Below are 115,343 nucleotides of genomic sequence, written 5' to 3'. Positions count from 1 at the left end.
AACACGTTCTTCGGTTGTTAAGTTATTGAAATTATATTCGCCTTCGTCATAACTTAAAAATAAAGTAACCGTAAAACTACCATCTAAATTGGGTAAAGCAATTAGCATAAAAGCTTCGCGACCCCAAATATGAAGCGCATTTTTATAGGTTTTATAACTGCCATTTTCACCTGGAAGAATACTTAATTCTTTATAACCATGACTTAAGTAATCTTGCGAAAAGCTAAATAAGAATTTATGACCTAAATAATAACTTTGACGCATGGCAGAACCAGCGCCATCTGTAGCAATAATTATATCGGCATCTTCTATGAATTCTTTTTTGGTATCGAATTCTGTAAAACGGGCTGTGGTATTTTCAAAGTCGACAGATTCACATTTTCTATTAAAATAAATATTGACGTTATCGTGCTTTTCAGCTTCATCTAGCAATAGTGCGTTCAACATGCCACGAGATATAGAATTAATGTATTCGTGCTCGCGACCACTATAAGGTGCTAAAGTAGTATTACCTTCAACATCATGTAATAAACGACCATTCATAGGAATACAAAGTGGTTCAATTTTATCTTGAATTCCCACTAAATTCATCGCTTTTATACCGCGATCTGAAAGTGCTAAATTGATAGAACGACCAGCGCTAATATCGGTTTTTCGTAAATCGGGGCGCATTTCAATTAAGTTCACTTTATAACCGCGTTGACCTAAACGCAGCGCTAATAAGGAACCGCAAAGACCAGCACCAATTATCAATATATTTTGTTGTGTGTTTTTCATGCTTTAATTTATCTGTTAAACAGAATTGGGAGTTGCTAGAACTCCTTTAACGTGCAAGGTGCTTATTATTCTAATATATTTTTTAAACGCTCCACCATATGATATACATCCTGGTAGGAATTATATAATGGAATGGGTGCACAACGAATAACGTCTGGTTCGCGCCAATCGCTAATTACACCGGCATCTGTTAATTTATCGTGTAAACTTCTATCGGCATTTTTCACCTGAATAGAAAGTTGACAACCGCGTTCATCTGGGTTTTCTGGGGTGATAATTCGGATAGAATCATCGCCCACTTGTTTTAATAGGAATTCGAAATACGCTGTTAAAGCTCTAGATTTTTCATTTAGCTTTTTCATTCCAATCTCCTCAAAAATATCTAATGATGCTTTAATGGCGGCCATAGATAATATTGGCGGATTACTTAATTGCCAACCTTCTGCTCCTGGAATTGCATCAAATTCATCACGCATTTTAAAACGTGTTTCCTTATTATGACTCCACCAACCTGTAAAGCGGTTTAATCTTTTGTTATGGGCGTGACGTTCATGAACAAAGCAACCACCCAGACTTCCTGGTCCTGAATTTAAATACTTATAAGTACACCAAACGGCAAAATCAGCTCCCGAATCATGTAAGTTTAATTCCACATTTCCAGCACCATGGGCACAATCGAAACCAACCATACATCCGTGTTTATGTCCCAGTTCTGTAATACGTTTTAAGTCGAAAAATTGTCCTGTATAATAATTAACACCACCAATCATAACCAGTGCCACATCATCTCCATGTTCTTTTAGAATGGCTTCCAAATCTTCATAACGCAATAATTCTTCACCTTCACGAGCTTTCCAAAGTAGTAAACCTTCTTTATCATCATAACCGTGATGACGAAGTTGGGACTCTACCGCATATTTATCCGATGGAAAAGCATCTGCCTCAATAATAATTTTATAACGCTCGATTGTTGGTTTGTAAAACGACACCATCATAAAGTGCAGGTTAGCTGTTAAGGTATTCATAACAACCACTTCTATCGGTTTGGCGCCAACCACTTTTGCCATGCTATCCGTAAGGAATTCATGATAGCCTAACCATGGGTTTTTAGCGTGGGTGTGACCTTCTACACCTAAATTTGCCCAGTCTTCTAATTCTTGATTAATATAGTCTTTGGTAGCTTTTGGCTGTAGGCCTAATGAATTTCCGCAGAGATAAATCATATCATTTCCTTGTTTGTCTTTCGGAATATGAAACTGATTTCTATAGCATGATAATGTGTCGTTTTCGTCTTGTTCTTTAGCGAAATCAATACCTGTTTTGAAGTTGGACAATGTGTTTTGTTTTACGGTTTACACAAAAATAGGAATTATAATTTTAGGAATGACCGCTAAAAAGAAAAAGCACTTCAACCAGTGATTGAAGTGCTTTTTGAATATATATAGACGCTTAAAGCGGGATATTTACATTATATATACGTTCCAATAGCTAGTTTTGGATGTTTTGAAACTACTTTATGGTAACATCTGTAAAATATAGCTCCCAGTCATCGTCCATTTTTTTATGATTTAAAGCTAAAAGTACACCTTTAAAATCAGTGTCGTTTTCCCAAGTTGTAATCATAGAAGGTTCAACAGAATTACCTTTTCTATAAATCCATTCTTCAACCAGAAAGTCGTCGTTATAATAGAAATCATAAGCATCACCTGGTGTATATCCACCTTCATTCGTATAAGTTAAAGTGATTTTATTAAGCATTTTTTCGCTAATTGGTGCTTTTTCTATCACAGGATCTGTAACTGTTGTTCCTGAATCCCAAAATAAATTAAAAGGCGCTAATAGCCAGAATTTATCGTTTATAAACGATTTGTCAGCGTTAATAGATGTGCTATCCACTTGATTTCGGTTGTAATTTAAAGTGTCGGTATCAGTCATTAATTTCACATCATTTGTTTTTGGAGACCATTCCCAAGAACGTTTAAAAACTGTACTATCTTTTTTTACATTAAATGAAAAAGTAATGGTGTTTACATCGTCCCAATTTTTAACGCCATAAGCTTGAGCTATTTTCTCTGAAACTGTTAAAGTATTTTCATCGGAAATAATTGTTGATGTATTGTTCTTGTCTGATTTACAGGATTGCATAAAAAGTACAATCGAGAATAAAAGTATATATGGTTTCATAATAAATGTTTTAGAAGTTACAAAGTTATAGTAATTTAGGCAGATATATTATGAGAAAATGGATTTAGAAAAAAACTATTTTGCTACTAATAAAGCAACATGGAATACAAAAGTGAAAGTGCACGCGGAAAGTAATATGTATAATATGCTTGCTTTTAAAAAAGGTGAATCATCGTTGATGCCTTATGAATTAGAGGCTTTGGGTATTGTTTCAGGAAAGTCTCTATTGCATTTGCAATGTCATTTTGGTCAAGATACTTTAAGTTGGAGTAGGCTAGGAGCCAAGTGCGTTGGAGTAGATTTAAGTGATGAAGGAATTAAGTTAGCACAAGAATTGAACAGGGAATTAGGATTAGATGCCGAATTTATTTGTTGTAATGTTTTGGACACTTCAGAACATATTAAGGGGCAGTTTGATATTGTTTTTACCAGTTATGGCGTAATTGGTTGGTTGCCAGATTTAAAACCTTGGGGGGAAATGATTGCCGAGCGACTTAAAAAAGGCGGCACGTTTTTTATGGCTGAATTTCATCCTATTGTTTGGATGTTTGATTATTTAAAAGGGAAACCCATTATGAAATATGGCTATATGCAAGATGAACCTATTTATGAGGAATATGAAGGTACTTACGCCAATCAAGAATCTACAATGGTGAGTAAAGAATACGGCTGGAATCACGGTTTAAGCGAAGTTATAAATGCTTTAACAGAAGCAGGTTTGCATATTGAATATTTACATGAACACAATGAAAGTCCTTATAATGTGCTGCCAGATTTGATTCCAACAGAAAACGGCATGTTTAAAACAGTGGATAATTTATATCCTTTGATATTTACACTAAAAGCGACAAAGCTATAATGAAAAAAGTCATTCTGAATAAGAAGTTATGTTCAGAATGACTATTTTTTTAATGATTGGCTTTTAGTATGCCTGGCATCTTTCGTTTGAACTTATTTAATCGCGGAATCGATACATTTTGAATGTAAGAATTGTCAGGATTTAATCGCTCGTAATTTTGATGATACCCTTCAGCTTTCCAGAATTTTTGAAATGGATACACTTCAGCGGCAACTTTTTTACCTAATTCAGCTTCCAAAGCTTTAATTTTTTTTGAAATTAAAGCTTTTTGTTCAGCGTTCTGATAAAATATAATAGATCGGTATTGCGATCCGTTATCGGGACCTTGCCCATTTACCTGAGTGGGGTTTTGAGACGAAAAATACACATCCAATAAGGTTTCAAAGTTAACAACTTCTGGGTCGTAAATTACTTCAACAGCTTCGGCATGACCGGTTCTTCCCGTGTTACTAGATTCATAGGTTGGGTTTTTAGTCTGACCTCCTGCATAACCAGAAATAGATTCATCTACACCTTTAACACTTTCGTAAACTGCTTCCACACACCAAAAACAACCACTAGCAAAATAAGCTTTGGCTTTTCCGTTTTGCATGGCAACCTCAATAGGTTCTGCATTAATTATATCTTGTTGTTTCGGGTTAACTTGTGCGTTGTTATTACAACTAAATAACATGGCAGTCAATACCATTAGGAGTAGTTTGTTCATAGTTTTTTTATTTTAGACGTATAAATTATTGCAACCTTATAAATAAACTATTAAAATAATGATAAAAAAAAAGCCTTCAAAGAATTGAAGGCTTAGTGTATTTAATAAGGTTGAAGCTTATAATTTAGAAAAAAGCTTTTCCATTTTTGTGCGTTCTTCATCAGCTAATGCAGCATCCACTAAAATACGACCACTGTGCTCATCTGTAATTATTTTCTTACGAGATGCAATTTCCATTTGAACTTGTGGCGGAATAGTAAAGAAAGATCCTCCAGATGCACCTCTTTCAATTGGTACAACCGCTAATCCGTTTTTAACATTCTTTCTAATTCTGGTATATGCAGCAACTAAACGCTCTTCGATAGATTTTTTGAAATCCTCTGATTTTTTAATTAGCGCTTGCTCTTCTTTTTCAGTTTCCGCCAAAATATCATCTAACTCACTTTTTTTGTGCTTCAGGTGTGTTTGACGTTCTTTTAAGCGTTCTTTAGTCTGTGAAATCACTTCCTTTTTCTGCTCAATCTGAACCTTATACTCGTTTATATTTTTTTCAGCTAATTCAATTTCTAATTCTTGAAATTCAATTTCTTTTGAAATAGAATTAAACTCTCTGTTATTACGAACATTTTTTTGTTGCTCGTTATACTTTTTGATAAGTGCTTTAGCCTCTTCAATCAAATTCTTTTTAGAACTGATATCGTTTTTTATAACCTCTAAGCTGTCATCAAGCTTTTCATATCTGGTGTTCATTCCAGCAACTTCATCTTCTAAATCGCGTACTTCTAAAGGAAGTTCTCCACGAACATTTCTAATTTCATCGATGCGAGAATCTACGAGTTGTAAGTTATACAAGGCTCTTAAACGCTCTTCTACCGTTGCTTCTTTCTTTTTTGCCATACTCTAATAATACTTAACAGGATTTGTATTGGTATTTGATAAAATGAGCCTACCTACCGGTAAGGCAGGTGCAAAATTAGTGATTTTTTTCATAAGAAATGCAACTAAAAGGTTTTTTGTGAACTGCTCACTTTCATAATGGCCAATATCCGCGAGAATTAGGCTGTTTTCAGCTTGAAAAAAATCGTGATATTTTAAATCTGCTGTTATAAATATATCAGCGCCAGCGCGTTTAGCAGCAGAAATAGCAAAGCTTCCCGAGCCACCTAAAACCGCTACTTTCTGAATCGGTTTGTCCAGAAGTGCCGAATGTCTTATGGTATTTGTTTGCATTTGAGTTTTAAGATACTCTAAAAATTCGGATTCTGGCATCGGTTTTTCTAATGAGCCAATCATGCCCATGCCAATATGTTGATTCGTGTTTTCTATGCTGACAACTTCATAAGCGACTTCTTCATAAGAATGCGTTGTAAAAAGTGCTTTTAAAATTTGAGTTTCCAAATGCTTTGGAAACGTCACGGATATTTGTGTTTCAGCTTCCGAATGGTTTTCAAGCTTTTTCCCTTTGGTAGGATCAGAATCTTTACCACCTCGAAATGTTCCAGTACCTTCTAAATTGAAACTACAATTATCATAATTGCCAATACTTCCAGCCCCAGCTTTAAAAAGTGCTTCGCGAATTGTTGAAGCTTCAGCAGATGGAGCATACGTAATGAGTTTTTTTATGGTTCCTGATTGTGGAATTAGAATTTGACGGTTTGTCAGACTTAACTTTTCACAAATCATATTATTAACTCCGTGATATGCATTATCCAATGCCGTGTGAATAGCGAAAATAGCAATGTTATTTTGAATAGCTTTTATAACCACGCGTTCCACATAATTTTTGCCTGTAATTTTCTTTAAACCTGAAAAAATAATTGGATGAAAGCTAACAATAAGTTTACAGTTGGTGGCTATAGCTTCATCAATTACAGCTTCCGTAGTGTCTAAAGTGACTAGAATTCCAGATATCGGTTCCTGAGTATTTCCAACTAATAGACCCACATTATCAAAATCTTCAGCATAAGTAGTAGGAGCAAAATCTTCTAATAAATTTATAACGTCTTGAACAATCATTTCTATTTATGTTTAAGTTCAAAGATAAAATAATTACTTTCGTTGTTATGAAGCTTCTGCGAAAAATTTTATTCCCCATCGTTCCTATTTACTACGCGATAACTTGGTTGCGAAATCAGTTTTATGATATGCGCATTTTCAAAAGTAAATCCTATAATTTGCCAATTATTTGCGTGGGCAACTTAAGTACTGGCGGAACAGGAAAAACGCCTATGATTGAACTTTTAATACAAATCTTAAAAGATTCATACCAAGTAGCAACCTTAAGTCGCGGTTATAAAAGAGATACAGAAGGCTTTATACTTGCTAATAATTCAGATAGTGCTAAAACATTAGGTGATGAGCCTTTTCAGTTTTACACAAAATTTTATAAAGAAGTTCAAATTGCTGTCGATTCTAACCGACAACGTGGTATTGAAAAGCTGATAAGTTTGCCTAAAAAACTAGATGTTATTTTATTGGATGATGCTTTTCAACATAGAAGAGTAGATGCTGGCTTTAATATTTTGCTGACCACATATCATGAATTATATTGTGATGATTGGGTGTTGCCAACTGGTAATTTACGAGAGCCAAGAAGTGGTGCTAAACGTGCTCAAATAATTGTGGTTACTAAATGTCCAGATACTATTTCACCGCGAGAAAAGGAACAGATAATTTTAAAACTTAAACCCGAAACCAATCAAAAGGTGTTTTTTAGTTCTATAGATTATTCAGAAAACGTTTTATCTAATAATACCTCACAAAAATTAATGGATTTAAAGCCATTTACATTGGTAACTGGAATTGCTAACGCAAGTCCGTTAGTGGCCTATTTAAAAAATAAGGGTTTTAAGTTTAAGCATTTAAACTTTCCGGATCATCATGTGTTTACGGATGCCGATATTGCGCAGCTTGAACAAAAAAACTTATTACTAACTACCGAGAAGGATTTCATGCGTTTAAGGTCGTATACAAGTTTAGAAAATAAATTATTCTATATACCTATCACTGCTGTCGTTGATGACCAAGCGCTGTTTCGAACTATGATAATGGAGTATGTGAATTACGCAGATTAAATCGACTTGGTTTCATTAGATCCTATTAAAGCGTCGTAGAGTTTTTTCTCAAAATCCTCTTGTTTGAAAGGTTTGGAAATAATATCAGTAAATCCAGCTTCATCAAATTCCTGCATTTTGTCTTCAATTGTTACCGCTGTTAAAGCAAATATAGTAAGCTCTTGGTCAAATTGACGAATAAGTGTAGTAGCTTCAAGTCCACTAATTCCTGGCATATGAATATCCATTAAGACCACATCGTAATTTTCCTTGCGTACTTTTTCTACTGCTTCTTCGCCGTTATCAACGACATCACAGTTCAGGTTCATTTTGTTTAGGATCTTTTTCGTTATCATTTGATTGATTTTGTTATCCTCGACAACCAAAATCTTGATGTTTTCTAAATCGAAATCGCTAATATTATTGAAATATTCTATTTTTTTCTGCCTAGCTACTGGCTTAGCATATTTCATTGGGATTTCAAAAGTAAAAGTTGAGCCTTTATCTAAATCACTCCTTAAATATATAGTTCCCTTTAAAATATCAATAAGTCCTTTAACGATGGATAGACCTAAACCTGTTCCACCGTATTTTCTATTAATTTGAATAGAGCCTTGTGAAAAACTCTCGAAAAGGCGTTCTTGTTTTTCCGGGCTAATTCCAATACCATTGTCTTCTACTTCAAAACGAATGGTGTAATTGTCGCCATCTTGATTCATTTTTTTAGCGCGGATCCAGATATCACCATCTTTTGTGAATTTGATAGCATTACCTATTAAATTAATTAGAATCTGCGATATTTTAAGTTGATCTGCATTAAAGGTCTCTGGAATACTTTGCTCATAATCTAGATGTAATTTGATGTTATTACTACTAGCAGAATTGTTTAAAGCAGCAATAACATTGGTCATTTTCTTTTTAAGATTGAAGTTTTCTGGTTCAATATCAACCTTATTGGCTTCAATTTTATTAATTTGAAGAATATCGTTTATAAATGTCAATAAGTATTCTCCTGAAAATTTTAAGGATTTTAAATGTGCAATTTGATTTGGTTTTGGATCCTCATCCAATAACATATTAGTTAAACCAGTAACGGCATAAAGTGGTGTTCGTAATTCGTGGGTAACTGTAGATAAAAAATTAGCTTTGGTTTTAGAAGCTAATTCAGCTTTTTCCATGGCAACAATTAGTTCACTATTTTTAATGTGAAGCATGTTGTTGGTTTTTAGCCGAATATTGTTGTTTTTGTAAAGCGATAAAGTTAATAAGGATAAAATAGTAATTAGAGCAATACTTAAAATGGTAGTTAGTTTGCTTAAATTATTCTCTTTAATTTTTTCTTCGAGATTAGCTGCTTGTTCTTTTTGAAACTCTGTTTGGTTGCTTAATAAAATTTTAATCCGTTTTTCAGGCGATAAGTTTTCGCGCTTTGCTTTCAGTAAGGAATCCGAAAGCTTCATATGTCTTCTTAAATAGTTAGTGGCCAATTGATAATTACCATTCAATTCATTTAATTCACTTAAAACAAGATAACCATTAGTTAGAATACTGTAGAATTTATACTTCTGCGCCATATTAACACCTTCAATAGTGTTTTCAAGTCCTTCTTCATGTTTCCCTAGATGTGCTAGAGCTAATCCGTTATTAATTAGTGCGCTACTTTGAATTTTATCTAAATCATATCGTTTAGCTAAACTAATAGCTCTTGCTAATTGCTTATTAGCTTTTGAGTAATTTTTAATTTTTATGAGTGTTTTGCCTTCATTTAAAAGTACTTCAGCAACAAAATCGTCCAAACCTTCCTGTGTGAAAAGCGTATTAGCTGATACGAAATAATCTAACGCTTGGTTGTAATTTTGTTTGCTATTATAGACATTTCCAATGGTTTTGTAAGTCTCCGCTCGGTTAACGTCGTCCTTTATAATGCGTTGAATTTCGTTGGCTTTAAATAAGCTTACAAGCGCATCATCAGGTTCTTCAATAATATATTGAAGCTTACCCAATTTAGAATAAATGATGGCAATACTTTTTTTAGTACTAATTTTTTCTGCAAGAACTAAAGCTTCTGCTAATTTTTTCTCGGCTTCAAAAAAATCAGTACTTTCAATATTTCGTTGTGCTTGATTTATTTTATAGTCAATATTAATCTGAATTGTTTCATTATCTTTATTGATGTCATTTTGCGCTGAAAGACAGAAGCTTAAAAGCATTGAAACAATGACTATATATTTGTGTGTATGTGTCATCCAGAATTGACTGTTAACGACAAATATAATTATTTAGACCATAAATGTTACGGTTTTCTAGACAGAAAGCAAATTAAATCTATGATTCTTTGGGAGTAGCCTGTTTCATTATCATACCAGCCAATTATTTTTACCATGTTCCCAATTACAGATGTCATTTGTGCATCAAATACGCAGGAATGCGTATTTCCAACAATATCAATAGAAACAATTGGGTCTTCCGTATATGCCAGTATATTTTTTAAGTAACCTTCAGATGCTGTTTTAAAAGCAGTGTTAATGGTTTCAATACTTACGGCTTTTTCTACATTAAAGGTTATGTCTGTTAAAGAGCCATTGGCCACAGGAACTCGAATACCACAACCCCCAATAACATCAGATAGTTCAGGGAAAACACGTGTTAAAGCTTTGGCGGCACCTGTTGTTGTTGGAACTATAGATTGTCCAGCTGCTCTGGCACGACGTAAATCGCGATGTGGTTGGTCATGCAAGCTTTGATCAGAAGTGTAGGAGTGAACCGTCGTTATATATGCTTGTTTAATACCACAGAGTTTATTAATGACATCCATCATAGGCGCGGCGTTATTGGTGGTGCAAGACGCGTTTGAAATAATGGTTTCGGTTCCATCGATACTGGATTCGTTAATGCCTAAAACAATAGTTTTAATAGAGTCATCTTCTGGTGGTGCACTTAAAATAACGCGTTTGGCACCATTGGTTATATGATTTTGTAAAACGTCAACTGTTTTAAACTTTCCAGATGCTTCGATAACAAAATCCACTTCCGAAGATTTCCAATTAATATCTTTAGGGTGATTATGATGGGATAAAACAACCTTTTTATCGTTAACAATAATATGATCGTCGTCGCAGGAAATAGCTTCATGGAATATACCGTGAATACTGTCGTATTTTAATAAATGACTTAAAGTCTTAGAATCCGCTAAATCATTTATCGCAACAACTTCTAGTTCTGGATGATTATGAAGTAATCTGAATACACGACGGCCAATTCTCCCAAAACCATTAATTCCTATTCGAATCATTAGTTAATATGTTTTTGAGCCTTATATGACGAACGAACTAAAGCGCTGCTTTCTACATGTCTGAATCCTAAATCCAAGCCAATTTCGCGGTATTCATCAAATTGATCTGGTGTAATGAAGGCTTTTACAGGTAAATGTTTTTTACTTGGTTGTAAGTATTGACCAATAGTAACAACATCCACATCATGAGCTCTTAAGTCGTGAAGTGTTTCAATAACTTCTTCGCGTTCTTCACCTAAACCAAGCATAATTCCTGATTTAGTTCTACGTTGTCCTTGAGATTTTAAATATTTTAAAACACCTAAACTACGGTCGTATTTTGCTTGAATTCTAACCTCACGTGTTAAACGACGTACGGTTTCAATGTTATGAGATACAACTTCTGGCGCAACGTCAATAATTCTATCAATATGTTGCTCTATACCTTGAAAATCTGGAATAAGCGTTTCCATGGTAATTTCCGGGTTCATACGTCTAACAGACTTTACAGTTTCTGCCCACATTATACTACCCATGTCTTTTAAATCATCACGATCCACACTTGTTAAAACAGCATGCTTAATTTGCATTAATTTAATAGAGCGTGCTACTTTTTCCGGTTCATCCCAATCTAGGGTTTCTGGTCTACCGGTTTTTACACCGCAAAAACCGCATGAGCGTGTACAAACATTTCCTAAAATCATAAATGTTGCAGTACCTTCTCCCCAACATTCACCCATATTTGGGCAGCTTCCAGAAGCACATATGGTATTTAAATTGTATTTATCTACCAAGGTGCGCAATTCTGTATACTTCTTACCAGTTGGTAATTTAACACGTAACCACTTTGGTTTAGCTTGTCTTTCAGGTAAAATACTTGTAGCTGTTTCTGTTTTCATACACTAAAATTTCCTTTGCAAAGATACAAAGTATTATTGGAAATAAATGGAGATTTCTTGAAAGTACTCGTGTCCAAAATGGGCTTAATTGCGCTTGGTTTTAATAATTTCGGCAAGTAGTTTCTTTGCACGAAGTAACTTTACTTTAACGTTATTTATGGGTTCGTTAATTTCTGAAGATATTTCTTTATAGCTCAATTCCTGAAAATATCTTAAATTAATGACTTCCTGATAATGAGGCTTTAGCTTCTTGATATCACGAAGTAATTTAGCTAAATTTTGTTCGGTAATTAAAATGTCTTCCGGAGAAGGCGAATCATCCAGAATATTATGATATTTATCTTCATCGTGATGTGAAATATTTTGAGAAATAGAGTTTTTTTCCTTCCTAATTAAATCAATATGAATGTTTTTTGAAATGGTAATTAACCAAGTTTTAAAATTGTATTCACTTTTGTACGTATCAATTCTATCGAACGCCTTGGAAAAGGTTTGAATAGTAATGTCCTCGGCATCATTTTCATTCTTTACACGCTTTAATTGAAATCCATATACGTAATCCCAGAAAGAATCTAATAAAAAATTAAAGGCTTTCTGATCGTTCGTTTTGGCGCGCTCAATGGCTTGTTTTATTTCCAATGTTTTGGTTTTGATACGAGGTTAGATATAAATATAGTCAATTGGAAAATAACTAAAAAGAATTCTAATAAAGGAATGAACAGCATCAAGTCCTGCTCATCCAGTTTTTTTGCCGTAAACCACACAATTATTAACTGACTTATTAGACGCAAAGCGAAGAATATCAAGATGACTTCCCAGTAGAATAAAAATGCTAAAAGCACGATCCCAGATAACCAAAATAGTAATTGTGATGCGTAAAATAAAGCTAGTAAAATTTTATGAACAGGTTTGTAATGATGCGCTGTGGTAATATGACGCTTTTTCTGTGTTACCCATTCTTTAAACGTGGTTTTTGGATTGGAAATAGTAAAGCTGTCTTTAGCTACACAGACGCTAGTGTTTTTTGCCGTAGCGATTTGATTAATAAATAGATCATCATCACCAGAACGGATGTGCATGTGTTTCATAAAACCACTTGCCTTAAAAAAATCATCTTTCGTGTAGGCTAAATTTCTCCCTACTCCCATATATGGCATACCCATTTTTGCAAATGATAAATACTGCATAGCCGTCAATAAGGTTTCAAAACGAATTAACTTATTAAGGAATGATTTTTTAATTTTAGTATAGCCGCCATAACCCAATACGATAGTTTTGTCGTTGTTAAAATGCGCACTCATTTGGGAAATCCAATTTTTAGAAATTGGTTTACAGTCAGCATCCGTAAATAAAAGATGGTTATTTTTTGCGGCTTTAATACCTAATGTAAGTGCATATTTCTTGTTCGCCCAAAAAGCCTCATTATTTCTAACGTTTACAATCTTAATATTGGGGTGTTTATTAGCAAAATCTTCCATGACGTCCAAAGTATAATCATAAGAAGCATCGTTGATTAAAACAATTTCAAAATTGGGGTAATTTTGCGCGATGATCGAAGGAAGGAAATCTTTCAGATTATCGGCTTCATTTTTCGCACATATTAATACGGAAATCGGAATGTTATTTGGCTCCGGTTTCGTTTCTTTTTGAAAAGCAAATTGACTAAAAAAAACGAGATAATAGCCAACCTGAAAACACGCTACTACAATAAATATGTAGTAGAGAATGTCTAATATGAGCATTAAATTTACGAGTGTTGAGGTTCGTTACAGTTGTCAAATTGTTCTGGCAATTTTCCGCAGAAACCACAAGATTCACCCGTTGTGTTAAGCATAGGGTTTTGGCTGGCACAAGTTCCAGCAAATTTACCATCCTTTTTCGCCCATATTTTAATAGCAATTCCTGCTACGGCAATTCCTAACAATACTAATGTTATTAAAAAGAGTTTCATAAAATTTGTTTTTGCAAAGATACGGAATTTTAGAAATAACAAGACCTCGTTTTTTTTAAAAACGAGGTCTTGTTATAGGCTTTAAAAGAGGGTTATTTGTTTAGCGTAATTTCTGCAACCGAATTTTCTTTAGTCGCACTTAATTTACTTCCTCTTTGTTCTATAGTAATACTTAAAGCCAATGCATCTTCAGTATACGGAATTGATTTTAATTGTCTATCGGCCTCACCTAATATGCCTAGATTCACCATTTTGTCTTCCAACTCTGCCCAGATTTGATAACATTGCTCTTCTGGCAATTGTGGAAGAGAAACTACATCAATCATAGAGGTTTTGTCTTTAGGATTTATGTAAGCAACCGTCTTAAGGTTTTTAGCACGATTATTACCATTTATTATATACTTCTCTGTTTCTGGATCGTTTAGTTGATTCATTTGACGCATTATTTCGTCTAAACGTCTGTTTTTATTATCCAAGTCGTCTAGTCTATCATATATTTCATCAGCAATTTTTTGGTTTTCAATTTTTAACATTTTGTTCTGCTGAAAGAAAATATAAGATGTTCCTGCAAACATGATAGCAACAACACTTGCGGCAACGCTTAATTGAAACCATTTTTTACGGATTCTTGTTTTGTTTAATGCAATTACTGGGACCTCCGTAGCTTTCTCTTCAAGTGCGTCCATTATAGAATTAAGAGCCGCTTTAGGTGCTTTAATAGCTTGCGCTTGAGCCACCAATTCTAATTGGCTTTGCATGTTGTTGTAAACGCGATCTACTTCTGGATATTTAGAAATATAGGATTCTACAGTTTCAGTTTCTTTAGACGTCGTTTGGCCTAAAAGATATTTATCTAGTAGGTCAGAATTTAAAAATGTCGTTATTTTATCATTCATGACTGAGTTGTTTCTGGGTCGTAAATTTTTTTCAATTCACGAAGTCCGATTTTTAATCTCGATTTTATTGTGCCAAGCGGGATGTCCAACTCGTCACTAGCTTCTTGCTGGGTCATGCCCTCAAAGAAGAGCGCATTAATAACAATCTGATATTTTTCTTCAATAGAACTTAAGTGCTTTTGTATGTCTAGCGCGTCCTGATTTAAACTATCACTTGTTAAGGTATATACGTTTGAAGCATCTATTTGGATTTCCTTACTCGCTTTATTATTATGCGAACGAACTTTATCAATGGCTGTGTTATAGGCAATTCTATATAGCCAAGTAAAAAGTTTGGCTTTTTTAGAATCATAAGATTTGCCTTTCTTCCAAACTTTTATAAATGTTTCCTGTAAAGCATCCTGTGCTAAATCGGGATCTGTTAGCACTTTAGATATCACACCAAAAAGCGCATCGCCATAATATTCATATAATAATGATATGGCTCTTTTGTTGCCTTCTCTTAGTAAGCCAACTATTTCTTCTTCTATCGGTGTGCTCAAAATTTTATTTGGTTGTAGTTAAAGTTGTTTTTAGCAACAAGGGCTAAGTTATATAATTCTAATCAATTATAGTAAGTTTACTTCAGCTTCAATTTTAATGTTAAACAAACGCCTAACGGTAAGCTGAATTAATTCAGCGAGTTTAAGAATGTCAGATCCATTTGCATGGCCATAATTAACTAGTACAAGCGCTTGTTCTTTATGCACACCATAATTACCAAAACGTTTGCCTTTAAATCCAGCTTTTTCAATAAGCCAACCTGCAGGAACTTTTACTTCTAATTCTGAAATAATATAGCCTGGTGCATTAGGAAATTGCATTTTAAGATCTTTGTATGCTTCTGTTGAAATAATAGGATTTTTAAAAAAACTACCGCTATTTCCTATTTCTTTAGGATCTGGTAATTTACTTTGGCGGATAGCAATTACTGCCTTTGAAACATCCTGAATGGTTGGATTATCAATAGACATTTTTTGTAATTGATTAGAAATAGCTCCATAATTAGTATGTAATTGATGATGATTTTTTGTGAGTTGAAACGTTACACTGCAAATAATATATTGTCCTTTAGCTTCTTGCTTAAAAATAGAGTTTCTATAATCGAAATTACAAGCCGCTTTATTAAATGTTTTAATAGATCCAGTAGCTATTTCTAACGCTTCACAAGAAACAAAACTATCCTTTAGTTCAATGCCATAAGCACCTATATTTTGTATGGGGGCAGTTCCTACATTTCCAGGAATTAATGATAGATTTTCAAGACCACCATAATTATGCGCTAAACACCATAAAACAAATTCATGCCAGTTTTCACCTGCACTCGCTTTAATATTTACCGTATTTTCTTCTTCTAAAATAACAGAAATCCCTTTTATATTAATATGAAGAACTAATGCCTCTATGTTTTGAGTTAACAACATATTACTGCCGCCACCCAAAATAAATTTTTTAGGATAATCTGGTAAAACCAACACCTTTTGTAAAGATGCGATACTGTTTACAGACACAAAGTGTTTGGCAGTCGCTTCAAGACCAAAGGTGTTGTATGGTTTTAATGATATGTTATTTAAGATTTGCACTAATCTTTATAAACCTTTAAAGCTTCTTTTAAAATATGAACAGCTTGAACCAAACTTTCTTTATTAAGCACATAAGCAATTCGGATTTGGTTTAAACCAACACCTGGAGTCGAATAGAATCCTGCAGCGGGTGCTACCATGATGGTTTCGCCATTAATATCGAAATCCTCTAATAACCATTGTGCAAAAGCATCGGAGTTTTTTATCGGTAATTCAACAATACAATAAAAAGCACCTTTTGGTTTGGCTACCTTCACACCATCAATTTTTTCTAATTCAGCAATTAGAACGTCGCGACGTGCAACATATTCTGTTTTCACTTCATCAAAATAGCTTTGAGGTGTTTCCAAAGCCGCTTCACTAGCAATTTGCGCTAATGTTGGTGGACTTAATCTTGCTTGAGCAAATTTTAAAACGGTAAAAAGAACTTCTTCGTTTCTAGAAACTAAACAACCAATTCTGGCACCACACATGCTGTAACGTTTGGAAACAGAATCAATCATAATAGCATGATCTTTTAAGTTTTCTTCTTGCATGATAGAGTAGTGTTCAACACCATCGTAAGCAAACTCACGATATACCTCATCTGAAATTAAAAACAAGTCATGTTTAATAACAATTTCCGCTAATTTTTTAATTTCTTCTTTGGTATATAAGTAACCGGTAGGGTTTCCTGGGTTACAAATTAAAATAGCTTTTGTTTTTGGCGTGATTAGTTTTTCAAACTCTTCAATAGCAGGCAAAGCAAAATTGTCTTCTATTTTTGAAATTACAGGAACAATATTTACACCCGAAGCTGTTGAGAATCCATTGTAATTTGCATAAAAAGGTTCAGGAATAATAACTTCGTCATCGACATCCATAATACTTCCAAAAGCAAATAATAATGCTTCACTACCTCCAGTAGTTACTATAATATTTTCTTTGGTTACGTTAATATCGTGTTTGCTATAATAATTCGCAATTTTGCTTCTATACTCATCAGATCCTTCAGATCTACTGTAAGCTAAAGTTTCGATGGAATTATTTCTAACAGCGTCTAGAGCTATTTCTGGTGTTTTTATATCCGGCTGACCGATATTTAAATGGTAAACGGTTTTTCCTTGTTTGTACGCTTTTTCTGCAAACGGAACAAGTTTTCTAATTGGTGACTGCGGCATGGCAGCGCCTTTTTGAGATATTTTTGGCATAAACTTATGGTATTAAAAACGCGAAGTTCTGAAATATATATTGATTTAGTTGTTAAAAACGTGTTGTAATTAAGTAAATATGAACAATATGTCGTACTTTAATAGCGTACTTCATACATAGCAGATGAAACGTTCTAAATTTATTGTCATTGTATTAGCACTTTTGGTTAGTTTTAGCCTACTATCCCAAGAGCAAACGTTTCAGTTCAATAACGGAAAAACTTCTGATAAAATCCGTTTTCAATTAATTAATAATCTTATTGTAATTCCCATTGCTATTAATGGTGTCACGCTTTCCTTTATTTTAGATAGTGGTGTAACCAAACCTATTTTATTTGAACATATAAGTAGTCTAGAAGTTTTAAATTCAGAAACTAAAGAAACATTCTTTTTAAAAGGTTTAGGAGATGGTTATGTTGTGGAAGCTATTAAATCGACTCAAAATAAAATTGAAATTGGGAAAGCTGTAAAGTATCAACAAACAATTTATGCTATTTTTGATGGAAGTATGGATTATACACCAAAATTAGGTATTCCTATTCACGGTATTATTGGTTATGATGTCTTTAAAGATTTTGTGGTAGAAATCAATTACCGATCAAAATATATAAAACTACTTAATCCGGATACCTATAAAGAAAAATCTTGTCGCAATTGTGAGAAAATAGCCTTGAGCTTTTATAATTTAAAACCATATATTACGGCTCAAATCCGTATTGAAGGTAAAGATATTCCCGTTAAAATGTTATTAGATACCGGAGCAAGTGACGCACTTTGGTTATTTGAAGACGCATCACAACAAATTGTTTCTACGGATAACTATTTTGATGATTTTTTAGGTTATGGATTAAGCGGAGCTCTTTACGGAAAACGATCCAAAGTAGAGAATTTAACTATTGGTAACTTTGTTTTGAATGAGTCTTTGGTTGCTTTTCCTATAGGAGAATCTATTGAAACGCTAAAAAAATATAAAGATAGGAATGGTACTATTGGTGCTGAAATTTTAAAACGATTTCACGTCACGTTTAATTACCAAGACTCCTACATGGTCATAAAGAAAAACGCTAATTTTAAAAAACCATTTAGCTATAATAAAAGTGGTATTGATATTGAGCATAATGGCATACGCTTGGTAAAAAATTATTATTATACTTTAGATAATGGTCGCCTACTTTATGGCAAAAACACAGATGTAACTAAACACATTTCAAATAAAAGCCCTTATGACGATTATCGATTGAAAACTGTTCCAGCTTTTGAAATTGTGAAAATTAGACCTAATAGTCCTGCGCAATTAGCCGGTTTGCAGTTAGGCGATTTTATTTTGGAAGTAAATGGAACGGATGTCAAAAGATACAGTCTTCAAGAACTAATTCATTTATTTAAAGGGCCAGATGGTAAAAGGATACGGATTCGAATTGAACGCGATGGTAAACTCTTTAAATATGAATTTAATTTAAATAACTTATTAAACTAAAAACAGCCTTGATTTCTCAAGGCTGTTTTTTAATTAAATGTCTAAATCTAGTATTACTGACTCATAACACTTTTATTTTTTTTCTCTAAAACGCTTGATCTTTTAGGATCAATAACGTCACCTTTAATTTTTAAAGCCGTTGTTGGTGTATCAGCATTAGATAAAACTGTAATAGTTTTACGAATAGGCATGACGCGATTGGTGTCATACTTTACTGAAATTTGACCTGTTTCTCCTGGAGCAATAGGGCCTTCTGGTTTTTTTGGAACCGTACAGCCACAACTTGATGTTACATTGGAAATAACTAGAGGTGCATCACCGGTGTTTGTAAATTCAAATACACGAACGCCATCAGCACCTTTTTCAATAATGCCATAGTCGATCGTTGTTTCTTTAAACTCGATTTTCGCAACTTTTTCTTGTGCATTAACTGCAAAGCTAATTAGCCCTACAAATAGTATCGTAATTAAATTTTTCATAATTTATATGTTTAATATGGTTGTAAACTTACTCACTTTTTCGTCCTTATACAAAAAAAATAGACGTACGACATCGGAATTATAATATTAAACTGCAATTGTTATATAATATGACGTCTTATAATTTTTTGAAAATAGAAATATAAGTACTTTTGTATATTATATTTCAAAAACTATTCCAAAGTATGCAAATTCCATCAAAATATGATGCAAGTCAAGTAGAGAGTAAGTGGTATGATTACTGGATGAAAAATAATTACTTTCATTCCACGCCCGATCATAGAGAACCATATACCATTGTAATTCCACCTCCAAACGTAACAGGTGTGCTACATATGGGGCATATGCTTAACAACACGATTCAAGATGTATTAATTCGTCGTGCGCGTTTGCAAGGTAAAAATGCTTGTTGGGTGCCTGGAACCGATCATGCATCTATTGCTACCGAAGCTAAAGTGGTTGCTAAATTAAAGGAGCAAGGAATTGATAAAAACGATTTGACACGTGATGAGTTTTTAGCACACGCCTGGGATTGGACTCATGAATACGGCGGCGTTATTTTGGAACAACTTAAAAAACTAGGCTGTTCATGTGATTGGGATAGAACCAAATTCACTATGGATGACGATATGTCGGAATCTGTAATTAAAGTTTTTGTAGATTTATATAACAAAGGTTTAATTTATCGTGGTTTTCGCATGGTCAACTGGGATCCTGAAGCAAAGACAACCTTGTCTGACGAGGAAGTTATTCATGTTGAACAACAAGGAAACTTATATTATCTAGAGTATAAAATAGAAGGAAGTAATGAAACGTTAACTATTGCAACTACACGTCCTGAAACTATTTTTGGTGATACAGCTATTTGTATCAACCCAAATGATGAGCGTTTTACCCATTTAAAAGGTAAAAAGGCTATTGTGCCGATTTGTAATCGTGTTATTCCTATTATTGAAGATGAGTATGTAGATGTAGAGTTTGGAACGGGTTGTTTAAAGGTAACGCCAGCTCATGATGAAAACGATAAAAATTTAGGAGATAAGCACAATCTGGAAGTTATTGATATTTTTAATGATGATGCGTCATTGAATAGCTACGGATTGCATTATGAAGGAAAAGATCGTTTTGTGGTTAGAAAAGAAATTGTAAAAGAACTAACAGACAGTAATACTTTAATAAAAACAGAACAACATTTAAATAAAGTTGGAACCTCTGAACGTACTAAAGCCGTTATTGAACCAAGATTATCTGATCAATGGTTTTTGAAAATGGAAGATCTGGCAAAACCTGCCATTGATGCTGTTTTAGGTGAAGATGCTGAAATTAAACTATTTCCTAAAAAGTTTGAAAACACCTACAGACATTGGATGGAAAATATTCGCGATTGGAATATTTCCAGACAATTGTTATGGGGACAACAAATTCCAGCTTATTTCTATGGCGACGGCAAAGAAGATTTTGTAGTAGCTGAAACTATTGAGCAAGCCGTGCAATTAGCCAATGAAAAGCGAGATGTCACGCTGAGCGCAGTCGAACCGCCTTTTACCGCTGAAGATTTACGTCAAGATAAAGACGCATTAGACACGTGGTTCTCATCATGGTTATGGCCAATGAGTGTTTTTGATGGTATTAGAAATCCAGAAAACGAAGAAATAAAATATTATTATCCAACCAACGATTTAGTAACAGGTCCGGATATCTTGTTTTTCTGGGTAGCACGTATGATTGTTGCTGGTTACGAATACAAAGATCAAAAGCCTTTTAATAATGTTTATCTAACGGGGTTAGTGCGAGATAAGGAACGTCGAAAAATGAGTAAATCATTAGGGAATTCCCCTGATGCTTTAAAATTGATTGAAGATTATGGTGCCGACGGCGTGCGTGTTGGATTATTATTGAGTTCAGCCGCTGGAAATGATTTAATGTTCGATGAAGCGCTTTGTCAACAAGGAAAAGGTTTTGCTAATAAAATATGGAACGCTTTCCGTTTAATAAAGGGTTGGGAGGTAAGTGAAACTATAGAACAACCAGAATCAAGTAAAATAGCTTTAGAATGGTTTGATGCGAAGTTTCAAGAAACATTAGTTGAAATAGAAGACCATTTTAGTAAATACCGTTTGTCTGATGCTTTAATGGCGACTTACAAACTTATCTGGGACGATTTTGCGTCTTGGTTGTTAGAAATTATAAAACCAGCATACCAACAGCCTATTGATGCAAAAACACTTCAAGAGGTTATTGCGCAGTTTGAAAACTTAATGAAAATATTACATCCATTTATGCCTTTCCTTACGGAGGAAATCTGGCAATTTATGGAAGAGCGTAAACCTGAAGATGCTTTAATAGTAACACCTTGGCCAGAGCAAAAAACGGTTAATGCAGCATTCATTTCGGATTTTGATTTTATGCAAGATGTGATTTCAGGTGTTCGACATATTCGTAAGGATAAAAACATTCCATTTAAAGATGCCATTGGTTTTTCAGTCATTAATAATGATTCGGTTTCCAAGGCATTGGATTCGATTATTATCAAATTAGGTAATTTGGAAGCCATAGACTATGTGGACAGTGCGGTTGAAGGCGCTTTAACCTTCCGTGTCAAATCCAATGAGTACTTTATTCCTATAGCTGGGACTATTGATGTGGAAGAGGAAATTAAAAAGCTAGAAGAAGAATTAAAATATACTGAAGGCTTTTTAAAATCAGTTCAAAAGAAATTGGCCAATGAACGTTTTGTGGCTGGCGCTCCAGAGCAAGTTATTATAAACGAGCGAAATAAAGAAGCCGATGCTTTAGCTAAAATTGAGACTTTAAAAAGTAGTTTAGAAAGTTTAAATTAAAAAAGAGCAGTTGCCTTCTAGTAGGCAACTGCTTAAATTATTTAGCACATACTAATCATACATGCATTTTGATAGCATTTTACTATGTACGAATTTGGATGTGCACCAGTTTTACACTGCTTTGGACCTTGGCAATCGTCGTCACCACTACATTCAAATAATCTCTTCCCTCCTTTAATAACTTGTTGTTCTGCTTTATTTAAAGCGACTCCTAGATTTTGTAAATTTTTCATAATAAATTATTTATAAATTTAAATTGCCTTGATCATTTAAAGACACTCAAGGTTTTGTCTGTTCCTCTCGAGAGAATATTTTAATAAGTTTGGACGAAATTGCGATTAAATATTTTATAGCTTAGTTTAAGCTGAAAAGGTTAAACCAGTAATAGAATATTGGTATTACGCGTCACAGAACGTGATCCATAAAATGAAAGATCTTTATCGCTTAATAAGTCTATTTTTCTTAACTTTTTTTATTTAGTTTTTTTGAACAATTAAATTAGGCGTGTTATGAGTGATTAATTATTTTTATAAAAGTTTTAAAATTGGTGCTCACTAGAAGTAAGCACCGCTTTAAATAGTTTTTCTAATCACAACACTGAAGAAGTGTTCCATAGTTACCACAATAAGGTTCTGATCCATCATCCGAATTACAAGAACATGGACAAAACTTCAATTGGCCTCCATTAATAGCTTTTTGTTCAACTCTAGACAAAACGATTCCTAAATTTTTTAAATTTTTCATAATAAAAATATTTATAAATTAAATTAGCTGTGATCGTTTAATGACAGTCACAATTTCTGTCTATTCCTCGCGAGAGAATGTTTTCTATTCCAGCGGGAGCAGGAATCTACTTTTGTTTTTAATATTTTGTTTTTCACGCCAATTAGTTTATTTAAATATGTCTTTTATTTGATAGGAAAAACGTTCAGCTAGGCGCAGGTCTTCCGTTATAATTTCAGCACTACCTTGCATTTCTTGCTTAAAAGCTATTTCTTTTTTTTATGATGTTATTAGCTTATCAGGAAGTTTTACATCTAATAAATAAAAGCCTTCGATATCAGGAATTATTGGAATTTGAAAAATTCGGCTTCAGGATAGTTATGATTACTTAAATGTATTTATTTTCCAGATTCAGCTTTTTGCAATTCTGTATTGCTATTTTATTTAGTTCCTATTAATTTAAAATGAGGCAGCTAAAAGCTGCCTCATTTGGAATACTTTACACACAGTATCCATAACAGCATGTAAGATTATTTGAGCAATATAAACCTGTGTCACCACCACATTCAAATACTTCATTTGGGTCATACACTTTTATTTTAGCTGGTGGACAACCTTTTTGGCCGCCATTAATAGTTTTTTGTTCTACTTTAGTTAAAGCGACTCCTAAATTTTGTAAATTTTTCATAATAAATTATTTATAAATTTAAATTGCCTTGATCATTTAAAGACACTCAAGGTTTTTGTCTGTTCCTCGCGAGAGAATATTGTTATTTGAATATATCCTTTATTTCATAGAAAAACCTTTCTAATAAACGGAGGTCTTCAGTTATAATTTCAGCACGACCAAGCATTTCTTGTTTAAAGTCTATTTCTTTATTATAAGATGTTATTAATTTTTCAGGAAGTTTTACATCTAATAAATAAAAGCCTTTGCTATCAGGAATTATAGAAATGTGGTTAATTGTACCCGGCAAAAAACCAAACTCGGCTTCAGGGTAATTCTGAACACTAATGTTAACTTGTTGACCCACTTTTAGCTTACCGGAATTTTGTATTGGTGTTTTTAATTTTGCAATATAATCAAGGTTTTCTGTAGGAATAATAGTGAACACCAAATCTCCAACAGTCACATTTTGATTAGCGCTCCAGAAATGCAGAAAAGAGACTTTTCCTTTTATATTTGATTTGAGCACATACTTTTGCTCCCAACTATGAATCGCATTTTTTAATTGGTTAAAAGCTTGCAATACATTTTTCAATAACTTAATTTCTTCTCTAGTTTTAGTTATTTCTGTTCCTTTTGTGGTTTTGTTTGCATTACTTATAGATTCTCGTATTTGCGAAATAGAGGATTCGAAGTTTTTAAAGTTACGTTGAGATTGCGCGTATTGTATTTGTTTGTTTTCATATTCTAATTTAGAAATAACACCTTTATTAAATAAAGTTTCATGCCGTTTTAAATTACTTTTTGCAAAATCTAATTCTGTTTGATTAATTATTAATTGTGCTTTTGCATTTTGTAATCTGTTCTTTAATTCAGACATAGAGTTTTTATTAGCTAGAGCGTCATTAGAAAAGGGTTGTAAATCTCTATTTAATGTATATTGAGAGTAATAATTTTCAAAAAGTGCAAAGTCTGAATCTACTTCTCCTAAAAATAGTATAGGCAAATTATCTATCGGAAAGTAAAAAGATTCATTATTGGGCTTTATAGTATCAATAATATGTTTTAGTGCTTGAATGTCTTTAAAATTGGCAGTGTTTTCCAAAGTCGCCAAAATGGTGTTTTTATTTATTACTTGATTGTTCTCAACAAAAACACTATCAATTCTGCTACTTATTTTAGCATATTCTTTTTGAGGGGGTATTAGTGTCGTTACTAAAGCTTCTGCTGTTATTACATCTGGATATTTTATAAGCCAGCTTAAACTAAAAAATAAAATAATTATTCCTAAAAAAAGTATATTACCATATCGTATCATCCAATGTGGCACATAAGATAAAATATCTTGTACCTGTTCGCTTCGCAACTCTATTTCTTCTAATTTTTTGGACATGGTTTTTTGAAAAATGGAATAATTTCTGAATATTAAATTTTTTAATTAATTTAGAAATAGGGAGGTTGTCTAATCTCCCTATTTATAATATTAAAAACCTTCACAAGGTTGAGCAGGACAATACCCAGCATGTGTTCTAAGCTTGCAAATCCCCTGACAACACCATTGGTCACTACCGCAGTTAAGATCGCATACGCATTGTTTAAACGAACCTCCATTAATAGCTTTTTGTTCAACTCTAGACAAAACGGTCCCTAAATTTTTTAAATCTTTCATAATATATAATATTTATAAATTAAATAAGTTGTGATCGTTTAAAGACAGTCACAGTTTCTGTCTATTCATCGCGAGAGAATGTTTTTAAGTATTCAGGTTTCAACTGCACTTAACCTGACATTAATTACCTAGTTCTAATTGGTTTTTAACCAGATTATAATAGTTTCCTTTTTTTGCTACTAACTCTTGGTGATTGCCGATTTCAACAATGTTTCCGTGCTCCAAAACCACTATTTGATGGGCGTTTTTAACCGTACTTAATCTATGTGCTATTACTACCACTGTTTTATCTTCAAAAAAAGTGTTTAGGTTTTCCATAATAATTTTTTCGTTATTGGCATCTAAAGCGGAAGTTGCTTCATCAAAAAATAAATAATCAGGATTTTTATATACTGCTCTTGCTATAAATAAGCGCTGCTTTTGTCCAGTACTTAACCCTGTTCCTTCGGCTCCTATTTTTGTATTATAGGAAAGGGGCAAAGATTCTATATAATCTCTAATATTTGCGACATTAATAGCGTGAGCCAATCTTGTTTTGTCCACAGTTTCTTCGCCAATGGCAATGTTGTTAGCAATGGTATCATTGAAAATATAACCTTCTTGCATAACAACGCCATAATGGTCTCGCCAAGATTTTTGAGACATATTGTGTAAAGAAAATTGGTTCAATAAAATGTCGCCTTCGTTTGGTTTATAATAACCCAGAAGTAGCTTCATTAAAGTCGTTTTACCACTTCCGCTTGTTCCAACAATAGCCGTTGTTTTCTTTTGGGGAATATGTAAGTTTAAATCTTTTAACACTTCAATATCTGATCCTGTGTATTTAAAAGTGACATCTTTGATTGAAATAGCTCCACTTTTGGGTATTTCTTTTATTTTACTTTGAGGATCAACTTCTTCATTGTTCATATTGTGGATCTCACTTAAACGGTCCAATGATATTTTGGCATCTTGCAATTCTCTTACAAAATTGATTAACTGTTGCACTGGTGAGTTCAATTGTCCAACTATGTAAGAAATAGCTAACATCATACCCAAGGTTATTTCTCCGTCTATTACTAGTTTAGCTGATAGAATGGTTATAAGTATATTTTTAAGTTCATTGATGAAAGAGGATCCAACACTTTGTGTTTGCTCTAAAGACAAGCTTTTTATAGATACTTTAAATAATCTTGCTTGTGTATGTTCCCAAGCCCAGCGTTTTTGCTTTTCGGCATTATGTAGTTTAATGTCTTGCATGCCATTTATAAGTTCAATTACTGTGCTTTGTTCTTGGCTTAAGGCAGAAAAACGTTTATAGTCTAATATTGCGCGTTTTTTTAAGAAAATTTTAATCCATAAAAAGTACAGAAAGCTACCAATAAGAAATATGCTGAAAATTTGTAAGCTATAGTAAGCCAGAACAAAACTGAATACTATAAAATTAACCATAGAGAATAATACATTCAAAGAAGATGTAGTTAATATTTGCTCAATACGTTTATGGTCATTTATGCGCTGAAGTAAATCCCCTGTCATTTTAACATCGAAATAGGAGATTGGTAGTAACATTAATTTGATAAAGAAATCTGAAATTAATGAGATGTTTATTCTTGTACTAACGTGTAGTAAAATCCAGCTTCTTATAATTTCAATAGCTGTTCGGCCTATAAATAAAGCAATTTGTGCAAAAAGGATAAGGTATATAAAGTTGAGGTCACTATTTTTTATACCAACATCTACGACACTTTGCGTTAAAAAAGGAACAACTAATTGCAGTAAGCTGGCAGCCAATAGGCCAACACAAAGTTGGATAATAAAGCTTTTGTACTTGATGAGGTATTTTGATAGATAAGTGAAATTAAACTTCTGTTCTTCGTCTTCATCAAAATCAGTACTGTAAAATTGTGGTGTAGGGTCTAAAAGTAGCGCAATACCTTCGGGTGTATTTGCAGTAGAATTATTACCAATCCAGAATTTTAAAAACTCAACTTCAGTATATGTAATTAAACCATGTCCTGGATCTGAAATATAAAATGTATCATTCTTTATTTTATAAAGCACGACATAATGATCTTTATTCCAATGTAAAATACAAGGTAATGGTGCTTTTATCAAATCTTCTAAAGTTAATTTAACGCCTAAGCTTCTAAAACCAATAGTTTCACTAGCATCACTTAAATTAAGCAAACTACTACCTTCTCTTGTAGTTTCGCTGATTTGTCTAATTTGAGTAATTGATAGATTTTTACCATAATGCTTGGCTATGATTTTTAGACATGTTGGGCCACAATCTTTAGACTCTGCTTGATTATATGTAGGGAATTTTTTCAGTTTTTCGTACTTAATAAAATTAATCTTTAAATAACATAGAAAGGAGGTGATTAACTTCCTCTCTATGTTTTTACATGAAAATTAAAAAGGATAAAGCCCTAATTACATGGGGCTTGACCTAATATAGAACACATTCCCGTTTGGGGAATCCACTGTGGACGGTATTTGTATGGCATATTTAAACAAATTTGCTCTGTAGAGTTAATTTGATAATAGCCGCAACCTTGTCCATTGGCTGGTTCTTTTCCGGCGCTAACCTCTTTTTGCTCCGCTCTTGTTAAAGCTTTTCCTAAATTCTTTAAATTTTTCATTAATAAATTCTTTGATAAATTATATTCGCCGTGAACATTTAAAAGACACTCACAGTTTGTGTCTATTCCCTTAATAATAAGGTTAAATCCCTTTTTTATTTAAAAATAACTCACAGCCAAAATAATTTATTTTAGCCGTGAATTACAGAATTAAAATATCGGATCTATAGGGACGAACTGACAATAAAGTTCGGCACATTGACGTCCCACTTGTTCACATATACGGTCTCGATTTCTATCACACTGGAGTTTACCTCCATTAATAGTTTTCTGTTCAGCTCTAGTTAAAGCTTGTCCTAAATTTTGTAAATTTTTCATAATTATAAATTTTAATAAAATTATATTTGCCATGAACATTTAAAGACACTCACAGTTTGTGTCTATTCTTCGCGAGAGAATATTGTTCAAAATGCAAAGCCTTTTAAAGGGCTTTGCTATTTTATATTGTTTCTTGAAAATTATTTATTATTAGATTTGTATGACAAGCTTCTTGTAGTTCTTCAATAAAAAATTCTAAATCAGTTCTATTATATGCTTTAGGGTAGGCTTTACCATTAATTAAAATTTCTGGAGTAAAGTTTATATTGTTTTTAATACACCAGTTAGATTCTGTTTCTAAAGTATTCAAAGTGCTCTTTGATGCGGAGCCAGCTCCCCACTTTATAAACCATTTTTTGCTGTCTGAATCATTGTAAATATCGTGCATGGCTTTTAAACAGGAAACTTCACCTTCCATATGAAACAGTTCCAACAATCTGCTAGATACTAATACGCCATCACTCTCTAAATTTTCGGTGTTTATATTAAACCGTACCGTAATATTAAGTTTTGCATGATGCTTATTAATTAGTAACTCTACTAAATCATGAACGTCTTTACAGTGGCCACAAAATGGGTTTGTAATAATTGTGATATTTAAAAGCGCATTTTTGTTTCCGAAAACTATTTCACGCGTATTAGGTAATAAAGTGTCTATAGTTTCCGATTGTTGCAAAAGCGTATTAAACAAGTCAAAGTTTCTCTTAAACTTAATTGATTCAATTTTCAATTTTTTAAAAGCTTGCTGTTGTTTTAACAGTGTATTGATAAACAACCACACTGAAGAGATTATAGCAAATGAGAATCCTATTAGTAAGGTTGATTTTATATTTAATAATGAAAAATTAAAATTTGTAAAAAAGAATATTAATGACTGTAATACTAAAACTGATGCAACACCTAAACATAAAACGCACCAGTTTTTTGAAACTTTTATTTGGTAATAAATTGAATATACAACGATGGGTAGTGCAGCTACGCTTATTATGTACAAAGCTGTTAGTGAAGTCTCAACTAGGCTTAATAAAAGTGAAGCTAGACTAACAGACACGAAATAAATTAAGCTTACATCACTCATTTTTATGCTTTTATATAGTGTGGCTCCTTTAGAATTTAAAACGGCATTACAATTGGTTGTTTTGCTATCTTGTGAGCATATAGTGCTTATTATTTTTGAGTCTAATCCTAAACCGTGTTGAATTATTAAATAGCTTATAGAAACGCCTGCTAATGATAAAATAAAATATATAGAGGCGCTCAAGTCTTGGTTTGATATAAAAAACAATAAGCAAAACAACATAAAAGCAAAAGCAATAAGTGGTTTTTGATAACTGAATGTTTTCGCTTGATTTGAACTGTCTGATTCACTTTTTTCAACAGCAACCAAAACGCCTGTAAACTGTTGTGAAAAATTTAATTCAGAAATAGTCTCATTTACCTTATTATCGAAAATAAGTTTGTATTCTGTTCCCTTTTTTAAAACTAACACTAAATCATTTCCGTTGTTTCGTTTTATTTGGGCTATAAAAATACTAGGCATCTGTTCTAAAGTCTCCTTGTTTACAGGGACTTTTACGGCAGTGTTTTCAATGTTGAAATGATTTAATACTCCTGTTATGGCATGTAAACTAGGGTAAGAGGGGTGGCTCTCTATTTGTAATTCTAATTCATTATCATCAATGCTGATTTTATTTTTTCTAAGTAAACTTTGAACGAGAAATGTTATAGATTCTGGCATTATTAACTTTATATTTTTAGAACTGGATTTTTAAAACTACATTTTTTAAAATTGTTTTTTTACGGTTAAACCGCAGTTGAATTGTGGTTTAACCGTAGTTGTTATATTTTATACCAGTTGTAAGCTTATGTTTTTATTTTATTTATATTGACTCTAAATAGCTTTTATGATTACCTAGATGTTAGTGTTATGAAATTAGCTTGTGTTTATTTGATTAAATAACTAGAAGTTGATGAGCTCACATAAAAAATTGATGATACTTCTAAAAGAATTTTGTAATAAAGACATTTTGATAATAAAGAAGCTCCAAAAGTACGCGACCAGTGTTTAAGTAAAAGCATAAAACATTCCATTTAAAGTTGCCATTGGTTTTGCGGTCATTGAAATTGATCCGGTTTCCAAGGCATTGGATTCGAATAATATAAAACGAGGTAACTTAGAAGCTATAGATTATTTGGATAGTGCTGTGGATGGTGTTTTAATCTTCCGTGTCAAATCCAATGAGTATTTTATCCCTATACCAAGGACTATTGATGTGGAAGAGGAAATTAAAAAGCTAGAATAAGAATTAAAATATACTGAAGGCTTTTTTAAATCAGTTCTAAAGAAATTAGCTAACGAACGTTTTGTGGCTGTCGCTCCAGAGCTAGTTATTTATTAACAAACGGAATAAAGATGCCCACGCTTTAGCAAAAACTAATATTTTGAAAAGTAGTTTGGCGAGTTTAAAATATAGAATCGAACTTTTAACTTTGAGTAACGTACTGTCTATTGTAATAGTTTGGAAAAAACTAGAGATTTAGCAATGGTATGTTCCATTCGAAAAAATCGGGAAACTTACGGGTGCTTTTTATATTTAAAATTATAAAGGCATACTTTAAGTTAACAAGCCATACTGTTTTCCTAGCAAGCTGTAGAAAATATAAATGAGGCTCGTTCATTATTCTATACTTTTCTAAACTATTCAAGGCTGATAATAACTACATTTTCCTTCAGATCTCATTACTTTTTTAGGGATGGACGCTTCACAGCGATAAAATATGCCCTTTAGCTAAAATCCTACAAAAATCATTTTTATGACAGTCTTTATAATTACTTTGCGGGCCTTAAAAAGATGACCAAACCTATCATGAAACAACACTTACACTTCCTACTTTTTATTGCTATTTTCTTTTTTACAAATCCATTATTATCACAAACAGGACCGGGAGGTGTTGGGAACAATACAACCAACGGTTTATGGTTAAAAGCAGATGATGTCAATTTAGCTAACGGAGAGGGAGTTACTACTTGGCAAGATGCTTCTGGTAATGCCAACCATGCTAATCAAACAGTATCAACTGGAAGACCTACTTTTAAAAGTGTATCGACATTTAATAATTATCCGTCTATTGATTTTGATGGTAATAATGATTGGCTGCGCGTTGAAGATGCTGATATTTTGGATGGAACTACTTCTATTAATTATTTTACCGTAGTTAAACCAAAAGGACTGGGTAGTTCACAAAGTGTGCAAGCTATAGTATCTAAAAGGAATGGATATAATACTTCAAATAATCAATATGCTTACACTTTTTTCTTTTATAATAACAGACTAACAAATGATATAACTAACTCCGATAACCGTTACGATTCATCTCATGCTTTTTCTAACAATACCAATTATGTATTAAGTTTTGATTTTGATGGAGGTTTAGTCGAAAATGCTCGAAGCTCTATGTCAAAAAATGGAAACATTTTAATAACAGCTAGGGAGCAGTCTAATAAGGTTCTTGCTTCATCTGCGCCTTTGATTATTGGTCAGTTAAATGTGGGTGATGGGCGCTATGCCACTGAAGAACTTGCTGAAATTATTCATTTTAATTATAAATTGAATATCGCAGAAAGAACCATTGTACACAACTATTTATCGGCTAAATATAATACACCGTTAGTAGTAAATAATTTTTATACTCAAGATAATGCGGTTAATGGGGAGTTTGATCATCATGTTGCAGGTATCGCTAGAATTAGTGGTACAGCACATCTAGACTCTCAAGGTAGTGGAATAGTTCGCGTTAATAATCCAAGTGACTTAAGTGCAACAAATGACAAATATTTATTCTGGGGACAGAATATTATGGGTTCTACTTATAATTTTAATGCTGAAATTCCTGCTGAAGATAACGCTGGAATTATCCATAATCATCAACACTTAAACACGATTTGGCGCGTTAGTAAAAGTGAAGGCGCTCAAAATTTAGGAACCGTAGATATGACATTCGATATCTCTAGCTTTCCGGAAATTTCTGGTTGTCATTCTTTAGAACTCGTCGTAGGTTCTGATAGTTATGACTATTCTTTAGGGACAGCCAATCAATATAATGCCATTTTTTCAAGTCCACAATCCATATATCCATTAACAGTTTCTGGAGGAACAGCTACCGCAAGTGGTTTAGACATCAGTGATGGTAGTCATTTTACATTACGTTATCGAAAAAACGAGCTAATCATATGGAATGGCTCAAGCTTTAGTGGAGGTTCAGGACCGGGAGGTGCACCATCAGCTTTAGATGCTAATAAAACATTATTGATTTCTTCGGGTACAGCCACTTTAAATGCAAATGCTTATGTGTGTGAAATAGAAGTTTCAGCTGGTGCAAAATTGAACCTTGCTAATGATTTAAAGCTTACCGTTCAAAATAGAATAGTAAATAATGGTGAAATTGATTTATTTGGAGAAGCCCAGCTTGTTCAAAAACACATTGGTGAAACCTCTAATTCGGGAAGTGGAAGTTTAAAAATTAGACAACAAGGTACTAGTAATTTATATAATTATAATTATTGGAGTGCACCTGTAAACAGAAACGGTCTATGGAAAGTAAAGTATTTAGAAGATAATAACGGCGTTTTAACTTTCTCACATCAAAATAATGCTAATTTTAATACACGAACGTTAAGCAGTAAATGGCTTTATACGTTTTATGGTACGCAAAATAATTATGCTGACTGGCGCCATATAGGTGATAACCGACTTATAGTTCCGGGAATTGGCTATACCATGAAAGGGTCGGGGAATTCTGATTCAGACCAAGAATATGTATTTAGAGGAACACCTAATAATGGTAATTATAACGTTGGAGTATTTTCTGGTATTGAAGTTTTAACTGGTAACCCGTATCCTTCCGCTTTAGACGCAACGCAGTTTATTATAGATAATTTAGACGTAATAGATGGTACCCTATATTTTTATGAACAATTTGAAACAAATAACACCCATGTTTTAAGGGATTATCAAGGTGGTTATGCTACCTTAAATTTAATGGCAGGTGTTGCAGCTGGTGAGGCGGCAGGAGATACTAATGGCGGCATAAGTACAAAAGGTAAACCGACAAATAATATAGCAGTAGCTCAAGGTTTTTTTGTGAATATAAATGCGGCAGGTAATTTAAAATTTAATAATGCACAACGTGTATTTGCTAAAGAATCTTTGGATGAGTCTGTATTTTATAGAGAAAGTGCTTCAAGAGCAAATACTGATACAAGAACCAAGTTTTGGTTAAACTTAACTGATCCTTTAAATAGAACAAGACAAATTGCTTTAGGTTACGATAAAAATGCTTCAGCAGGTTTTGACAAGGGTTATGATGCAGCTGATAATAGCAATTATCCCGACACCATGTTATGGGATGGGGCTGATAATTTATTAGTCATTCAAGGTTTAAACGAGTTCAATATCGAAGACGATATACCGTTATTCATAAAAATTAAAACACCTGGGAATTACACTATTAGCTTAAGCGAAACAATTAATTTTCCAAAAAATACACCAGTTTATTTAAAAGATAATTTAGAAAATCGATTTTATAACTTAAAAGAGAAAGCGGCATCTATTAGCTTTAAAGGGGGTGAATATACTAATCGTTACTCTATCGTTTATCAAAGAGCTACTTTAAGTACGGGTACATTAGAGACGAGTTTGAATGTATTCGTCACATTTGATAAAAAGACTGATAACCTTCAAATATTTGGTGTCAACGATTTAAACGTTATTGATTCGGCTCATATTTATTCAATTGAAGGAAAACAAGTTGTTCATATTAAGAGTTTAGATTCCAATAGAATTGATATCGCTCACATAAACGATGGTATTTATATCTTAAAACTAGAAAAGACATCGGGTGAAATTCGGAATATCAAGTTTGTGAAGTATTAAGAATTATAAATTTAGTATTAAAAAAGTCTGCTTTGTGGCAGACTTTTTTGTTTTAATTTTTCAAATTTATTTCCCAATCATGCCATTCCAACGCAACTTCCGGATAAAAACACCTTGTTCTTTTGTTACTAATTGCTCTATATTGTTCTTTTTTGCTTTAAAATAACCCGCTATATAATCTTTGAATAGTCCGAAGTCACCTTTTTTATAAGCTAGTTTTAATGCCGATATTAAAGTAATTAAAAAGCCATAACGCATTTTATACATCGCTTCACCTTGCAAGTATTTAGCTGCTTTATTATAGCTTTGTCCTGTCGGTTTTAAATGCTTCACATGAAGAGTCTCGTCCGTTAAAAGCTCCCATTTATAGAATTTAGCGAGTAATTCATCAACTGTGTCCCAACCCATAGAGGGTTTTAACTTCCCAATTTCTAAAAAACACTCTTTTCTATAGGCTTTTAAGGCGCCGCGAATATGATCTTTTCGGGTTAGGTTTTCGAGGATCCATTCGTCATTATTTTCAATATAGCAAAAACCGGAAGCCATACCGAGTTTGTTATTTGCTTTAAAGTGTTCAGCTATTTGTGCTAAATAATGCTTCGGAAATATCAAATCGGCATCAAACTTACAAATAACATCATAGTTTTCGTCTAATGCATCGTAACCCTTGTAAAACGCATTGATAATCTTTCCGCCGGGTAAATGTTCATCTGAAGATTTAGAGTTAATTAAGCGTATCCAATGATGTTTAAGGGCGAATGATTCTACAATAGATCTCGTGTTATCTGTTGAGTTGTCATTTACTACAATAACCTGTTTAGGCAAGAGCGATTGAGAAACTAAAGACTCTAATGTTTTGGCTATTAAATCTGCTTCGTTATGAGCAGGAATGATAATGTAGAAGTTCAAGATTTAAAATTTATAGTTTGATTCTCTCCGCATAAACAATATAATATCTGGGGGTAAACCATCTTAAAATAGGTCTAATTCCTAATTTTTTTATGGGGTTAGTCCATTTCTCACGGGCAATTATTTTCCATCCTGCTTTTTCTAAAAGCCAATCGAATTGCCAATCTTCAAACTCGTGATAATGTCTATCCCACATATCTGTTTTGCTTCTATAGGCGGGCGAAAACCATAACCTTAAAGGAATGCTCGCAACTATTTTATCTGCTTTTATACTTTGCAAAACAGTGAAAGGTGATAATAGATGTTCGAAAATTTCAAAAGCCGTTATCACTTTAGCAGATGAATTTTCAATAGCTTTTGTATCAATATCTAAATCTTCACCAGAAGTATTTTCAACTTGATAACCTAAATTCTTCATAATCGGTGTAAACGGATTTTCTACACCTAGATCTAAAATTTCAGAGTCAGTTGAAATATGCTTTTGAAGAAATTCGGCAGTATGTTTAAAACGTTTATTTGGATAGGTTTTTTCGTACATATTATTTCCTGTAAAATCAGGAATCTTAATGAAGTCTTCACTTCGGAAGATTCATTAGTATTTATAAACAATAGCATTTATATTCATTCCAGCACCTACACTAGCAAACATAATAACATCACCTTTATTTATAGAATGACCTTCAAGTTTACCTTTTAAAATTAAATCTAATAAGGTAGGAATAGTTGCGACACTGGAATTTCCAAGATTGCTAATGGTCATTGGCATAATGTTTTCAGGCACCTCCATATCATATAGCTTATAAAAACGTTGTACAATGGCTTCGTCCATTTTTTCATTAGCTTGATGAATAAGTATTTTCTTTAAATCCTTAATATCATAGCCACTATTATCCAAACATGACTTCATGGCTAATGGTACTTTACTTAAAGCAAATTCATAAACTTTTCTGCCGTACATTTTTATATACCTATTTTGATCAGCAGTTTCAGGACTGTATGTTTCACCAAAATAAATAAATTCTGCTTCATCTAAAGCGTGCGTGGCAGTTTCGTGCGCTATAATTCCACCGTCTTCATCCGTTTTTTCTTCAAGGACTATAGCGCCGGCACCATCGCTATAAATCATGGAATCTCTATCGTGTTTATCCACGACTCGAGATAATGCTTCGGCCCCAATAATCATGCATTTTTTTGCAATTCCGGACTTTATAAAAGAGGTGGCATGTATAACACCTTCGTTCCAACCGGGACAGCCAAATAAAAGATCGTATGCCACGCATTTAGGGTTTTTAATTCCCAAACGTTGTTTAACGCGAGATCCAATACTTGGTACAGTATCACTTTGCTTTGAATTGTGTTTTATATCGCCATAATTATGTCCAACTATAATATAATCGAGAGTTTCAGGATCAATATTGGCATCTGCAATTGCTTTTTCTGCAGCAAAAAACGCGAGATCTGAAGTCGTGTGATGCTCTTCTGCATATCGCCGTTCCTCAATTCCGGTAATAGCTTTAAATTTTTCAATAATAACGTCGTTATTCTGTTTTATGGATGATCCGTCGTTATTTAGGAATTCATGCTCGTTGAAGTCCGAATTTTTTTGAATATTGCTTGGTACATAACTACCAACTCCTGTAATTTTTATTGCCATAGATTTGCATTAATGTTAGTGGGCAAGTACTAAATTAGTTAATATATTATTGTTAATAGCTACTAGTTATTGTAATTATACCTTTTTTTATTGAAACGTTAAAGAAAAGCATCTAAAATTAATTTATTAATAAAAATAAAGCCTTCTGGTAGGAAGGCTTTATTGAAATTTATTAATACTTATGCATCCATGTACACTTCAATAGGTGCACAGGTACAAAAAAGATTACGGTCACCATAAGCATCGTCAACACGTCTAACGGTTGGCCAAAACTTATTGTCACGCACATATTCTAATGGGAAGGCTGCTTGCTCTCTTGTGTAAGGCATTAACCATTCATCTGCTGTAATCATATCTAAAGTATGCGGTGCGTTTTTAAGCACGTTGTTAGTGTCGTCTTTTGAAGTGGCTTCGATTTCTTTTCTAATGGAAATCATAGCATCACAAAAACGATCCATTTCAGCTTTGCTTTCGCTTTCCGTTGGTTCAATCATTAGGGTTCCAGCGACAGGGAACGATACCGTTGGTGCGTGGAAGCCGTAATCCATTAAACGTTTGGCTATGTCTGTAACTTCAATACCATTTTCTTTAAAAGCGCGACAATCAACAATCATTTCGTGAGCTGCTCGTCCGCGTTCGCCAGAATACAACGTATCAAATTGACCTTGTAAACGCTCCTTGATATAATTGGCGTTTAAAATGGCAATTTTAGTTGAATCTGTCATGCCTTTTGCGCCTAACATTTTTATGTAACCATAAGAAATTAAACAAACTAATGACGAACCAAACGGAGCACCTGAAATTGCTGAAATAGCATTAGTTCCTCCAGTTTTAATAATTGGATTGCTTGGTAAAAATGGTGCTAGTTGTTTGGCTACACAAATTGGTCCCACACCTGGTCCACCACCACCATGAGGTATGGAGAACGTCTTATGAAGGTTTAAATGACAAACATCTGCGCCAATATTACCTGGGTTGGTTAGTCCTACTTGCGCATTCATGTTGGCGCCATCCATATAAACTTGGCCACCATTATCATGAATAATTTGGGTTATTTCTTTTATAGCAGACTCATAAACACCGTGTGTTGATGGATACGTTACCATGATACATGATAAATTATCTTTATGTAATTTCGCTTTTTGGCGTAAATCGTCAACATCAATATTACCTGTGTCGGTAGATTTTGTTACAACTACCTTCATTCCAGCCATAACCGCACTTGCCGGATTTGTACCGTGTGCCGACGATGGAATTAAACAAATGTTTCTATGGTGATCGCCACGAGATTCGTGATACGCCTTAATAACCATTAATCCAGCAAACTCACCTTGAGCGCCGGAATTTGGCTGTAAAGATGTTGCGGCAAATCCTGTAATTTCTGTTAGTTGATCTTCTAATGCTTTTAAAACATTAAGATAACCTTGAGCTTGATCCGCAGGAACAAATGGGTGAATAGTTCCCCAGTTTGGCGAACTTAATGGTAACATTTCAGCTGCTGCATTTAGCTTCATTGTACAAGAACCTAAAGCAATCATCGAGTGATTTAATGATAAATCTTTACGTTCTAATTTTTTAATATAACGCATTAATTCCGTTTCCGAATGGTGGGAATTAAATACATCGAGGGTTAAGAACTCTGATTCTCTTTTTAAAGATTCCATAACCATATCGGTTTCTGAAATACTATCAATCACAACCGTTTCCTTTTTAGCAACTTCAGCAAAAATAGATACGATTTGATTCGCATCCTTTAATGTTGTTACCTCATTTATAGAAATAGTAACGGTTTCCGCATCAGGATAGAAAAAATTAACACCTGCTTTTTCGGCAGCTGTTTTAATAGTATCAGCGTTTGCTTTTACTTGAATCGTATCAAAATACGATGTGTTAGTTTGAGTGAAACCTAATTTTTCTAAAGCATTAGCTACAGAACCTGCAGTATTGTGCACGCGATTAGCAATAAACTCTAACCCTTTTGGGCCGTGATATACAGCATACATACCTGCCATTACTGCTAAAAGTACTTGAGCTGTACATATATTAGATGTTGCTTTATCACGCTTAATGTGTTGTTCACGTGTTTGTAGCGCCATACGTAAGGCACGATTACCATTCATATCTTTGGTAACGCCAATAATACGTCCTGGAATATCACGTTTATAGGTTTCTTTAGTCGCAAAATAAGCCGCGTGCGGACCGCCATAACCCATTGGTATACCAAAACGTTGTGTTGTTCCAACTACTACATCCGCACCAAATTTCCCTGGAGCTTCTAATTTTACTAAACTTAAAATATCAGCAGCAACGGCAACTTTAATGTCGTTATCGTTTGCTTTAGAAATAAAAGTTTTAATATCTGTTATTTGGCCATCCTTACCTGGATACTGCAATAAAGCAGCGAAAAATTCCGCTGAAAAATCGAAAGACTCTTCATTACCAACTACTAATTCAATTCCAATAGGATTAGCACGCGTTTCAAGTAATGATAAGGTTTGTGGTAGGATGTTTTCTGAAACAAAAAACTTATTAACCTTGGCTTTCTTTTGATCACGTGATCTTACCGCAAATAATAAAGACATAGCTTCTGCGGCAGCCGTACTTTCATCTAAAAGAGATGCATTGGCCAATTCCATACCCGTTAAGTCCACAACCATGGTTTGGAAGTTTAAAAGAGCTTCCAATCTTCCTTGTGCTATTTCTGCTTGGTACGGCGTATAAGCTGTGTACCAACCTGGGTTTTCTAAAACATTTCGTTGAATTACCGCCGGTAAAATAGTAGGGTGGTAACCTAAACCGATATACGTTTTGTAGGTTTTGTTAAGATTTGATAATTCATGAATGTGTGTCAAGTATTCTTGCTCACTCATGGCTTCATCCAAATTTAATTCTTTTTTTAATCGGATATCATCTGGAACAGTCTCAAAAATAAGTTGGTCTAATGAGTCCACACCAATGGTTTGTAACATGCGATTTCGATCCTCTTCTCTTGGACCAATGTGACGTTGTGCGAAAGCAGTTGTATTCATTAAAAAGTTGTGTTGAATTTAGGCTGCGAATTTACGGAATTATTAACGCTTTAATGTTAATGCTAATGAAAGTTTTTAACCAATTGAATTTATTATTAACACTTTATGTATTTTTGTTGTATGCAATTCGTGAAAAAGGTATTCGATTTTTATTTAAACAGCAGCATCCACGTAGCCCTAGCTGCTGTTTGTTTAAGTTGGTTAACGCTCATCGAGTATCAAATTCCCTGTGATATGTACGTGCTTAATTTCATCTTTTTTGCAACAATCATGGGTTATAATTTTGTTAAGTTTTTCGGATTAGCCCAGTTTCACCACCGAAGCCTGTCAAGTTGGTTGAAGTTTATCCAAATTTTCTCCATGATTAGTTTTTTGATAATGGGTTATTTTGCCACTCAATTACAGTTAAAAACAGTATTTTATTTAATGGTATTTGCCGTTGTTACCTTTTTATATGCCATTCCTTTTTTACCGAAAAAATTCTATTTAGATAAACAACAAAACTTAAGAAACATTAGTGGACTTAAAGTTCATGTTATTGCATTAGTTTGGTCTGGTGTTACAGTGCTTGTCCCCTTAATAAATAATGATCGATTTGTGGATACTACCGTTATTTGGGCCTTTATACAACGCTTTGTGCTCGTTTTAGCATTGATGCTTCCTTTTGAAATTCGCGATATGCAATTTGATAGTATTAAATTAGCAACGATCCCGCAGAGAATTGGTATTAAAAACACGAAAATTATGGGCGTTGTTCTGGTACTATTATTTTTTGGACTAGAATTTTTTATGCCTGAAAAGCCAATGAATAAATTGTTAATTCAATTGGCTATTACGCTTATATTGATAATGAGCATCCTGTTGGCGAGAAAAAATCAGGGAAAATACTATAGTGGATTTTGGGTAGAAAGCATACCTATTTTATGGTTACTTTTAACGCTCTTGTTTGGATAGTTCTTTGTTGAATTTTGTTTTTATTTGAGCGCGTTCCATAGCGTTTAAACAATCTATTTTTGAGCTTTTTACTGAATCTGAAAGCTTGATGTTTTTTTGAACATAAGTCCGTGTTACACGACAAAATCCATAACGCAGCATCAACTTTAGTTTTTCCCAACCTGTTGCTTCATTATATTGCGCTTTGTCACAAATATGTTGTGCTTCTTTACAAGAAATAAATAAATATCTTTTTTTCATGCTCTAATTAAACCATGTTTTCTCCATACATTCTGCCATAGCGGTACGGGCTCTATGGACAATTACCCATAGGTTAGACGCTGTTATATTTAATTCATTACAAATGGTTTCTGTATCTAGACCTTCAATAGTTTTCATTTTGAAAACAGTAGCCTGTTTTTCCGGTAACTTCTCTAAACAACCGTAAATAGCATCGCCCAATTCGTCATTTTCCAGACTATCTTCAGCTGTTTTGTCAAAGGGATCAGCAACACGTTCTTCTAGCCAATCACCTTCTTCTTCACCGCTATTATAGGACATACGAACTTCTGCCTGACCTTTTATGGAATTAGTCTTACGGTAGTGATCAATAATTTTTCGCTTTAATATGGCTGTTAACCACGTGCGCTCGCTGGCTTCACCCTTAAAGTTTTTCATGGATTTTAAAGCTGCAAAAAACGTATCCTGTACCAAGTCCTTGGCAATTTCCCGATCACTAACACGCGAAACGGTGAAGTTAAACAAGTAATCCGAATACCGATCAATCCAATGGTCTGGATTTATAAGATGTTTTGGCATAGAGTTCTTTCAGCGATTTTCATCAAAAATAAGCTATTTTTTAATTAAACCTGCGCGTTTTAACAAGGCATCTGGTTGTGGTTCTTTACCTCTAAAGCGTTTGTATAAAACCATTGGGTCGTCTGTTCCGCCTTGGGACAGAACATTGTCTTTAAATTTCTTGGCCACTTCTTCATTAAATATTCCTTGTTCTTGGAAGTATTCAAAAGCATCAGCATCTAAAACTTCAGCCCATTTATAACTGTAGTATCCTGAACTGTATCCGCCTTGAAAAATATGAGAGAATGCAGTACTCATACAGTTTTCGAGAACATCTGGATAAAGTTTGGTGTTTTCAAAAGCTTTTAATTCTTGCGTTTTTACATCTGTTATTGCAGTAGGGTCTTGTCCGTGCCAGCTCATATCCAATAAGCCAAAACTTATTTGACGCATAGTTTGCATGCCTTCATGAAATGTAGCCGATGCTTTAATTTTTTTGATTAAATCCATAGGAATCACTTCGCCAGTTTCATAATGTGTAGCAAAAATCTCTAGAGCTTCTTGCTCGTAACACCAGTTTTCTAAAACCTGACTTGGCAATTCAACAAAATCCCAATAAACGCTAGTCCCAGATAAACTCGGGTAGGTTGTGTTGGCTAGCATACCGTGAAGCGCATGACCAAATTCGTGGAATAGGGTAGTGACCTCATTAAATGTTAACAAGGATGGTTTTGTTTTTGTTGGTTTGGTGAAATTGCAAACAATAGAAATGTGCGGTCTACTATTTTTGCCGTTTTTAACATATTGCGGTTTGTAAACCGTCATCCAAGCGCCATTTCGTTTGCCTGATCTCGGGAAAAAATCGGCGTAAAAAATAGAAATTAAATCGCCAGTCTTATTAGTTACCTTATAAGTAAGAACTTCTGGATGATATTTGTCAATAGTGTCAATTTCTTCAAATTGTAATCCGTATAATTTTTCGGCAATCGTGAAAACGCCGTTAATAACGTTTTCTAATTTGAAATATGGTTTTAATTTTTCATCATCTAAATCGAAAAGTTTCTGCTTTAATTTTTCAGAATAATAACCTGAATCCCATTTCTGAAGTTGCTCAATACCATCTAATTCTTTAGCAAAAGTTTCTAGATCCTTAAATTCATTTTCAGCAGCTGGTTTTGCTTTTTCTAATAATTCATTTAAAAACGTTTCAACCGTTTCTGGGTTTTTAGCCATACGTTCTTCTAAAACAAAATGCGCATGCGTTTTATATCCCAATAAATTGGCGCGTTTAAAACGCAGTTTCGCAATTTCTAAAACGTTTTCCTGATTGTCGTATTTATTATTTTGAAATGCTCTGGCGCCGGAAGCAATAGCGAGTTCTTTTCGCAATTCACGATTATCAGCATAGGTCATAAACGGAATATAACTCGGGTAATCCAAAGTTATTAACCAACCTTCTTTGTCTTTGCTTTCTGCTAAATTACTAGCAGCTTCTTTAGCACCATCTGGTAATCCGGCTAAATCCGCTTCGTCTGTAATATGTAGCTCATAATTATTAGTTTCGGCTAATACGTTTTCACCAAAAGTCAAAGATAGCTTGCTCAAGGATTTATCTATATCGCGAAGTTCTTGTTTCTTGTCTTCTGGGAGATTTGCACCATTTCTAGAGAAGCCTTTATATTTTTTGTCGAATAACGTTTGCTGTTCTTTAGTTAGTTTTAGGGATTCCTTATTATTGTAAACAGCTTTAACACGTTCAAACAATTCTTGGTTTAAAGTAATATCATTACTGAAGTCAGATAATAAAGGTGAAACGTCTTGAGCTATTTTTTGAATCGTATCATTGGTTTCAGCCGAATTCATATTAAAAAATATACTGGCCAAAAGATCTAATTCTTCACCTGAAAAATCTAAAGTCTCTATGGTGTTTTCAAACGTTGGTGCTTCCGTGTTTTTGGTAATTGTGTCAATTTCTGCTCTTGCTTTATCAATAGCGATTTTGAAAGCCGGAAGGTAATCGGCATCTTTAATTTTGGAAAAAGGTGCTGTTTGAAAAAGTGTTTGGAATTTGGTGTTCAATATATTCATGATGATTATTTTAAAACGTAATTTGTTGATGTAATTTTGTGAATCATTTCTTACAACAGAAATCTTGCCATAGTATTAACTAAAATTTAAGAATAAAACTTAAAACGATATTGCTAATAAGTCTTACTTTTGCATTAGATTTTTCATGAGAGTTTCATGCTCATTTTAAATTATTGATTAATAGCGTTAAACCTCGGCCTCACAGCCGGGGTTTATTTTTTTAATTGGTGCTTAAATCTTTAGCGGACTCAACGACTTTAGCTTTTAACTCTTCTTTATAAGCTATAATTTTGTTTTGAATTTCTGAATTCGTGCTCCCCAGAATTTGAGCTGCCAAAATACCAGCATTTTTAGCGCCATTTAAAGCAACGGTTGCTACGGGAACACCGCCTGGCATTTGCAAGATTGATAAAACGGAATCCCAGCCATCTATAGAATTACTGCTTTTTACAGGAACCCCAATAATTGGCAAAGGAGATAAGGATGCCACCATTCCTGGTAAGTGCGCTGCGCCTCCCGCTCCGGCAATAATGACGTTTATACCACGAGTATGTGCGTTTTTACCGTAATCGAAAAGCTTTTCAGGTGTGCGATGAGCCGATACAATATCTACTTCTACATCAATTCCCAGCTCCTTTAAAATATCAATGGCGTCCTGCATAACTGGCAAATCGCTTTTGCTACCCATAATAATTCCTACTTTGCTCATAATGTTTTTGTTTTTTGTGGGATAATCTCTTTGTTTAGGTCGAAGCGATATTATTCACTAATAACTTGAATTGCGTTTTTTACATCTTCGGCTATTTTTCTAGCGTCTTCAATAGATTCGCTTATTATAGTAACGTGACCCATTTTTCTGAAAGGTCGTGTTTCTCGCTTGCCATAAATATGAGGTGTAACGCCAGGCATAGCCATTATTTTTTCAATGTTTTTGTAAATAACATTTCCTGTGTAACCTTCGGCTCCGACTAGATTTACCATAACACCGGCAGTTTTGTTGTCTGTTCTGCCTAAAGGAAGATTCAGAATAGCGCGTAAATGTTGTTCAAATTGCGAAGTGTAACTAGCTTCAATAGTCTGGTGACCTGAATTATGTGGTCTTGGTGCGACTTCATTAACTAAAATATCATCGTTATTGGTCTGAAACATTTCAACAGCCAACAATCCTACGTGATTATATGCTTTGGACACCTTTAAAGCAATATCTGTAGCTTTTTTTGCCACTTCAGGACTTATTCTAGCAGGACAAATTACATATTCCACTTGATTAGCTTCGGGATGAAATTCCATTTCAACAACTGGATAAGTGGCTACATTACCATTTGGATTGCGAACTACAATTACAGCCAATTCATTTTTAAACGGAATCATGGTTTCCGTTATACACTCCACATTGGGAAGTCCTTCTAAATCTTCGATTTTACGGACGACTTTTACGCCATTTCCATCATAACCAAATTGGGTGCTTTTCCAAACGAATGGTAATTTTAAGCCGCCATTGTCTACCGCATCTTCAATTTGGTTTGTATAAGCAAAGCGTGAAAAATCTGCTGTTGGAATACCATTATCCACATAAAATAATTTTTGAGTGGCTTTGTTTTGTATGGTTCGTAATGTTTTAGAAGAAGGATAAACTTTTACACCTTCCTTTTCCAAAGCTTCAAGAGCATTGGTGTTTACGTTCTCAATTTCAAAAGTTAGCACATCTACAGTTTTCCCGAAGTTGTAAACCGCATCAAAATCCATTAAATCGCCCAAATGAAATTCGTTACATGCAATTTTGCAGGGTGCTTCGGGGCTAGCGTCTAAAACACTAGTATGAATATCGAATTTTCGTGTGTCATTCAATAGCATTTTTCCTAATTGGCCGCCACCTAGAATGCCTAATTTAAAATTTGAAGAAAAGTAATTCATAGCATTTTTATGTTAAAGCCAAACTGCGACTTGTAAAATAGTTTACAACAAAAATACAAATACTAGGTCTTCCAAAAAACTTATTTCCCAACAATATATATTAGAATTCGTATAACGTTAATCAAATGATTATCTTTGCATTTCAAAAATTAAAAACAGGTGATAAAGCTTCACGATTTATATTTTAAGCCGTTTATATCAGAAAAAGAGATAGCGGCGGCAGTAGAACGGATGGTTCATGAAATAGCAGATGAGCTAGGCGATGAGATCCCCGTGTTTATTGGGATTCTTAACGGATCATTTATGTTTGTAAGTGATTTTGTTAAAAAGTATCCAAAGCCTTGCGAGGTTACTTTTATCAAGTTAGCTTCATATGAAGGCGTAAAATCTACTGAAGATATTCAAAGACTTATTGGGTTAACACAAGATTTAACAGGCCGAACGGTTGTTATTCTTGAAGATATTATTGATTCTGGAAATACGCTTACTGAAGTTCACCGAATTTTTGAAAATGAAAAGGTAAAACAACTAATTATTGCTACCCTATTTTACAAGCCTGAAGCGTATAAAAAAGATTACAAACTACATTATGTAGGTATTGAGATTCCTAGTAAATTTATTGTAGGCTACGGTTTAGATTATGATGGATTAGGTCGTGATTTACCTGAAATATACCAACTTAAAACTACACAACACATGACCAATTTAGTCCTATTTGGACCTCCGGGAGCGGGAAAAGGAACACAAGCAGAGTATTTAAAAGAAAAATATAATTTAGTACATATTTCAACAGGCGATGTGTTTCGATTTAATATAAAAAACGAAACAGCTCTAGGTATGTTAGCCAAATCCTATATGGAAAAAGGCGAATTGGTTCCAGATAATGTGACTATTGATATGTTGAACTCGGAAGTTGAAAAGAATGCCGATGCTAAAGGATTTATTTTTGATGGTTTTCCTAGAACTAACGCTCAAGCGGATGCTTTAGATAAATTTATGGAGCAGAAAGATTCGCAAATAGATGCTATGATTGCTCTAGAAGTGGATGATGAAATTTTAGTTAAACGATTATTGGGTCGTGGAAAAACTAGTGGAAGAGCGGATGATGCCGATGAAGCTATTATTCGAAATCGGATTAAAGAATACTACAAAAAAACAGCTGTATTAAAAGGCTACTATTCGACACAAGATAAGTATTTTGGCGTTGATGGAGTTGGAAGCATTGAAGATATTACGGCCCGTTTAAGCCAAGTAATTGACAAGCTGTAAGGACTCCTTTCGAATATTCGTTAACTTTATATAAAGATAACACGAACTTCGAGATAAGGAATTATAAAAATTATATCCCGTTTTGGGAAATTAGATTTAACTGAAGATTTGTATTAAATCATAGCCAAACACTGGCTTTAAACAATATATAAATTAAGGTTTATTAACCATTGATAATTATGACTGAAGGAAATTTCGTGGATTACGTAAAATTGTATGTGTCTTCTGGAAATGGAGGTAAAGGCTCTGCACATTTACATCGTGAAAAATATATAGATAAAGGAGGTCCAGATGGTGGCGATGGAGGCCGTGGTGGACACGTAATTATGCGTGGAAATCAAAATCTTTGGACTTTATATAATTATAAATTCAAAAGACACTTTAAAGCCGATCATGGTCAACATGGTAGTAGAGGTAGAAGTACGGGATCGGATGGTGGCGACGTTTATATGGATGTCCCACTAGGAACCGTTGTGCGCGATAAAGAAACAAACGAAATCCTTTTTGAAATTACCGAGCAAGGCGAGGAGAGAATTATTGCCAAAGGTGGTTTGGGCGGTCGTGGAAACTGGCATTTTAAAACGTCTACAAACCAAACACCACGTTATGCACAGCCAGGTATAGCGGGTGAAGAGATTGAAGTTATATTAGAATTAAAGGTACTGGCTGATGTAGGATTAGTTGGTTTTCCAAATGCAGGAAAATCTACTTTATTATCAGTTGTTACAGCCGCGAAACCTAAAATTGCTGATTATGAGTTTACTACTCTAAAACCTAATTTAGGAATTGTAGATTACCGTGATCATCAATCGTTCGTTATTGCAGATATTCCAGGAATTATTGAAGGTGCTGCCGAAGGTCGTGGCCTTGGACATTACTTTTTACGCCATATAGAGCGAAATTCTGTTTTATTGTTTTTAATTCCTGCTGATGCGGACGATATTAAAGAGCAATATGATATTCTTTTAGATGAATTGAAACGTTATAATCCGGAAATTTTAGATAAGGAACGCATTGTTGCTATTTCTAAAAGTGACATGTTAGATGACGAATTGAAAGCCGAATTAAAGGAAATATTAGATGTTGAACTTCCCGTAGATTACTTATTTATTTCGTCGGTTGCTCAACAAGGTCTGCAAGAACTTAAAGATAAACTTTGGAAGTTATTGAATGATTAAGATTGTATGAAGAGACGTTTAAAAGATATAATTGAAATTAATGACAGTTTAGGAAGCAAAATTTTTGCTATCAGTATTCAAGTGTTAATTTTAATTTCCATTGTAACTTTTACTTTAGAAACCGAACCGTCTTTAGAACCAAGAACGCGAACGGTTTTAAGAATTATTGAAACGTTTAGCGTTATTATCTTTACGTTTGAATATATTTTGAGAATTTATGTGGCTGATAACAAGCCCAAATTCGTTTTTAGTTTTTTTGGTATTATTGATTTGTTTGCCATATTACCATTTTATTTATCTTTCGGAATCGATTTACGCTCCTTGCGAGCTTTGCGACTTTTAAGGCTTTTTCGAGTATTGAAATTAGTGCGTTATAATAGGGCGCTAAACCATTTTATACTGGCAATTAAATCTGCAAAAGAGCAAATTTTATTATTTCTATTTATCACTTTAATCTTAATTTATTTTTCGGCAGTAGGTATCTACTTTTTTGAAAATGAAGTTCAACCCGAACATTTTTCATCAATTTTTAATAGTCTTTGGTGGGCTATCGTTACATTAACAACCGTTGGTTATGGAGATGTATATCCTATAACTGTGGGTGGGAAAATTTTTACATTCATAATATTACTTATCGGTTTGGGTATTGTAGCTATCCCTACGGGTATTATTTCGTCCGCTTTAACGAAATCTGTGGATCAACCGCCTGAAGAATAATTTTCGTATATTTAAAATAAAAAATGAAAAATATTCAAGCCCTAATACTAATATTATTAGTCTCTTCATGTGGTGTAACCGTAAATTACGATTACGAAAAAGGAACAGATTTTACGCAATACAAAACCTATAATTATTTTAGTGATATGCAAACCGGTTTTAGTGAGCTGGATGCAAAGCGCTTCTTTAACGCTTTAGAGACTGAACTTCAAATCAAAGGTCTTGCGCTTTCGGAAACGCCTGATTTTATCATAGACGTAAAAAGTACAACTTTTCAAAATCAACAATCTAATTCTGTAGGTATGGGTGTTGGAACTGGAGGAGGAGGAGTTTCCGTAGGAATTCCAATTGGTCAAGGTTCAGTATCTAGAAAAATTATTTTAGACTTTGTAGATGGTGGAAATCAGCAACTTTTTTGGCAAGGAGTAAGTCGTGAACCATCTTCTCCAGCAAACACACCAGAAGCACGTTCAGAACAATTTCACAACGTTGTAAAAAAAATATTGGATAAATATCCGCCGAAAAAATAATCCTATTTTTTGATAACTTTCTTGCTAGCCAACAACACAGAATCACTATAAATGTTTGCTATATAAAGGCCGGTTGCGTGATCATTTAAATTGATAACGTTTATCGTTCCGGAATTCAATGAAGTAGATAACACTTGTTTTCCTTCCAGGCTAGTCAATTCTAAACGTAAATTAGCTGCGCTAAAATCATCAAATTTTATAAAAAACCGATCGTTTGATGGGTTTGGATATAACCTTATAGAAAATTTATTTTCTTCGGATTGGATTTCTGTTATGCCTAAAGTACTAGTATCAATACTCCAAGTAATTACGTTTGCGTGAATTGTTGCATGATCGTCAATTCGCTGCATGCTACTATTATCGGTAATTACAACGGATAGACTGTTTAATCCTTTATTTAAATCAGTTTCAAGTATCGAAACCATATCTACATCAGTCCCAATATCAGAGCCGTTTAAAGTCCAAACAGAATTTAATGAGTGGCTTGCAGGGGTAATAAGTGATACGTTAAAATCAATGGGGAATAAAGGGGTTTCAATAGTTAAGTTATTCGGATTAAAACTATCAATAGGCGACACCAAATCGTGTATTTTTTCAATAATTCCTTCTTTACATACAGCGCAAAATGGCTTACCTAAAGTCCGCATTTTGCATTTTTGATGTGGTCTGTACCATGTAGAACAGGAGCCCGTGTTGCAATATTTATAAACACCAATATTGTTAGTTCCAACCCAATTGACCCATTTTACTAAAGTGGGATCACTTTCTTGAGTCATATTGATACCTTCTTCCGCCAATGCATCCTCAGGGTAGTATTCATCTTTTAAATTTACTAATGAATGACCAATTTCATGAATGGTAATCTCATTAGTACTAACACCTGTTGATGCTATTGGGAACTCTGCACCGCTTCCACCGTAATAAGGCGCATTTACTAAAATTAATGCTTGATCATATTCAGGAAAATTATTAGCTAGCACTGTTGAAATTAATGCACTGTTTGGCGTGTACAATAAATGATGCGAGCCATAGCTATCATATGCAGTACCAAAATAGTTGTCTACAGACAGTATTGGCACATTAAAACAGCCCGTATCTGTACTCGTTCTTGGATGTGATGCACCGCTTTCATTAGAGATTACATTTATAATATGTACATTAAAATATTCAGCGTACTCGGAAAAAGGTGATTGACTGAAAATAGAGTTTGAAAAATTTAAGGCATGGTTACGAAACAATGTTAATTCGCTTGTTGTATAACCGTCGCCAAGGACGACTATATTTATACGTTTGTCATTATCCCCAGAGTTTTTTATGGTTTCTACATCAAACGATTGCGAAAATGATAAGGTCACAAAAAGAACGAAGAGTACAGTTAGTAATAGTTTTTTCATAATAACTAAAGCTTGGTGATTGAGAAATAGGATGTATTACTATTGGAAATAACACCTATTTTGGCATAAATAACCTTATGGTTATAAGGCATTCTGAATGTAAATTCCGAGCTATCTAAAGGAATTAAACGCTTTTCTAGAATTCCTGAATCGTTAATAAATTCAATACTTTTTTCTAATGGGTTTTCTATATATAATGTTTCAATAACGTTCATGTCCTTATCTAATAAATCGCAAGCCAGGTTGTCGGCTTTATTAAGCGTTTTAGTTTCATGAAAGCCTTTTATGCGTCCTTTGGCTAAAATGGCATTCTTATATTCAATTTGTAAAATTGCCTCAGGGATTTTATAAATATGATAGGTTAAGAATATCATATTATCTGTTACTTTTTTAGTTTTTGTATTCATTAAAGTACTGCTTTGCGCACAAAGTGATGTGCAAACGGTACAAACGAAAAGCAATGAAAGAAGCAATTGTTTCATAAATAATTTCTTAAAATATGGATGCTAAAGTTAGTGTTTTAATGATTAGATTGTTGCAGATGTTTTAATTTTTGCTCCCAAAAGTTAATCCACAGAAATACGAACGCCTTCGCCGTGACTCGTAAATTCTGGTGCATACATACTTTGAATAGTCGTGATGCCATTACTCATGTTTCCAGCGTTATTAACGCGTAAATCATATTCAAATACATAAACACCTTTTGGCAGATAGTCGAAAAAGAAGTTTGTACTCGCATCTTTCGTGCTTTCATAGTAACCCAATACATCTTGCCATTTGTAGGTGGATAATACGTTTATAGGTTCCAATCCAGATGCGCGCATATCTTTCATATGAATGAATTCCATATCGCGATCACTTTGCAATTCAATACGTACACGAACCAAATCACCAACTTGCAAAGCTGTTTCTGAAGTGATTTCTGTAAGGACTTCGCCAGAATTTGTATTCGTTTTTTTGAATAGTTTTTTCTGTAATTGAAGTGGCGTTTTTGCTTTTGAAATTTTATCTAAATCTTCAAAATATTGCCAGTATAAACTTCCCCAAGCAATACCATCGCCTGTTTTGGTAAGTGTAACATCGGCCATTTCTGAATTTATTTCGGATCCATTCCAAGAGGTTTTATAATAACCCGTTCCAGCTTCCACTTTTACGGCTTCTAGTTTTGAAGGCTCTATCTTTTTATTACCTACTAAAACCGTCACGGCATCGGTTACCGACAACCAATCGCTGCCTTGCAATAAGAGGGCGTAAACGACATCACTTGTAGCTTTAGTAGATTCCCATTTATTGGTTTGCTTATTTTTTAATAACCACATTTTAAGATTATCAATATCATTTAGATTCTTGGTTTCATTTTGAATGCTAGATCCAACTTCTGAAAATACTTCTACCATCAAGGCTTGAGTTTCTATAGGTGCTTGGTACCAATGCCAAGATGCTTTATTCTCTTTCCAGTACATGCCCAACTCTTCATTGGTAATGCTTGTTTCATTTAAGGATCTTAATATTTTACTAGCCGTTTTATCAGCTTTCATTCTGTGTGAAATAAGTGTCATTAAACCTTTTCCATATAAAGATCGTGACAGCCAATATTTGTCAATTTGCGTTAAATAATAAGCCGAAATTTCTTTGACTTTTTTACTTTGTTTTACTTTAGGGAAAAAGCTTCGCATGTATAAATAATGTAATTGCGTATAGCTTAAATGGTCTTTACTTAAATCGACATCTTTTTGATATTTCGTTAATTGGTTGTATTCTTTTACAAATTGTGCATCTAGATAAGCAACGGCATTTTCAATCATGACAGATACCTCCTCATTATGTTGGGTGATGTTTAATTTGTCTAAATGACCGAATCCAGTAATAATATGTTGGGTAATAAAACGGTTTTCACTTCCGCCTTTAAACCATGGCCACGCGCCAGAATCCATTTGATTATATTCTAGTTTACCAATTGCATCTTGCAATTCATTAGTCATTTTATTCAAATCGAATAACAACGCAATACGTTTTTTCTGTTCGTTTTCACTTTGTGCATCACGTAACCAAGGAGTTTCTTGGATTAAAATACTTTTTAATTCCTGGTTTTTCTCAAGATTAGAAAGTAACGCATCCGAATTTCGCCATTGGTTAAATACTTCTTGAATACGCGGATTGCTTTTGGCTATATGACTTGCTAATGCGTTTGCGTAATAGCGACTGAATGTTTGCTCATTACAGTCGTAAGGATATTCCATTAAATAAGGTAATGCTTGAACTGCATACCAAGCTGGATTGGAAGTTATTTCCAATGTCAGGTTGTGGTTTTTTAAACTGGACGAGTTGTTATTCTTCAGTTTATCAAATCTAAACGTTTTCGTTTCGTTGCTTTTAACCCACATCGGTAAGGTTTCTGTTACCAACATACGATTGGATAAAACTGGCATGGCATTTTGTTCTCCATCACTAAAGTTTCCAGACTTCGCGACTATTTTATATTGAACCGCATCAACTGTATCTGGAATCGTTAAATTCCATGACACTTGTGTGTTGCCATGGGCGCCTACAGTAAAAGTATTCGAATTATCTGTATTGCTTAAAGCCTCATTAATAACGTTTCCTGTAATAGCATCCGTTAATTGCAATTGCGCTTGTCCTGATAATTTATTATCGGTTAAATTAGCAATTTTAGTGCTGATAGTAATTTCATCACCATGACGTAAAAAACGCGGTGCATTTGGAATCACCATCAATTCTTTTTGAGTAACGGTTTCTAAACTAGTGACTTTGCTTTCCAAGGTTTTGGTATGCGCCAATAATTGCAATTTCCATCGGGTTAGTGCTTCTGGTGTGGTGAAGCTAAAACTTACATTACCTTCACCATCTGTTTGCAACTGCGGAAAGAAAAAAGCTGTTTCTTGGAGATTTTTACGAATTGTAACACCTGTAAAGTCAGGCTTTTCAGATGTGGTTGACGAATCCTTGTCTTTTTTCGAATTATCATCCTCCATTTCGTATCCTAAAGGTGGTGGCCCCATAACAACATTATTGGCTGATTTATCTTCACGATTTAAGCCTGAATCTGTTACTACGCTTTCCTCCATGACTATATCATTTCTTTGAGTAAAATGATACATGTTTGTAGTATTAAAATAAAAACCAAACCAATTAAATTGATCATAAGCTTGATGCGGGAAATTAGCCTGGAAACGGGGTGCATTTTGAATTCTGAAACCACTTGTTCCAAAACTATAACGGGCGTTTCTATTCCAGTACGCTTGATACGTTGGCTTGTATAACGGATTAAACGACCAATCGTGTGGTTTAATTTGATCCAAAGACGCATCATACATACTCGCTAAAATTTCAGCAGAAACTTGATCGCCTCTTTGGCCTTTAATTTTAAATGCCCACGTTTCGTTGGTTCCTGGCTGTAACTTATCTCTAAAAGTTGTGGTTTCAATCTCCAAATCCGTTTTAGGGTACGGTACCGAAATTATTTCTGCTCCGGATACATAACTATTGGCAAAAGCAAAACTATAATGAACGGCAAAACCACCTAAATCGGTTTCATTAACAGGGATTGTAAGTGTTTTTTTATTGTTATTTAGGGTAATCAAATAGGTGTTAATGGTTTTTTTGTTTTTTTCAATGTCAACAGTAACAACAAGATTTTCTGCGGCAGAACCAAAGGTTATAGATACATTTTCGCTTGGCTGATATTCGCTTTTATTAGAGGTTACAGAAAACAACTTTTTATCGGCGACAGTTTTATCACTTTCGCTATATAAATTTGTTTTTGCTTCAGCTTTTACAACTTGGCCAAATTTATCAGTACTCTCAAATACGATAATATACTGACCTGAATCCCATTTTTTAATACTTCCTAAATCAATTGTTTTAGATTTTCCAGTATTAAAATTGGTTTCAAAAACGCGTTCGCCTTTTTTCCAATTAGCGGAATTATGCTCGTTTGCATAGGCATCATTTGGGAATTTTACTTTAAAATCGGCTTCTGAAAGCATCGGATAATCTGGAGCTTCCCATGGTCTGTTTCGTAAAACATATTCGGGTGCTTGAAGTTTATAAATTTTTAAACTACCAGAAGCTGTAACAAACTCACCATTTAGGTTTTTCGTATCGATAGCAATTGTTTGCTTTTTGGTTTTTTTGTCAAGCTGACTATCTACTGTAATAGAAGCCGTAATGGCATGATAACCAACATTAACAATGGTTTTACTACTGCGCGTTTCGCCATTAATATCTATAACATCGGCAATGACTTCGTAATTAAATATCGGTAAACTGCTTTTGTCAATACTGCTATCCGGAAGTGCTTTAAAGGTAATTTCAAATTCACCTTTATCATTAGTTGTACTTTCTCCATGCGTTATTTCTTGTGGTTCACTGTTAAACCAAGGACGATACCAATAATACCAATCCGGATATTGCACTTTTCTATGAACTTTGTAAACCACTTTTGCATTGGTAATATTACTGCCAGCGTAAGCCAAAGCACTTCCTTTTACAGTAATAGAATCGTTAACTTTAAACGTATCTGTTATTGGGTTGAATTTGGCTTCAAACTTCGGGCGTTTGTATTCTTCTACTGAAAATGATGTGGTTGCATCGTCTAAAGCATATTTTTTGGCTTCCAAATTAATTCGAAACTCTCCAGTTAATCCGGAATTTGGTAGAATGAATTCACCTGTAACAGAACCATAGTCATTAGTTTTAAGGGTTAAACGATAGACCTCTTCATCATTCACATTGTATAAAATAACCTCGGTTTCTTCATGTGCTAAAACGTCTGACTTTCCATCTATTGTTTTTATTAAAATACCTTTAAAATAAACCGTTTGCCCAGGTCTGTAAATGCTTCTGTCCGTAAAAACAAAACCATTATAACGTGTGGTTTCTGCGTTTAGAGTTTGCTTTTGATTAACATAATAATCACCAAAATAAGCCTTTTGCGTTTTAGAACTTGCTACAATCTTGACCTGCGACCAGCGACTTTGATCTTTATGAATTTTAATAGTTCCTTGTGCATCTGTAGTAAACGCTTTATGCAGCGTACCTCCATCATAATTCTTCTTATAAGATACTTTTATATCTAAATTTTGGAGTGGATGCCCATTATTCCTATTCACGAATTGATAGATTTGCTTGTCTGTATCCGATTTATCAACCAAAGCGATATTTGTTACTTGAATTGTTTGTATAGCGAACGTGTTTTCTTCATTATTCGTCTGGGCTATTATAACATAACGTCCATTTTCCAGGGGAGGTAAAAGGACTTCCGTTTGGTGTTGTTGGTAATCGCCTTCGTTTTTTAAAGAAGCTTCCCAAGTTTTGGAAACCTTAAGTTTTTCAATATAGGCTAATTGATTATCGTCTCGATATATACTATTTAACGTTTCAAATTCACTTTCGCTTAATTTATAGGCCTTAAAATGCAAAGTTTTTAAATTTCTATAGTTCACCAGTAAGCGCGCATCTTGTTGAATTGGCAGGTTACTTTCAGTATATATGCTTAAACTTTGAAGTTTAATTTTCTGTTGTAAAACCGCACATTTTTCAGCAGCTATACTTTTAGGAAATTTCTTAATTACGGTTTCGCAAAGCTGATAGGCTTCTTTAATTTGCCACTGTAAATCTGTGCCTGTTTTTGGGTTGAAATTACTGCCTTGAGTATACCATAATTGCCCAATTTCAAAATTGTATAAAGCAGATTGTTCCGAAGTATAAGCAGTACTTGATGTTTGTAAGGTTTGTAAAAACAAATCTTCTTTGTTATTGAAAGTAGCGTTTTCGGTCACAAATTTTAGGCGCGCTATATCAACATCTATCAACGCTTTGATGTTTGCTTCTTTTAAATGAAACCGAATCAGATTCTGATAAACTTTTAAAGCTTTTAGTTGTAAAGATGTACTGTCTTTCGATACGATTTGCAAACTTGAAAACTCTTTTGCATCACCTAAATATTCCGGAGTGTCAATTTTAAAATTATAAACTGGTTTGGTGATGCTGTTTTCATCCGTTTTGTAAAAATCGAGTGCATTGTTGGCTAATAAATCGTAAAGGCTTGGTCGGAATTGTTTGGAATTCGCTTGTTCAGAAATAATTACTTCATAATCAGAAATTGGTGTTTGTTGAAGAATTAACTTATTATTCAATGATTGATTAAAATGCATTTGAATTTCCGAAAAAAGGGTTTCCAAATCCCAAGTTCTGAAATCGCTATCATCTACTTTTTCTGATGTTTTCGTACGGTTATAAAATTTGCGTCTATTTTGTTGAAAATATTGCCAGTACATGGTAGCCAACATATTCTCCATAATATTTTTGGAAGGCGCTTTAACCTGGGCTATTTCGTTTTTAAACTCTGAAATAATTTGTAGTTGCGCTTCCTCCTCTAAGGTAAGTGCAAACTTACTTCTGTACAATAAGGATTTGATAATCTGTTGTTTGTTATTTTCTTTTTTCGCTTTGTCTGAAATTTTGGTTACGTGTTCTAAAGCCGATTTAGACAAACCATCGCTTTCCATTTTTTCAACTTGATCCCATAAACTGCTGTAATCAGAATTTTGTGCTTCAGTGAAATTGGCGAAAAGTACTATCATTATTAGTGCTGTGAGGTGTTTCATGTATTTATTCTTATAGCTGTTCCTAAATAAAACGGATTCGCTTCGGTTAAAATTAAGCATTTCAGGCGCGATTTCCATAATTAGAACTGTTTCAGGGTGTTTTTATTATCTAAAGTTAACATTCAAAAGCCGTTCCAAAAAAGTGATAATGTGCAAACACTCCTTTTGATTTCGTAAGACGTCATTTGTAGTAAGGGAAATATCTTCAGCAATTTGTTCAAATTGATAGTAACTTATATACTGAATACTAAAGTTTCAGTTTGAAAAGTTATCTTTGAAAATTCGACATCAACCTATGAGAAAGCTGCTATTGTGTTTATTGTTTCCGTTTTTGGGTGTGGCACAACAGACTTTAGATTCTGTTGAACAGTTGTTAGAACGAAAGCAATACAAAGAAGCAGAAGCCCTAATAAAACCTTATGTTATTAGTAATCCGAGGCATATAAAAAGTATCGAGATGTTAGGAGATACTTATGCCCATCAAGCCAAATGGGATGATGCAATAATTCAATATAAACATTTGATTACATTAGAACCAAATCAAGCAAATAATCAATATAAATATGGTGGTGCTTTGGGCATGAAAGCTCTTGAAGTTAATAAAATAAGCGCTTTAATGTTAGTTAGTGATATAGAAAATGCTTTTTTAAAAGCTTCACAATTAGATGCCAAACATATTGATGCACGTTGGGCTTTAGTAGAGTTTTATATGCAATTACCGGGTATTTTTGGAGGCAGTATTAAGAAATCATTAGAGTATGCGAATCAATTAGAAGCTCTTTCTAAAGTAGATGGTTATTTGGCTAAAGGAGCTATTTACGAATATGATAAAAAATCGGAATTAGCCGAGAAGTACTATAAAAAGGCGATTCAAGTTGGTGGATCCATTACCTGTTATGAAAAGCTTATCAATTTCTACGAAAAGCAACAGCAACCTAAAAAAGCGATTGCTGTTCTTGAAACGTCTCAAAAGGAGCATCAACGTAATGCAGCTTATTATCAAATAGGAAAATTAGCAGCAGAGAATAATATCCAACTTAAAAAAGGTAAAAGTTCTTTGTTCATTTATCTGTCCAGACATACTCCAGAGGAGAAGGAGCCTAAAGCTTGGGCGAATTATCGATTAGCACAAATTTACAAACACGAAAATCGCAAAACGGAAGCTTTGAAATATATTCAGTTAGCGATTGCGGAGTTGCCGATGATTGAAATTTTTAAGAAGGAGAAAAGGTTAATTGAAAGTGATTAGTGTTTCTCTGGAACCAGTTTTAGTTGTTTCTTGTTAGATTGCGAAGGTTTATTTAAATATTTAATAAATTTTCACGTGAATTTTAGCGTGTTTATGAGTTATAATTAATGCAATTCGTGTCAAAAATATTTTCTTGCAAAGGCGCAAAGTTATTAGTTGTTATGTTTTGTAGGATTAAAAACTCTCCACTTATCTCTGTCATATCTCTTTGAATCTGCGCGTAATAATTAGTCATAATTCGTGCAATTGGTGTAAAAAACATCTGTTTAAAACTAATAGTTCTTATTTCTTCGAGTATCTGCGCTTATCTTGGTATAAAAACCTGTATAATTCGTTTGATAAAAATATTTCTATCAAAATTATTAATTCAAATTAATTCCAATCCCTATCTTTACTTTTTATACAGAATAACTCTATGAACGTACATTTTATAGCCATAGGCGGTGCAGCGATGCATAATTTAGCCATTGCTTTACACAATAAAGGATATCTAGTAACAGGAAGTGATGATACTATTTTTAATCCTTCAAAATCTAGGTTAGAAGCTAAAGGATTATTGCCGGAATCATTTGGATGGTTTCCAGAAAAAATTTCTTCGACTTTAGATGCTGTTGTTTTAGGTATGCATGCCAAAGCTGATAATTCAGAGTTGTTAAAAGCTCAAGAACTAGGTTTGAAAATCTATAGTTACCCAGAGTTTCTCTACGAACAATCTAAAACTAAAACGCGTGTGGTTATTGGTGGTAGTCATGGAAAAACGACTATTACTTCTATGATCTTGCATGTCATGCATTTTCACGATCGTGATGTAGACTATATGGTTGGCGCACAATTGGAAGGTTTTGATGTGATGGTGAAACTGACGGACGACAATGATTTTATTGTTTTAGAAGGCGATGAATATTTAAGCTCACCAATAGATATGCGACCAAAATTCCATTTATATAAACCAAATATAGCCTTGTTAAGTGGTATTGCTTGGGACCATATTAATGTGTTTCCAACTTATGAAAATTATGTGGAGCAGTTTGAAATATTTGTGGATAGCATTGTAAACGGTGGAAGTATAAGCTATAATGCGGAAGATGCTGAAGTAGTAAGAGTTGTAGAAGCTTCTGAAAATCCAATTCGTAAATTACCATATTATACACCAGAATATATAGTTGAAAATGGCGAAACGCTTTTGGAAACACCAGAAGGACCACTTCCGATTGAGATTTTCGGAAAACACAATCTAAATAATTTAGCAGGAGCCAAATGGATTTGCCAACATATGGGAATTGACGAAGATGATTTCTACGAAGCCATTGCCACATTTTCAGGTGCCAGCAAACGATTAGAGAAAATTGCTGAAAGTAAAACGAGTGTGGCTTATAAAGATTTTGCCCATTCGCCAAGTAAAGTTTTAGCAACCACACAAGCTGTAAAAGCACAGTATGAAAGTAAGAAATTAATAGCCTGCTTGGAACTTCACACCTATAGTAGTTTGAGTGCAGAATTTCTAAAAGAATATAAAGGAGCTTTAGATGCTGCAGATGTAGCTGTTGTTTTCTATTCGCCAGATGCCGTTGAAATTAAGAAGTTAAAATCTGTTTCAAAAGAACAAATTGCTAATGCTTTTGAATTTGAAAACTTACTTATTTATACGGATCCTGAAGAATTTAAGTCGTTCTTATTCTCAGAAAAATTTAAGGATACAGCCTTGTTATTAATGAGTTCAGGGAATTATGGTGGATTGGATTTTGATGAGGTAAAGAAATTGATGAACTAATCGATTTTTTTAAGGGTTAGGTTTTATTTCAATATACCAAATGAAGAAGGTCTAATTATTTAAGACCCATTTAATTGCAGTTGACTTCTACAATTTCTATATTTAATCCATGCAGGATAAACCACAATCATTTTCCATTAAAAATTGGAGCCAAGACGATCAACCACGCGAAAAATTACGAGACAAAGGCAAAGCAGCTTTAAGCGATGCCGAATTGGTGGCCATTATAATTGGTTCTGGAAATCGTACTGAAAGTGCACTGGATTTATGCAAGCGTATTTTGGCAAGTGTCGATAATAATTTAAGCCAACTCGGAAAATTAAGTCTCACACAACTCATGGCTTTTAAAGGAATTGGTGAAGCAAAGGCTATTTCTATTGCTGCTGCTATGGAACTGGGAAGAAGACGTAGAGGTGAAGAAGCTTTGGAACGAAAAAAGATAACCTCCAGCGTTTCTGTTTTCGAGCTTATGCAACCCATAATTGGCGAATTGCCACATGAAGAGTTTTGGATTATCTATTTAAACAATTCTAATAAAGTTTTACAAAAACAACAATTGAGCAAAGGTGGAATTACAGGTACGCTGGTAGATGTTCGTTTGGTTCTTAAAACTGCTTTGGAGTTTGGTGCCGTAGGCATAATTTTAGCCCACAATCATCCTTCAGGAACATTAAAACCGAGTGAAGCAGATAAGCAAATTACTCAAAAATTAAAAAAAGCAGGCGAAAGTTTAGATATTAAAGTTCTCGATCATCTGATAATTACTGAAAAGGCTTATTTTAGCTTCGCTGACGATAACTTACTCTAATGATACTCATATATACGCATCAAATAACACCACGAATTAAGTATGCATTTAAGCACATATTTACCAGAGTATTACAAATACCCGTATCATTTACAACAACGGTTGAGGATTTTATTTCACATAATTCCTTAAAAATGTCTTATACTAAACAGCCATTAGGAAATGAGTTGTTTGTTAAAAGTAACGATTTAATGTTTGAGCAGGGCTTGTCCGATGTTGAGATTCAAGTTCATGACTGGGAGGAAACTAAATGTTTTTTTGCCACTAATGAAAAGAGTTGTATTCCATATGATCTTTTTGCAGCTACTTTCTATATGCTAAGTCGCTATGAAGAGTATTTGCCACATGTAAAAGATGAATATGGTCGTTTTACTGCCGTTGAGAGCTTAGCGTTTAATCACAGTTTTTTACACCAACCAGTAGTCGATATTTGGGCTTACAAATTCAAGAAAATATTAGAAACTAAATATCCTGATTTTATATTTCCAAAGAGAAGTTATGCTATAAAGAATATTATAGATGTGCCTTCAGCTTATGAATTTAAATTAAAAGGCTTAATGCGCACGTTTGGCGGTGCGCTTAAGGATTTATCAGGCTTTAAGTTTCATAAATTGTATATACGTTCGATGGTCTTATTAGGCTTGAAACACGATCCAGACGATACGTTTAAATATATAATTAACAGGCAGAAACAATATAAAACTAAATTTCAGTTTTTCTTTTTGTTAGGCGATTATTCTACTTATGATAAAGGTATCAATGCTCAAAGAAAGGAACTGATTTCTTTGATAAAGCAAGTAGCAGATTACTGCAGTGTCGGTTTAAAAGCCTCCTATTTTGCTTTAGATAATATCAAAATTTTAAAAAAAGAAAAAAAGCGCATGGAGTCTATTTTAAACACCTCTTTGTTGGCATCTAGACATTCGTTTTCGAAATTGAATATTCCTAAATCTTATCGGAATCTAGTTGAAATAGAGATTTTGGAAGATTATACCATGGGTTATGTCAATCAAGTTGGTTTTCGAGCAGGAACCTGCACACCTTTTTTCTTTTACGATTTGGATTTTGAGATACAAACCCCATTAAAAATAACGGCGTATCATGTTTTAGATTATACGCTTTTAAGACATCAATCATTATTAGATAAAAAAGAAGCTTTACAGCGAGTTATCAATCAAGTCAAAATGGTAGATGGCGAATTTGTATCTGTTTTTCATAACTATACATTCAGTGATAAAGAACGATGGAGTGGCTATAAAGAATTGTTTAATATGATATTAGAATCTACAAATGAAGCTTAACGGAATTACAGATGTTTTTTTTGATTTAGACCATACATTATGGGATTTTGATAAAAATTCGGCATTAACTTTTGAAAAAATATTTAAGACGCATAATATTGAAGTTGATATTATTGGTTTCTTAAAAATATATGAACCAATAAACTTAAGGTATTGGAAACTATATCGTGATGATCAAATAGATAAGGATTCACTGCGTTACCGAAGGTTAAAAGATAGTTTTGAAGCGATGGATGCGGCCATTACGGATGATTTAATATATAAATTGGCGGATGACTATGTATTGAGCTTATCGACTTTTAATTTTTTGTTCGATGGAACTTTAGAACTATTGGATTATTTAAAGCCAAATTACCGTTTGCATATTATTACGAACGGCTTTCAGGAATCGCAGCATAAAAAGTTAGAACAGTCTAAAATTTTAGATTACTTCCATACCGTTACCAATTCCGAATTAGCAGGTGTTAAAAAGCCTAACCCTATTATTTTCGACTATGCCTTAAATATGGCAACGACAAAAAAAGCTAAAAGTATTATGATTGGTGATAACATGGAAGCGGATATTTTAGGCGCCTTAAGTTACGGTATAGATGCCATTTGTTTTAATTATCACGGCGTTAAAATTGAAGATAATATAAAGCAGGTTACAAGTTTGATAGATTTAAAATCTTACCTCTAGGCAAAAATCAAATTTTAATTTTATCAGATTAAACTATTAATATCCGTATTTATCTTGCCAACGATTCTTTAAAAATTCGCGATGTGCATTTTCGCGCGCATTATTACCAGGCTCATAAAATTTGGTATTGCTTATTTCCTGTGGTAAAAACTCTTGTTTAGCAAAATTGTTCTCATAGCTATGTGCATATTGGTAGTTTTCGCCATATCCAATTTCCTTCATGAGTTTTGTAGGTGCGTTTCTTATGGATAGGGGCACGCTTAAATCGCCTGTTTGCTTAACTATTTGTTGGGCATGATTTATTGCCATATATGCCGCGTTACTTTTAGGAGAACAAGCTAAATAGGTAATACATTGGCTTAAAATAATTCGTGATTCAGGATGGCCAATAGTGGATACAGCCTGAAACGTATTATTGGCAATTACTAAAGCTGTGGGGTTGGCATTTCCAATATCTTCACTAGCTAAAATTAATAAACGCCTAGCAATAAACTTAACATCTTCGCCGCCTTCTATCATACGTGCCAGATAGTAAACAGCCGCATTTGGGTCGCTACCACGAATGGATTTTATAAGCGCCGAAATAATATCGTAATGTTGTTCACCAGTTTTGTCATAGCGAGCTGTATTACTTTGGATGCGTTGTGTAACCAATTCGTTGGTAATTACTATATCTTCGGTTTCATGCGAATTGACAATCAATTCAAAAATATTCAATAGTTTCCTTGCATCACCGCCCGAAACACGCAATAGGGCTTCGGTTTCCTTAAGTGTGATTTTTTTTTGCGACAAGTAGCTATCTTCTTCCATGGCACGCTTTAAAAGTGCTTCTAAATCAGCTTTATTAAAAGCATTTAGTATATAAACTTGACAACGCGATAATAAGGCTGGAATAACTTCAAAACTTGGGTTTTCAGTGGTAGCGCCAATTAGCGTTACCCAACCTTTTTCAACGGCTTGTAATAATGAGTCTTGTTGCGATTTACTAAAGCGATGAATTTCATCAATAAATAGTATGGGGTTTTTGGTGGTAAATAATCCACCAGATTGTTTTGCTTTATCTATAACCTCGCGAATATCTTTAACTCCAGAATTTATAGCACTTAACGTATAAAATGGTCTCTTGGATTCTGTAGCAATAATATTTGCTAAAGTGGTTTTACCTATTCCTGGTGGTCCCCAAAGAATTAGAGACGGGATTAAGCCCTGTTTTATTTGATTGGTTAACGTACCATTTGGCCCCACTAAATGCGCTTGACTTATATACTCATCAAGTGATTTAGGTCTTAAACGTTCTGCTAAAGGTTCATTCATGTGGTAAATTTATAATATAATAGGAACAATAAGATTGGTTTCGTACATTTTGATTAACAATTTGTAATAAAGCTATTATTTTTATGACTGACAATTTTTCAGACGCGTAATAATGGTTAACTATTTGTTAAAGATTAGTTATGAAAAGTCAAGAAGAATTTAAGTTTTCTAATAGCGTGGTTTTAGTACCTGTGGCATTTACTTTGTTAATATGGTTGGTGTTCTGGGTTGAAATTCGCTTTCGAGTAAACTTTACTGTTTTCGGTATTTTTCCTCAAAAATTATCGGGGTTGCGCGGAGTTATATTTAGTCCATTTATTCATTCGGGAATTACGCACCTCTATCATAACACCATTCCGCTATTTGTTTTAACCGCTGGTTTGTTTTACTTCTATAGGCAAATGGCATGGAAAATACTGATTTTAGGTATTATACTTTCAGGCCTCTTAACGTGGGGTATTGGAAGACCTGCATATCATATTGGTATTAGTGGATTAATTTATGTTTTGGTAAGTTTTTTGTTTTTTAAAGGAATTATCACCAAACACTTCCGATTAATAGCGTTGAGTTTACTGGTTATTTTTCTATATGGAAGTATGATTTGGTATGTGCTACCAATAAAAGATGGTGTTTCTTGGGAAGGCCATTTATCAGGTTTAATTGTGGGCTTTGTATTTGCCTTTATTTTTAAAAAGGATATTCCAAAGCCCAGTAAATACCATTGGGAACAACCAAGTTATAATGAAGCCGATGATCCTTTTTTAAAGCATTTTGATGCCGATGGAAATTTTGTTGAAAGCCAACCCGAACCAGAAACAGTATTACCTGAAAAAAGTGAAAATAATTCACAAGGACTAACTATTAATTATATTTTTAAAAAGTCAGACGATTGATTAAACTAAACGCTGTCTAACTACTTCGTAAAGAAATGCGCCACAGGCAACAGAAACATTTAAAGATTCTATAGTGCCAAGAAGTGGAAGTTTAGCTTTATGATCGGCTAGTTTTAAAACAGAGGGATTAATTCCGCGTCCTTCAGAGCCCATAATAATAGCGCACGGTCCAGTGAAATCTATATCATAAATCGTGTCATTTGTTTTTTCTGTAGCAGCTATAAGCTTTATGCCTGAAGCTTGCATGTGAAACATGGCATCTTTTATATGGTCCACGCGGCAAATAGGCATTTTAAAAACAGCGCCAGCACTTGTTTTAATGGTATCACCATTTATAGGAGCGCTTCCTTTTTTCTGAATAATAATCCCATTAACACCAGTACATTCTGCTGTTCGAATAATAGCTCCAAAATTACGAACATCACTCAATTGATCCAATAGTAAAAACAGGGGTGTTTTACCTGATTCAATAACATCCAAAACTAAATCCTCAATGTCATAGTAAGCAATAGGCGATATTTGCGCCACAACACCTTGATGGTTACTGGAGGTTAGACGGTTTAACTTTTCTACAGGAACATAAGATGCATTTATACCTTCTTTTCTGATCAATGACTCCAACTCGTGCGAAAGCCCACCTTGTAAACCTTTTTGAATAAAAATTTTTTCAATTGTTTTTCCAGCTTGAATTGCTTCAATTACCGAATGTAAGCCAAAAATTTGTGTCTCATTTTCCATAAAACAAAGGTATAAAAAAACCACCTGTGTTGAGGTGGTTTTTAAAGTAATAATGTTTCCTGGTTTTTAAATAGCATTTTATTGAAATATTATTTTCTGAAACCAAGTTATAATTCTTACTTGAATATCTGACGTCTGATCTTTTATCAAGCTGTATTGTAATAATTACATTTAGTCATAAAAAAACCAGAGAAGTTAACTTCTCTGGTTTAGTTTTTTTAAAATATTCCCAGCTTATTTTATACTGGTTTTATTTTTTAATTTATATCCCAAAATAATTTCGTGGATTGCGCGTCTCCGCCGGCACCTAAACCGCTAGAGCCATCTGCCCAGTTAGTACTATTAAGGTTTTGTTCATCAATTGGATACGTGTATCTGTTTGGAACAGGTAAACCAGATTCAACAGCAATATTCAATGTTGGTGCATCAAATTTTCTCCAAACGGTCCAACCTTCAAAACCTCTATTGTACATAGCTAACCAAAATTGAGTACCTATTTTTTCTCTCCATGTTCCTGGAGCTGAAGCATAGGCAACATCGGTTCTTGCTAAATACCCAATAACATCTCCAGGTGAACCTCCCCAATATTCAATTGAAGCAGTTATACCATTTGTGTAAAAGAAACTAGCAGATCCACCAACATTAAATGTTTGTTCGGCAGCTTCGGCTAAATAAAAGGAAACTTCAGCGTAATCCATTAATACACCTGCAAATGTTGCCTCGTGCAATAGAGCACCTAAATGAGTGTTTGTAGAAAAATCGTTAAAATCACCATAAGGTCCACCAACGAAAGTACCTGCTCCTAAATTTTCTTTAAAATACAAAGGTCTTCTAGGATCATTTTTGGTGTTCATAATGTCTACCATAGTATTAGTCGCTACAAAGTCTGAACGTCCAGATTGCACTAAATCTAACCATAGTGGATTTGTGTTTGGTGTTGCACTTTGGTAATTTAATAAAGCATTGTCTGCATTAGAAGTAAATACGCCTGATAGTGCGGCAGTTTCCACAGTGCTTCTTGATAAAGTTGGGTTAACATCAGATAAACGAATACCAACTCGTAGTTTTAAAGAGTTAGCAAACTTTTTCCAAGCAGCCATATTACCTCCATAAATTCTATCCGCAGTATTATCAAATCCATCAGCAGTATCAAAGTCAGCAATCACGGCGTCTAATCTGTTTATTAGATCTGGATAAATTACCGTTGCTGGATCATCGTATGCAGGTAGCGGAAATTGCTCTATGTCTAGTGCTTCCGTATATGGAATGTTTCCAAAGCTATCAGTCAGTAATTGCCAAGCATATACTGAAAGCACCTCTATTTGTGCAACTCTACCAGCTTTTTCTGAAGCTGTTAACTCTGTGTTTGCTAAAACTTTGCTTTTAGAGTCTTTTAGGTCAAATAATACATTTGTATTAATTATTGTCCAGTGGGTATCTGTTATACCTCTACCGTTTAAATCATAGTTAGATTCGTCAACATAAGTTACTTGTGTAAAGTATTGCGCAAATAGCTTAAATACATTTCGATTCTGATTTGTACTGGACATTTGATCTACCAAACTTTTAGTTGCAGAAGTGAACAATACATCTGCCGTAACCTCAGTAGGGTTTTTAGGATCCTGATTTAAGCGATCATATTTTTCATCGCTCATACATGAAAATACAAGCGTGAGCGTAAGGATTGAAATAAAGATTTTTTTCATAATATTTTTATTAAAATTGTAGTTTTAAACTAGCTCCTACTTCTCTAATTGAAGGATAAGAGCCTGATTGATACCCTTGAATATTTCCAGAGCTTAATCCAGCTTCAGGATCTGCAAAAGGCACATTTTTGTGAATTATCCATAAGTTTTTACCTATTACTGAAAGTGAAATATTAGTGAAAGGTAATTTATCGATTAATTTATCACCTAATTTATACGTTAGGCTCATTTCTCTTAGCTTAACAAAAGATGCATCATAAATATGTGCTGCATTTGGGTTTCTAGAGTATCCCCAAGGGTTTGCTGAATTTGTTGCGCTAGCACGAACCGTATTAGGTGTTCCATCTGCTTGTACACCATCAAGTATAACTCCACCACTGTTAGATCCGCTTGTTACTGGGTTTCTTACTGGGTTTCCTAAATCGTTATTTGCTGCAGTAAAATCGTATAAACCAGTTGAGTAACCATACCAAGTATCTAATGAGAATACATCACCACCTTCTTGGATATCAATTAAAAAACTTAAGCTCAAGTTTTTATAAGATACTGAATTGATTATACCAGCTTTCCAGTCTGGAGTAACATTTCCAATAACTTCATTAGAAGTAGCTGATTGTAAATAGTAACCAGTTGCTCCTATGATTTTCCCTCCATTTGCGTGATACTGATAATCTGAACCTCTAATTGTTCCATAAGGTTCACCAGGTGTTGCATTTATAGAAATACCTCCTTGTAAGCCTGCTAACTGAAGATTTTCGATACCTTCAAGCAATTCAACAACTTGACTTTCATTTTTAGCCCAGTTTACAGAAATATCCCATTTGAAATTTTCACTTTTTATAGGCGTACCAAAAACTTGTAGTTCAAGACCTTTATTTTCAATAGTACCAGCATTTAACCATCTTGATCCGTAACCTGTAGAACTAGAATATGGAACGTTTACAATTTGATCTTCGGTTAGTGTGTTGTAATATGCGACATCAAAACCTGCTCTTCTGTTAAAGAAAGACATGTCTACACCAAACTCATAAGACTTTTGTCTTTGTGGTTTAAGGCCTAAGTTATTTAAAGAAGGCCCGTTAGAAGCGACACCAGACCCATCAAAAGGAGCGGCAATATTATATGTATTATATACTCTGTATGGGCCAGTATCATCACCAACTTCAGCATAATTTGCTCTTAACTTCCCAAAAGATAACCATTTTGCATCAATAAATTGACTAAAAACGAAACTACCAGAAACTGAGTAATAACCATATGTATTATTCTCTTGTGGTAAGGCAGAAGAACGATCTCTTCTGTATGTACCTTCTATAAAAGCAAAACCATCATAGCCTAAACTTGCTCTTGCAAAAAGACCGTCTACCATTTTGGTAGCCTCGTATTCGTTAGGCGCAATAATAGGGCTCACAGAGTTAGATAATGAATACAATCCAGGAATACCTAAACCACCATTTGTTTGTGCTCTTATAGAGTTCCATGTTTGTCTTCTTAGGTTAAATCCAATGTTACCATCTAAATTTAACTTATCACTTAAATCTCTATTAAAGTTTAAAAATAAGTCCGTATTATATTCAGCAACTTGATTGTTAAATCTACTATAGCTAGATACGTTTGCACTCGATACATTTGTGCGCTCTTCTTGTAGCTCTGTAAAAGTATCATACGTAAACCTACCCATTAGGCTAATCCAATCGTTTAACTCGTAATTTAGAGCGACGTTTCCAAAATACCTATTTCTAGAATCTGTTTCATAGTTTTCATAGAAAGTCCAATAAGGGTTATCAGAATATTTTGCAGTCAGGTCTGTAGAAGAGGCTGTGTTCCATGTAATGTTTTCACGCGTAGCGAAATAAGCGTCTTTTTGACCTTTTAAATCAACGTTTGTTTGCCACCATTGTCTAAACTGTTGCATTACGTTGTTAGAATCGTAACCAGTTCCATATCGACCTTTACCACTTGTTTTCGTATAGGTAAATGACGTGGACGCAGTTAATTTGTCGGTAAATTTATGAGAGCCATTGAAATTTATAGAGTTTCTTTTAATTTCACTATTAGGTAAATTTCCCTCTTGTATCATATTGGTATAACCAAGTCTGAAGCTACTAGTGTCGTTTGAGCCGTCTAAAGCTACAGAATTCACATAAGTACTAGACGTTCCCCAAACATAGTTTGGATCATTTTCACCAGCTAACCATGGCTTTGCTTGTTTGTATGTATCCAATTGTGGAAACCAAGAATCCCATTGATAAACATATAGGTTAGGATCGAATGGAGCACCATAAGATGCATCTTCTGTTGTAGGTGTTACAAGATCCATATTACCATCGCCATTAAAATCCTCATAATTAAAATAACCATCAGGAGAAGCGTAATAAGTTCCGTAACCAGCACCGTATTTGTCTTGGTAAGTAGGAAGCGTTTCTTTATCAGCGCGTCCCACCATTGTACTTGAACTAACAGTAACACCTATACCTTTTTTAGTCGTTCCTTTTTTAGTCGTAATAATTATAGCACCATGCATTCCTCTAGAACCGTAAAGAGCAGTAGCGGCCGCACCTTTTAGTACGTTTATTGAGGCAATATCATCTGGGTTAACATCCGATGCTGCGTTACCGTAGTCATAACCACCCGCACCGCTTTGTTGGCTAGATGTGTTTGTATTTTGATTGCTAATTGGCACTCCATCAATTACAAAAAGAGCTTGGTTGTTTCCAGAAAGGGAGTTATTACCTCTAATTACAACATTGGTGGACCCACCTAAAGTACCAGAGCTTTTAATATCTAAACCAGCTACTTTACCAGATAAAGAATTTACAAAGTTTTGGCTTTGAACTGTAGAAACAGCATCCCCATCTAGTTCTTGAGTAGCGTACCCAAGACTTTTCTTTTCTCTTTTAATACCAAGTGCTGTTACAACAATTTCATCTAAAGTGTTGTCTGGCACTAAGGAAATGTTTATTTGGTTAGATGCTCCAACTGTTTTAGACTGGCTGGCATGCCCCACATAACTATAAATTAATACATCTCCTACTTGGGCAGTAATTGAATAGCTACCATCAAAATCGGTTGATGTACCAGTATTAGTTCCTTGAATAATTATTGTTGCCGTTGGTAGCGGCAATCCGTTTTCTTCAGAAACCGTTCCTGAAATTGTTTTTTCCTGCGCAAACGTTAGTTGCACAACAAACGCCATTAAGAGCGTTAAAATTCCACTAAACTTTGTTTTCATTATTCTATATTTTTTGAATTAATCTCTTCAAAAATCATAATAAAAAGTTAAAGTACCAATAAATTATGGTTAAAGTTTTTGTTTTTTTTTGGAATTAGATGAGTTTATGCCACTATAACTGTTAAAAAGCTGCCGTTAGGCTAATGTGGATCTTTGAATTTGAGAATTTGAAAATTCGCTCTTCACTTTTGCCATTAGCGTAATTAAAGCGTAATAGACCTGCTTTAGTATTGAGGCCAAAACCAAATCCAAAGCTGTAAAGTTTTGTTTTTTGATTTATTATTTTGTTCTCAAAATAGGCAACATCAATAATGGAATGTACGTATAAATTAGGACTTAATGAGTAACGGTATTCAGAAGCTAAAAGTGCGTAAAATGATGCATTTAAACTATTTTCTTCAAAACCTCTTATAGAATTGATTCCGCCAAAGCGCGATAATTCATTTTCTAAATAAGTATTCGAAAATAATCCATAGCTGGAGGCTTTTAAATACACGTTATTTTTTAAATTCAAATTAAAGATTTTAAAAGCGTCTAGCTCAAAATGAAGTTGCCTCTGGCGTTCTTCCTTTGTTGCTCTATTTCCAAAGCCGGTTTCAAGGCGAACTTGTGCATTTCTTTTAAATAGTGGTCTGTTTTTAAGATGGTGGGTATAAAGGTAACGCGCATTGTAAAATGTGGTCGTATAGTCTCTGATAAAAGGGTTTAAATTATCGTTACTTAATAGGTTGTTGGATTTAGTAGATTTCAAACCAATAGAAAACTGGTTTTTAGAATTTAACAGGTAATTTATTCTGGCGCTTTGTTGCGCTGTTGTAAAAGAAGAATCCTTTTTAAATATGCTTAACTCGAATTCGGCTCCAATAGGCGTACTAAATAAATACGGTAATTTTAGATTAGCAGCAAACGATTTTTGTTCGCTTTCATCACTACGATATGCGATTGATAATGTTTCGCCATAATTTAAATTGTTGGTAAGTTCTAGATTTAAATAGCCAGTAAGTGCTAATTTGCTGGTTGCTTCATCCGTACCAAACCCAAGAAATCCATCAAAGCTATTGCTTTTTGTTTTTTCAATGTATACATATAATATAGTGGATTCTCTACTAAATAATATTTCAGGTTCCTTTATTTGATTTGCAAAGGGGAGTTCTTGTAGCAAGTTGGTTTGTTGTTTTACCTTTGCTAAATTTATTGGGGCGCCATTTTTGAGTTTCAAGTACTGTTTTAAATAGGACTTCGGAAATTTCTCATAGCCTTTAACTAAGATCTTATCTATGTAGCGTTTATGGTTTTGTTCCGAAATAACCAAATTCGCTTTCAAGGTGCTGCCTTCTTTTTTCTGAATGTTTTCTAGTTTTGCTTTATTGAAAGGGAAGCCTTTTTCAGAAATCTGCTGGTTTATAAATTGAAGTGTTTTTTCAATTTGTTGAAAATTGACGATGAAAAAGGCTTTACTTTTATCTTTGCGAAGTTGTCTTATTGTAGAAGTGGGTAATTGTGAAACGTTGTAATATATATGTATGTATTTATAGGGCTTCTTTAGAGTAACATTGGATTCAAAAACCGAGTCGTTTAACTTTTTTAATACGTTCCATTCTGCATCTATATAACCCAAACGATTCAGTTTAGCCTTAAGTGTGTTTAGCTCCTGCTCAAGAGTATAGTAGTCTTTATGTGTTTTTGTGAAATAAATGGAATCCAATAATTTTGTTTCCTTTTCGTCATTACTTTGAATTCGTAAGTATAAATTCTGTCCCATTAAGCTTGTGGAAAAACAAACGTATATAATAAGGAGTAAAAATATAATTCTCTTTTGCACGTTTTTTTGTAAGTGATTGAACTGTAAAACTAACGCAAAAACAAGTGCTTTTATATAATGTTTGCGATATTTTTTAATTTCTATTGAAAATTAATGAATTATGATTTGAAAAATAAAAATATTTTTCTACCTTTGCAGCCCTCAAATAGAGGTTAAACAAAATTTATATAGAAATATATGCCAACAATTTCACAATTAGTACGAAAAGGAAGAACCAAAATAACCAAGAAGAGTAAATCGGTTGCTTTAGAGTCTTGTCCACAAAGACGTGGAGTATGTACGCGTGTTTATACTACTACACCAAAAAAACCTAATTCAGCAATGCGTAAAGTTGCAAGAGTAAGGTTAACCAATGGTAAGGAAGTAAACGCATACATCCCAGGAGAAGGACATAACTTACAAGAACACTCGATAGTATTGGTTAGAGGTGGAAGGGTAAAAGATTTACCAGGAGTTAGATATCACATTGTACGTGGTGCCTTAGACACAGCAGGTGTTGCAGGTAGAACGCAACGTAGATCTAAGTATGGTGCAAAACGCCCTAAGAAGTAAAACAAGTTAAAAGTTATGAGTTATGATTGCGAAAGCATTTATAATCAAAGCTAAAAACTAAAAACTCAAAAAGAAGACATGAGAAAAAAAGCAGCAAAAAAGAGACCGCTTTTGCCAGATCCTCGTTTTAACGATCAGTTAGTAACTAGATTCGTAAACATGATGATGTGGGATGGTAAGAAGTCAGTAGCTTTTAAAGTATTTTACGATGCAATTGATATCGTAGAAGAAAAGAAAACAGATGAAGAGAAAACGGCATTAGAAATGTGGAAAGACGCTTTATCAAATGTGATGCCTCACGTAGAAGTACGTAGTCGTCGTGTTGGTGGTGCAACATTCCAAATTCCAATGCAAATACGTCCAGATCGTAAAGTTTCTACAGCAATGAAGTGGTTAATTACCTATTCACGTAAGAGAAATGAGAAGTCTATGGCACAGCGTTTAGCATCAGAAATTTTAGCAGCAGCTAAAGAAGAAGGAGCGGCGGTTAAAAAACGTGTTGATACACACAAGATGGCAGAAGCGAACAAAGCATTCTCACACTTTAGATTTTAACAAATGGCAAGAGATTTAAAATTAACAAGGAATATTGGAATTGCGGCTCATATTGATGCTGGTAAAACAACAACAACAGAGCGTATTCTTTTTTATACAGGCGTAAATCATAAAATGGGTGAAACTCACCAAGGTTCATCTACAATGGACTGGATGGAGCAAGAAGCAGAAAGAGGTATTACAATTACGTCTGCTGCAACAACTTGTGACTGGGTTTTTCCTATGGAAAATGCTGAGCCTACTGCAGATGCGCAGAGTTACCATTTTAATATAATTGACACTCCAGGTCACGTAGATTTTACCGTAGAGGTAAACCGTTCATTACGTGTGCTTGATGGTTTAGTTTTCTTATTTAGCGCAGTAGATGGTGTTGAGCCACAATCTGAAACTAACTGGAGATTAGCTGATAATTATAAAGTCCCAAGAATTGGTTTCGTTAACAAAATGGACCGTCAAGGATCTGACTTTTTAGGTGTTTGTCAACAAGTAAAGGATATGCTTAAGTCTAACGCAGTACCAATTGTTTTAAACATTGGTGATGAGGACGATTTTAAAGGTATCGTTGATTTAGTAAAAAACCGTGCTATTGTATGGCACGATGAGAACTATGGCTCTACATTTGATGTTGTAGATATTCCAGAAGATATGAAAGATGAAGTACGTAAATACCGTGCTTTACTAATCGAGGAAGTTGCTGGTTACGATGAAAACTTATTAGAGAAATTCATGGAAGATGAAAATTCTATTACAGAAGACGAAGTGCACACTGCACTTAGAGCTGCTGTTATGGATATGGCTATCATTCCAATGGTATGTGGATCATCGTTCAAAAATAAAGGTGTACAGTTCTTATTAGATGCTGTATGTCGTTACCTACCTTCTCCAATGGATAGAGAAAGTGTTATAGGAACAAATCCTGATACTGGAGCTGAAGAAAGACGTAGACCAGATGTTAAGGAGCCTTTTTCCGCATTAGCATTTAAAATTGCTACCGATCCTTTTGTTGGTCGTTTAGCTTTCTTCCGTGCTTATTCAGGTCGTTTAGATGCAGGTTCATACATCTTGAATAACCGTTCAGGTAAAAAGGAACGTATTTCTCGTATCTACCAAATGCACTCTAATAAGCAAATTGCTTTAGATTATCTAGAAGCGGGAGATATTGGAGCAGCAGTTGGATTTAAAGATATTAAGACTGGTGACACCATGTCTGATGAAAAGCATCCAATAGTTTTAGAGTCTATGGACTTCCCTGATCCTGTAATTGGTATTGCGGTTGAGCCTAAAACTAAAGCTGATGTTGATAAATTAGGTATGGCTTTAGCTAAACTGGCTGAAGAAGATCCAACGTTTACAGCAAGAACTGATGAAAATTCAGGTCAGACAATTATATCAGGAATGGGTGAACTACACTTAGATATTATTGTGGATCGTTTACGTCGTGAGTTTAAGGTGGAAGTAGACCAAGGTAAACCACAAGTTGAGTATAAAGAAGCTATTACACAAGAAGCAGATCATAGAGAAGTTTACAAAAAACAATCTGGTGGTCGTGGTAAGTTTGCCGATATCGTATTTACGATTGGGCCAGCAGACGAAGGTGTGGTAGGATTACAGTTTGAGTCTACAATTAAAGGCGGTAACGTTCCTAAAGAGTTTATCCCTTCTATTGAAAAAGGATTTAAAATGGCTATGCAAAATGGTCCATTAGCAGGTTACGAAGTAGATGCTATGAAAGTAACGTTAAAAGATGGATCTTATCACGATGTGGATTCGGATCAATTATCATTCGAATTAGCAGCAAAATTAGGATTTAGAAATTCAGCAAAAGCAGCAAAAGCTGTTATAATGGAACCTATTATGAAACTTGAGGTAATTACTCCTGAAGAAAACATGGGTGATATTGTTGGAGATTTAAACCGTCGTCGTGGACAAATGAGTGATATGGGTGATAGAGCTGGAGCAAAAACTGTGAAAGCAACTGTACCTTTATCAGAAATGTTTGGATATGTTACAACATTAAGAACATTGTCTTCAGGACGTGCAACATCAACAATGGAATTTTCACATTATGCTGAAACACCTTCAAATATTTCAGAAGAAGTTATTAAAGCAGCTAAAGGTATTGAATCGTAAATCTTAAGAAAATGAGTCAGAAAATTAGAATAAAGTTAAAGTCTTACGATCACAATTTAGTAGATAAGTCTGCTGAAAAGATTGTAAAAACAGTAAAAAGTACAGGTGCAGTAGTAACGGGACCAATTCCATTGCCAACGCACAAGAAAATTTTCACTGTATTACGTTCACCTCACGTTAACAAGAAGGCAAGAGAACAATTTCAATTAAGCTCTTATAAGCGTTTATTAGATATTTACTCTTCATCTTCTAAAACGATTGACGCTCTAATGAAATTGGAGTTGCCAAGTGGCGTAGAAGTAGAGATCAAAGTTTAAGTATATACCTGCAAAGGCAGGTATCTCAAAGTCGGAATATTTCGATTGAGAGGTTCCCGCATTAGCGTGGATAAACATGTCCTTAACGACTGGTTAAGGAAAAATGGAAAAGTACAATTCAAGGCTGAAATGTATTTTTCAGCCTTGATACATTAGTAAAGGTAAGTCGCGACTTACCCATATACAAACAAAAGCTGACAAGTCGCGACTTGTCAATACAATAACGTAAGAACGAGTTAAGGCTTGTTCATAAACAAAGAAAATTATGTCTGGGTTAATTGGAAAAAAAAATCGGTATGACCAGCATCTTCGATGAAAATGGAAAAAACATTCCATGTACAGTAATCGAAGCTGGACCATGTATCGTTACCCAAGTCAGAACTGAAGAAGTTGACGGTTATAAAGCTGTTCAACTTGGTTTCGATGACGCGACAGAAAAAAGCGCTACTAAAGCTGACTTAGGTCATGCTAAAAAAGCAGGAACTTCTGTAAAACGCAAAATCGCTGAATTTAAAGGTTTTGATGAGGAGTACAAATTAGGTGATTCTATCGGTGTAGATTACTTTACAGAAGGAGAGTTTGTTGATGTAACTGGAATTTCTAAAGGTAAAGGATTTCAAGGTGTTGTAAAACGTCACGGATTCGCAGGTTCTCAAAGAACCCACGGTCAACAAAGTATGGGAAGAGCTCCAGGTTCTGTTGGTGCAGCTTCTTATCCTGCAAGAATTTTCAAAGGAATGAAAATGGGCGGAAGAATGGGAACTGATCAAGTAAAAGTTGAAAATTTAAGAGTTTTAAAAGTAGTTGCTGAAAAGAATCTACTTGTTGTTAAGGGATGTGTTCCTGGACATAAAAACGCTTATGTAATTATTAGAAAATAATGAAAGTAGCAGTTTTAGATATAAACGGAAAAGACACAGGAAGACAAGTTAACTTGTCTAAAGATGTGTTTGCTATTGAGCCTAATAATCATGCAGTTTATTTGGATGTTAAACAATATTTAGCAAACCAAAGACAAGGGACTCATAAAGCAAAAGAGCGTGCAGAAATTTCTGGTAGTACACGTAAGATAAAAAAACAAAAGGGTACTGGTACAGCTCGTGCGGGTAGTATTAAGTCTGGTGTTTTTAAAGGTGGTGGACGTATGTTCGGACCTAGACCAAGAAGCTATAGCTTTAAATTAAATAAAAACGTGAAACGATTAGCTCGTAAATCTGCTTTAACAATTAAGGCAAATGAGAAATCGATTGTTATTTTGGAAGACTTTAATTTTGAGTCGCCAAAGACAAAAAATTTCACGGCAATATTAAAAGCTTTAGATCTAGTAAACAAAAAATCTCTCTTTGTGTTGGGTGGTTCAAATAATAATGTATATTTGTCCTCACGTAATCTAAAAGGTTCTGAAGTTATAACTAGCTCAGAGATAAGTACTTACAAGATTTTAAATGCAAATCAGGTGATACTATTAGAGAGCGCTATTGAAGGAATTGAATCGAATTTAAGTAAATAAGAAACAGATGAACATCTTAATTAAACCTATAATCACAGAAAAAGCGACTGCAGATAGCGAGTTAAGAAACTGCTATACTTTCGCGGTGAATACCAAGGCGAACAAGGTAGAAATCAAAAAAGCGGTGGAAGCTGCTTATGGCGTTTCTGTTGAAAAAGTTCGTACTATAAATGTCCGTCCAGATAGAAGTACTAAGTTTACAAAAACTGGTATTCAACATGGTAAAACAAATGCTGTTAAAAAGGCAATTGTACAACTGGCGGAAGGTGAAATGATTGATTTATACAGTAACATGTAATTAAAGACAACAAAAAATGTCAGTAAGAAAATTAAAACCAACCACACCAGGACAGCGATTTAGAGTAGTAAATGGGTATGACGCCATTACTACTGATAAGCCGGAGAAAAGTTTATTAGCTCCGATTAAAAGATCTGGTGGTAGAAACAGTCGTGGAGTAATGACTATGCGCTACATAGGTGGTGGTCATAAAAGAAGGTATCGTATTATCGATTATAAGCGTAACAAAACTGGAATTCCAGCTGAAGTTAAGTCTATCGAATATGATCCAAACAGAACAGCGTTTATTGCGTTGTTAAACTATCAAGACGGTGAGAAAGCATATATAATTGCTCAGAACGGCTTACAAGTAGGTCAGTCTATTGTTTCTGGTGCAAGTAATGTTGCAACAGAAGTAGGTAATGCAATGCCACTTTCTCAAATTCCATTAGGAACTATTATTTCTTGTGTTGAATTACGTCCAGGTCAAGGAGCTGTTATGGCTAGAAGTGCTGGAACGTTCGCACAATTAATGGCTAGAGGCGATAAATTTGCATCTATTAAATTACCATCAGGTGAAACACGTTTAGTGTTAATTACATGTATGGCTACAATAGGAGCGGTTTCTAACTCCGATCATCAATTGTTAGTATCAGGTAAAGCTGGTAGAACAAGATGGTTAGGAAGAAGACCTCGTACAAGACCAGTAGTGATGAACCCAGTCGATCACCCAATGGGTGGTGGTGAAGGGAAATCTTCAGGTGGTCATCCTCGTTCTAGAAATGGTATACCTGCTAAAGGTTATAGAACCCGTTCTAAAACAAAAGCGAGTAATAAATATATTGTAGAACGTAGAAAGAAATAATAAGTCATGTCAAGATCATTAAAAAAAGGACCTTACGTTCATTATAAGTTAGAGAGAAAAGTGACTGCCAATGTTGATGGCAACAAAAAGACGGTAATCAAAACGTGGTCTAGAGCCTCTATGATTACACCGGACTTTGTTGGACAAACAATAGCAGTACATAACGGACGTCAATTTGTTCCGGTATATGTAACTGAAAACATGGTAGGACACAAGTTAGGAGAATTTTCACCTACACGATCTTTTAGAGGTCACGCAGGTGCTAAAAATAAAGGTAAAAAGTAGTAAGCTATGGGAAGTCGTAAAAAACAAATGGCAGACGCTATTAAGGAAGCAAAAAAGGAAATCGCTTTTGCAAAACTTAATAACTGTCCTACATCACCGAGAAAAATGCGTTTAGTAGCCGATTTAGTAAGAGGTGAACGCGTAGAGAAGGCGCTTAATATTTTAAAATTCAGCCAGAAAGAAGCATCAAACCGTTTAGAAACTTTGTTATTGTCTGCAATTGCAAACTGGCAAGCTAAAAACGAAGATGCAAGTATTGAAGAAGCTGAATTATTTATTAAGGAGATCCGTGTGGATGGTGGCTCAATGTTAAAGAGATTGCGTCCAGCACCACAAGGTCGTGCACACAGAATTAGAAAACGTTCAAACCACGTAACAATCGTAGTTGGAGCTAAAAATAACACACAAAGTTAAGATAGAGATATGGGACAAAAAACAAATCCAATCGGAAATCGCTTAGGAATTATCAGAGGATGGGAGTCTAACTGGTATGGAGGAAACGATTATGGTGATAAACTTGCCGAAGACGATAAGATCAGAAAGTACGTTCATGCACGTCTATCTAAAGCTAGTGTATCACGAGTAATTATTGAGCGTACGCTTAAACTTGTAACCGTTACTATCACAACGGCTCGTCCTGGTATCATTATAGGTAAAGGCGGTCAAGAGGTAGACAAGTTAAAAGAAGAACTTAAGAATATTACAGGAAAGGAAGTTCAAATAAATATATTTGAAATTAAAAGACCGGAACTTGATGCGTTTTTAGTTGCTTCTAGTGTGGCTCGTCAAATTGAAAACCGTATTTCTTATAGACGTGCGATTAAGATGGCCATTGCAGCAACTATGAGAATGAATGCTGAAGGAATAAAAATTCAGATTAGTGGTCGTTTAAATGGTGCTGAAATGGCACGTAGCGAACATTATAAAGAAGGACGTATTCCTTTATCAACCTTTAGAGCCGATATTGACTATGCTTTAGTTGAAGCACATACTACTTATGGTAGATTAGGTGTGAAAGTATGGATCATGAAAGGTGAAGTATATGGTAAAAGAGAGCTTTCTCCGCTTGTTGGATTATCTAAAAAGCAAGGAAAAGGTGGACGTGGTGGAAATAGAGATAATAAACCTCGTCGTAGAAAGTAATTTTTTAAAGAAAAGAAAGAATGTTACAGCCTAAAAGAACAAAATTTCGTAAGCAACAAAAAGGACGTATGAAAGGAAATGCCGGAAGAGGGCATGAACTATCTAGCGGAACCTTTGGTATAAAGTCAATGGACACTAGCTTTGTTACAGCACGTCAAATTGAAGCAGCACGTATTGCCGCTACACGTTTCATGAAGAGAGAAGGATCTATCTGGATCAAAATTTTTCCAGATAAGCCTATTACAAAGAAACCTCTTGAAGTACGTATGGGTAAAGGTAAAGGTGCCGTAGAATATTGGGTAGCTATAGTTAAGCCTGGTCGTATACTTTTTGAACTCGGTGGAGTACCACTAGACGTTGCTAAAGAAGCATTAAGATTGGCAGCACAGAAACTGCCAGTCAAAACTAAATTTATAATCGCTAGAGATTACGAAGCATAATTTATTAATACTATGAAACAATCAGAAATTAAAGAATTATCTGTAGCCGAGTTACAAGAGAAGCTTGGTGAGACAAAAAAGAGTTATTCAGATATGAAATTAACTCATGCAATTTCGCCTCTAGAAAATCCAATTCAGTTGCGTTCTGCAAGAAGAATAGTAGCAAGAATTGCAACAGAATTAACAAAACGAGAATTACAATAATTCTGCAGAATGATGGAAACAAGAAATTTAAGAAAAGAACGTATAGGAATTGTTACTAGTAATAAGATGCAGAAGTCTATTGTAGTAGCTGAAGTTAAGAAAGTTAAGCATCCTATGTACGGAAAGTTCGTGTTGAAAACTAAGAAATATGTTGCACACGATGAAACGAACGATTGTAACATTGGAGATACTGTAAAGATCATGGAAACACGACCTATGAGTAAATCCAAATGTTGGAGATTAGTTGAAATAATTGAAAGAGCGAAGTAATTATGTTACAAACTGAATCAAGATTAAAAGTAGCTGATAACACCGGAGCGAAAGAGGTTTTAACCATTCGTGTCTTAGGTGGTACTAAAAGACGTTACGCTTCTGTAGGAGACAAAATAGTTGTTTCCGTAAAAGATGCAACACCTAATGGAAACATTAAAAAAGGTGCTGTTTCTACTGCAGTAATCGTACGTACTAAAAAAGAAGTAAGAAGACCAGACGGATCTTATATTAGATTTGATGATAACGCATGTGTTTTATTAAACCCAACGGGTGAAATGAGAGGAACACGTGTATTTGGTCCTGTTGCGAGAGAACTTCGTGATAAACAATTCATGAAAATTGTATCATTAGCACCTGAAGTGCTTTAATGAAAAATAAAATGACAAAGCTTAAAATAAAATCAGGAGATACTGTTAAAGTTATTGCTGGAGACCATAAAGGATCTGAAGGTAAAGTAATGAAGGTATTAATAGATAAGAACAAGGCGATTGTTGAGGGTGTGAACATGGTGAAAAAGCATATGAAACCAAGTGCACAAAGTCCTCAAGGTGGAATCGTTGAAAAAGAAGCAGCTATTCATATATCTAACCTGTCTTTATTAACCGCTAAAGGTGAAGAGACTCGTGTTGGATACAGAATGGAAGGCGACAAAAAAGTGAGATTTTCTAAAAAAATCAAATGAAGTAATATAGTTATGGGATATACACCGAGACTTAAAGAAGAGTACAAAGGCAGAATAATTGCCGCTCTTAAGGATGAATTTGGTTATAATAATGTTATGCAAGTACCTAAACTACAAAAGATAGTAGTATCTAAAGGTGTAGGTGCAGCAGTTGCAGACAAAAAGTTAATTGACCACGCAGTGGAAGAGTTAACAACTATAACAGGACAACGCGCAATAGCAACAATCTCTAAAAAGGATGTTGCTTCATTTAAATTACGTAAAGGGATGCCAATTGGCGCTAAAGTAACTTTACGTGGTGAAAAAATGTATGAATTTTTAGACCGTTTAATTACTTCAGCTTTACCGCGAGTAAGAGATTTTAGTGGTATTAAAGCTACAGGATTTGATGGTAGAGGTAATTACAATTTAGGAATTACTGAACAAATTATCTTTCCAGAAATTGACATTGATAAAGTGAACAAAATTTCAGGAATGGATATTTCATTTGTTACCAATGCAGCAACTGATAAAGAAGCAAAATCACTATTAACCGAATTGGGATTACCTTTTCAAAAGAATTAAGATATGGCTAAAGAATCAATGAAAGCCCGTGAGGTAAAAAGAGAAAAAACAGTAGCTAAATATGCAGAAAAACGTAAAGCTTTAAAAGAAGCTGGCGATTATGAAGCATTACAAAGGTTACCTAAAGATGCTTCGCCTGTGCGTTTACACAACCGTTGTAAATTAACAGGAAGACCTAGAGGTTATATGAGAACATTTGGATTGTCTCGTGTAATGTTTAGACAAATGGCAAACCAAGGATTAATACCTGGCGTAAGAAAAGCAAGCTGGTAAATAGAAATATTAATTGGTTATAGGTTTAATCCAGAATAGTCGAGATTAAAAACCGTTACCGCAAATTTATAATTATGAATACAGATCCAATCGCGGATTATTTAACACGAATTAGAAATGCAGTTCTAGCTAACCACAGAGTGGTAGAGATTCCAGCATCTAATTTAAAGAAAGAAATCACTAAAATATTATTCGATCAAGGATATATTTTAAGTTACAAATTTGAAGATTCAGCTGTACAAGGAACTATTAAAATAGCTCTTAAATACAACAAAGAAACTAAAGAGTCTGTAATTAAGAAGATTCAGAGAATAAGTAAACCAGGTTTACGTAAGTACTCTAACTCTAAAGAACTTCCAAGAATTCTTAACGGTCTTGGTATTGCAATTGTTTCAACGTCACATGGCGTTATGACAGGTAAGCAAGCAGAGAGAGACAATGTTGGAGGAGAAGTACTTTGTTACGTTTACTAATTAAAAAAGACTATAAAACATGTCAAGAATAGGTAATAGCCCAGTAGTAATTCCAGAAGGAGTTACAGTTGAAATCAACGATAATGTGGTTACGGTAAAAGGGAAATTAGGTGAATTATCACAAGAGTTTTCTAGCGTAGCAATTAAAGTTGAAGAAGGAAATGTTATAGTTGAGCGTTTTTCTGAGAAGAAAGACGAAAAAGCAAAACATGGTCTTTATAGATCACTTATCGATAATATGATCGAAGGTGTATCTAAAGGATGGACTAAACAATTAGAGTTAGTAGGTGTTGGATATAGAGCAAATAGTCAAGGACAAAAACTTGAATTGGCTTTAGGTTTTTCGCATAATATTGTAATCGATGTTGCTCCAGAAGTAAAAATTGAAACAGTATCAGATAAAGGAAAAAATCCAATAATTAAATTAACATCTCATGACAAACAACTTGTAGGTCAAGTAGCTGCTAAAATTCGCGGCTTTAGAAGACCAGAACCTTACAAAGGAAAAGGTGTGAAGTTTGTTGGCGAAGAATTAAGAAGAAAAGCAGGTAAATCAGCTTAATAAGTAAGTTATGGCATTAACAAAGAACGAAAGACGAGTTAGAATAAAAAACAGAGTTCGAAAAATAGTTTCTGGAACAGAAACTAGACCAAGATTATCTGTTTTTAGAAGCAATAAAGAAATTTATGCACAAGTTGTAGATGACGTGACTGGTAGAACTATCAGCGCAGCATCTTCAAGAGATAAGGACATTAGTTCTGCAAAAGGTACAAAATCAGAAATTGCTACATTGGTAGGGAAATCTGTTGCTGAAAGAGCCCTTAAGGCAGGTATAAACACTATCTCTTTTGATAGAGGTGGTTCTTTATATCACGGAAGAGTAAAATCATTAGCAGAAGGTGCTAGAGAAGCAGGACTTAAATTTTAAGAAATTATGTATCAAAAATACAAAAGCGCAGAGCTAGTAAAACCAAGTGGATTAGATCTTAAAGATCGTTTAATTGGAGTACAAAGAGTTACAAAAGTAACTAAAGGTGGTAGAGCATTCGGATTTTCAGCAATTGTTGTTGTTGGAGATGAAGCAGGTGTTGTAGGTCAAGGTTTAGGGAAATCTAAAGATGTGGCTAGTGCAATTGCTAAAGCTTTAGAAGACGCTAAGAAAAGTTTAGTACGTATTCCTATTTTAAAAGGAACAATACCACACGAACAAAAAGGTAAGTATGGTGGAGCAAGAGTAAACATTATTCCTGCAGCTCCTGGTACAGGGGTTATTGCTGGTGGAGCAGTTAGAGTTGTTCTAGAGTCAGTAGGAATTGTTGATGTATTATCAAAATCTCAAGGTTCATCTAACCCACATAACGTTGTAAAAGCAACTTTTGATGCATTATTGCAATTAAGAGACGCTAAAACAATTGCTCGTGACAGAGGAATTTCTCTTGAAAAAGTATTTAAAGGATAATAACGATGGCAAAGATAAAAGTAACAAAAGTTAGAAGCGCAATCAATCGTACATTAAGACAAAAAAGAACTTTAGAAGCTCTTGGTCTTAAAAAAATTGGTCAAGTTGTAGAGCATGAAGCCAATCCAAATATCCTTGGAATGGTCGCTAAAGTTTCACATTTAGTTTCTGTTGAAGAAACGAACTAATAATACTGAAAAATGGATTTAAGTAATTTAAAACCTGCAGAAGGTTCAGTTAAAGGTCAAGGAAAAAGAATAGGTAGAGGACAAGGTTCTGGTAAAGGTGGTACGGCAACTCGTGGTCACAAAGGAGCAAAGTCTCGTTCTGGTTATTCTAAGAAAGTTGGATTTGAAGGTGGTCAAATGCCTCTTCAAAGACGTGTTCCTAAATTTGGCTTCACGAATATCAATCGTATAGAGCATCAAGGTGTAAATCTTGATACGCTTCAAAAATTGGTTGACGATAAGAAAATTAAGGATACAGTAGATTTTGAAACATTAATGGCTTTAGGTCTTATTACGAAGAATGATCTTGTTAAGATTATGGGTCGTGGTGAATTAACTTCAAAATTAAAAGTATCTGCACATAAATTTACCGCTTCAGCAAAAGCTGCAATTGAGGCTGCAGGAGGTGAAGTAGTAACGTTATAATCTAATTTAAGCGCATGAAATTTATAGAGACATTAAAAAATGTTTGGAAAATAGAAGAACTAAGAAACAGAATTATTGTTACATTAAGTTTGCTATTAGTTTATCGTTTTGGTGCTCAGGTTGTATTACCTGGGATTGATGCGGCGCAATTAGAAGGTTTACAAGGTAATACTGAAGATGGTTTATTAGGTTTATTAAATGCTTTTACAGGAGGTGCTTTTGCAAATGCTTCTGTTTTTGCATTGGGTATTATGCCTTATATTTCGGCCTCTATTGTAGTTCAGTTAATGGGAATAGCTATTCCTTATTTGCAAAAACTACAAAAGGAAGGTGCTAGTGGTCAAAAGAAAATTAATCAAATTACGCGTTGGTTAACCATCGCTATTTGTTTAGTTCAAGCTCCAGGTTATTTAGCAAGCTTACCGGCTTTAGGAATTCCGCCTTCGGCATTCTTGTTAGGTCAAGGTGGTTTGTTTTATTTCTCATCTATAGTCATTTTAGTTACAGGTTGTATCTTTGCGATGTGGTTAGGTGAAAAGATTACAGATAAAGGTATTGGTAATGGTATTTCATTATTAATTATGGTGGGTATTATTGCTACATTACCTAAAAACTTCTTATTAAATGCTTCTTCTAGATTAGAATCGAACAGTGTTATGCTTATTCTTTTTGAATTGGTAATCTGGCTTTTAATCATTCTGGCATCAATTATGTTGGTTATGGGAGTTAGACGGATTGCTGTACAATATGCAAGAAGAACTGCTTCTGGTGGTTATGAGAAAAACGTATTTGGATCAAGACAGTATATTCCTTTAAAGCTTAATGCTTCAGGTGTTATGCCAATTATATTTGCACAGGCAATTATGTTTGTACCAGGTTTAATTGGAGGATCATCTTTCCTGAAAGATACGGCAAGTGGACAATGGATGGCTACTAACTTTGCAGATATATTTGGTTTCTGGTATAATTTAGTTTTTGCATTATTAATTATTGTTTTTACATATTTCTATACGGCAATTACGGTACCTACCAATAAAATGGCAGATGACTTAAAGCGTAGTGGTGGATTTATTCCAGGGATTCGTCCAGGAACTGAAACATCGGAATATTTAGACAGAATTATGTCGCAAATAACCTTACCAGGTTCAATGTTTTTAGCCCTTATTGCTGTGTTCCCGGCGATTATCGTTTCACTTATGAACGTACAATCTGGATGGGCATTGTTTTTCGGTGGTACATCACTATTAATTATGGTTGGAGTGGCAATCGATACTATGCAACAAGTTAATTCATACTTGTTAAATAGGCATTACGATGGCTTAATGAAAACAGGTAAAAATAGAAAAGCAGTAGCTCAATAAGTATACTATGGCAAAGCAATCAGCAATAGAGCAAGACGGAACGATTATTGAAGCATTATCAAATGCTATGTTTCGTGTTGAATTAGAGAATGGTCACATTGTGACAGCACATATTTCTGGAAAAATGCGTATGCATTACATTAAGTTGTTACCAGGTGATAAAGTGAAATTAGAAATGAGTCCTTACGATTTAACGAAGGCTCGAATAACTTATAGATACTAAAAGGATAAGCCGTAAGGTTTTATCTAACAGTTTAAAACTAATAAAAAGGAACAGATGAAAGTTAGAGCATCAGTTAAAAAAAGGAGTGCAGACTGTAAAATCGTCCGCAGAAAAGGTAGACTTTACGTCATTAACAAAAAGAATCCTAGATTCAAACAAAGACAAGGATAATTATGGCAAGAATTGCAGGTGTAGACATACCAAAAAACAAAAGAGGTGTTATCTCGCTTACTTATATCTATGGAATAGGTAGAAGTAGAGCAAAAGATATTTTAGCAGAAGCTAAAGTAGAAGAAAGTACAAAAGTTCAAGATTGGACAGATGACGAAATCGGAAAGATTCGTGAAACAATCGGTTCGTTTACTATAGAAGGTGAACTACGTTCTGAAACGCAAATGAACATTAAGCGATTAATGGACATTGGTTGTTACAGAGGAATCCGTCATAGATCTGGACTTCCATTACGTGGACAACGTACTAAAAACAACTCTAGAACTAGAAAAGGTAGAAGAAAAACTGTTGCTAACAAAAAAATGGCAACTAAATAATTATTAGACATTAGTCATTAGAGTTTAGCCGTTAGATGAATCTGTTTGAAATAGCAATGTTTAGGATTCTAACAACTAAAAACTAACAACTAGAAACTATAACAATATGGCAAAGTCAATTACAAAAAAACGTAAAGTAATAGTAGACGCTGTTGGTGAAGCACATATAGCTGCATCATTTAACAACATCATTGTGTCTCTTACCAACAAAAAAGGCGATGTAATTTCGTGGTCTTCAGCTGGTAAAATGGGATTCCGTGGATCTAAAAAGAATACACCTTACGCTGCCCAAACGGCTGCTGAAGATGCTGCAGCTGTAGCACAAGCAGCAGGCTTGAAGAAAGTGAAAGTGTATGTAAAAGGCCCTGGAAATGGTAGAGAATCTGCTATTCGTTCACTGCATAATGCAGGTATTGAAGTAACAGAAATTATTGATGTTACACCATTACCGCATAACGGTTGTCGTCCTCCAAAAAGAAGACGTGTATAATTTATATATTAAGTAAACTTTGACATCAGCTATTTTTATATAGTTGATGTCAATATTTATATGTAAATTTGCAAACTGAAAAAAAATTAATAACAAGTATTAACGAGAGATAAAATGGTTATCGAAGGATAAGATTAAGACCTTAATTCATAAACCCTCTCAAAACAAAATATAAAATGGCAAGATATACTGGTCCTAAAACTAAAATAGCGCGTAAATTTGGCGAAGCTATATATGGAGAAGATAAATCTTTTGAAAAAAGAAATTATCCTCCAGGTCAACATGGTGCTAACAAGCGTCGTGGAAAGAAATCTGAATATGCAATCCAATTAATGGAAAAGCAAAAAGCTAAATATACTTATGGTATTTTAGAGAAGCAATTTAGAAACATGTTTAAAAAAGCAACTGGTGCTCCTGGAATTACAGGTACTGTGTTGTTACAATATTGTGAGTCACGTTTAGATAACGTTGTTTTCAGAATGGGAGTTTCTCCTTCAAGAAGCGGTGCTAGACAATTAGTTTCTCACAGACATATTACCGTTAATGGTGAAATAGTAAACATTCCTTCTTACCAACTTCAAGCTGGAGATGTTGTAGCCGTTAGAGAAAAATCAAAATCACTTGATGCTATAACAAGTTCTTTAGCTAATTCAAGTAAAGTTTATGAGTGGATTACATGGAATACATCTACGTCAGAAGGTACTTACGTATCTGTTCCTGCTAGACTTCAAATTCCAGAAAACATCAATGAGCAATTGATCGTTGAATTATATTCTAAATAATATATTAATTATATTGGTGTTTAGCCAAAGGATTTATAAGTCTTCTTCATACTCTTAAATCGCGCAACTAAATAACAATTAAAACGAAGAAATTATGGCAGTATTTAATTTTCAGAAGCCCGACAAAGTAATCATGATTGATTCAACGGACTTTGAAGGGAAGTTCGAATTTAGACCTTTAGAACCAGGTTATGGTTTAACGGTAGGAAATGCTTTAAGAAGAGTTTTATTATCTTCTTTGGAAGGTTTTGCAATGACATCAGTTAGAATAGAAGGAGTAGATCACGAATTCTCAACAATTGCTGGTGTGGTTGAAGACGTAACAGAAATTATTTTAAACTTAAAACAAGTTCGTTTTAAAAGACAAATAGAGGATGTAGATAATGAGTCTGTTTCTATTTCTATTTCTGGTCAAGATCAAATCACTGCTGGCGATTTCCAAAAATTTATTTCAGGATTCCAAGTATTAAATTCAGAACTAGTAATCTGTAATTTAGATCCTAAAGTAAATATTAATATGGAACTTACTATAGAAAAAGGTAGAGGTTATGTGCCTGCTGAAGAAAATAAGAAAGCTTCTGCACCAATTGGTACGATTTTTACGGATTCTATTTACACGCCTATTAAGAATGTTAAATATAGCATTGAAAACTTCCGTGTAGAGCAAAAAACAGATTACGAAAAGTTAGTTTTCGAAATCATGACAGATGGTTCAATAAGTCCACAAGACGCTTTAACCGAAGCTGCTAAAACACTTATTCATCACTTTATGTTATTCTCTGATGAGCGTATTACATTAGAAGCTGATGAAATTGCACAAACAGAAACTTATGATGAAGAATCGCTTCACATGAGACAGTTATTAAAAACCAAATTGGTTGATATGGACTTATCAGTTCGTGCATTAAACTGTTTAAAAGCTGCTGAAGTTGATACATTAGGCGACTTAGTATCATTCAACAAAAACGATTTAATGAAGTTCCGTAACTTCGGTAAGAAATCTTTGACAGAGCTAGAAGAGCTTGTAAACGTTAAAGGTCTTAATTTCGGAATGGATTTATCAAAATACAAATTAGATAAAGATTAATTCCTCATATTTTGCTCCTCAATAAAGGGTAGCAGCAAGATGAAGGTTAAAAACAAAGGTCATGAGACACGGAAAAAAAATAAACCATTTAAGTAGAAAAACTGCTCACAGAAAAGCTATGTTAGCTAATATGGCTTGTTCATTAATTGAACATAAACGTATTAACACAACAGTAGCTAAAGCGAAAGCGTTAAAGCAGTTTGTTGAACCTATGATTACTAAATCTAAAGTAGACACTACGCACAACAGACGTATTGTAATGGCTAGATTAAGACAAACGGATGCAGTTACTGAATTATTCAGAGATGTTGCTCCTAAAATCGGTGATCGTCCAGGTGGATATACACGTATTATCAAGTTAGGTAATCGTTTAGGTGATAATGCTGATATGGCCATGATAGAATTGGTTGATTACAACGAAATCTATAATGTAGATAAAGGTACTAAGAAAACTACGCGTAGAAGCAGAAGAGGTGGTTCTAAACCAGCTGCTGCTCCTGCAACAGATGCTAAAGCGTCAAGCGAAGAGGAAGAGTAGACGTTAAATTATATTAACGATAAGTAATAAAAAAGGGTAAATTGTATAATTTACCCTTTTTTGTGTCTAAATATTAGTGAATTTTTAATAGAACTTTAATGTATCTAAAAGTCCATGTAATTTTAACTAACGTTCTTATTAAAATCTACTAAAACTAAATAGTGAAATAAATAAAATTTTGTTTGTTTTAAATGCTATTTATAAGACAAATGCTACTATGATTTTCAATCAATAATTAATTAGTCCATAAACATTTTAGTTTATCCTTTTTTTTGTGCAATTTTGCCAAACTTTTCTAACGTATGAAATATAATAAAAGAGAAAAAGCCATCGTTCTTTTAGCAGACGGAACTATCTTTCATGGCAAATCAATTGGGAAAAAAGGTACCGCTTTTGGCGAAGTATGTTTTAATACAGGCGCCACCGGTTATCAAGAAATTTTTACAGATCCATCTTATTTCGGACAGTTAATGGTTTCAACCAATGCCCACATTGGTAACTACGGAACTCATTCTGATGAAATGGAATCTGATACTGTAAAAATATCAGGTCTTATTTGTAAAAATTTCAGCTTTAGTTATTCTAGAGATTCAGCAGAAGGTAGTTTAGAACAATTTTTTGATAAGCATAACGTATTAGCTATATCAGATGTGGATACTCGAGCTCTAGTGAGTTATATTCGTGATCACGGTGCTATGAATGCACTAATTTCTACAGATGTTGATAATATAGACCTTTTGAAAAAACAGTTAGCTGAAGTGCCAAGTATGGATGGTTTGGAGTTAGCTTCAAAAGTATCTACGAAAGAACCTTATTTTTATGGCGATGAAAATGCTACTTATAAAATAGCAGCTTTAGATATAGGCATTAAAAGGAGTATTTTAAAGAATTTAGCTGATCGAGACGTATATATAAAAGTGTTTCCTTACAATGCTAAATTTGAAGAATTAGAAGCTTTTAAACCTAATGGGTATTTCTTGTCTAATGGACCTGGAGATCCGGAACCTTTAGTCGAAGCTCAATCTTTAGCAAAAGAAATTATTGCTCGTAACTTACCATTATTTGGAATTTGTTTAGGACATCAGGTAATTGCACTCGCCAATGGGATTTCAACCTATAAAATGCATAACGGACATCGCGGAATTAATCATCCGGTAAAAAACTTGGTGACGTCAAAAGGTGAAATTACATCTCAAAACCATGGTTTTGCTATTAATAGAGAACAAACTGAACAACATCCTGATATTGAAATCACCCATGTTCATTTAAATGATCATACTGTGGCTGGTATTAAAATGAAATCTAAAAACTGTTTTTCTGTTCAATATCATCCAGAAGCTAATCCAGGGCCTAACGACTCTAACTATCTTTTCGATCAATTTATTGAAAATATCAAGAACGCTTAAACATAAAAACCCCAAACTGCTTTAAAGTTGTTTGGGGTTTATTAGTTATTATCAGCGTCTCGTAAAAATTAATTATAATAGTGTCAGTCCCCATTTACCATAATTGAATGATTTCGTAAATTTACGGCGCTAAACAATAAAATAAAATTTAATCTTATGAGCATTATTATAGATATTCACGCTAGACAAATTTTTGATTCTCGTGGTAATCCAACTATTGAAGTAGATGTAACTACTGAAAATGGCTTTTTAGGTCGTGCAGCTGTTCCTTCTGGAGCCTCAACAGGTGAGCATGAAGCTGTAGAGTTACGCGACGGTGGAACCGATTTTATGGGGAAAGGAGTTACTAAAGCGGTTAAACACGTGAATACAATTATAGCCCAAGAATTATTAGGAACATCGGTTTTTGAACAGAATTCAATAGATCAGATCATGATTGAATTAGATGGGACGCCTAACAAATCTAATTTGGGAGCAAACGCTATTTTAGGTGTTTCTCTAGCAGCGGCAAAAGCGGCTGCTCATGAATTAGGTTTGCCATTATATAGATACATCGGTGGTGTTTCAGCTAATACACTTCCGGTTCCTATGATGAATATCATTAACGGTGGTTCACATAGTGATGCCCCTATTGCTTTTCAGGAATTTATGATTATGCCGGTTAAAGCAAATAACTTTAGCCATGCTATGCAAATGGGAACAGAAATATTTCACCATTTAAAATCCGTACTGCACGATCGCGGTTTAAGTACATCTGTTGGTGATGAAGGTGGTTTTGCGCCAAATTTAGAAGGCGGAACCGAAGATGCTCTGGATACTATTAAAAAAGCAGTTGAAAATGCAGGATACAAATTTGGAGATGATATTATGATTGCTTTAGACTGTGCAGCAGCAGAGTTTTATGTAGATGGTAAATATGATTATAAAAAATTTGAAGGCGGTTCAGGTCAATTAAGAAATAGTAAGGAGCAAGCTGATTATATTGCTGAATTATGTAGCAAATATCCAATTATATCTGTTGAAGATGGTATGGATGAAGATGACTGGGAAGGTTGGAAATACCTAACCGAATTAATTGGTGATAAAGTGCAAATAGTAGGTGATGATGTTTTTGTAACTAATGTAGAGCGTTTGTCTAAAGGAATTGAGCAGAACACAGCTAATTCTATACTGATTAAAGTAAATCAAATAGGAACACTAACCGAAACGATCGCTGCTGTAAATATGGCGCATAATGCCGGATATACGACTGTAATGTCTCATCGCTCCGGTGAAACAGAAGATTATACAATTGCCGATTTAGCAGTGGCTTTAAACTGTGGACAAATTAAAACAGGTTCTGCATCGCGTAGTGATCGTATGGCCAAATACAATCAATTACTGCGTATAGAAGAAGAATTAGGAGATACGGCGTATTTTCCTCAAAATAAAGCTTTTAAAATAAAGAGATAATGCGTGTTTTTACACTAAAGCTTTGTTCGTTTTTAACGTAAATCAAATAATTTATAATAGCCCTTATTAGAAAACTAATAAGGGCTATTTTTTTGTATCAATTTTACCAATATCTTTATTGATAAAACCTTGTTAATTGCCTTTAAAAATAGGTAGATATTTCGTATTTTCGTAGCACTGAAAAAGAATTGAATTACAAATTATAATAATTAAATACATATATGGCAAACACGGCTACTTTAGAGATTAATGGTGAAAAGCACGAACTTCCTTTAATTAAGGGAACAGAAAATGAAGTTGGTATTGATATTAAAAATTTAAGAAGCATAACCAATGGTGTTGTTACTATCGATCCAGGCTATAAAAATACTGGCTCTTGTGAAAGTGCTATTACGTTTTTAGATGGTGAAAAAGGAATTTTAAGATACCGTGGATATTCTATTGAGGAGTTAGCTGAAAAAGCAGATTTTCTAGAAGTTGCATACTTGTTGATTTTTGGTGAATTACCAACACATACACAATTAGATAAATTTCATACAGATATTAAAGCGCAATCAGTTGTAGATGAAGATTTGCGTAAAATTGTAGATGCGTTTCCGAAATCTGCACATCCAATGGGTGTTTTAGCCTCTTTAACAAGTGCGTTAACGGCGTTTAACCCATCTTCAGTCAATGTAAAATCTGAAGAGGATATGTATAAAGCTATTGTTAAAATATTGGGGAAATTCCCAGTTTTAGTAGCTTGGACTTTTAGAAAAAAGAATGGTCTGCCATTGGACTACGGTGATAAAAATTTAGGTTATGTAGAAAACATCTTGAAAATGATGTTTAAACAACCTAACGAAGAATATAAATTCAACCCAATAGTAGTAAATGCATTGGATAAATTATTAATTCTTCACGGTGATCATGAGCAAAATTGTTCTACATCAACGGTAAGAATTGCAGGTTCTTCTCATGTAGGATTATTTGCTTCTCTTTCTACTGGTATTTCGGCGCTTTGGGGTCCTCTTCACGGCGGTGCAAACCAAGCAGTTCTTGAAATGCTTGAAGCTATTAATGATGATGATGGAGATACGGCTAAATACATGGCGAAAGCTAAAGATAAAGAAGATCCATTTAGATTAATGGGCTTTGGACATCGTGTTTATAAGAATTTTGATCCAAGAGCTAAAATTATCAAAAAAGCTGCAGATGAAATTTTAAACGATTTAGGCGTAGAAGATCCAATTTTAAATATAGCGAAGGCTCTTGAGGAAGAGGCGCTACAAGATCCATACTTTGTAGACAGAAAACTATATCCGAATGTTGATTTCTATTCTGGTATTATTTATAGAGCTATGGGGATTCCAACCGACATGTTTACGGTAATGTTCGCTTTAGGTCGTTTACCTGGATGGATTTCTCAATGGCGAGAAATGCGTTTAAATAACGAACCAATTGGTCGTCCACGTCAGATTTATGTGGGTGAAACTTTAAGACCTTTCAAAGCTATCGATAAACGATAATTATTTTTATTATATTAAAGAGCTTCATTTTTTTATGAAGCTTTTTTTTGTTCATATTTAAGATAAAAATCACCATTAAAATATAAATTAATTAGGTTTACAATATTATGATAAAACTTAAAGTAAATAATGAAACATCAAGACTACGTGCCGTGGTCTTAGGTACAGCAATTAGCAATGGACCAACTCCTGACGAAAGTGAGGCGTATGATCCGAAATCATTAGAGCATATTAAAGCTGGAACGTATCCAATAGAAGCTGATATGGTAAAAGAAATTCAGGCTTTTGAAGATATTTTCAAGAAATACGATGTTAAAATTTATAGACCAGAATTAATCAAGGATTGCAATCAGATTTTTACGCGTGACATTGCTTTTGTAATCGATGATGTGTTTGTTAAAGCCAATATTCTCCCTAATCGTGAAGAAGAGTTGGAGGCAGTTCAGTATATTATAGATCAAATAGATCTTAAAAAAGTAGTGCGTCCGCCAGAAGAAGCTCATATTGAAGGTGGCGATGTTATGCTTTATAATGATCACGTTTTTGTTGGAACTTACAAAGGAAGTGATTATAAAAACTATATCACAGCTAGAACCAATATGGCAGGTGTGCAATTTATTAAAGATTTGTTTCCAAATAAAATTGTAAAGGAATTCGATTTAGTGAAATCGAAAATAGAACCACGTGACAATGCGCTACATTTGGATTGTTGCTTTCAACCTATAGGAAAAGGAAAGGGTATTATTTATAAAAGTGGATTCCGTGAGGAAAGTGATTATATGTATTTAGTAGATTTAATTGGGAAAGAGAATCTATTTCATATTACACGCGATGAAATGTATAATATGAATAGTAATGTGTTTTCAATTTCGGAAGATGTTGTTGTTTCCGAGAAAAATTTTACACGCTTAAATACTTGGTTGCGTGATAATGGTATGACTGTGGAAGAAGTTCCTTATGCTGAAATTGCTAAACAAGAAGGTTTGTTGCGTTGCAGTACAATGCCGTTAATTCGCGATTAATTAATTTAAAACACAGGTGATGGTTACGGTAGCTGATTTACCAACGCGAAAAGTTCCGTAATCTTCACCGATGTTATAATTTAAACGGTTAATTTCAAGTTCGCCTTTAAATGTATTATTTTTAAACGTAAATGGTATACTAACTATTTTAGTGACGTTTCGAATAGTTAAACTTCCCGTTGTAACATAGCCTTCATTAGTTTTGGAAATCGAATCCGATTTATAACAAATAGTTGGATAGGTTTCAACTTCAAAAAAAATATCAGACCGCAAATCGATATCTCGTTCCGCGTTTTCGGTATCTACGGATTTAGCATCTACGCAAATATTAAAATTAGAGCTTTCTAATTCTGATTCATTAAAATTAAAATCACCTGTCATTCCGGTAAAGGTACCATTCACATTAAAAAAACCAACTGCCCCAATTTCAAACGCAATAATTGATTTATTGGAATTGATAGTTTGTGCACATGTGAAATATGCAATTGTTAAACTACCTAGAAATAACATGATAGACCTTTTCATTTTAGAAGGTGTTAGTAACGTCAATGTTACTAAAATTACATATTTTAAAGGTAAATTATCATGTTTTTGATACTTTAATTTGGTTTTAACCAAAATAACTTAGAAGAATCTTGTAAAGTCTTTCTTTGGTAAAGGGTTTAGTTATATAATTTGTCATTCCACTGTCTAGTGCTTTTTGTATAGCTGTAGTGGTTACGTTAGCAGATAGGCCTATAATAAGAATTTTATGATCTTCTTTTCTAATAATTTCTGTTGCTTCACACCCATCCATTTGTGGCATATGTATATCCATTAGAATTAGGTCGTATTTATTTGCTCTAAACTTTTTAATAGCCATTTCGCCATTTGTAACTGAATCAACATGAATACCAATATCTTCCAATAGTTTTCTAACAACAATAACATTAATACTATTATCGTCAACAACTAGTACTTTAAGATATGGCATTTTTAAATTCTCAAATGTTTCATCGTTTTTAAAGGTGTTTTTATTGCTAATATTAAGGAATGTTGTACATGTAAAAGTGCTGCCTTCATTGAATGAACTTTGAACGGTTATGTTTCCTCCTAGTAATCTTGCGAAATCTTTACTAATGGCCAAACCAAGACCACTGCCTTCATGTTGTTTTTTAAAACTACTTTCTATTTGGGTGAATCGATCGAATATCGTAGCTATTTTATGTTTAGAAATTCCAATGCCAGTGTCTTTTATGTGCATTACTATTTTTAGCTTATCTGCAATTTTCTTTTCGGTATACGTGACTTCAATACCACCATTATTGGTGAATTTTAAAGCGTTTTTTAATAGGTTAGTTATAATTTGTGAGAATTTATTCATGTCGCTTAAAACATTCAACCCATAAGAATCTTTTATAATCAATTTTAAATAAAGACCTTTCTTTTTAAAATGATATTCATAAGTCTCCACCAACTCCTTTAGTTTTGTCGAAGGGCAAAATAAATGTTCATCAACGTGTATATTGCCAGATTCTATTTTATGTATTTCAAGTATATCGTTTACAATAGCTAGCAGGTTGTTTGATGACTTGTCCATTAGTTCAACGTACTCCTTATCTTTTTCTTGAAGAATACTACCTTTTAAAACCTGAATGAAACCCAAAATAGCATGAAGTGGTGTTCGTATTTCATGGCTCATATTCGATAAGAAATCTGTCTTAGCTTTGGAAGCTTTTTCCGCCTTTAATTTTTCTTTAATAAGGCGAATATTAACACTGGCTAACTTTCTGTTTATATTTAAAACGCGAGATGTGGCTTTTAAAGATTTCAAATAAAAGTAAATAAGCATGCTTATAAGCAATGACATTATAACACCAAATAATAGTGTTGAATTAATTTGAGTTCGCTTATTTGTTAAAAATAATAAATCGTTAGTAGGGTAGAGCTTTAAGCTCCAAAAATGATGATTCAGATTATTAATAACAACTTGGTTATTGTAAGTGAGCTTATTGTCAGTCTTGGCTTTTTTATCCATGTTGTATTCATAGATTACGGTACCTTCCGTATCTCTTATTTCTATGCAATAATCGTGAAGCCTGCTTGAGTATTTATTAAAGTCTTCTGTAAAGTCCATGCCTGCCGTTACAGTTCCTTGAAATTTATTGGAATAATAAGCAGGTACATCAACTAGTATTAACTTGCCTCCTTGAGTCATTTCGGACCAAGGTGTTATATTTATGCTACTATCTTGGGCATGATAATTCCATTCCTTATTTCTATAATCTATTTTTGAAACATCAAGATTCAAAGCACCTTCATTACCTTTTAATGGCGTTATTTTTTTAATAACCATGGTGGAGTCAATCCATTCAATAAATTTAATGGAATTGGATTGTTCTAATATCATGTTAGCATCAATATCCCAATACTGATGATGGCTTCCATCGGTGAATTCTATTCTTTTTTTTAGGTTCTTAACCTTAATTATTTCCGATCTTATAATAGTAATAAATTCTTGTGTGCTATTATCTCCAGCTTGTTGTATATGTTGTTTTACCCAAACCTGATAATCCTGAACCGATTTATGCCAAAGTATAAAAACTAATGCTGTTATCGCTATAAACGCAACAATAGGAAGTATTAATGTCCTTTTGATGAGATTGGTGTAAGTTGACGATAATAGTGTATTCATAACTAATGAATTAGCGTATAAAGGTATCAACTTATTTTAAAATAAAAAAGAACTGCTTTCACACAGTTCTTTTTAGTTTTCGTTGTTGTTTTATAGAGCCTTTACAAATAGGCCATCATCTGTTTTTTCAACATGGGCGACTTTGTTTTTAGTTAAGTCTTTAATGGCTTTATCCCATTTTTTATTGCTTAATCCGGAGGCGGTTTTTAAATCGTCTAATAAAATTTTTTCTGATGTTGCTAATATATTTAAAACTGCTTTAGCATCCTCACTAATTTCTATAGGCTTTTTCTCCGGTCTCATTTGTGGGAAAAATAAAACTTCTTGAATAGATTGATTATCGGTTAAATACATAATCAAGCGATCCATACCAATTCCCATGCCTGATGTTGGTGGCATACCGTATTCTAACGCTCTTAAAAAGTCGTAATCAATAAACTCTGTGGCCTCATCGTCACCTTTTGCTGCTAATTTTAACTGATCTTCAAAACGTTCGCGCTGATCAATAGGGTCGTTTAATTCTGAATACGCGTTTGCAATTTCTTTACCACAAACCATCAGTTCAAAACGCTCTGTTAATTCTGGATTGTCACGATGCTCTTTGCATAGTGGGCTCATTTCCTTTGGATAGTCGGTAATGAATGTAGGTTGAATATAATTGCCTTCACATTTTTCCCCGAAAATTTCATCTATTAATTTTCCTTTACCCATGGTGTCGTCTACTGGAATTCCTAAACCTTTTGCGGCTTCGCGAATTTCGTTTTCTGATTTCCCAGTAATATCAAATCCTGTAAAGTGCTCAATAGATTCGGCCATAGTTACTCGTGCATAGGGTGCTTTAAAATCAATATTATGTTCACCGAAGGTTGCTTTAGATGTTCCATTTACAGCAATTGCACAATGTTCTAGTAATTTCTCACAGAAATCCATCATCCAGTTATAGTCTTTATAGGATACATAAATTTCCATAGCGGTAAACTCGGGATTATGCGTACGATCCATTCCTTCGTTACGGAAGTTTTTAGAAAACTCGTAAACACCATCAAAACCACCAACGATTAAACGTTTTAAATAAAGCTCGTTTGCAATTCGCATATATAACGGCATATCCAAAGTGTTGTGATGCGTTATAAATGGTTTAGCGGCAGCACCTCCTGGAATTGGTTGTAAAATAGGTGTTTCTACTTCCATATACCCAGCGTCGTTAAAAAAGTTACGCATGGCCGAATATAATTTGGTGCGTTTTACAAACACGTCTTTTACTTGAGGATTTACAACTAAATCTACATAACGCTGTCTATAACGTAGCTCTGGATCTGTAAAAGCATCATGAATTTCTCCATCAGCATCTTCACGTGGCTGTGGCAAAGGCTTTAACGCTTTACTTAAGAGGGTGAAGTTTTTTACCATAACGGTTTTTTCGCCAACCTGGGTCGTGAAAAGTTCGCCTTCAATACCTATAAAATCACCGATATCTAATAGCTTTTTATAAACAGTATTGTACTTGGTTTTATCGTCTCCTGTGCAAATTTCATCGCGATTAAAATATACTTGAATGCGACCAGCGCTATCTTGTAGCTCGGCAAAACTAGCATTACCCTGAATACGTCGAGTCATTAAGCGTCCAGCAATAATCACTTTTTTACCTTCAGAAAAATGCTGTTTAACCTGTTTCGAAGTTTCTTCTACAGGATATAAATCTGCTGGATATGGGTTAATTCCTAACTCACGTAACTTGGCAAGCTTTTCTCTTCTTACGATTTCTACCTCTGATAAATGCGACATATATATAAATTGATTGTTTTTTTTCTAATCAACAAAGATAATTACTATTCATTAGGATTTCAATATATTATAGTAAAATTGATTGTAACGTTTTGGAGCTTTTTGAGTCCTATATGTACATCAATCATTAAATCAATTATAATATGAGTTTTTGGCGCGTGCTGCTTTCTATTTTATGTCCACCTTTAGCTGTTTTGGATAAAGGCTGTGGTTCCATTCTAATTGTTTTTATCCTCTGGATTTGTGGTTGGGTGCCAGGCGTTATCGCTGCTTTAGTTATTTTGAATAATCCGAATAGGTAGTGTTCAGTGAGCAATATTAGTTTTTAGCAAAATGTATCTCTTTTAAATGCTAGTTACCGGATATTCAAAATTCAGAATAATTTATTGTAATTTTGCTTAATATGAATAAGCAGATAACTTTACAAGAACTAGGTCAACGCGATTACAAAGAAATTTGGGAATATCAAGAAGCTTTGTTTCAGGGCATTGTTGATGCTAAAGTTAGAAATAGGCGAGAGGATGCTAATCTAGAAACGCCAAATTATTTCTTGTTAGTAGAACATCCGCATGTTTATACGCTTGGTAAAAGTGGCGATGTATCTAATTTATTAATTACTGAAACCCAGTTAGAAGAAAAAGGCGCCAAATTTTATAAAGTGAATCGTGGTGGCGATATTACCTATCATGGCCCAGGTCAAGTTGTAGGGTATCCTATTTTAGATTTAGAGAACTTCTTTACAGATATCCATAAGTATTTACGTTTTTTAGAGGAAATGGTTATTCTAACGTTAGAGGAATACGATCTTAAAGCGGAGCGCAGTCCAGGTGAAACTGGAGTTTGGCTAGACGTGGGAACGCCTTTTGCTAGAAAAATTTGCGCTATGGGCGTTCGTGCGAGTCGCTGGGTTACTATGCATGGATTTGCTTTAAATGTGAATGCTGATTTGGGTTATTTTGATCATATGATTCCTTGTGGTATTAAAGGGAAAGCGGTAACGTCTTTAAATGTAGAATTAGGAATGCAAAAAGTAAATGAAAATGATGTAAAAGAGAAACTTTTGAAGCATTTTTCAAAACTTTTTGAATCGACCTTTATCTTGGAGTCAGCATCAGTTGAATCTTAAGTTACTTACCTTCCCGATGTTCCATGAATTTTTTAAATGGATTCGTTGCACGATTTTTAAATCCGTGAACACCCGAACTAATCAGTAAAATAGCAGCTGCAATAAGTGCTGATACATATATAGTTTCATGTTCCATTTTGTTGGCTATAGCAATGGCAACTAATGCCCAAGAACCAACTAATGCAAATTCCCTCATATTGCGTTTCCATGTGATAATCAGGTTAATTAAAGTAGCAATACCAATCATAATAAGTGTCCATGTTACAGGAGAAATACCAAATCCATCCCAATTAATTTTTATTAAATAGGAAGATACGTTTGCAATACTTGCAACTGTTACCCAACCGCTATAAAACACAAAGGGCCACCATACAAATACAATCGTAGGAAGCGGTGCATCCCAAAGTTCCATAGCATTGGCATAGACAATTTTAAGAAGTGATATTAGCAAAATAAAAATGAATACACAGGATAATCCGGTATAACCATATAGCCAAGCAAATACCCATGCACTATTAGCCATGCAGGAAATTACAAACCACCAGCCTGTTTTTAAAATGAAATCGTTGTTTTTTACTTTTACAAACAAACTACGACCCTGATAAATAATAAAGCTTATAAGGAGTAAATAAATAAAACCCCAAATAGAAAATGCATAACCTGCAGGTGTGAAAAGCGAATTTAATTCTTTTGAAACCTCTCCTATGGTTGTAGAATTAATTCTACCGGTATTTGATAAGTAATTAATGATAATGGTAGAAACCAATGCTACACCATTACTTATTTGAAGTGTTTTTTTCATAAGAATAATAATCTGTTTAAACCTAAATCTACAATTTTGAAAATGAAATTTTCGCTTTTTTAATAAATTTCTTTAAAGACTATTCGGGTAGTTCTGTAAACTTTATGGAATGGAGTCGTATATTAACTAAAAATCTTCAAGTCAGTAAAAATACATTACCAACCTTGAATGTTTGTGCAGTTAGTTTAAATAGTAAAGTTTATAAATAAGTGACGATATCAGTATCAAGTTTTTATCCATATGAGAGCGGGTTAGAAAATTTGGATTCTAATGAAGCCGTATTATTATCTTTTGATGAGTTCTAATGTTTTTGAAGATTATTGGAATAACTTAACATCAGAAAATAGACCAATATTTGTTATTTTGTAATAATGAAATTGATAACTAAAAACGGTTAATACCAATCACCAATCAATTAACCTTCCGTATTAAAAAACACTTTATAATAATGCATTTTCTTTTCTTCATCGTAACCGCGTTCTAAATATTCGCTAGATGCTTCAGGTGCATCAATATCCAACTTAATCTGAATATTGGTATCGAGTTTAATATCGGTTTTTATCTTTTTCTTCTCTTTGTTTACTACTAATTCAGCCACATCAAACTGGTTTCGAATCACCAGATTTTTCTCGCCTTCAAAAGTTTTCTTATAATCGTCAAATAAGGTTTTGTGTTTGTCTTCTTCAAACAATTCATCTTTAAAAGTTTCCACATTTACGATTTCGTGCTCTTTAAAGAAATCAATGGTTTTTGCTAAAAAAGTATTGCGCTCTTGATTACCATAAGATATTTTTAAAATATCCTCCGAAAAATCTTTACATAACTCAATATATTGTTGGGTGTGACTATTGGAATCATCGGCATATTTAATGTTTAAAAAATGATTTATCCAATATTGCGTATCGTAATCATTATTATCTGCACTAAAAATAATGCGACCTTCAGTATCACTTTGATTTAGAATTAAACAACCTTTATCTACTTTTTTACTGCTAATACCTTTTTGAACCAATACATCATAACTATTATCCTCTAAATAGGTTTGAAAGAAATTGACTTTATTCTCAATTTTAAAAATGCCAATGGCGTTTGTGGTTATTTCATTAAACTCGACACCTTCAAAAAGGACTACTAAAACATCACCCGTTTTTATTTGTGCCGAGTTGGATTGTTCAAACAAATGCTTAACAATGTTCTGTGAGGTTTCAATGAAGTTTTCTTCATCTGCAAAAACTTGTGCGCTGTAGGTGTTTATTTCATTCAATGCAATATCTGCATGGTGATTAAAGCGATACGACTGCACGGCCGATGCGAATGGTCGTAATAAAAACGGTAACATAAGCTCGTAACTAGCTTCATCAAAAATGACTTCTTTTTCTGAAAAAGCATTTTTAGTACTGTTGTGTTTATTACCTACTTTGTGGATAATACATTTAGAAATGGAAGCGTTTTTGCGGGATATCATAATATTAAATTTGAGACTACAATACTAATCAATTCGCCTCAAATAGATATAAAAAAAAACCGAAGTGTTTAGCTTCGGTTCCTTCAGGATTTTTTTAGTAAGATTACGAGTCTAAACCAAATTGATACATAACGTATTTATATAACAGTTTTTTAATTCTTAATAAATTATTGCTATATAATAGCGTATTCAAATTGGCTAGTTATTCATTTACATAAACTCTTTTACAATAATATTATTATTATGAGAATTATAACAACCAGAGTCAATGTAAGCATTTGTTGCAGTTCCGTTAACAGATTTTACCCATACGCTTATGGTATGATCGCCTTCAGTTAAACCAGGGAAAACACCATGTATAACCGCCGGTAAACTGGTGTTGGTTGTTTTTAATATTAAAGTAGCCTTTCCTAAAGTTGTAGCATTATCATCTACGCGAAGTTGATACACAACAGCGGTCGTCCCTGTGCCAAATGTTACACTAAAATTAGTTTGGTAATCAATTTCTACAAAGCTAGAATTTTCTAATTTTGTGAAATCTCCTAAATCTGTAATTTTTTGGTAACCAGAATTGGCGTTCGCAACTCTTTGACAGCCTGGTGGGGTAATTGATGTAATATTAATAAAGGCATCTTGTCCTTGATTTCCTTGATCTCCTTGAGGGCCTTGTTCACCTTGCGGTCCTTGTTCGCCCATTGCACCATCATTACCATCATTACCATCTTCTGGTGAACATGCAAAACTAAAAGCTATTAGAAATGCGAGTAGCACAAATTTTGTTTTTGAGATAACTGTTTGAATTGTTTGTGTTTTCATAATATTTAAATTTAAATGATTTTTAATTACACGTTTAATGCTTGATTTTTAAAAAAGTTAACAATAAAACATAAAAAAGACCGAAGTGTTTAGCTCGGTTTAAGTTATTTAGATATTCTACTTACTAAAGTTTAATTATTTTTAAAACGATATTAAAATCAGTTTTCACTAAATTCATGACAAAAGCCAGAAAACTACTTTCCGGCTTTTTAAGTTGAAGACTAATTCAAATAATATAACATAAGGAGAGGCTTATAGCTGATAGAGTATTCCTGCATTTACTATAACTTGCCCAAATTCACTAGCTACATATTTAGGCTCTAAATACACACTTAATTTCTCTGTAAACTTATATTGTGCACCAGCTCCTATATTTGCACCAAAAGTGCTATTGCTAACTTCGCTTGTTTGGAAGTAATAGTTAGAGTATCCTGTTTTGTAACTAGAAAAGTTAAGGCCTACTAATGGATAGATTTTAAGTTTATCGTCCATAATATCAAAGAAGTAATGGCCATTAACATCAACAGCTATCATATTTTGATTAAAACCGTAAACCGCAGTACCGAAAAAATAGGTAAAGCCTGGTGAAATAGCAATCTCGTTTGTAATATTAAATTGAGCTTTGGCGGTAACACCCGCACCAGAAACTTTTTCATTGTAGCCCAAACCACCACCAATGGCTATTTGTGCTTGCATATTCGCACTCATAAAGAATAGTAAAGCACTTGCTATAATAAAAGCGCAATTTCTAAAGGAGTTTTGGTTGATTTGATTCATGTTTTTCATTATTATAAGATGTTTTTGTTTGACCATTTAATGGTGTTTGTTCAATTAGGTTAACATGAAAGTTGTTTTTATCTTAAAGAGATATAGAATTGTAAAAATCGTAGGGGGTCTTTTCTTAAAATAAGTTATTTTAGCAGAAGTGTGTTAACCTTTTTAATTTTAGGATATTAAATGGAAAGCGTTCAAGAGAATATAACTGTTGAAGATTTAAAAGAGGGCTCCGATTTGTTGTTCAAACGTATTTATGAAGACAATCGAGATAAGTTTATAAATTTTGCTAGAAAGTATCGTTTATCGGAAGATGATACAATCGATGTGTATCAAGATGCCTATATTATTTTCTATAATAACGTAATGCAAGGTAAAGTGGAAGTCTTCACAAGTTCTATTTCAACCTATTTATTTAGCATTGGAAAGTATTTAATTTTTGATAAAATGAAAAAAAATAATAAGACTATAAATCCCGATTTCGATTTGTCGCTTATTAGAGAACGCGACACCTTGGTTGATGCGTCATTCGATTTGGATCAAGACGAATTAACGACAGAGCAAGTCTTATTAAAAAAACACTTTTCCACACTTGGAAAAAAATGTCAGGAATTACTAACTTTATTTTATTACCGTGGTTATACCATAAAGGATATTATTTTGGCAAGCGACTATACGAGTGAAAACGTTGTTAAAAGCGCAAAATCACGATGCATGAAAACCCTTAAAGAACGTATTAATAGCAATAGCAATGACTAATCAAGATTTATTATACCACTACTTTTCTAACAGCTTAACAGCTGAACAGGAAGTTGTTTTTCGAAAACTATTGGAAACAGATGCAGAATTTAAAGCGGAATTTGAATACGAAAATAATTTAAAAAAGGCTATAAAAAGTCATGAGTCGGATGTAATGAAATCAAAACTTAAAGGTTTCGAGCGCAATTTAAATGCGAAAAAACTATTTATTTTCAATTACAAATATCTGGCTGTTGCCGCTACTTTAGCTTTATTAATAGGTTGGTTTGGTTACAATTCAATTTTCGGAACAAATTACTCTAATTTATATGCTAGTAATTTTACTGAATATCCAAATACGGTTTATACTATTACAAGAAGCGATGATTCTAATACCATAGAACGCGAAGCTTTTATTGCTTACGAAACAAGAAACTACCAAATAGCTATTGATAAGTTTGATGCTATACCAGAAACTAGTCAGAAATCATATATGTCATTTTATAAAGCACAAGCTTATTTAGGTCTGGAAGATTTTGGAAATGCTAGACGCTTATTTCAACAAGTTTTAGATGAAAATAATGAGTTTCAGGGAGAGTCCACATGGTATTTAGCGCTGATTGCTATCAAGTCCAAAGATAAGGATCAGGCAATAACTTATCTTGAGAAATTGATAAGTAATCATTTTTACAACAAGGATAAAGCAAAAGAATTACTAGAGAAGCTTAATTAGATTTTCGGCGTTTAATTAGAAGAAAACCTATAGCTAGAACTCCAATACCAGCCAGTGTAAACCAAACCCATGTGTTATTAGATTTTACAATGGCACTTGTGTTTCCAGATATAACAAAACCAGACCAATAATATGGATGAGCCAAAGCATTTTGGCTGTTGCCGTTTAAAAAAGACATTTGTGCTTTGTTTAAAGCGGTGCTTTTATCGTCTCCTTCAGATAGATTTTTATAAAAATTATTCATGATATTTAAGGACGATGCATCATTAATTTTCCATAATGTGCTGGCAATACTGGAGGCGCCACTAAAATAAAATCCGCGGGCTAAACTTGTAAAACCTTCACCACGATTTAAGTTTCCAATGCCACTTTCGCAAGCACTTAACGCTACCAAACTCGTGTTAAGGTTTAAGTTGTACAAATCACTTACATATAATAGGTTGTTTTCTGTGGTGTTTGGTTGAAACGCTAAATATGAATATTCGGGATTAATATCATCTAAAATAGCATGTGTGGCAAAATGTAAAATACCGTAATTGGCGCTTTTGCTATTAAAATTTTGAAGTGATGCTTGACTACCCGTTAAAGTTTCCCCATTAAAAAAATTTAAAATGCCTTCCACTTCAGTTTCATTATGAGGCAATGCCAGTAAATTAGTATTATTTAAGCTATTAAAACTTGGTGCAAATGCTAAAACATTGGTGTTAATGGATTCTTTTTCTGACAACTGTTTTAGCAAAGTTGCAGAGTTTACATAACTAATAGCATAATTTCCCACAACATATTGGGAAGATCCATTTATGGATAAACTAGAAAACGGAATGTAATTTAATAATCCATCACTTATAATAATCACATTTTTCTCCGAAATATTAGTAATACTAGGGGCTAATACTTTTAGATATAGTTCGTTTGACATTTTATTCAGTTCTTGCAGATCTGATTTTGGTATACTCAACATATTATAAACCGAAATAATAGCATCATCCAATTCTTGATTTCGTATTATACGTTGAATAGATTTATTATTTTTTGTTATAGTAATACTATAGATGGCATTATTACCATAAAAATAAGAAACTAATGCGGTGTCTGAATTTAAAAAGGCTTGAACCTCCTTTAATGTAATAACTTTAGCGTTATATTTTAAATCGAAATACGATTTGTATTCGGTTTCAATAGTGGTAACCAATTCTCTATAGCTTTTTTTAGCTTCAAATAATTCAGATTCTAGTTCTGATTTTTTAGATTGATTCAATTCCTTCTCTAAATGTGTAATTCTAGATTTTAAAACCTGTTCCTGTTCTGTGATTTTTTTAGGAATATTCGCGAATTCTGTAGCTCGCGTGCTTAAAATTGATTCCATTAATAGAACACTTTTACTTTTTTCAGAGTAATAAAAGGCACTATCAATTAATGAATCCTGATTGGTTTCAGCGAATAACTTAAAGTTTGCTTCCAAAGCGGATTCAAAAACAGGAAAAGCCTCTTCCATTAAAAAGAGTTTGTCCTCGTTGTTTTTAAAAGAAGGTTTTAAATCATCTAGAATTTTTAAAGCTTGATGCGTTATTTTCAAACTTTGGGTATGTAAATCAAAAGTATTTAAGACTTCCGATTTGTTTTTAAGCAGCTTTAAATCTGTTTGTTGCTTTAAGTCATTGGTATTTACATTTTTTAAATAATTTAAGGCTAAATCATAATGAACTAATGCCTTATCATAATTATTGAATTTTTTATGTAAATCACCTATTTTCTTGTAAGCTATTGCAACATCGTTATGTGGATTATCCTTCCATCTTTCTTGTGTTAATGCCAATACTTCTTCAAGCTCTTGTAGCGCCAAATTATAATTATTAGTGGCTTCATGAATTTTTGCCTTTGCTTTGTGGTAAATGTTTGCTTTAGTAGCGTTTTCGACAACATACGTCTTAATAATATCTAGATAATAAAAAGCACTATCTGTTTTAGATTGACTTAAATAATTGTCCAATAAATGATTTGCTTCAGTAATAATATTATTCGAGCCTCCATGGTTGTTGAGGTTATACGCTAATGATTTTTTAAAATACACATTGGAAGATTCAATTTGGTTTTGATTTTTTAAAACTTCGGCCAATAAACTATAGGTTCTATTTATTTTACTAATATCGTCTGCCTTTTTTGTTTCTAAAAATTGAATATTTTTAACATAATAGTCTTTTGCTAAATTAAACTTTCCATCATTGGTGTACATTTTAGCAATAAAGCTATAAGCACTTGTAATTAAATCTATGAGGTTAACATTGAGTTCGCTTTCTTTTAAGCTTTCAATAGATGTAATTATAGATGTAAAATTTTCTCTTGATTGCGAATAGTTATTTAAACGAAAATAATAGAGGCCTCTGTCAAAATCAATAGTGTTAATATAATATAGGTAGTGTGGTGATTCTTTTAATTCTTTATGATGTTTTGAAACCACAGAATCTAATTCACTTAAATTGTGTTTCATTTTTTCAAGATCGTAAAAATAGGCTGCGGTTTTGTTTGAAGCGCAAGTACTACTTATAAAAGTTTCAAAATCATGATGTTTTTGAGCTTCTTTATTTATTTTATTGAAATAATAATATGCGGAATCTTGTTTGGAATATATGTATTGATAGGCTTTTCCGTAAAAGCTGGTTACGTTTACGCTATATAATGAATCGTTATTGGCTTGAGAAAAGGCAAGTTGGAAGGCACCTAAAACAAGCAAAAATAGTAGTGATGATTTCATAAAAATTAGTCTTCAGTTTTGCTAAAGACTAATTTACACTTATAATAGAGGTTTAAAACTTTTTTATTTAAAGTTTGTGGAAATTTAAGTTAATAGTATAAGAATGGTTATTAGTTTCTACTATAATAAAAGCTTCGCCCGTAAAGTTTGGTTTTTCTGGTATAAAAGGTTGATATTTTCCTTTATTGCCTGTGTTTGGTATAGTTTGCAACTTAACATCGCTATTTGTGCTAGCAATTAAGGACTCATCAGTATTGGACATTATGGTGATACTTATGTTTTCCGTATTTGGTAATAGTACAATATTTCTTGCTGTATTGTATACATTTAAACAATTACATGGCGATGGTACTGGAACTGGTGGAAGAATCGGTGGCTTAATTACAAAGATAGCGGATGGGTTAGCAATTCCTGTAATTTCTAACTTATTGGTCTCAATTTCTGCAATAGCAAGAAATATCTCTTCTTGAGCGTTTTGGTAATCAGGGTCATTAGGAGTCACAGCATTCCAAATTTCAATTTGATTTTCAAGATAGGCTATTTCTGTCTGTAGATAGAATTTTCTTAAATCGCCTTCATAAATATAATTTGTGGAAGTTAAAGGTTCTTCGTTTACAATAACATTGTCATCTTTATCTTCACAACTTAAGTTTGTAAAGCATAATAAAGGCATCATTAAAAGAATAATTGTGTATTTTTTCATAATATTTTTAAAATTTAAGTATGCTACTTAATGGTGTAATTTTATAGAAGTTAACACATTAAGCTGTAATATATGAAAAAATATATTATTCAACTCAAGTTGTTCATTATGAGTTAGTTTATCTGGTAAATTAGAACCGTATTATTATCGCCTTTAGTCACAAACTCTAGGTTTGGTCCTTTATCCATGTTGGCCATATCTATAGCGGATGTTCCGTAAACTGGAAAATTCTGAAGGAGTTTTGAATTACTATCAAATAAGAATACTTTTTGGGTTTGCTTATCCGTTACTGACACGTATATTTTATCATTTAAATAAAAGATATTCGGTTCACTATAGTTGCCGTAATCTAACTCGTAAGTGTTTGTTTTAATAGTCAGTCTATTTTCCGATAAAGCTACAAGTGTTTTAGTAGTAGTCTGTAAATGGTGTAGATCTGTTAAGCCTAAGTCTTTGGAAGCCGTGTTACCTTTGGAGTCAATGGTTACAAATATCCCTTTGGATGTTGTTGTTGCAAAATTACCATTATACTCATAAACCGCTTCTTTAGAGAAGTTATAATCCGCTTTTGGCGTAACACGTGTTTTTCCAACTCGATCTAAAATATGCAGTTTATTGGCAGTTTTAAATAGTAAATAGTCTTTTCTTCCAATTCTAATATGCTGTGGTTGGTGAATCAAGTCACCATCAGCTTTACTGAAATTAAAGCCTTCTACGGTTTCTCCTTTTTCATCAATCATGAAAATTTCTTTACCTTGCGTAATCAGTAAACGATATTTTCTGTTCCCATCATAGTCAAACACCGACAGCGGCTGTGTAATAGGATCATTAAATTTTAATGGAAATGCTTTAACGTCTTTACCGTTTCTATCTAATAAATAAACGCGATTGGTAGTGGCGAAAGCTAATTGCAGTCTGCCGTTTCTATACATATCTATTTGCTCAATCCTTCCTAAAATAGGACCTTGAAGTTGTTTTTTCCAAAGAATTTTTCCACTACTAGAAATTAAATATAAGTTGTTTTTAATATCTTGAACCGCAATTTCCTTCTCACTCGTAATATGGTTAGTTACTAATTGTGGATTGTTCAGTATGTCTGCATCAATTTTTACCGCGGAAATTTCACTTACGGAATTTTCTACAGCACGCGTTCTACCTTTTTGAATTACCATATTTACATGGGCAAAATTTGTGTCGTATATTAACTGTAAACCAGTTGATTCAAAGGCATCCAGCTTTAAATTTAAACTATCACTTAAGTTTTTGTTGATAACTGTGTTTAAACTGGACGAATTTACCACGCTTAAAAGAGAGGACTCATTACTGAACTGTTCTTTCAAACTTTGGTAATGGTTACGGGAACTATACGTAGTTTGGTTTTTATAACTAGCAATAATATTATGAAGCATTTCTATATCGTTGGAAAACACAATAAAATTATCAATTATACAATACTTGCTAGCATCTTTAAAATTAATAAACGGGTTTAATGTTTTGTTGAATAGTTCTGGTTGGCTGAAATTAAAAACATCAATATCTCGATAAGTTTCAATCATGTCTTGATCGTTCAGTAGCGCATCTTTCGTAATATAAACATCCAAAGAATTTAAAACAATAGCACGATTGGCTCCTTCATAAATAACGCCTATTTCAATTACATTATCCATGAGCGCCGTGGTTTGGATAGAATCTACTTCCCGGAAGGCGTTGAGGTTTTTACTGAAAAGCGTGTAATCATTAAAAGTTAGACTTAAAAAACCATCGCTATTTGCAGGTGTAATGGTAGCCAATTTGTTTTCTTGTGGTTTGGTGTTTTTAAAAACATCGATTAGTTTTTTAGTAGAATCGGCAGATTTTACAACACCATTAAGTATTAATGCACTTTGTTCAATACCCACATCAAAGAATAAATAATCGGTTAGGGTTAGCGAATTGATACTATCGTTGATGAAAAAATTATTAATATGACCATCTTTTCGTTTGTTTATAAAAACCGAAAGCTGATTGTCGTTATTTGATGAATTGATAAGCTCTTTAATTTGCGAATTAATTTTAGCACCTTTAAGCGAAGCCTGAAGTAAAGCTTTTGATGATGCAGCTATAAAAACACTATCCTTTATAACACTGAAGAGCTCATGTCCGCCCACTGCACTTTTGGTGATGGTTTGATTTTCGTATTTTAATACTTCAATACTACGGTTCGGTAAGGAGTCAATTAGAAATAGATCCGGTTTCAACTTCGTGATTATAGAATAATCTAAACTATCATTCGTATTAAATATAGAAAGGTATAAATCGTCTTCTGTCTTTATATATTGTAGTAAATCCAGTTTTCGAGAAAGGTGCTCGTAACTTTTAGATTTTTCTAAAGCTTGGAGAAAAGTATTGTTTTTTATATTGCTTTTTAAGCTTCCAATATTTTTTACCTTAATAATAACAGCAGCTTCATTGTTGAGGTAATCCATTAATTGTGTTTTTTTTTCAGAAGAATTACATCCTAAAAAAAGCAGACTTAAAGCACATAGAAACCAAATATTTTTCATTGAAGAGGGCGTTTGTACAAAACTACATAAATAATTAATAGCTTTAAAATGAATACTCCCGAAGTTATATCGGCATTTTTAGTTGTTCTGGTAATAGCTTAAAGGACGTACGATGATATTTTGTTATACCATACTTTCTAATAGCAGCCCGATGTTCCTTGGTGGGATACCCTTTATTTTGTTTCCAATTATACATAGGAAACTCCTCATGAATCATTTCCATATAATCATCTCTATATGTTTTTGCTAAAACGGAAGCGGCAGCGATACTCAAAAATTTGGCATCACCCTTAATAATGGTTTCATGAGGGATATCTTGGAAAGGTTTAAATTTATTACCATCGACAATAATAAAGTCTGGGCTAATTTTTAAAGTATTAATAGCGTGATGCATGGCTAAAATGGAAGCATTTAGTATATTTATACTATCAATTTCTGTGGGATAAACATGTGCGAAACCAAAAGATAAAGCTGTGCCCTCTATAATAGGTTTCAGTATATTACGTTTCTTTTCAGAAAGTTGTTTGGAATCATTTAATAATAGGTTTTTAAAATCAGCTGGAAGAATAACCGCTGCAGCCGTAACTGGACCCGCTAAACAGCCTCGGCCAGCTTCATCTGTGCCGCATTCGTATTTAAAATTTGAATATTGTAATTTTAGCATGTAAATAATTCTTAATACAAGGGTGTTATTATAAATTGTATATACATTTGCAAGGTCGAAAAAATAATTATGAGGAAAATAATTTTATCCGTTTTTTTAATATTTTGTGTAAATTTAGTTGTTGCCCAAGTATTGCAACCATTAGATAGTAATAGAAACATTGATGACCGAAACAGACCGTATGGTGATTCTCTATCTAGAGGTTCTACCGAAAGCACTAGTATTAAGGATATTAAAAATTATGATGCTAAAATAGAGCAGTACCTTGTTATATCTCATAAAAATGATACCACTTATGTGGATACAACGTTAACTATTCAAAAAGAATACAAGTTTAACTATTTGCGTCGTGATAATTTCGAGCTTCTCCCATTTTCTAACGTTGGTCAAAGCTACAATGCACTAAGTTATAATTATAAAAAGGATGAATTAATGCCTCTGTTTGGTGCAAGAGCGCGTCATTATAATTATATGGAGATTGAAGATATCAATTATTACCATGTACCTACACCTTTTACCGAGCTTTATTATAAAACAGCTTTTAAACAAGGCCACCAACTAGATGCGTTTTTCACGGTAAATACGTCTCCACAGTTTAACTTTTCTATAGCTTATAAAGGGATCCGTTCATTAGGGAAATACCAGAATATATTGACTAGTACCGGTAACTTCAGATTTACAAGTAGCTACAAAACAGAAAACCAACGTTACTTTGCCAATGCACATATCGTGATGCAAGATTTAATGAATCAGGAAAATGGAGGCATCCAAGATGATAATGTCCCATATTTTGAATCTGGAAATCCGGAGTTTTTAGACCGAGGTGTACTGGCTGTTAATTTTGAAGACGCCGAAAACATGCTAAAGGGAAAACGTTTTCATTTAGATCATCATTACTATATTATAAAACCTACCGATTCCTTGGCTAAAAATGCCTTGCGTGTAAATCATATAATATCTTTTGAAGATAAGTATTATGAATACAATCAAAAAAAGGAAAGTGCATACTTTGGTGACTCTTTTCAGCCCGAAGGGTTAAGAGATCGGGTAACGCTTGAGAATTTCTACAGTGAATTAGGTTTAAATTACCGTAATAATATAATAGGGGACGTTGAAATTAATTTAGGCTACAGCAATTATAACTATGGTTATGATAAAGTTACTATTATTAATAGTCAATATATTACTAACAGACTAAAAGGAGATATTGTTTCAGTTAATGGTTCTTATAATAAAACTATAAACGGTTTCCAATTGGATGCCAAAGCGGGATTAAATGTGGTTGGTGATTTTGATGGGAACTATCTATTAGGAAATGCCTCTTATAAGTTAAACGATAATTTGGAGTTTGGTGCACATGTGAGTCACAACTCCAAAGCACCGAACTATAACTTCCAATTATATCAAAGTGTTTATAAGAACTATAATTGGCAAAACAGTTTTAAAAACACTAAAACACAGCAAGTCGGATTCCATGTACAATCTAAGTTATTTGGAACCGCCACCGTAGACTTTACCAATATAAACGACTACACCTATTATATGAAGGATGGTGTTGATGATTTGGTGAAACCATTTCAGGCAGGAGCTTCTATAAATTACGTAAAACTGAAATGGGAGAAAGGATTTAATTTCTTTAGGAAGTTTACCTTATATAACACCATTATGTATCAGAACGTACAAGACGATGGTATGATATTTAATCTACCCGAACTAACCACTAGGAATACGTTGGTGTATTCCAATAGATTTTTTAAAAACGCACTATTTCTCCAAACAGGAATCACCTTTAGTTATTTTACTAACTATAGAATGGATGGTTATGATCCGTTGCTAGCTGAATTTTACGTCCAAAACGATCGGGAGTATGGAAACTTCCCAAGGTTTGATTTTTTCGTGAATGCTAAAATCAGTCAAATGCGTATCTATTTAAAAGCCGAACATTTCAATTCTGCGTGGACGGGTTACAATTTTTATTCCGCTCCCAACCATCCTTACCGGG

General features: G+C 33.8%; 106 protein-coding genes and 1 pseudogene (1 of these 107 running past the window's edge). 57 read left to right on the top strand and 50 right to left on the bottom strand.

Annotated elements, in window-relative coordinates:
* The 3 genes from BZARG_RS04785 to BZARG_RS04775 all read right to left on the bottom strand — a co-directional run.
* Nucleotides 1-777: the 5' portion of an FAD-dependent oxidoreductase gene (locus tag BZARG_RS04785; RefSeq protein ID WP_008636008.1), read on the bottom strand. Its footprint begins 642 nt before the window's first position; the window shows 777 of its 1,419 coding nt (coding positions 1-777); its start codon is at nt 775-777; the stop codon falls past the left edge of the window.
* Between the two features lie 65 nt (nt 778-842).
* A complete protein-coding gene (gene kynU, locus BZARG_RS04780) occupies nt 843-2,111 on the bottom strand; it encodes a kynureninase (RefSeq protein WP_008636004.1) in 1,269 nt (422 codons plus the stop codon).
* 175 nt (nt 2,112-2,286) lie between these two features.
* Nucleotides 2,287-2,961, bottom strand: a complete 675-nt coding sequence (locus BZARG_RS04775; RefSeq protein WP_008635867.1) for a hypothetical protein — start codon at nt 2,959-2,961, stop codon at nt 2,287-2,289.
* Between the two features lie 58 nt (nt 2,962-3,019).
* Between BZARG_RS04775 and BZARG_RS04770 the strand changes: the two genes are divergently transcribed.
* Nucleotides 3,020-3,820: a class I SAM-dependent methyltransferase gene (locus BZARG_RS04770; RefSeq protein ID WP_008635839.1), complete on the top strand. Its 801-nt coding sequence runs from the start codon at nt 3,020-3,022 to the stop codon at nt 3,818-3,820.
* Between the two features lie 49 nt (nt 3,821-3,869).
* Here the strand turns inward: BZARG_RS04770 and msrA are convergent, their stop codons facing one another.
* The 3 genes from msrA to BZARG_RS04755 all read right to left on the bottom strand — a co-directional run bounded on the left by msrA (nt 3,870) and on the right by BZARG_RS04755 (nt 6,542).
* Nucleotides 3,870-4,526 (bottom strand): peptide-methionine (S)-S-oxide reductase MsrA, encoded by a 657-nt coding sequence (msrA, locus tag BZARG_RS04765; RefSeq protein ID WP_040288021.1) that lies wholly within the window; start codon nt 4,524-4,526, stop codon nt 3,870-3,872.
* Between the two features lie 117 nt (nt 4,527-4,643).
* On the bottom strand, nt 4,644-5,423 hold the full coding sequence (locus BZARG_RS04760; RefSeq protein ID WP_008635954.1) for a zinc ribbon domain-containing protein: 780 nt from the start codon (nt 5,421-5,423) through the stop codon (nt 4,644-4,646).
* Between the two features lie 3 nt (nt 5,424-5,426).
* Entirely contained in the window at nt 5,427-6,542 is a 1,116-nt protein-coding gene (locus BZARG_RS04755) for a Nif3-like dinuclear metal center hexameric protein (RefSeq protein ID WP_008635979.1), read from the bottom strand.
* 47 nt (nt 6,543-6,589) lie between these two features.
* Here BZARG_RS04755 and lpxK point away from each other — a divergent pair, with 47 nt between their 5' ends.
* Entirely contained in the window at nt 6,590-7,600 is a 1,011-nt protein-coding gene (lpxK, locus tag BZARG_RS04750) for a tetraacyldisaccharide 4'-kinase (RefSeq protein WP_008635877.1), read from the top strand.
* Here lpxK and BZARG_RS04745 read toward each other — a convergent pair.
* From BZARG_RS04745 to BZARG_RS04700, 10 genes are all read right to left on the bottom strand, one after another.
* On the bottom strand, nt 7,597-9,825 hold the full coding sequence (locus BZARG_RS04745; protein ID WP_040288020.1) for an ATP-binding protein: 2,229 nt from the start codon (nt 9,823-9,825) through the stop codon (nt 7,597-7,599). The two genes, lpxK and BZARG_RS04745, sit on opposite strands and share 4 nt — an antisense overlap.
* Nucleotides 9,826-9,872: 47 nt before the next feature.
* On the bottom strand, nt 9,873-10,871 hold the full coding sequence (gene gap / locus BZARG_RS04740) for a type I glyceraldehyde-3-phosphate dehydrogenase (RefSeq protein ID WP_008636020.1): 999 nt from the start codon (nt 10,869-10,871) through the stop codon (nt 9,873-9,875).
* Nucleotides 10,871-11,749 carry a lipoyl synthase gene (gene lipA / locus BZARG_RS04735; protein WP_008635849.1) on the bottom strand — a complete coding sequence of 293 codons (879 nt, stop codon included), beginning with the start codon at nt 11,747-11,749 and terminating at the stop codon, nt 10,871-10,873. Before lipA ends, gap begins: the two co-directional genes overlap by 1 nt.
* A gap of 84 nt (nt 11,750-11,833) precedes the next feature.
* Nucleotides 11,834-12,388: an RNA polymerase sigma factor gene (locus BZARG_RS04730; protein WP_008635992.1), complete on the bottom strand. Its 555-nt coding sequence runs from the start codon at nt 12,386-12,388 to the stop codon at nt 11,834-11,836.
* Nucleotides 12,379-13,491: a glycosyltransferase gene (locus BZARG_RS04725; protein WP_008635958.1), complete on the bottom strand. Its 1,113-nt coding sequence runs from the start codon at nt 13,489-13,491 to the stop codon at nt 12,379-12,381. The genes BZARG_RS04730 and BZARG_RS04725 overlap by 10 nt, the downstream gene beginning before the upstream one ends.
* Before the next feature lie 5 nt (nt 13,492-13,496).
* Nucleotides 13,497-13,700 carry a hypothetical protein gene (locus BZARG_RS04720; protein ID WP_008636024.1) on the bottom strand — a complete coding sequence of 68 codons (204 nt, stop codon included), beginning with the start codon at nt 13,698-13,700 and terminating at the stop codon, nt 13,497-13,499.
* Nucleotides 13,701-13,792: 92 nt separating this feature from the next.
* On the bottom strand, nt 13,793-14,596 hold the full coding sequence (locus BZARG_RS04715; protein WP_008636014.1) for an anti-sigma factor: 804 nt from the start codon (nt 14,594-14,596) through the stop codon (nt 13,793-13,795).
* Nucleotides 14,593-15,138, bottom strand: a complete 546-nt coding sequence (locus BZARG_RS04710; RefSeq protein ID WP_008635927.1) for an RNA polymerase sigma factor — start codon at nt 15,136-15,138, stop codon at nt 14,593-14,595. The genes BZARG_RS04715 and BZARG_RS04710 overlap by 4 nt, the downstream gene beginning before the upstream one ends.
* 66 nt (nt 15,139-15,204) lie before the next feature.
* Nucleotides 15,205-16,218 carry a UDP-N-acetylmuramate dehydrogenase gene (gene murB / locus BZARG_RS04705; protein WP_008635888.1) on the bottom strand — a complete coding sequence of 338 codons (1,014 nt, stop codon included), beginning with the start codon at nt 16,216-16,218 and terminating at the stop codon, nt 15,205-15,207.
* Nucleotides 16,218-17,408 carry a pyridoxal phosphate-dependent aminotransferase gene (locus BZARG_RS04700; RefSeq protein ID WP_008636017.1) on the bottom strand — a complete coding sequence of 397 codons (1,191 nt, stop codon included), beginning with the start codon at nt 17,406-17,408 and terminating at the stop codon, nt 16,218-16,220. The genes murB and BZARG_RS04700 overlap by 1 nt, the downstream gene beginning before the upstream one ends.
* A 124-nt stretch (nt 17,409-17,532) precedes the next feature.
* Between BZARG_RS04700 and BZARG_RS04695 the strand changes: the two genes are divergently transcribed.
* Entirely contained in the window at nt 17,533-18,885 is a 1,353-nt protein-coding gene (locus tag BZARG_RS04695) for a PDZ domain-containing protein (RefSeq protein ID WP_008636012.1), read from the top strand.
* A gap of 53 nt (nt 18,886-18,938) precedes the next feature.
* Here BZARG_RS04695 and BZARG_RS04690 read toward each other — a convergent pair whose 3' ends face one another.
* Nucleotides 18,939-19,364 (bottom strand): DUF1573 domain-containing protein, encoded by a 426-nt coding sequence (locus BZARG_RS04690; RefSeq protein WP_008635971.1) that lies wholly within the window; start codon nt 19,362-19,364, stop codon nt 18,939-18,941.
* Between the two features lie 185 nt (nt 19,365-19,549).
* Here BZARG_RS04690 and BZARG_RS04685 point away from each other — a divergent pair, with 185 nt between their 5' ends.
* Nucleotides 19,550-22,204, top strand: a complete 2,655-nt coding sequence (locus tag BZARG_RS04685) for a valine--tRNA ligase (RefSeq protein ID WP_008636010.1) — start codon at nt 19,550-19,552, stop codon at nt 22,202-22,204.
* Between the two features lie 1,222 nt (nt 22,205-23,426).
* Here the strand turns inward: BZARG_RS04685 and BZARG_RS04675 are convergent.
* From BZARG_RS04675 to BZARG_RS04645, 5 genes are all read right to left on the bottom strand, one after another.
* Entirely contained in the window at nt 23,427-23,615 is a 189-nt protein-coding gene (locus BZARG_RS04675) for a hypothetical protein (protein ID WP_008636023.1), read from the bottom strand.
* 82 nt (nt 23,616-23,697) lie between these two features.
* On the bottom strand, nt 23,698-24,987 hold the full coding sequence (locus BZARG_RS04670) for an HlyD family secretion protein (protein WP_008636009.1): 1,290 nt from the start codon (nt 24,985-24,987) through the stop codon (nt 23,698-23,700).
* 396 nt (nt 24,988-25,383) lie between these two features.
* Complete coding sequence (locus BZARG_RS04660) at nt 25,384-27,576, bottom strand: peptidase domain-containing ABC transporter (RefSeq protein WP_040288018.1); 2,193 nt, start codon at nt 27,574-27,576, stop codon at nt 25,384-25,386.
* A gap of 98 nt (nt 27,577-27,674) precedes the next feature.
* The gene (locus BZARG_RS04655) at nt 27,675-27,887 is read right to left on the bottom strand and encodes a hypothetical protein (protein ID WP_008635908.1); all 213 of its coding nucleotides are present in this window, start codon (nt 27,885-27,887) and stop codon (nt 27,675-27,677) included.
* Nucleotides 27,888-28,326: 439 nt separating this feature from the next.
* Nucleotides 28,327-29,943, bottom strand: a complete 1,617-nt coding sequence (locus BZARG_RS04645; protein ID WP_008635977.1) for a vitamin K epoxide reductase family protein — start codon at nt 29,941-29,943, stop codon at nt 28,327-28,329.
* Nucleotides 29,944-31,057: 1,114 nt separating this feature from the next.
* Between BZARG_RS04645 and BZARG_RS04640 the strand changes: the two genes are divergently transcribed.
* Nucleotides 31,058-34,138, top strand: coding sequence for a T9SS type A sorting domain-containing protein (locus BZARG_RS04640; RefSeq protein ID WP_008635901.1), 3,081 nt, complete (start codon nt 31,058-31,060; stop codon nt 34,136-34,138).
* Nucleotides 34,139-34,204: 66 nt separating this feature from the next.
* Here the strand turns inward: BZARG_RS04640 and BZARG_RS04635 are convergent, their stop codons facing one another.
* The 4 genes from BZARG_RS04635 to gcvP form a co-directional block, all read right to left on the bottom strand.
* Nucleotides 34,205-35,047: a glycosyltransferase family 2 protein gene (locus BZARG_RS04635; protein ID WP_008636016.1), complete on the bottom strand. Its 843-nt coding sequence runs from the start codon at nt 35,045-35,047 to the stop codon at nt 34,205-34,207.
* A 10-nt stretch (nt 35,048-35,057) separates the two neighbouring features.
* On the bottom strand, nt 35,058-35,585 hold the full coding sequence (locus BZARG_RS04630; RefSeq protein ID WP_008635870.1) for a methyltransferase: 528 nt from the start codon (nt 35,583-35,585) through the stop codon (nt 35,058-35,060).
* A 54-nt stretch (nt 35,586-35,639) separates the two neighbouring features.
* On the bottom strand, nt 35,640-36,701 hold the full coding sequence (locus BZARG_RS04625) for a 3-oxoacyl-ACP synthase III family protein (protein WP_008636066.1): 1,062 nt from the start codon (nt 36,699-36,701) through the stop codon (nt 35,640-35,642).
* A 179-nt stretch (nt 36,702-36,880) separates the two neighbouring features.
* Nucleotides 36,881-39,730, bottom strand: coding sequence for an aminomethyl-transferring glycine dehydrogenase (gene gcvP, locus BZARG_RS04620; protein ID WP_008635803.1), 2,850 nt, complete (start codon nt 39,728-39,730; stop codon nt 36,881-36,883).
* 120 nt (nt 39,731-39,850) lie between these two features.
* Between gcvP and BZARG_RS04615 the strand changes: the two genes are divergently transcribed.
* Nucleotides 39,851-40,684: a UbiA prenyltransferase family protein gene (locus BZARG_RS04615; protein ID WP_040288016.1), complete on the top strand. Its 834-nt coding sequence runs from the start codon at nt 39,851-39,853 to the stop codon at nt 40,682-40,684.
* Here BZARG_RS04615 and BZARG_RS04610 read toward each other — a convergent pair.
* The 5 genes from BZARG_RS04610 to BZARG_RS04590 all read right to left on the bottom strand — a co-directional run bounded on the left by BZARG_RS04610 (nt 40,664) and on the right by BZARG_RS04590 (nt 45,463).
* Nucleotides 40,664-40,924 carry a hypothetical protein gene (locus BZARG_RS04610; RefSeq protein ID WP_008636043.1) on the bottom strand — a complete coding sequence of 87 codons (261 nt, stop codon included), beginning with the start codon at nt 40,922-40,924 and terminating at the stop codon, nt 40,664-40,666. The genes BZARG_RS04615 and BZARG_RS04610 overlap by 21 nt on opposite strands.
* 3 nt (nt 40,925-40,927) lie before the next feature.
* A complete protein-coding gene (locus BZARG_RS04605; RefSeq protein ID WP_008636022.1) occupies nt 40,928-41,482 on the bottom strand; it encodes a sigma-70 family RNA polymerase sigma factor in 555 nt (184 codons plus the stop codon).
* Between the two features lie 33 nt (nt 41,483-41,515).
* Complete coding sequence (locus BZARG_RS04600; RefSeq protein WP_008635922.1) at nt 41,516-43,549, bottom strand: M3 family metallopeptidase; 2,034 nt, start codon at nt 43,547-43,549, stop codon at nt 41,516-41,518.
* A 220-nt stretch (nt 43,550-43,769) separates the two neighbouring features.
* Nucleotides 43,770-44,258, bottom strand: coding sequence for a 5-(carboxyamino)imidazole ribonucleotide mutase (gene purE, locus BZARG_RS04595; protein ID WP_008635866.1), 489 nt, complete (start codon nt 44,256-44,258; stop codon nt 43,770-43,772).
* 50 nt (nt 44,259-44,308) lie between these two features.
* Nucleotides 44,309-45,463, bottom strand: coding sequence for a 5-(carboxyamino)imidazole ribonucleotide synthase (locus tag BZARG_RS04590; protein WP_008636019.1), 1,155 nt, complete (start codon nt 45,461-45,463; stop codon nt 44,309-44,311).
* A 159-nt stretch (nt 45,464-45,622) separates the two neighbouring features.
* Here BZARG_RS04590 and BZARG_RS15445 point away from each other — a divergent pair, with 159 nt between their 5' ends.
* From BZARG_RS15445 to BZARG_RS04570, 4 genes are all read left to right on the top strand, one after another.
* Nucleotides 45,623-46,732 (top strand): adenylate kinase, encoded by a 1,110-nt coding sequence (locus BZARG_RS15445; RefSeq protein WP_008635983.1) that lies wholly within the window; start codon nt 45,623-45,625, stop codon nt 46,730-46,732.
* A 179-nt stretch (nt 46,733-46,911) separates the two neighbouring features.
* Nucleotides 46,912-47,910: a GTPase ObgE gene (obgE, locus tag BZARG_RS04580; RefSeq protein ID WP_008635883.1), complete on the top strand. Its 999-nt coding sequence runs from the start codon at nt 46,912-46,914 to the stop codon at nt 47,908-47,910.
* Nucleotides 47,911-47,916: 6 nt separating this feature from the next.
* Nucleotides 47,917-48,627: an ion transporter gene (locus BZARG_RS04575; RefSeq protein ID WP_008636001.1), complete on the top strand. Its 711-nt coding sequence runs from the start codon at nt 47,917-47,919 to the stop codon at nt 48,625-48,627.
* A 23-nt stretch (nt 48,628-48,650) separates the two neighbouring features.
* A complete protein-coding gene (locus BZARG_RS04570) occupies nt 48,651-49,157 on the top strand; it encodes a DUF4136 domain-containing protein (protein ID WP_008635852.1) in 507 nt (168 codons plus the stop codon).
* A gap of 2 nt (nt 49,158-49,159) precedes the next feature.
* Here BZARG_RS04570 and BZARG_RS04565 read toward each other — a convergent pair whose 3' ends face one another.
* From BZARG_RS04565 to BZARG_RS04555, 3 genes are all read right to left on the bottom strand, one after another.
* Complete coding sequence (locus BZARG_RS04565) at nt 49,160-50,551, bottom strand: M64 family metallopeptidase (RefSeq protein WP_008635871.1); 1,392 nt, start codon at nt 50,549-50,551, stop codon at nt 49,160-49,162.
* A 5-nt stretch (nt 50,552-50,556) separates the two neighbouring features.
* The gene (locus BZARG_RS04560) at nt 50,557-51,033 is read right to left on the bottom strand and encodes a hypothetical protein (RefSeq protein ID WP_123766876.1); all 477 of its coding nucleotides are present in this window, start codon (nt 51,031-51,033) and stop codon (nt 50,557-50,559) included.
* Between the two features lie 84 nt (nt 51,034-51,117).
* Nucleotides 51,118-57,180 carry an alpha-2-macroglobulin family protein gene (locus tag BZARG_RS04555; RefSeq protein WP_040288032.1) on the bottom strand — a complete coding sequence of 2,021 codons (6,063 nt, stop codon included), beginning with the start codon at nt 57,178-57,180 and terminating at the stop codon, nt 51,118-51,120.
* A 295-nt stretch (nt 57,181-57,475) separates the two neighbouring features.
* Between BZARG_RS04555 and BZARG_RS04550 the strand changes: the two genes are divergently transcribed.
* From BZARG_RS04550 to BZARG_RS04530, 5 genes are all read left to right on the top strand, one after another.
* Nucleotides 57,476-58,429 (top strand): tetratricopeptide repeat protein, encoded by a 954-nt coding sequence (locus BZARG_RS04550; RefSeq protein WP_040288015.1) that lies wholly within the window; start codon nt 57,476-57,478, stop codon nt 58,427-58,429.
* Nucleotides 58,430-58,844: 415 nt separating this feature from the next.
* Nucleotides 58,845-60,200, top strand: coding sequence for a UDP-N-acetylmuramate--L-alanine ligase (locus BZARG_RS04545; protein WP_008635986.1), 1,356 nt, complete (start codon nt 58,845-58,847; stop codon nt 60,198-60,200).
* 109 nt (nt 60,201-60,309) lie between these two features.
* Entirely contained in the window at nt 60,310-61,008 is a 699-nt protein-coding gene (gene radC, locus BZARG_RS04540) for a RadC family protein (protein WP_008635996.1), read from the top strand.
* Nucleotides 61,008-62,309, top strand: a complete 1,302-nt coding sequence (locus BZARG_RS04535) for a polysaccharide deacetylase family protein (RefSeq protein ID WP_008635964.1) — start codon at nt 61,008-61,010, stop codon at nt 62,307-62,309. The genes radC and BZARG_RS04535 overlap by 1 nt, the downstream gene beginning before the upstream one ends.
* Nucleotides 62,299-62,988 carry a YjjG family noncanonical pyrimidine nucleotidase gene (locus BZARG_RS04530; RefSeq protein WP_008635850.1) on the top strand — a complete coding sequence of 230 codons (690 nt, stop codon included), beginning with the start codon at nt 62,299-62,301 and terminating at the stop codon, nt 62,986-62,988. Before BZARG_RS04535 ends, BZARG_RS04530 begins: the two co-directional genes overlap by 11 nt.
* A gap of 36 nt (nt 62,989-63,024) precedes the next feature.
* On the opposite strand, the gene BZARG_RS04525 is transcribed toward BZARG_RS04530, so the two are convergent.
* On the bottom strand, nt 63,025-64,302 hold the full coding sequence (locus BZARG_RS04525; RefSeq protein ID WP_008635920.1) for a replication-associated recombination protein A: 1,278 nt from the start codon (nt 64,300-64,302) through the stop codon (nt 63,025-63,027).
* A gap of 140 nt (nt 64,303-64,442) precedes the next feature.
* Between BZARG_RS04525 and BZARG_RS04520 the strand changes: the two genes are divergently transcribed.
* On the top strand, nt 64,443-65,195 hold the full coding sequence (locus tag BZARG_RS04520; RefSeq protein WP_008635921.1) for a rhomboid family intramembrane serine protease: 753 nt from the start codon (nt 64,443-64,445) through the stop codon (nt 65,193-65,195).
* Here the strand turns inward: BZARG_RS04520 and rlmB are convergent, their stop codons facing one another.
* The 4 genes from rlmB to BZARG_RS04500 all read right to left on the bottom strand — a co-directional run bounded on the left by rlmB (nt 65,196) and on the right by BZARG_RS04500 (nt 72,633).
* Nucleotides 65,196-65,933 (bottom strand): 23S rRNA (guanosine(2251)-2'-O)-methyltransferase RlmB, encoded by a 738-nt coding sequence (gene rlmB, locus BZARG_RS04515; RefSeq protein ID WP_008635991.1) that lies wholly within the window; start codon nt 65,931-65,933, stop codon nt 65,196-65,198.
* A gap of 257 nt (nt 65,934-66,190) precedes the next feature.
* Nucleotides 66,191-67,639, bottom strand: coding sequence for a SusD/RagB family nutrient-binding outer membrane lipoprotein (locus tag BZARG_RS04510; protein WP_040288014.1), 1,449 nt, complete (start codon nt 67,637-67,639; stop codon nt 66,191-66,193).
* Nucleotides 67,640-67,649: 10 nt separating this feature from the next.
* Nucleotides 67,650-70,871 carry a SusC/RagA family TonB-linked outer membrane protein gene (locus tag BZARG_RS04505; RefSeq protein ID WP_008635897.1) on the bottom strand — a complete coding sequence of 1,074 codons (3,222 nt, stop codon included), beginning with the start codon at nt 70,869-70,871 and terminating at the stop codon, nt 67,650-67,652.
* A 121-nt stretch (nt 70,872-70,992) separates the two neighbouring features.
* The gene (locus BZARG_RS04500) at nt 70,993-72,633 is read right to left on the bottom strand and encodes a POTRA domain-containing protein (protein WP_008635961.1); all 1,641 of its coding nucleotides are present in this window, start codon (nt 72,631-72,633) and stop codon (nt 70,993-70,995) included.
* 237 nt (nt 72,634-72,870) lie between these two features.
* Here BZARG_RS04500 and rpsL point away from each other — a divergent pair, with 237 nt between their 5' ends.
* The 36 genes and pseudogenes from rpsL (at nt 72,871) to BZARG_RS04325 (ending at nt 95,766) form a co-directional block, all read left to right on the top strand.
* On the top strand, nt 72,871-73,245 hold the full coding sequence (gene rpsL / locus BZARG_RS04495) for a 30S ribosomal protein S12 (protein ID WP_008635886.1): 375 nt from the start codon (nt 72,871-72,873) through the stop codon (nt 73,243-73,245).
* A 78-nt stretch (nt 73,246-73,323) separates the two neighbouring features.
* Complete coding sequence (gene rpsG, locus BZARG_RS04490) at nt 73,324-73,800, top strand: 30S ribosomal protein S7 (protein ID WP_008635875.1); 477 nt, start codon at nt 73,324-73,326, stop codon at nt 73,798-73,800.
* A gap of 3 nt (nt 73,801-73,803) precedes the next feature.
* Entirely contained in the window at nt 73,804-75,930 is a 2,127-nt protein-coding gene (fusA, locus tag BZARG_RS04485) for an elongation factor G (RefSeq protein WP_008635848.1), read from the top strand.
* A gap of 11 nt (nt 75,931-75,941) precedes the next feature.
* A complete protein-coding gene (rpsJ, locus tag BZARG_RS04480) occupies nt 75,942-76,247 on the top strand; it encodes a 30S ribosomal protein S10 (RefSeq protein ID WP_006988551.1) in 306 nt (101 codons plus the stop codon).
* A 265-nt stretch (nt 76,248-76,512) separates the two neighbouring features.
* A pseudogene (rplC, locus tag BZARG_RS04475) lies at nt 76,513-77,128 on the top strand (50S ribosomal protein L3).
* Complete coding sequence (gene rplD / locus BZARG_RS04470; RefSeq protein WP_008635933.1) at nt 77,128-77,757, top strand: 50S ribosomal protein L4; 630 nt, start codon at nt 77,128-77,130, stop codon at nt 77,755-77,757. Before rplC ends, rplD begins: the two are co-directional and overlap by 1 nt.
* A gap of 7 nt (nt 77,758-77,764) precedes the next feature.
* Entirely contained in the window at nt 77,765-78,055 is a 291-nt protein-coding gene (gene rplW / locus BZARG_RS04465; RefSeq protein ID WP_040288013.1) for a 50S ribosomal protein L23, read from the top strand.
* A 16-nt stretch (nt 78,056-78,071) separates the two neighbouring features.
* Nucleotides 78,072-78,899 (top strand): 50S ribosomal protein L2, encoded by an 828-nt coding sequence (gene rplB, locus BZARG_RS04460; protein ID WP_008635990.1) that lies wholly within the window; start codon nt 78,072-78,074, stop codon nt 78,897-78,899.
* A gap of 6 nt (nt 78,900-78,905) precedes the next feature.
* The gene (gene rpsS, locus BZARG_RS04455; protein ID WP_040288012.1) at nt 78,906-79,184 is read left to right on the top strand and encodes a 30S ribosomal protein S19; all 279 of its coding nucleotides are present in this window, start codon (nt 78,906-78,908) and stop codon (nt 79,182-79,184) included.
* A 6-nt stretch (nt 79,185-79,190) separates the two neighbouring features.
* Nucleotides 79,191-79,598, top strand: a complete 408-nt coding sequence (gene rplV / locus BZARG_RS04450; RefSeq protein ID WP_008635834.1) for a 50S ribosomal protein L22 — start codon at nt 79,191-79,193, stop codon at nt 79,596-79,598.
* 9 nt (nt 79,599-79,607) lie between these two features.
* The gene (rpsC, locus tag BZARG_RS04445; RefSeq protein ID WP_008636057.1) at nt 79,608-80,327 is read left to right on the top strand and encodes a 30S ribosomal protein S3; all 720 of its coding nucleotides are present in this window, start codon (nt 79,608-79,610) and stop codon (nt 80,325-80,327) included.
* Between the two features lie 20 nt (nt 80,328-80,347).
* Complete coding sequence (gene rplP / locus BZARG_RS04440) at nt 80,348-80,767, top strand: 50S ribosomal protein L16 (RefSeq protein WP_008636007.1); 420 nt, start codon at nt 80,348-80,350, stop codon at nt 80,765-80,767.
* A 12-nt stretch (nt 80,768-80,779) separates the two neighbouring features.
* Nucleotides 80,780-80,971: a 50S ribosomal protein L29 gene (gene rpmC / locus BZARG_RS04435; RefSeq protein ID WP_008635957.1), complete on the top strand. Its 192-nt coding sequence runs from the start codon at nt 80,780-80,782 to the stop codon at nt 80,969-80,971.
* Between the two features lie 12 nt (nt 80,972-80,983).
* On the top strand, nt 80,984-81,241 hold the full coding sequence (rpsQ, locus tag BZARG_RS04430) for a 30S ribosomal protein S17 (protein ID WP_040288031.1): 258 nt from the start codon (nt 80,984-80,986) through the stop codon (nt 81,239-81,241).
* Between the two features lie 2 nt (nt 81,242-81,243).
* The gene (gene rplN, locus BZARG_RS04425) at nt 81,244-81,612 is read left to right on the top strand and encodes a 50S ribosomal protein L14 (RefSeq protein ID WP_008635989.1); all 369 of its coding nucleotides are present in this window, start codon (nt 81,244-81,246) and stop codon (nt 81,610-81,612) included.
* Entirely contained in the window at nt 81,612-81,926 is a 315-nt protein-coding gene (gene rplX / locus BZARG_RS04420) for a 50S ribosomal protein L24 (protein WP_394330504.1), read from the top strand. Before rplN ends, rplX begins: the two co-directional genes overlap by 1 nt.
* Before the next feature lie 12 nt (nt 81,927-81,938).
* Nucleotides 81,939-82,490: a 50S ribosomal protein L5 gene (gene rplE, locus BZARG_RS04415; protein WP_008635795.1), complete on the top strand. Its 552-nt coding sequence runs from the start codon at nt 81,939-81,941 to the stop codon at nt 82,488-82,490.
* Between the two features lie 3 nt (nt 82,491-82,493).
* Nucleotides 82,494-82,763 carry a 30S ribosomal protein S14 gene (gene rpsN, locus BZARG_RS04410; protein WP_008635779.1) on the top strand — a complete coding sequence of 90 codons (270 nt, stop codon included), beginning with the start codon at nt 82,494-82,496 and terminating at the stop codon, nt 82,761-82,763.
* A 74-nt stretch (nt 82,764-82,837) separates the two neighbouring features.
* Nucleotides 82,838-83,236, top strand: a complete 399-nt coding sequence (gene rpsH / locus BZARG_RS04405; RefSeq protein ID WP_008636015.1) for a 30S ribosomal protein S8 — start codon at nt 82,838-82,840, stop codon at nt 83,234-83,236.
* Between the two features lie 19 nt (nt 83,237-83,255).
* Complete coding sequence (gene rplF / locus BZARG_RS04400; RefSeq protein WP_008635822.1) at nt 83,256-83,798, top strand: 50S ribosomal protein L6; 543 nt, start codon at nt 83,256-83,258, stop codon at nt 83,796-83,798.
* Between the two features lie 10 nt (nt 83,799-83,808).
* On the top strand, nt 83,809-84,165 hold the full coding sequence (gene rplR, locus BZARG_RS04395; protein ID WP_008635905.1) for a 50S ribosomal protein L18: 357 nt from the start codon (nt 83,809-83,811) through the stop codon (nt 84,163-84,165).
* 6 nt (nt 84,166-84,171) lie between these two features.
* The gene (gene rpsE, locus BZARG_RS04390; RefSeq protein WP_008635938.1) at nt 84,172-84,696 is read left to right on the top strand and encodes a 30S ribosomal protein S5; all 525 of its coding nucleotides are present in this window, start codon (nt 84,172-84,174) and stop codon (nt 84,694-84,696) included.
* Between the two features lie 5 nt (nt 84,697-84,701).
* Nucleotides 84,702-84,884, top strand: coding sequence for a 50S ribosomal protein L30 (gene rpmD / locus BZARG_RS04385; protein WP_008636034.1), 183 nt, complete (start codon nt 84,702-84,704; stop codon nt 84,882-84,884).
* Between the two features lie 12 nt (nt 84,885-84,896).
* Entirely contained in the window at nt 84,897-85,349 is a 453-nt protein-coding gene (gene rplO / locus BZARG_RS04380; RefSeq protein ID WP_008635937.1) for a 50S ribosomal protein L15, read from the top strand.
* 14 nt (nt 85,350-85,363) lie between these two features.
* The gene (secY, locus tag BZARG_RS04375; protein ID WP_008635860.1) at nt 85,364-86,710 is read left to right on the top strand and encodes a preprotein translocase subunit SecY; all 1,347 of its coding nucleotides are present in this window, start codon (nt 85,364-85,366) and stop codon (nt 86,708-86,710) included.
* Between the two features lie 7 nt (nt 86,711-86,717).
* Nucleotides 86,718-86,933, top strand: a complete 216-nt coding sequence (gene infA, locus BZARG_RS04370; protein WP_008636002.1) for a translation initiation factor IF-1 — start codon at nt 86,718-86,720, stop codon at nt 86,931-86,933.
* Between the two features lie 54 nt (nt 86,934-86,987).
* Nucleotides 86,988-87,104: a type B 50S ribosomal protein L36 gene (ykgO, locus tag BZARG_RS15440; RefSeq protein WP_013305171.1), complete on the top strand. Its 117-nt coding sequence runs from the start codon at nt 86,988-86,990 to the stop codon at nt 87,102-87,104.
* 2 nt (nt 87,105-87,106) lie between these two features.
* Nucleotides 87,107-87,481 (top strand): 30S ribosomal protein S13, encoded by a 375-nt coding sequence (rpsM, locus tag BZARG_RS04365; protein WP_008635975.1) that lies wholly within the window; start codon nt 87,107-87,109, stop codon nt 87,479-87,481.
* A 106-nt stretch (nt 87,482-87,587) separates the two neighbouring features.
* Nucleotides 87,588-87,971, top strand: coding sequence for a 30S ribosomal protein S11 (rpsK, locus tag BZARG_RS04360; RefSeq protein WP_008635786.1), 384 nt, complete (start codon nt 87,588-87,590; stop codon nt 87,969-87,971).
* A gap of 176 nt (nt 87,972-88,147) precedes the next feature.
* Complete coding sequence (rpsD, locus tag BZARG_RS04355; protein ID WP_008635928.1) at nt 88,148-88,753, top strand: 30S ribosomal protein S4; 606 nt, start codon at nt 88,148-88,150, stop codon at nt 88,751-88,753.
* A gap of 94 nt (nt 88,754-88,847) precedes the next feature.
* The gene (locus BZARG_RS04350) at nt 88,848-89,840 is read left to right on the top strand and encodes a DNA-directed RNA polymerase subunit alpha (protein ID WP_008635981.1); all 993 of its coding nucleotides are present in this window, start codon (nt 88,848-88,850) and stop codon (nt 89,838-89,840) included.
* Nucleotides 89,841-89,901: 61 nt separating this feature from the next.
* Nucleotides 89,902-90,378: a 50S ribosomal protein L17 gene (rplQ, locus tag BZARG_RS04345; RefSeq protein ID WP_008635840.1), complete on the top strand. Its 477-nt coding sequence runs from the start codon at nt 89,902-89,904 to the stop codon at nt 90,376-90,378.
* A 302-nt stretch (nt 90,379-90,680) separates the two neighbouring features.
* Nucleotides 90,681-91,784 carry a glutamine-hydrolyzing carbamoyl-phosphate synthase small subunit gene (gene carA / locus BZARG_RS04340; RefSeq protein WP_008635819.1) on the top strand — a complete coding sequence of 368 codons (1,104 nt, stop codon included), beginning with the start codon at nt 90,681-90,683 and terminating at the stop codon, nt 91,782-91,784.
* 156 nt (nt 91,785-91,940) lie between these two features.
* Nucleotides 91,941-93,236: a phosphopyruvate hydratase gene (eno, locus tag BZARG_RS04335; protein WP_008635873.1), complete on the top strand. Its 1,296-nt coding sequence runs from the start codon at nt 91,941-91,943 to the stop codon at nt 93,234-93,236.
* Nucleotides 93,237-93,457: 221 nt separating this feature from the next.
* Complete coding sequence (locus BZARG_RS04330) at nt 93,458-94,744, top strand: citrate synthase (RefSeq protein ID WP_008635982.1); 1,287 nt, start codon at nt 93,458-93,460, stop codon at nt 94,742-94,744.
* 107 nt (nt 94,745-94,851) lie between these two features.
* Nucleotides 94,852-95,766 carry a dimethylarginine dimethylaminohydrolase family protein gene (locus tag BZARG_RS04325; protein ID WP_008636047.1) on the top strand — a complete coding sequence of 305 codons (915 nt, stop codon included), beginning with the start codon at nt 94,852-94,854 and terminating at the stop codon, nt 95,764-95,766.
* Here the strand turns inward: BZARG_RS04325 and BZARG_RS04320 are convergent, their stop codons facing one another.
* The 3 genes from BZARG_RS04320 to lysS all read right to left on the bottom strand — a co-directional run bounded on the left by BZARG_RS04320 (nt 95,767) and on the right by lysS (nt 100,225).
* A complete protein-coding gene (locus BZARG_RS04320) occupies nt 95,767-96,291 on the bottom strand; it encodes a YceI family protein (RefSeq protein ID WP_123766875.1) in 525 nt (174 codons plus the stop codon).
* Between the two features lie 85 nt (nt 96,292-96,376).
* On the bottom strand, nt 96,377-98,440 hold the full coding sequence (locus BZARG_RS04315) for a response regulator (protein WP_008635869.1): 2,064 nt from the start codon (nt 98,438-98,440) through the stop codon (nt 96,377-96,379).
* Between the two features lie 90 nt (nt 98,441-98,530).
* Complete coding sequence (lysS, locus tag BZARG_RS04310) at nt 98,531-100,225, bottom strand: lysine--tRNA ligase (RefSeq protein WP_008635879.1); 1,695 nt, start codon at nt 100,223-100,225, stop codon at nt 98,531-98,533.
* 143 nt (nt 100,226-100,368) lie between these two features.
* On the opposite strand from lysS, the gene BZARG_RS15435 reads away from it, so the two are divergent.
* Both BZARG_RS15435 and lipB read left to right on the top strand, forming a co-directional pair.
* On the top strand, nt 100,369-100,527 hold the full coding sequence (locus BZARG_RS15435; RefSeq protein ID WP_008635865.1) for a YqaE/Pmp3 family membrane protein: 159 nt from the start codon (nt 100,369-100,371) through the stop codon (nt 100,525-100,527).
* Nucleotides 100,528-100,628: 101 nt separating this feature from the next.
* Nucleotides 100,629-101,351: a lipoyl(octanoyl) transferase LipB gene (gene lipB, locus BZARG_RS04305; protein ID WP_008635892.1), complete on the top strand. Its 723-nt coding sequence runs from the start codon at nt 100,629-100,631 to the stop codon at nt 101,349-101,351.
* Between the two features lies 1 nt (nt 101,352).
* Here the strand turns inward: lipB and BZARG_RS04300 are convergent, their stop codons facing one another.
* The 4 genes from BZARG_RS04300 to BZARG_RS04285 all read right to left on the bottom strand — a co-directional run bounded on the left by BZARG_RS04300 (nt 101,353) and on the right by BZARG_RS04285 (nt 105,211).
* A complete protein-coding gene (locus BZARG_RS04300; RefSeq protein ID WP_008635962.1) occupies nt 101,353-102,153 on the bottom strand; it encodes a hypothetical protein in 801 nt (266 codons plus the stop codon).
* Between the two features lie 415 nt (nt 102,154-102,568).
* On the bottom strand, nt 102,569-103,618 hold the full coding sequence (locus BZARG_RS04295) for a nucleoid-associated protein (protein ID WP_008635806.1): 1,050 nt from the start codon (nt 103,616-103,618) through the stop codon (nt 102,569-102,571).
* 210 nt (nt 103,619-103,828) lie between these two features.
* Entirely contained in the window at nt 103,829-104,434 is a 606-nt protein-coding gene (locus BZARG_RS04290; protein WP_008635781.1) for a collagen-like triple helix repeat-containing protein, read from the bottom strand.
* Between the two features lie 252 nt (nt 104,435-104,686).
* Complete coding sequence (locus BZARG_RS04285; RefSeq protein ID WP_237702575.1) at nt 104,687-105,211, bottom strand: outer membrane protein; 525 nt, start codon at nt 105,209-105,211, stop codon at nt 104,687-104,689.
* A 180-nt stretch (nt 105,212-105,391) separates the two neighbouring features.
* Between BZARG_RS04285 and BZARG_RS04280 the strand changes: the two genes are divergently transcribed.
* Nucleotides 105,392-105,967 (top strand): RNA polymerase sigma factor, encoded by a 576-nt coding sequence (locus BZARG_RS04280; RefSeq protein ID WP_008635825.1) that lies wholly within the window; start codon nt 105,392-105,394, stop codon nt 105,965-105,967.
* Nucleotides 105,960-106,679, top strand: coding sequence for a tetratricopeptide repeat protein (locus BZARG_RS04275; protein ID WP_008635998.1), 720 nt, complete (start codon nt 105,960-105,962; stop codon nt 106,677-106,679). The genes BZARG_RS04280 and BZARG_RS04275 overlap by 8 nt, the downstream gene beginning before the upstream one ends.
* Here the strand turns inward: BZARG_RS04275 and BZARG_RS04270 are convergent.
* The 4 genes from BZARG_RS04270 to BZARG_RS04255 form a co-directional block, all read right to left on the bottom strand.
* A complete protein-coding gene (locus tag BZARG_RS04270; RefSeq protein ID WP_008635951.1) occupies nt 106,672-109,431 on the bottom strand; it encodes a CHAT domain-containing protein in 2,760 nt (919 codons plus the stop codon). The genes BZARG_RS04275 and BZARG_RS04270 overlap by 8 nt on opposite strands.
* A gap of 67 nt (nt 109,432-109,498) precedes the next feature.
* Nucleotides 109,499-110,134: a hypothetical protein gene (locus BZARG_RS04265; protein ID WP_008635985.1), complete on the bottom strand. Its 636-nt coding sequence runs from the start codon at nt 110,132-110,134 to the stop codon at nt 109,499-109,501.
* 113 nt (nt 110,135-110,247) lie between these two features.
* On the bottom strand, nt 110,248-112,677 hold the full coding sequence (locus tag BZARG_RS04260; protein WP_008636058.1) for a hypothetical protein: 2,430 nt from the start codon (nt 112,675-112,677) through the stop codon (nt 110,248-110,250).
* Between the two features lie 64 nt (nt 112,678-112,741).
* The gene (locus BZARG_RS04255; protein WP_008635831.1) at nt 112,742-113,341 is read right to left on the bottom strand and encodes a ribonuclease HII; all 600 of its coding nucleotides are present in this window, start codon (nt 113,339-113,341) and stop codon (nt 112,742-112,744) included.
* A 69-nt stretch (nt 113,342-113,410) separates the two neighbouring features.
* Between BZARG_RS04255 and BZARG_RS04250 the strand changes: the two genes are divergently transcribed.
* Nucleotides 113,411-115,343 (top strand): putative porin (locus tag BZARG_RS04250; protein WP_040288010.1); only part of this gene is annotated, 1,933 nt, incomplete at its 3' end.

This window comes from Bizionia argentinensis JUB59 (assembly GCF_000224335.1).
Classification (GTDB): domain Bacteria; phylum Bacteroidota; class Bacteroidia; order Flavobacteriales; family Flavobacteriaceae; genus Algorimicrobium; species Algorimicrobium argentinense.
Note: the sequence above shows the minus strand (reverse complement) of the source record. Positions and strands in the feature narration are given on the sequence as shown.

Bases quoted from the DNA above. Each gene is read 5' to 3' on its own strand.
- BZARG_RS04775 (WP_008635867.1), bottom strand. From the start codon at position 2,961: ATGAAACCATATATACTTTTATTCTCGATTGTACTTTTTATGCAATCC.
- BZARG_RS04770 (WP_008635839.1), top strand. From the start codon at position 3,020: ATGGATTTAGAAAAAAACTATTTTGCTACTAATAAAGCAACATGGAAT.
- msrA (WP_040288021.1), bottom strand. From the start codon at position 4,526: ATGAACAAACTACTCCTAATGGTATTGACTGCCATGTTATTTAGTTGT.
- BZARG_RS04760 (WP_008635954.1), bottom strand. From the start codon at position 5,423: ATGGCAAAAAAGAAAGAAGCAACGGTAGAAGAGCGTTTAAGAGCCTTG.
- BZARG_RS04755 (WP_008635979.1), bottom strand. From the start codon at position 6,542: ATGATTGTTCAAGACGTTATAAATTTATTAGAAGATTTTGCTCCTACT.
- lpxK (WP_008635877.1), top strand. From the start codon at position 6,590: ATGAAGCTTCTGCGAAAAATTTTATTCCCCATCGTTCCTATTTACTAC.
- BZARG_RS04745 (WP_040288020.1), bottom strand. From the start codon at position 9,825: ATGACACATACACACAAATATATAGTCATTGTTTCAATGCTTTTAAGC.
- gap (WP_008636020.1), bottom strand. From the start codon at position 10,871: ATGATTCGAATAGGAATTAATGGTTTTGGGAGAATTGGCCGTCGTGTA.
- lipA (WP_008635849.1), bottom strand. From the start codon at position 11,749: ATGAAAACAGAAACAGCTACAAGTATTTTACCTGAAAGACAAGCTAAA.
- BZARG_RS04725 (WP_008635958.1), bottom strand. From the start codon at position 13,491: ATGCTCATATTAGACATTCTCTACTACATATTTATTGTAGTAGCGTGT.
- BZARG_RS04720 (WP_008636024.1), bottom strand. From the start codon at position 13,700: ATGAAACTCTTTTTAATAACATTAGTATTGTTAGGAATTGCCGTAGCA.
- BZARG_RS04715 (WP_008636014.1), bottom strand. From the start codon at position 14,596: ATGAATGATAAAATAACGACATTTTTAAATTCTGACCTACTAGATAAA.
- BZARG_RS04700 (WP_008636017.1), bottom strand. From the start codon at position 17,408: ATGCCAAAAATATCTCAAAAAGGCGCTGCCATGCCGCAGTCACCAATT.
- BZARG_RS04695 (WP_008636012.1), top strand. From the start codon at position 17,533: ATGAAACGTTCTAAATTTATTGTCATTGTATTAGCACTTTTGGTTAGT.
- BZARG_RS04690 (WP_008635971.1), bottom strand. From the start codon at position 19,364: ATGAAAAATTTAATTACGATACTATTTGTAGGGCTAATTAGCTTTGCA.
- BZARG_RS04685 (WP_008636010.1), top strand. From the start codon at position 19,550: ATGCAAATTCCATCAAAATATGATGCAAGTCAAGTAGAGAGTAAGTGG.
- BZARG_RS04675 (WP_008636023.1), bottom strand. From the start codon at position 23,615: ATGAAAAATTTACAAAATTTAGGAGTCGCTTTAACTAAAGTAGAACAA.
- BZARG_RS04670 (WP_008636009.1), bottom strand. From the start codon at position 24,987: ATGTCCAAAAAATTAGAAGAAATAGAGTTGCGAAGCGAACAGGTACAA.
- BZARG_RS04655 (WP_008635908.1), bottom strand. From the start codon at position 27,887: ATGAAAAATTTAAAGAATTTAGGAAAAGCTTTAACAAGAGCGGAGCAA.
- BZARG_RS04645 (WP_008635977.1), bottom strand. From the start codon at position 29,943: ATGCCAGAATCTATAACATTTCTCGTTCAAAGTTTACTTAGAAAAAAT.
- BZARG_RS04640 (WP_008635901.1), top strand. From the start codon at position 31,058: ATGACCAAACCTATCATGAAACAACACTTACACTTCCTACTTTTTATT.
- BZARG_RS04630 (WP_008635870.1), bottom strand. From the start codon at position 35,585: ATGTACGAAAAAACCTATCCAAATAAACGTTTTAAACATACTGCCGAA.
- BZARG_RS04625 (WP_008636066.1), bottom strand. From the start codon at position 36,701: ATGGCAATAAAAATTACAGGAGTTGGTAGTTATGTACCAAGCAATATT.
- gcvP (WP_008635803.1), bottom strand. From the start codon at position 39,730: ATGAATACAACTGCTTTCGCACAACGTCACATTGGTCCAAGAGAAGAG.
- BZARG_RS04615 (WP_040288016.1), top strand. From the start codon at position 39,851: ATGCAATTCGTGAAAAAGGTATTCGATTTTTATTTAAACAGCAGCATC.
- BZARG_RS04610 (WP_008636043.1), bottom strand. From the start codon at position 40,924: ATGAAAAAAAGATATTTATTTATTTCTTGTAAAGAAGCACAACATATT.
- BZARG_RS04605 (WP_008636022.1), bottom strand. From the start codon at position 41,482: ATGCCAAAACATCTTATAAATCCAGACCATTGGATTGATCGGTATTCG.
- BZARG_RS04600 (WP_008635922.1), bottom strand. From the start codon at position 43,549: ATGAATATATTGAACACCAAATTCCAAACACTTTTTCAAACAGCACCT.
- purE (WP_008635866.1), bottom strand. From the start codon at position 44,258: ATGAGCAAAGTAGGAATTATTATGGGTAGCAAAAGCGATTTGCCAGTT.
- BZARG_RS04590 (WP_008636019.1), bottom strand. From the start codon at position 45,463: ATGAATTACTTTTCTTCAAATTTTAAATTAGGCATTCTAGGTGGCGGC.
- obgE (WP_008635883.1), top strand. From the start codon at position 46,912: ATGACTGAAGGAAATTTCGTGGATTACGTAAAATTGTATGTGTCTTCT.
- BZARG_RS04575 (WP_008636001.1), top strand. From the start codon at position 47,917: ATGAAGAGACGTTTAAAAGATATAATTGAAATTAATGACAGTTTAGGA.
- BZARG_RS04570 (WP_008635852.1), top strand. From the start codon at position 48,651: ATGAAAAATATTCAAGCCCTAATACTAATATTATTAGTCTCTTCATGT.
- BZARG_RS04565 (WP_008635871.1), bottom strand. From the start codon at position 50,551: ATGAAAAAACTATTACTAACTGTACTCTTCGTTCTTTTTGTGACCTTA.
- BZARG_RS04560 (WP_123766876.1), bottom strand. From the start codon at position 51,033: ATGAAACAATTGCTTCTTTCATTGCTTTTCGTTTGTACCGTTTGCACA.
- BZARG_RS04555 (WP_040288032.1), bottom strand. From the start codon at position 57,180: ATGAAACACCTCACAGCACTAATAATGATAGTACTTTTCGCCAATTTC.
- BZARG_RS04550 (WP_040288015.1), top strand. From the start codon at position 57,476: ATGAGAAAGCTGCTATTGTGTTTATTGTTTCCGTTTTTGGGTGTGGCA.
- BZARG_RS04545 (WP_008635986.1), top strand. From the start codon at position 58,845: ATGAACGTACATTTTATAGCCATAGGCGGTGCAGCGATGCATAATTTA.
- radC (WP_008635996.1), top strand. From the start codon at position 60,310: ATGCAGGATAAACCACAATCATTTTCCATTAAAAATTGGAGCCAAGAC.
- BZARG_RS04535 (WP_008635964.1), top strand. From the start codon at position 61,008: ATGATACTCATATATACGCATCAAATAACACCACGAATTAAGTATGCA.
- BZARG_RS04530 (WP_008635850.1), top strand. From the start codon at position 62,299: ATGAAGCTTAACGGAATTACAGATGTTTTTTTTGATTTAGACCATACA.
- BZARG_RS04525 (WP_008635920.1), bottom strand. From the start codon at position 64,302: ATGAATGAACCTTTAGCAGAACGTTTAAGACCTAAATCACTTGATGAG.
- BZARG_RS04520 (WP_008635921.1), top strand. From the start codon at position 64,443: ATGAAAAGTCAAGAAGAATTTAAGTTTTCTAATAGCGTGGTTTTAGTA.
- rlmB (WP_008635991.1), bottom strand. From the start codon at position 65,933: ATGGAAAATGAGACACAAATTTTTGGCTTACATTCGGTAATTGAAGCA.
- BZARG_RS04510 (WP_040288014.1), bottom strand. From the start codon at position 67,639: ATGAAAAAAATCTTTATTTCAATCCTTACGCTCACGCTTGTATTTTCA.
- BZARG_RS04505 (WP_008635897.1), bottom strand. From the start codon at position 70,871: ATGAAAACAAAGTTTAGTGGAATTTTAACGCTCTTAATGGCGTTTGTT.
- BZARG_RS04500 (WP_008635961.1), bottom strand. From the start codon at position 72,633: ATGGGACAGAATTTATACTTACGAATTCAAAGTAATGACGAAAAGGAA.
- rpsL (WP_008635886.1), top strand. From the start codon at position 72,871: ATGCCAACAATTTCACAATTAGTACGAAAAGGAAGAACCAAAATAACC.
- rpsG (WP_008635875.1), top strand. From the start codon at position 73,324: ATGAGAAAAAAAGCAGCAAAAAAGAGACCGCTTTTGCCAGATCCTCGT.
- fusA (WP_008635848.1), top strand. From the start codon at position 73,804: ATGGCAAGAGATTTAAAATTAACAAGGAATATTGGAATTGCGGCTCAT.
- rpsJ (WP_006988551.1), top strand. From the start codon at position 75,942: ATGAGTCAGAAAATTAGAATAAAGTTAAAGTCTTACGATCACAATTTA.
- rplD (WP_008635933.1), top strand. From the start codon at position 77,128: ATGAAAGTAGCAGTTTTAGATATAAACGGAAAAGACACAGGAAGACAA.
- rplW (WP_040288013.1), top strand. From the start codon at position 77,765: ATGAACATCTTAATTAAACCTATAATCACAGAAAAAGCGACTGCAGAT.
- rplB (WP_008635990.1), top strand. From the start codon at position 78,072: ATGTCAGTAAGAAAATTAAAACCAACCACACCAGGACAGCGATTTAGA.
- rpsS (WP_040288012.1), top strand. From the start codon at position 78,906: ATGTCAAGATCATTAAAAAAAGGACCTTACGTTCATTATAAGTTAGAG.
- rplV (WP_008635834.1), top strand. From the start codon at position 79,191: ATGGGAAGTCGTAAAAAACAAATGGCAGACGCTATTAAGGAAGCAAAA.
- rpsC (WP_008636057.1), top strand. From the start codon at position 79,608: ATGGGACAAAAAACAAATCCAATCGGAAATCGCTTAGGAATTATCAGA.
- rplP (WP_008636007.1), top strand. From the start codon at position 80,348: ATGTTACAGCCTAAAAGAACAAAATTTCGTAAGCAACAAAAAGGACGT.
- rpmC (WP_008635957.1), top strand. From the start codon at position 80,780: ATGAAACAATCAGAAATTAAAGAATTATCTGTAGCCGAGTTACAAGAG.
- rpsQ (WP_040288031.1), top strand. From the start codon at position 80,984: ATGGAAACAAGAAATTTAAGAAAAGAACGTATAGGAATTGTTACTAGT.
- rplN (WP_008635989.1), top strand. From the start codon at position 81,244: ATGTTACAAACTGAATCAAGATTAAAAGTAGCTGATAACACCGGAGCG.
- rplX (WP_394330504.1), top strand. From the start codon at position 81,612: ATGAAAAATAAAATGACAAAGCTTAAAATAAAATCAGGAGATACTGTT.
- rplE (WP_008635795.1), top strand. From the start codon at position 81,939: ATGGGATATACACCGAGACTTAAAGAAGAGTACAAAGGCAGAATAATT.
- rpsN (WP_008635779.1), top strand. From the start codon at position 82,494: ATGGCTAAAGAATCAATGAAAGCCCGTGAGGTAAAAAGAGAAAAAACA.
- rpsH (WP_008636015.1), top strand. From the start codon at position 82,838: ATGAATACAGATCCAATCGCGGATTATTTAACACGAATTAGAAATGCA.
- rplF (WP_008635822.1), top strand. From the start codon at position 83,256: ATGTCAAGAATAGGTAATAGCCCAGTAGTAATTCCAGAAGGAGTTACA.
- rplR (WP_008635905.1), top strand. From the start codon at position 83,809: ATGGCATTAACAAAGAACGAAAGACGAGTTAGAATAAAAAACAGAGTT.
- rpsE (WP_008635938.1), top strand. From the start codon at position 84,172: ATGTATCAAAAATACAAAAGCGCAGAGCTAGTAAAACCAAGTGGATTA.
- rpmD (WP_008636034.1), top strand. From the start codon at position 84,702: ATGGCAAAGATAAAAGTAACAAAAGTTAGAAGCGCAATCAATCGTACA.
- rplO (WP_008635937.1), top strand. From the start codon at position 84,897: ATGGATTTAAGTAATTTAAAACCTGCAGAAGGTTCAGTTAAAGGTCAA.
- secY (WP_008635860.1), top strand. From the start codon at position 85,364: ATGAAATTTATAGAGACATTAAAAAATGTTTGGAAAATAGAAGAACTA.
- infA (WP_008636002.1), top strand. From the start codon at position 86,718: ATGGCAAAGCAATCAGCAATAGAGCAAGACGGAACGATTATTGAAGCA.
- ykgO (WP_013305171.1), top strand. From the start codon at position 86,988: ATGAAAGTTAGAGCATCAGTTAAAAAAAGGAGTGCAGACTGTAAAATC.
- rpsM (WP_008635975.1), top strand. From the start codon at position 87,107: ATGGCAAGAATTGCAGGTGTAGACATACCAAAAAACAAAAGAGGTGTT.
- rpsK (WP_008635786.1), top strand. From the start codon at position 87,588: ATGGCAAAGTCAATTACAAAAAAACGTAAAGTAATAGTAGACGCTGTT.
- rpsD (WP_008635928.1), top strand. From the start codon at position 88,148: ATGGCAAGATATACTGGTCCTAAAACTAAAATAGCGCGTAAATTTGGC.
- BZARG_RS04350 (WP_008635981.1), top strand. From the start codon at position 88,848: ATGGCAGTATTTAATTTTCAGAAGCCCGACAAAGTAATCATGATTGAT.
- rplQ (WP_008635840.1), top strand. From the start codon at position 89,902: ATGAGACACGGAAAAAAAATAAACCATTTAAGTAGAAAAACTGCTCAC.
- carA (WP_008635819.1), top strand. From the start codon at position 90,681: ATGAAATATAATAAAAGAGAAAAAGCCATCGTTCTTTTAGCAGACGGA.
- eno (WP_008635873.1), top strand. From the start codon at position 91,941: ATGAGCATTATTATAGATATTCACGCTAGACAAATTTTTGATTCTCGT.
- BZARG_RS04330 (WP_008635982.1), top strand. From the start codon at position 93,458: ATGGCAAACACGGCTACTTTAGAGATTAATGGTGAAAAGCACGAACTT.
- BZARG_RS04325 (WP_008636047.1), top strand. From the start codon at position 94,852: ATGATAAAACTTAAAGTAAATAATGAAACATCAAGACTACGTGCCGTG.
- BZARG_RS04320 (WP_123766875.1), bottom strand. From the start codon at position 96,291: ATGAAAAGGTCTATCATGTTATTTCTAGGTAGTTTAACAATTGCATAT.
- BZARG_RS04315 (WP_008635869.1), bottom strand. From the start codon at position 98,440: ATGAATACACTATTATCGTCAACTTACACCAATCTCATCAAAAGGACA.
- lysS (WP_008635879.1), bottom strand. From the start codon at position 100,225: ATGTCGCATTTATCAGAGGTAGAAATCGTAAGAAGAGAAAAGCTTGCC.
- BZARG_RS15435 (WP_008635865.1), top strand. From the start codon at position 100,369: ATGAGTTTTTGGCGCGTGCTGCTTTCTATTTTATGTCCACCTTTAGCT.
- lipB (WP_008635892.1), top strand. From the start codon at position 100,629: ATGAATAAGCAGATAACTTTACAAGAACTAGGTCAACGCGATTACAAA.
- BZARG_RS04300 (WP_008635962.1), bottom strand. From the start codon at position 102,153: ATGAAAAAAACACTTCAAATAAGTAATGGTGTAGCATTGGTTTCTACC.
- BZARG_RS04295 (WP_008635806.1), bottom strand. From the start codon at position 103,618: ATGATATCCCGCAAAAACGCTTCCATTTCTAAATGTATTATCCACAAA.
- BZARG_RS04290 (WP_008635781.1), bottom strand. From the start codon at position 104,434: ATGAAAACACAAACAATTCAAACAGTTATCTCAAAAACAAAATTTGTG.
- BZARG_RS04285 (WP_237702575.1), bottom strand. From the start codon at position 105,211: ATGAATCAAATCAACCAAAACTCCTTTAGAAATTGCGCTTTTATTATA.
- BZARG_RS04280 (WP_008635825.1), top strand. From the start codon at position 105,392: ATGGAAAGCGTTCAAGAGAATATAACTGTTGAAGATTTAAAAGAGGGC.
- BZARG_RS04275 (WP_008635998.1), top strand. From the start codon at position 105,960: ATGACTAATCAAGATTTATTATACCACTACTTTTCTAACAGCTTAACA.
- BZARG_RS04270 (WP_008635951.1), bottom strand. From the start codon at position 109,431: ATGAAATCATCACTACTATTTTTGCTTGTTTTAGGTGCCTTCCAACTT.
- BZARG_RS04265 (WP_008635985.1), bottom strand. From the start codon at position 110,134: ATGAAAAAATACACAATTATTCTTTTAATGATGCCTTTATTATGCTTT.
- BZARG_RS04260 (WP_008636058.1), bottom strand. From the start codon at position 112,677: ATGAAAAATATTTGGTTTCTATGTGCTTTAAGTCTGCTTTTTTTAGGA.
- BZARG_RS04255 (WP_008635831.1), bottom strand. From the start codon at position 113,341: ATGCTAAAATTACAATATTCAAATTTTAAATACGAATGCGGCACAGAT.